We start from the raw sequence: 115,343 nt of genomic DNA on the forward strand, positions 1-115,343 counted from the left end.
TTGGAGCGACATATCGGGTTCGAACCGATGACCTATACCTTGGCAAGGTATCGCTCTACCAACTGAGCTAATGTCGCTTAAATCTTTTCAACAACGTTAACTGCTTACGTTATCTAAAGGTATCGTTATTCACCTTTAGCAACTGAGCTAATGTCGCTTAAATCTTTTAATCTACAGCATTTGGTGATGCTATAAATTGATATTTGGAGCGACATATCGGGTTCGAACCGATGACCTATACCTTGGCAAGGTATCGCTCTACCAACTGAGCTAATGTCGCATAAATCTTTCTAAATGGCTTCATTGCTGCGTCAACCAAAGGTATCGTCTTTCACCTTCAACAACTGAGCAAATGTCGCATATCTACTTAGTGCTGGCGATGCCGCTAGCAAAAAGTTGAGGCCGCATTATAGGAGAATTTCATCTCTTCGCAACCCCTTCTTGAAAATATTCTACTGTTTGGTCAAATTTTAAATACTTTGTCACGATAAAACTGCAATTCTGCGATAGATTCCTGAATATCAATCAACGCTTGATGGGTACCGCGCTTGGTAAAACCTTTCATCACTTCAGGATCCCAGCGCTTAACTAACTCTTTTATCGAACTGACATCAATATTGCGATAATGAAAATAATCTTCTAGTACTGGCATGTGGCGATTCATAAAACGACGATCTTGGCCAATACTGTTGCCGCACATTGGTGATACGCCTTTAGGAACGTATTGAGATAAAAAGGCGATCGTCTGTTCAATCGCATCAGCTTCACTATAAGTGCTAGCTTTAACACGTTCTATCAAACCTGACTCACCATGATGCTTAATGTTCCAATCATCCATAACCGACAATGCTTCATCGGTTTGATAAATCGCAATAACCGGCCCTTCGGCAAGAATATTGAGCTGTGAGTCGGTGACTATGGTCGCGATTTCAATGACACGATCAACCGTTGGATCTAACCCTGTCATCTCCAAATCAACCCAAATTAGATTGTTTTCATCCGCAACCATAAAGATACCTTATTGTTCCTGTATGCCTAAATTCAGGCTTTTTTGTTCTAGACCGTGTATCATACTGCTTTTTTAACAGACACAAAATAACCTTCTACTTTTGATGACAATACTGTGAGTAAAAAGAAACCATTAAGTCATGGTCAGCGCCGCCGAATGCGCGCCAATCATGAAAAGCGATTACAACGACGCGCCGACGATAACCAAGCGCCTGAACTACAGGATAGTTCACTCGGGCCAGAACAGCTCGGCACAGTGATCTCCCGTTTCGGTCAACACGCTGACGTAGAAACAGAAAGTGGTGAGCTGGTACGCTGTAATATTCGACGCAATATTCAAAGTTTAGTCACCGGTGACAAAGTTATCGCACGTCTTGCACTAGAGCAAACCAGCACAATTGCTGGGGTGATTGAAGCCGTGCACCCACGGCACTCTTTGCTTTCTCGGCCTGATTTATACGACGGCATCAAGATTATTGCTGCCAATATCGATCAAATATTGATTGTCTCCTCGGTAGTGCCTAGTTTTACCACACAAATTATTGATCGCTATTTAGTTGCGGCAGAAGATACCGGCATTAGCCCTGTTATTGTGCTCAATAAAGTGGACTTAATTAGCGATGAAGAGGCGGCCAGCATAGACGCAGCATTAGCGCGTTATCAGGATATTGGCTATAGCGTTTATCGAGTCAGTAGCAAAACCGGCGAAGGCGTCGCGGAGATCCAGGGGCTACTCAATGACAAAGTCAGTGTTTTCGTTGGCCAATCTGGTGTGGGTAAATCCTCGCTCATTAACGCACTGATGCCAGATGCAGAATTGCTCACCGGTGATATTTCAGAAAACTCAGGCTTAGGTCAACATACCACCACCACAGCGAAATTATTACACTTCCCTCACGGTGGCGACTTGATTGACTCACCCGGTGTACGAGAATTTGCCCTCTGGCATCTTCCTGCTGAACGTGTGGGTTGGTGTTTTATAGAATTTAGGGACTTTTTAGGTACCTGCAAATTCAGAGACTGTAAACACAAAAACGATCCAGGCTGTGCCATCACCCAAGCATTTGAAGCCGGCGAGATAAGCGAAGATCGTTATAATAATTATCATCGTATAATTGATAGTCTTGATGAACAACGCCATGCCCGTCATTTCCGTAGCGAAGATGACTGATCTATATAGAAAAACACGCTTAGTTAACGCAATGCATTTTAAAGGAAAAGAGAGTGGACAAAGTTAAAATAGCCCTACAATATATTTTGCCAAAACACCTTGTTTCGCGACTTGTAGGAAAACTGGCCGCAGCCGAACTAGGCCGCATCACCACCAGCGTGATCACCTGGTTTATCAAGCAGTATAAAATCGATATGAGCGAAGCGGCCCGCAGTGAGCCGTCAGCGTATTCGAGCTTCAATGAGTTCTTCACTCGAGAGCTTAAGCCTGGCATCCGCCCTATCTATGACAACGATGAATACATTGTTCACCCTGTCGATGGTGCAGTGAGTCAACTCGGTCCCATCAAAGACGGACAGATCTTTCAAGCTAAAGGTCATGAATATTCATCACTTGCACTTCTCGGTGATCAGGCCGAAGATGCTAAGCGTTTTGAAGACGGTGATTTTGCCACTATCTATCTAGCGCCAAAAGATTATCATCGTATTCATATGCCAATTAAAGGCACGTTATCAAAAATGACCTATGTGCCAGGTGAGCTATTTTCGGTCAATCCGCTAACCGCGGAAAATGTGCCGGGACTCTTTGCCAGAAACGAGCGTGTGGTTGCCATATTTGAAACTGAAATTGGCCCAATGGCCATGGTATTGGTTGGTGCTACGATTGTCGCGAGCATTGAAACAATCTGGGCAGGTACGGTCACGCCGCCTACTGGCAAAAAAGTGTTCACTTGGGATTATCCCACAGAAGGACCTAATGCATTGACCTTGGATAAAGGCGCAGAAATGGGGCGCTTCAAGCTGGGTAGTACGGTTGTCATGTTATTTGGTAAAGATGCCTTAGATGAATTTGCCGATGGTGTAGAACCCAAAGCCGTCACCAGAATGGGGCAAGCATTCGCTAAAATAGAGGATTAGTCACTCAATTGAATAAGCCGTCGAATCAACATTCAGGTTTAATTGAATTACATATCGCGGTGCTACTGTTCGGTGGCACTGCATTATTCTCTAAACTGATTGCTTTATCAGCCCTCGATATTACCCTCATTCGCTGCTTTATTGCCGCGATAGTGCTGGCCTTAATCGTTAAACTTAACCGCCAACCTCTCAAACTAAAGCACTGGCGTGAATACGCTGTAGCAATCGCCCTAGGCATAGTGGTGAGCTTACATTGGGTAACCTATTTTGCCTCAATGCAGATGTCATCGGTGGCGATCGGCATGATTGCCTTTTTCTCCTATCCGGTTATGACGGTATTAATTGAACCTATTATCAACCGCACTCGTATCGAAAAGGTTGATATCATCAGCGGCCTTGCTGTGCTCATTGGGGTGACATTGTTAATTCCCGAAGCCAGTTTAGGTAACGAGGTGACCTTAGGCATTGCCATTGGCGTGTTGTCTGCGTTGCTATTTACCGCGCGCAACCTGATGCATAAACGCTACTTTTCTCAATATAGCGGTGCAAAAGCAATGTGCTACCAAACTGCAGTCGCGGTCGTTTTTCTTGCCCCTTGGCAACAAGTTGAACTTGCCAGTATTAGCAATACCACTTGGGCTATGCTTGTTCTGCTGGGCATAGTTTTCACCGCTGCGCCCCATGCCCTATTTGCCGCAGCACTAAGACAACTAAGTGCTAAAACCGTTGGGCTAGTATCTTGCTTACAGCCCTTCTACGGTACCGTTTTAGCGCTATTAGTGTTGCATGAAGGGGTTGATGTCAAAACAGCCTTAGGTGGCTTGCTTGTAGTCGCAACAGCAATCTTTGAAACCCAGCGCGCGCATAAGCATCAGCGCCCTCGATAGTAGCGGCGGCGTAACACAAACCATCGTTATAGTGACAGCGCTAGAGTAAGACATTTAACACAATCTGCGCAGCTTGTTGTACAAACTCATCGACTTAGCATTTCTTTATCGGTCCGATAGTATAAACTTGTAAGCAATCGCCTTTGTTGCCATGCAAATCATCAATTATGTTGCGCCTTTTATTTGTTTTACTGTGTTTATATAGCTCAACTCTATTAGCTAACTCACCGTTACAGCTAGATAAACGTTTGGGTAATAATTCCCAAAACGAGCCTAGTGTATTGACGCTAGATCAACAGATAGCCCAGCTGCAATCACAGCTAAAAGAACAGCAATTGCTCGCACGAAGTTATCAAGCCAGTATCGATAACTTCCAAGAGCAAAAGCAAAGCTTAAAGTTGCAGCTGACAGAGGCTAAAAAACCGCAACAATACAACCGCCAACAAGAGATGAGTCAGCAAGCATCGCTGGCTTATTTGCGTCTATCTGAACTTAAAGAGATTGACAGCAATTTAACGGTAGATATTACTGCTCACCTACAACGCCATGAACGGCTGCCAGGTGCAATTCGTGATGCAAGAGAACAACTAGCGCAACATAAAAAAGCCAGTATTGATAGCAACAGCGACACGCAATTGCAGACGGCGCAGCGTCAATGGCTCAGTCAAACTGTCGAAACGCTGGAGCTGGAGCTTGCCAGTAATCAAAAACGCACCGACCTTAGTCGGTTGCAGCAAATAGTGGTGCGCGAACAACTTGCACAACAAGAGCGACTGATAGAAGCAATCAACTATCAAATCAGTCTGCAGCGCCAGCAACAAACCAATGCCGCCATTGCTGCAAGCCAAGTAGCGGATGACTATTTGATTGACCCCAGCATTGCTGAAATCAACTCACAGAACCAGCAGTATGCAAAGCAATTACAACAACTAACACTTGATACCAATGCCGCGGTAAAGCTACAAGAGCAAGCCGAAGCGCAGTATCAACTGCAAGCTAAACAGTTAACCAATATTCAACAGCAAATTGGCTTAATTAAGCTTAATTCGGCCTTTGGTGAGCGGTTTTTACGGATACTACAGTCATTACCTAAGCCTCCCAGTTTAGACAAGCTCAATAATAAAATCGCCAATGCACGCTTGGCGCGGTATCAAATAGAGCAAGACCAAACACTACACGTTCAGCAAAACCAGTTTAATGTCTCTGACAGCGATGTAGCAGACAAGCTACTGAATGCGCAGCACAAGCTGCAACAACAATTGCTGGATAATTATGATCTGTACGTCAGTGAACTGGCAGACTTACGCATTGTTTATGAGCAATTAAATCAACAGTACGTACAATTAAAAAATACCCTCAATGAGCACCTTTTTTGGATAGCAAACGCCAATAGCATCGATAAAGCTTGGTTTACCGACCTGATTCAAAGCAGTCGTTGGTTTATTCAGCAAGCGCCATGGACACAGCTTAGCGATTCAATTGATGAGCAAAGCCAACTTTGGTCATGGTGGGTGATCATTTTTGTACTCTGCTTGGTATTTCAAGATATTCTCTCGCCCAAATTTAGCGGCAGCTTGAGCCGCAATATCGCCCATGTTGGTAACGTAACCCAAGATAGGTTTAGCTACACACTCAGTACCTTGCTTGTCACCATAGGCTATAGCATCATTAAGCCAATACCGGTGGTGCTTGCTGGTATTATCTTTTACCTGTCCTCGCACAATTTTGTATCCGCCATGGGTATGGCCATTCTTGCTATCGGCTTAATGTTCCTACTCTATCGTTTCACCTATTTACTTGCCGATGATAACGGTTTGCTCATTGGCCACTTTAAAGCGCACGCCACCACCATTAAAGCCGGCCAACAGAAGCTACGTTCTCTGACCTTTATTGCCATTCCGGTCATTGGCGTACTCGGCTTTACCGAAGTACTTGAGACCTCGCTAATCCGTAACAGTTTAGGTCGAGGCGCGTTTATTGTTTTGGCAATCATGTTGGTGATTTTTTATAAGGACCTGCTTAATGTCTCCAAGCATGACTCGCACTATCACCAAAACGATAAGAATAAACGACTACTGCAAAAACTGTTATGGGCCATCTTATTAGTGACACCTATGGTCTGCGCTGTGTTAGCTTTTAGAGGTTATTACTACACCGCTTTTCAAGTGTTACTGCAGCTACAGCTGTCGTTAATTCTATGGCTAAGCTTTATGTTGCTGTACCAACTGATTAAACGTTGGATGCTCATCGAACGCAGGCGCATTGCATTTGATCGGGCTAAAGCCAAACGGGCAGAAATCATCGCCCAACGTGAAAAAGATGAAGACACAGTCAACCCAAATAGCGAACAAATGGAATATGAAGAGCCTGTGGTGGACCTAGAAACGATTTCTAGTCAGTCACTTGGATTAATGCGATCTATTCTGCTATTGGCCTTCTTAGCCAGCTTGGTGGGCTTATGGACACAAACTCATACAGCACTGTTTTCTTTTTTAGATGGCATTACCCTGTGGACGAGCAATAGCATTGTTGACGGCATTTCAGAGACCGTGCCCATCACCTTAAAATCGCTATTGTTGGGGCTAATCATTGTGGGCTTCTCATTAATGGTCGCCACCAATCTCCCCGGCCTGCTTGAATTAACCATTCTGCAGCGATTAGATTTAACCCAAGGAACCGGTTTTGCAATCACCACGGTGAGCCGTTACTTAGTGGTGTTTATTGGTACCTTAACGGGCTTTTCGACCTTAGGGGTTGAGTGGTCGAAATTGCAATGGCTCATTGCGGCACTCTCTGTTGGCTTAGGTTTTGGCTTGCAAGAAATCTTCGCCAACTTTATCTCAGGCTTGATCATTTTATTTGAAAAGCCGGTGCGGATAGGCGATACCGTCACCATTCGGGATCTCACCGGTACGGTTAGTAAAATTCAAATCCGTGCAACCACCATTATCGACTGGGACCGTAAAGAAATTATTGTGCCCAATAAGGCATTTATTACCGAACAGCTGATCAACTGGTCGCTGTCGGATCCGATAACCCGGGTTATCGTTTACGTTTCTGTTGCCAGAGATTCCGATCCCGCCAGAGTAGAAGCCGCCTTATACCAAGCAGTAAAAGAGTGTGATGAAGCCTTAGACACCCCCGAGCCAGAGGTCTGGTTTGCAGGGTTTGGTAAACATACTCAAGATTATGAGGTAAGAGCCTACGCCAAAGATATGAATGCTCGTTGGCCGCTACGCCATATTTTACATAAGAAAATAAGTAAGAAGCTGCAAGAGAATCACTTAGAGTTGGCTTACCCGCAGCTTGAAGTACACGTTAAAAATAACCAAACCAAAGATGCTCAAAGTATTCTACGTGGTTAATCAGCTAAGTTGGCTAACTGAATTTTAAGAGGCTAAAAAGTGCTAGTATTTGCTCATCGTGGCGCCAGCGGTTATGCACCAGACAACACCCTAAGTGCAATGCAAAAAGCGATTGCCTTAGGCTGCAAGGCCATTGAACTTGACGTTCAAAATGTGGCGGGCGAGTTAATGTTATTTCATAACCGCTGGCTCGATGGTGAAACAAATGCCAATGGCCTAATCGAGTCACTCGACCAACAGAGCATTGCTCAGGTAATGATTCAAGGCCAACCATTGGCCAACTTATGGCAAGTGCTGCAATTGTGTCAGCACCACGAAATATTGATCAATATTGAGCTTAAGGGGATGAACAGCCTAGCGCCATTTTTGGCTCTCTATCCCAAAATGCTCACAGAGCTTAACTACCCGATAGAGCGGTTACTGATTTCATCGTTTAACCATAAATTCTTGCAGTCGGTGAAGCAGCGCTACCCTAGTGCACTTATCGCACCGTTGCTAGAAGGCTTACCCATCGACAATGCAGCCATTGGCAGCCAGCTCGATGCCTACTCGATTCACCTTGATATCAACTTTATTGATGCTGACTTTGTCCGTGACGCTCATCAGCGTGGCTTGAAAGTCTATGTTTATACGGTTGATAAACCCCATGACATCGCCGCGATGCATGCATTAGGCGTCGATGGTATTTTTAGTAATTACCCTGATCAAGCACGGCAATACATCACATCGCTTAGTTAACCACCTCAATCTGTCAGTTGAGCGTTTAATGGCTAAGATCTATTTAATTGGCTGACGCGCTTGAATTAGCTGCTTTTCATGATTGATTGTTTTTTTGTGCCCAAATACCAATGAATGTAAAAATAGCGACTAAAATCAGTAGTAAGTAAACAGAAGAGAGCTGGCTAAGTAAGCTCGCTAGCCAAGGTGTAGCCGCCACAATTAGTAGGCCAAAACCAAAGGCATTAATTAAAATAAACACCAATGTACGTAAAATAAAATTTCTACCTACAAGCTTTCGGCGTAAAATACGATTAATATCGCCACCAAAAACAACTAAAAAGCACGCGATGATGGCAGTGGAAATTTCGGTTAACCAAGGATATAGCTTGGTACCAAGTTGATGTAAAAATGAAATAAAATGCTCCATAGGCGGGTCCATGTATCTAGGTCTAGGGAAAGAATATAGGGGGAGACAACATGGGACACAAGCTACTATTGCTTACGAGTGACAATCAACGTTACCGTGACTTGCTCAATTCGTGTCATTTGCCCAACCTCACCTTGTTAGGCGATGAGCCAGCAAGTATCTATCAAGCTGATATATGGTTAGCAGAACCGCCGCTCGCAGCGCCATTAATTGGCCATGCGAAAAACATTAAATGGATGCAATCTACTCATGCGGGCGTAGACTCTTTGGTCAAACCAAGGCAGCGCAAAGATTATCAACTCACCAACGTTAGAGGCATTTTCGGCCCCTTAATGAGTGAATACCTTTTTGGTTATTTACTGGCCCACCAGCGACACCATCACAAGTACAAAACCCAGCAAGCGGAGAAAATATGGCTACCAGCCAATTTTAAATCACTACAAGGACAGCGATTATTGCTCTTGGGGACTGGTAATATTGCCAAGCACATCGCACAAACTGCCAAACACTTCGGCATGCTTGTCACCGGAATAAATCGCGGAGCGAAGCCAACTAAAGGCTTTGATGAAGTTGATACTTTAGCAAATCTATCACTGCATTTACCCCAAGCCGATACGGTAGCATCCATTTTGCCAAGTACGCCGCAAACTCGTGACGCATTGAATGCTCAAACACTGAGCTTAATGAAACCTGAAGTTATTTTATTCAACCTAGGCCGCGGTGATGTACTCGACCTTGACGCCTTGTATCAGCAGTTCAATGCGAATCCCTTACAACAGGCCGTTTTGGATGTCTTTAATCAAGAGCCGCTGCCACAGGAGCATCCCATCTGGAATTTAGACAACGTGGTGATTACTCCGCATATCGCAGCCCCGAGTTTTCCAGAGCAGGTCGTAGAGATTTTTGCTAATAACTATCACAAGTTGATAAAAGGTGAGTCACTCAGTCACGAAGTTAACTTTGAGCGCGGTTATTAGCAACTAGCCCCGACTACAATCACACCCTTTAATGGCAAGCTTCAAGCTTGCCATTTTTGATCATAATAAGGCTCAATGGTTGGTGTGGTGACTTATATCGCGTTTGTTTTGCCAACTTGAAACCGATCACAACTTTTAATAACACTGCTAATGACTCTAGTTTAAGATCTATAACCGAGAGTTATTAGCATTGAGAATCGTTTTCATTTATACTTACAGCATCGAAATCAAGAGAGTGTTTAAGATGTACGTTTGTCTTTGCCATGCTGTAACAGATACCCAAATTAAAGAAGCCGTTAGTCAAGGTGATATGTCCCTTGCTGATGTAAAAAAGCGTCTTGGTGTGGGCAGTCAATGTGGTAAATGTACTAAGATGGCGACCCAAGTCATCGCTGCACAACTTGATGTTGAACCTAATTACTATGAAGTCGCCTAGCGCAAACAGTATTCTACGCTGAGTTAATATTGCACTTGTGACTCATATAAAAAAGCTGCCTAGGCAGCTTTTTTTGTGGGTCAATAATACCTATATACTTGGCTCGCCTTCACCCAGCTCAACACTATCAACTCGCTGTAACCCGCGTGGTAACTTAGCACCACGACGACCACGTTCACCGCGATAATGCTCTAAATCACTAGGCTTAAGGGTTAACTTACGTTTACCCGCCCACAGTGTCACTGCGGTATCTTCTGGCACGACGTGTAGATGGATCAATAATTCTTCACGACTTTTGGCTCTGTCGCTTGGAATACCAATAATCTTATTACCTTTACCTTTGGCCAATTGCGGCAAAGCGTCCATAGAGAACAGTAGCATCCGCCCTTCATTGGTGATCGCTAAGATAGACTCATTACGAGACTTATCAACACGCTGCGGAGATAAAACCTTAGCATTAGCTGGTAAACTTAATAATGCTTTACCCGCCTTATTGCGCGACACCATATCTTTATAGGCGCCGACAAAACCATAGCCAGCATCTGATGCAAGTAGGAAGTATTGCTGCTCATCACCTATCACCACATGAGAGATAGTCTCTCCCGGTGACAAATTAAAGCGAGTGGTGATGGGCTCACCTTGGCTGCGAGCAGAGGGTAATGTATGTGTATCGGTGGCAAAGGCACGGCCAGTAGTACCAATAAAGACGCTGGCATTATTACTTCTACCCGCTGCCGCACAAAGGAAGCTATCGCCCGCTTTATAGGACAGGGCACTAGGATCAATATCGTGGCCCTTCGCACAACGTACCCAGCCTTTTTCAGATAAAACCACCGTGACGGCTTCAGCTGGAACCAATTCTTGTTCTGTCAGCGCCTTAGCTTCGCTACGCTCAATCAAAGGTGAACGGCGATCATCACCATAGGTTTCGCCATCTTGTTTGAGTTCTTTCTTGATTAACGTCTTCATGCGTCGCTCAGAGCTTAATAGCAGCTGTAACTTATCACGCTCTTCTTCAAGCTCGCTCTGTTCGGCTTTAATCTTAAACTCTTCTAGCTTGGCAAGGTGACGCAACTTAAGATCTAAAATCGCGTTTGCTTGTAACTCGGTTAAAGAGAAACGAGCCATCAACTCAGCTTTAGGATCTTCTTCGTTACGAATGATCTCAATCACTTCATCGATGTTTAAGAATGCAATCATCAATGCATCAAGAATATGCAAACGCGCGAGCACTTTATCTAAGCGGAACTCGAGCCTTCTGCGTACGGTTGTCATACGGAAGGTTAGCCACTCAGTGAGTAACTGCTTCAAACCTTTGACCTGTGGGCGGCCATTAAGACCGAGCACATTGAGATTGACTCTGAAATTCTTCTCTAAATCTGTGGTAGCAAATAAGTGGGTCATCAGCTGATCAATATCAACTCGGTTCGAACGCGGTACAACAACGATACGCACAGGACTTTCATGATCAGACTCATCACGCAAATCCGCCACCATTGGGAGCTTCTTAGCCTGCATCTGTGTGGCTATTTGCTCAAGAATTTTACCGCCGCTAGCCTGATGCGGTAATGCGGTGATCACCACTTCACCATTATCGTTATGGTAAACCGCACGCATTTTGATTGAGCCACGACCGGTATCATAAATCTTGGCAATATCTTTAGCCGGAGTAATAATTTCGGCGGCGGTTGGATAATCGGGTCCCGGAACAAACTCCATCAGCCGAGCTAAATCAGCTTTAGGGTTATCCAATAACTCGACACAAGCACTGACCAATTCACGAGCATTGTGGGGTGGAACATCGGTGGCCATCCCCACCGCAATACCGGTAATACCGTTGAGTAAGATATGCGGCAGTCTTGCAGGTAACACCAATGGCTCTTTCATAGTGCCATCAAAGTTAACTCCCCAATCGACGGTACCTTGGCCTAGCTCGGTAAGCAGAACTTCTGAAAATTTAGATAATCGCGCCTCGGTATAACGCATCGCAGCGAATGATTTAGGATCATCGGGTGCACCCCAGTTACCTTGGCCATCAACAAGCGGATACCGGTAAGAGAACGGCTGCGCCATCAATACCATGGCTTCATAACATGCACTATCACCATGGGGATGATACTTACCCAATACATCACCAACAGTACGCGCAGATTTCTTATGTTTAGATTGTGCGGATAAGCCTAACTCACTCATCGCATAGACAATACGGCGCTGAACAGGTTTCAAACCATCACCAATATGCGGCAAGGCTCGGTCCATAATGACGTACATTGAGTAATTTAAGTATGCATTCTCAGTAAAGCGTCGCAGGGGCATTTGCTCAACCCCATCTAAGCTTAGATCTATCGCATCACTCATTGATTAATATCCTGTTAGTTAGCCGTATCAGGCTCGGTGTTTTGATTATTTTTATAATAAAGGCGATAAATATTGCCTTTTAGGTCATCGGAAATATACATCGCCCCATCCGGCGCGGTGACCAAAGAGTGCGGTCTTGCTACCGGAAACTCTCCATCAAGAAAACTGACCACGGTACTGCGCTTAACCACTTCGTTATCTTCAATTGTTAACATCACAATTTGATAGCCAATTTTACTGGAGCGATTCCAAGAACCGTTTTCAGCAACAAACATCTGCTGATGATATTTCTGTGGAAATTGTTCACCACGATAAAAGTGCATACCCATTGGCGCGACATGGGCGGGTAATTCATATTTTGGTAAGGTTATCTTGAGATTTTCTGGGCGCTCATAAGCCGGCTCTTCTACCGTAGAGGCATGCAAATACGGAAAGCCAAAATGGGCCCCCGTTTGCTCTACTCGATTGATTTCATCCGGTGGAATTCTATCTCCCATCCAATCTCGACCTAAATCGGCAAACCACAAGGCATTGTCTGCTGGTGCCCAATCAAAACCAATTGCTCGTCTAATTCCGGTCGCAACTTGTTCGGTTTCACCGGTCTCAATATCAATAGCAATAATACTGGCAAACGGCGCTTGTGCTTCACACACATTACACGGCGCGCCTATTGATACATAAAGGCGACCATCGGGGCCAAAATGCATGGCTCTGCGGCTATTGTTTGTTTGCTCAGGTAAGCGGTCATACACCTCTTTGCCTCGGCCTGGTCGACGCAAGCGGTTTTCAATATCAACATAACGCAAAATGCGATCTTCTACCGCGACATACAGATCGCCATCTCGAAAGGCTATGGCCTCGGGATTGTCTAGGTTTTTGGCAATCACATAGCGCTTATCGACTCGGCCATCGGCATTATTATCCACTAATGCGGTGACGGTGCCTTTTTTATAAGAGCCAACAAATAAAGTGCCCTTGTCACCAATAGCCAGCTGCTTAGCGTCTCCAACCTCTGAGGCATATAGAGTCAGGCCAAATCCTTTGGTCACGGTAATCATCATCGGCTGACCTTTGGCCCAAACAGCTGAGGGTAAGCTCAACACTATGCCAAGGATCAGTAACCAACCGCTTCTACAATATGTGGTAATCAATTTATACATCATTTAATACAGCTCAAATGCAGTCATACTACAGTTGTGCTAAGTCACCCTTCTCTTCTAACCAGACTTTCCTGTCACTTGAACGCTTCTTCGCTAACAACATATCCATTAGCGCCAACGTATCTTCGGCGTCGTCCACGGTAAGTTGTACCAATCGACGAGTGTTGGGATCCATCGTGGTTTCACGCAGCTGCAACGGGTTCATCTCACCCAAGCCTTTAAAGCGCGTAACCTGAATCTTACCTTTCTTTTTCTCTGCTGCAATGCGGTCTAAAATCCCCTGCTTTTCAGGCTCATCTAGCGCATAAAACACTTCTTTTCCAATATCGATTCTAAACAGTGGCGGCATCGCAATATAAATATGGCCACTTTCGACCAGCACCTTATAATGCTTCATAAATAGCGCACACAATAAAGTAGCAATGTGTAGTCCATCAGAATCGGCATCCGCTAATATACAGATTTTGCCATATCTTAGCTCTGAAATATCTTCACTATCTGGATCACAGCCAATGGCAACGGAAATATCATGAACTTCTTGTGAAGCTAATACTTGTGATGCATCGACCTCCCAAGTATTCAAAATCTTGCCTCGCAGCGGCATGATGGCCTGAAACTCACGATCGCGAGCTTGTTTAGCACTACCACCTGCTGAGTCACCCTCCACTAAAAATAACTCACCGCGCATCGGGTCTTGACCGCTACAGTCGGTTAACTTACCCGGTAGAGCTGGGCCAGAAGTCACCTTCTTTCTAGCAACTTTTTTCGCTGCTCGTAGGCGTTTCTGGGCATTATTAATGCACATGTCCGCCAACAACTCAGCTTGATCGGTATGAGTATTTAGCCATAAGCTGAAGGCGTCACGCACAATCCCCGATACAAAGGCGGCACTTTGTCGACTAGATAGCTTTTCTTTGGTTTGTCCGGCAAACTGCGGGTCTTGCATTTTAATTGATAAGATAAAGCTACTGCGATCCCAAATATCTTCAGGGGTCAGTTTAATCCCACGAGGGATCAAATTGCGAAACTCACAAAACTCACGCATAGATTCAAGCAAACCTTGGCGGAAGCCATTCACATGGGTACCACCCAATGGCGTGGGAATTAAATTCACATAGCTTTCATTGAGATAGTCACCACCTTCGGGTAACCAAGTGATCGCCCAATCTACCGCTTCTTCATTACCCTTCAAGCTGCCAATAAACGGCTCTTGTGGCAGCATAACCGCACCGTTAACCGATGCTTTGAGATAATCAGTTAGGCCACTTTCATAAAACCATTCTTGTACTTCACCGGTTTGTTTATTATTAAACTTAATTTTTAATCCGGGACACAGTACGGCTTTGGCGCGCAGTAAATACACCAACTTAGGGATAGAAAAGTTAGCAGAGTCGAAATAGCTTGGCGTTGGCCAAAAGTGCACTCGGGTCCCGGTATTACGTCGACCGCAGGTCCCCGTTACAGTCAGATCTTCTACCTTATCGCCGTCAGCAAAAGCCATTTCATAGACTTCACCGCCACGCCTAACACTAATTTCTACTCGGCTAGATAAGGCGTTAACAACTGAAATCCCAACGCCGTGCAAACCACCTGAGAACTGATAATTTTGATTAGAAAATTTGCCGCCGGCATGTAACTTGGTCAAGATAAGCTCGACCCCCGGAATCCCCTCTTCAGGGTGAATATCCACCGGCATACCACGACCATCATCGGTCACTTCCAATGAATTATCTTTGTGTAGCACAACTTCGATTTTTGTGGCGTGACCCGCCAGCGCTTCATCAACACTGTTATCGATAACCTCTTGACCCAAATGGTTTGGACGACTGGTATCGGTATACATGCCAGGTCGACGTTTAACAGGGTCAAGTCCATTTAGAACTTCAATTGCATCAGAGGTATATTGGTTTGTCATAGCACACACAATTTATAGTTATTCAGGCCATGTTGCGGCCCTACATGTCTATTTGTCAAGAAACAAGAAATCACAAATTTCCGCCATTTTATCAGAATATCCGACAAAACTGTGGTCTCCGCCAGATTCAAGGATTAATTTACAACAATGGTATTTATGCACGGCCTGGCGATAGTCCAACACTTCATCGCCACTTTGTAGTAATACAAAAAAGCGGTCAGGATGGAGGATAACTTCTGTATTAAATTCGGCGACTTGCTGTTTATGTATCGGTAATACTTGATAATGCTCATCGGTGTAAGGGTTATATTGCGGGCCGATAAATTCATCAAACAGCTCAAAAGGTTTTACTGCGGGATTAACTAACACCGCACGTCCACCATATTTTTCAGCCAAATAACTGGCAAAGTAACCGCCCAATGACGAACCAATAAACCGCAGCGGCTGCCCGTTTTGCAATGCTTTTTCTACCAGCTCGATGAGTAACATCATCGCAGAGTGTGGGCAAGATGGAAGCTGTGGCTGTTCAAAATGAACATCAGGAAAATGAGTTTGAATATACTGCGCGCTAATCACGCCCTTATCTGACAATGGCGAACTGTTAAAGCCATGGATGTAAAGCAGCATATGTCCTCAGAGATAATCATGGTGGTGCTAAGCTTAGTCTGCTGGCACCGTTGTTATTATAAACCTCATATAGATGCTAACACTGGCAAGCTATTTAACCAAATAATCCCGCCTACAAGCTTAGTAACCACTGGCCTCGTTGTCAGGTGAGAACTTGTTGCCAGGCACACGATAGACATTCGTTAATATATCGCCATTATCTTTGAGCTCTAACAGTCGATAGCCAGGTTGCTGTGCATCTAAAGCAAAATAGGATGATTTAGGTTTGAACTGGATACACGTCGACGGTGTTGCCATCAGTTTAATTGCGCCATATGTCCCGTGATGAATCTCATCCAATTGTTGATGCACATGGCCCCAAAGTAGTCCTTTGACTTGCGGAAACTGACTGACAAAGGCTAAAAACTCATCGCCATTGTCCATACAGTGTTGATCTAACCATTTACAGTTAACCAGTATCGGATTGTGATGCATCACAAGCAAAGTATGCTTGTCACTTTCAGCGTTCACTGCATCAGCGATTAAGCTCATTTCCGCGGCCGACATGTTACCACCCGGCTTACCGCGCACGGTGGAATCCAACATGATGATTTGCCAGTTGCCAGCGATAATACGCTTATTACCAAACACTGACTCGCCCTGCATGTTCAAATGCATGATTCTCGGGTCGTCGTGATTACCCGGTAAATAATGACATGGCACGTTCAGCGGTTCGACGGCATTGACAAAATTATGGTAGGACTCCGCGGAATAGTCTTGGCTGATATCTCCCGTCGCCAGCATGAGATGAGCAGGATAATCAACGGCTTTGATAGTATTTAGTACGGCATCGAGACTATGGGCCGTATTGACGCCTAATAGCTGTGCCTCAGGATCAGCAAACAGATGCGGATCCGTGACCTGCACGATTCTCACACTGCCGCATTCAGCGATAGGATAAGAGATTGCCTCTTTCAAAACATCAAAACCTTAACTGTTAGATTGATAAACAACACGAGGGTGGTTGTCTATCTTTAATAACTCTTCAAGAAAAGCGTTAACCTGGTACTTTTCATCTCGGTGATACATGCGTACATTTGGATAATCATATACCGGACGCAATCGATAAATCTGTCGACTAGTTAACACTTCTGCTAATTTAGCATCGTGATAAATGCGAACAGTTACCTTAGGAGTCTCAATAAATTCATTATCAGCCACGCTCCTTGAAAGTTCGATCAACTGAGTATATTGAGTATTTTCCAATAATCGAACGTCAAGCTGACCAAAGTCGCCGGCTACGCACCAAGCATCCCCAGGCATTACCTCCGCAGGTAACCAAGCTAAAATATTAAAATAATTACGGCTACACAAAGCAAGAAATCGATTAACATCAACACGATACTTGTCCTTTTTGGCATTAACAGCTTTCAAATTTACTCACTTTTTCGCTAGCGACTGATAATTGAGTTGCAACCATTGTAAACCAATTACGGTCGATGCATTGTTAACCAAGCCACTTTTTACCATGTCAAAAGCCGCTTCACGACTCACCACGTGCACTTGAATATCTTCATGCTCTTCGGCTAGACCATGGGTGCCGGATGCTTGGCTCGCATCAACTTCGGCATAATATAAGGAGAACTTCTCACTGGTGCCACCTGGGCTAGCAAAAAATTCACTGATCAACTGTAAATGACTGCCCGTCAATCCCGACTCTTCCATCAATTCACGCTGCGCAACCTCTTCAGCAGTCTGTCCTTTGTCAATCATGCCTGCCACAAGTTCAAACAACCAAGGCGTCTGGTTGGCATCAAAAACCGGAATACGTATCTGTTCAATCAGCACGACTTGGTCGGTATAGGGGTCATAAGCTAGCACGACTACAGCATGGCCACGCTCAAAGACTTCACGACGCACAACATCACTCCAGCCACCATCGAAAAGACGATGCCGAAAACGATACTCTTCCATGGTAAAAAAACCTTGATAAAGACGCTTGCGCTCAAGCATTTCAACATCTTGGCTGCTAAACTTATTTTGCATAGCTTGGCTCCTAAACTCAATTTGGCTGCTACTTTACACTGAAACTGGTTGAATACCGCAGATTCAGCTAAGTTATTTGAAAAAAAGCAGACATAAAGTCAAAAACTGTTACACTTCGGAGTTGACTTAAAATTGGTTAATTTCTTAATATCTTAACTCAATAAGTTTAGATGTATCGGGAAGCGTCGGGAAGCGCAAACCGCTTGGCCTACAAAAGGAAGCAAGGCGAAGCATCACTTAACTCAATTAAGTATATTGCTCCTCCAATAGGAGGATTTATGTCTAAGAAGGACAGCTAATGAAATTTAAGATCCGCTCTTTATGTGCAGCTATTACTTTTGCTGCCTCGACAACTGCCGTTCAAGCCGACGATCTACTGCAGATATATCAACAAGCATTGACGAGCGATCCTGTTGCTTTGCAAGCACAAGCTCAACGAGATGCGCTATATGAACAGATAGAAGAAGGCCGTGCTCCACTATTGCCAACATTAAGTGCTAATGTCGGCTATGGTAAAACTTGGAGTGATGTAGATGCGAGTGAATACGGTAGTGGCCTTAATGCCGGCGTAACATTAAGCCAAGTTATCTACGATCACAGCGCTTGGGTAGGACTCAGTTTAGCCGAGCTAGCCGCATCGCAAGCAGATGCCGCATACGCATCGACCCTACAAACCCTTATTATTCGCGTCACAAGTGCTTACTTTGATGTGTTGTCAGCAAAAGATAACTACGAGTTTAAAGGCGCAGAGAAACGCGCCATTGAGCGTCAATTAGAGCAAACCAAGCAACGTTTTGCCGTAGGTCTAACCGCGATTACTGACGTTCACGAAGCTCAAGCTCAGTTCGATTTAGCCCGCGCTGACGAAATCTTAGCTGAAAACCAGCTAATCAATAGCTATGAAGCACTACGTGAGATCACCGGTATTGGTTACGAATCCATTAATATTCTTGATACCGACCGCTTTGGTGCCGTCATGCCTTCACCCGCTAAGCCAGAAGAGTGGCTTAAAATGGCTGAAAGCAGCAGTGTAGACTTACTCACTACACGTATTGGTCGTGATATTGCCCAAGAAACCATTAGCTTGTACAAAGCGGGTCATATGCCGTCACTTAAGCTAAATGCTGGCTATACCACTAATTTAAAACAAAAAAATCAAGATAACAATCTGTCAGATTACGACAATGCCAACGTTGCACTGCAGTTAAGTATCCCGATTTTTGAAGGTTTCAAAGTTTCATCGCAGGTGAATCAGGCACAGTACCAATACGTAGAAGCCAGTGAGAAGATGGAGCAGACTTACCGCCAAGTGGTAAAAGATGTTCGCAATAACTTCAATAACGTTAGCGCTTCTATCAGCTCAATTCGAGCTTACGAGCAATCGGTTATCTCATCTGAGAGTGCGTTTAAAGCGACACAAGCAGGTTTTGAAGTCGGTACCCGTACTATCGTTGACGTGCTTAACCGTACCCGTGACTTGTATGACTCGAAACGTCAGCTGTCGAACGCAAGATATGGTTATATCAACTCTATCTTAGCCCTGAAACAAGCTGCCGGAACACTTAGCGAAGATGACGTTATTGCTATCAATAATGGCTTAAAAGCGCCAGAAGCCGTGCAATAAATCCATTAAGCTAAACGAAAAAAACCGCCGGTATCGGCGGTTTTTTTGTGTCTAACTTAGTGAACTGACGATTTAGAAGGTGAGTTCAACACCGGCAAAGTAACCTTTGAATTGGTTATTCGCGGTCACGCCATCAAAGTCACTGACATCAAACTTAAAATCACGGTAACCAACGCGCACTTTGGTATCAAAGGCCGTACCATCAAACTGCCAGCCTAGGCCGAGTGAGTAGTCGTAAACACTGCTCTCATCAACACCAATCATCACATCGGCAAAACCGTATAAACCTAAACCAGGAATGCCGACTTGCGCATCAGCGTAAGCCATAACGATGCCCGTGCTTAGATCTTTCTCGGCATATGGTCCTGAAACCCCACTCGCATTCAATTGGTTGACACGGTATGAGCCGTGCATTTTTTTATAAGCTGCACCTAAATCTAGTGCCACAATATCGTTATCAAGTAGTTCATAATAAAGCACAAAATCGGTATTACTTAAATCTGTATTGGTTGAAATGTCACCACCGAACTCTTGGCCATCAAAGTTCATTACTGACTCACCAAGCGACGCTCTTCCGCTCGCATCAAGGCGATTTTCACGTAACTTAAAATTAGGCAGAATTGGGATACCATGTTCAACGGCCACCCACACACTACCTTGTGAGTCAGAACTGTAGTTGAAATCTTGCTGCGGCTGTCCATGTTCAGCAAACGTACCACTAGTATCTGCTTTCCAGTAATCACCACCCACTTTAAAACCAATCAGTGACGCAGCCTGAGCAGATGTAGCAACCATACTGCCTAACAAAGCACATGCTAATATCGTTTTTTTCATTACTTAACCTTGAGTTAATAAGTTAGTTAAATCAATCACCGCGGCATTCGCTCGCGAGATGTAGTTTGCCATCACTAAGGAGTGATTGGCGACAATACCGAACCCAGAACCGTTAAGGATCATCGGGCTCCATACTGGTTGTTGCGTTTCTTCCAATTCTCGAATGATCTGCTGCAGGCTCACAGTCGCATTTTTCTTCTTGAGCACATCGGCAAAATCGACCTCAATGGCTTTCATGAAATTAAGTAGTGCCCACGTTGCGCCACGAGTTTCATAAAACACATCATCAATTTTCCACCAGCTCGTCTTAATCTGCTGGCTCGCATGATTAGGAGTCGATTGACTGGCGACACTGTCACCAGCCAAGTCGGTATTGAGTCTATCTTGACCCACACTGGCCGATAAGCGCTGCGACATACTACCCAGACGCTTTTGCACCTCTTTAAGCCACTCATTGAGGTTATCTGCGCGGGCATAAAACTGTGCATCTGGGTTATTACTATCTAACATGCGGGCGCGATAAAGACTTAATAGCTTAATCGCATCTTTGTATTCACTTTCTGCGCTAGGGATTAACCAGCTGGTATGTTCAATATTGAGCTTAGAATGGGCAGCAAGTAAGTCTGCATCAGCGGTGGACTGCGACTGTGAACGGCTAAACTCTTTGCGCATTATCAAGGCTAAATCTCGCACTTGTTCTATCGCACCAAATTCAAATGCCGGCATGTTATCCATCATTACCGAGGGTGGCATCACATCATTAGAAAGCCAACCACCACTTTTATTCAGTAGGGTATCGACTGTCATAATAAGTGACGTAGTAGTGGCATAGCCCACCACTTTTTCACCCGTTGGCGTTTGAAACTGCTGAGTATCAAGCACGTCAGGTTCAACGCTCCACCAAACACTCACTAAGTATCCAATGAGCAACAGTACTGCTGCTATTCCAGCGCCTTTTTTCCATGTCATTTGCATCGCTGTGACTCCTTAATGGTGGTGATGATGGTGACCGCCTTCCTTTGCCATATCTTGTTTACTGACCTTCAAAGAGATAGGTAGCTGGCTTCCGTCATTAAAATGTAGAACAAGTTCAACATTTTGCCCCACGGGGAGTTGATGTTTTAATCCCATCAACATGACGTGTTCACCAGATTCATCCAGTCGAAGTTCACCATGCATAGGCACAGAAAAACTATTTACTTGGCGCATTTTAACTACGCCATTTTCTTCAATCACGGTGTGTAATTGTGCTTCTTTAGCGAAATCAACGTCGACGCTGACCAGCTCAAGATTAGGACCATGATTTTGCAAAACAAAATAAGCAGCGGTATTGGGCACGCTGGCTGGCATGGCTCTGACAAAGCCATCAACTAACACTACATTGGCCGACGCAGTAAATGAGAGGCACGATAACAACAAAAACTTAAACATGTGTTTGAAATTAAGTTCCAATGTCTTAAACTCCTTTTTAGACCCATTTGCCACAACGGAATTTTTGCCAATGAGTACGATTCAAATTAAGGACGAACAAGGGGTAAGGATCATTACGATCAATCGCCCTGAAAAACGTAACGCGCTAGACTTAGAAATGTATACCGCCCTGAGAGAATACCTCATCCAAGGTGATGCAGACAACGCAATTAACGCCTTTCTTATCAAAGGGCAGGATGATTGCTTTACCGCGGGTAATGATGTGGCCGATTTTCTAAAAAATAGCGACTTAGGGCCAGAACATCCCGCTTTTAAGTTCTTATTTAGCCTACTGGATCTCAAAAAACCATTGATTGCTGCGGTATCGGGAGCTGCTGTCGGCATTGGCACGACTTTATTGCTACATTGTGATTTGGTTTATGCCGATACCACGGCTAAATTTCAACTGCCCTTCACTAATTTAGCCCTCGTCCCCGAAGCGGGTGCGAGTTTATTACTGCCCCACTTAATCGGTCATCAAAAAGCCGCTGAATTACTGTTACTTGGGGAGAGTTTCAATGCGCAGACAGCAAAGTCACTGCATATAATTAATGACTGCGTCGACCCCAAACTGTTATTCGATACTGCCTTTGCCCAGGCTGTCAAAATAGCCGCTAAACCACCGCTATCGATACAAGCCACTAAAGCGCTTATGCGTCCAGATAAAGCATTGTTACACGCTAAGATGACAGCGGAGTTAACTGAGTTCGCTACGCGCTTGCAAAGTGATGAGGCCAAGGCACAATTTAAAGCCTTTTTAAGCCGTTAGAAAAATGTCTTCTGGGCAGAGCTAGTCTACTTGGCTAGCTTTTCCTACTCCCCAAGCCGCCAGTACTAGTAATGCAACCGGCCATATTAAGCTAAAGCCTGCAAACATCATTACCAAGGCCGCACAGACACATATTGCGGAAATAAGTGCCACTAGACTGAATGCTAGCGTAACCCAGATCAGTACCACCAATAACACACCCGATGTCATGGCAATACTCCAAATACTTAAATCGTGTAAATAGAGCGACTCTATTCCAAGGTATAGCGTTGGGAGCGACCAATATTCAACGCTTGCAATCAACAAAGCTATCGTCAGTAACAGCAGCGCTGCGCCCAAAAAAGTGTTACCGAACTTGTTGATTAATGTCCTTTTCACCTGACTATCCATGCTTAGCTATTGACCACTTAAAACTTGCTTGGCGCTTGCCACTTAGGCATCACTAAGGCCAATACAAAATACACTAACAAGACGAATGCTGGGTTCATAAAGGTGGCTACGGCCCATACCACTCGAGTCCACTTACATGACCAGTCAAACTTGTCGGCCATCGCTGCCGCCACACCACAAACCAATCGTTTTGGCTCAGCTAATCGTGCAACAACATCTTCAATATTCATTTTATACTCCAAAATTTAGGCTGTTTAATATTACGACTCGACTATCCTGAACCACCTTAATGTCATCAATATACCGGCGCTAAAGATAAAACCTATCACGGGTAACAACAGTAAGGTGGCCAAATCTGTCATCATACTCATACTTACTCCTTGATCATTGCGCTGGTGATAACCTCTTCTTGGTTATCTTGTGTCGCTGCAACGTCAACGTCTTGAGTTTCAAACAGAGTTTCTGATAATTGTGCTTGAATCGATAGGCTCAATTCGCGCTGTGCAACATTCATCACTTCTTGCATTTGGCTAGCTAGATTACTTTCAAGACCAGCTGTCATTTCAGAAACTAAACTTTCATTGGCTTGCGCACTGAAACTGCTAGCTAACAATCCTGTTAATGTTAACGATACTAGTGCGACTTTCTTTACTGTTGAGTTAATCATGGTGTTTTCCTTTTCCATTAGTGATTGATTACAGATTAACTAATACAAGTGGTGTGCCAACTTTTAAAAAATATTATAACCTACTGATAAATATGAATTTATGCTCGATTTCACATCAAGGGTTAGATTGCACCGATTAGCGCGCTAATCATCCAGTGGTTAAAATCACTACTGCCTAGTAATTTTCACTACTTCGACATCCTGTCGCTAAAAAGCGAGGCCAAAATCGCCCATAAAAAAGCCCCTTTGCTTACACAAAGGGGCTATTAATTTGCTTTAAGTCATTAAATATAAATAACTATCCCATCGCTTCTCTAGCTTTATGCACTACATCAATGCCAGGTTCAGTACCATGACCGTTTTCACTTAAATAACGGCGCCAAGCCCGCGAGCCCGGCTGTCCTTGATACAATCCGGTCATATGGCGAGTGATATGATTCAATTTGCCACCTAAGGCTAAATGTTTCTCTATATAAGGAATCATGTTCTGCAAAACATCATCTCGACTCAGTACAGGTGTCGTTAACCCACATAGTTGACTGTCTACTTCTGCCAGCAAATACGGGTTTTGATACGCTTCTCTTCCTACCATAACCCCGTCAAGGTGCTGTAGATGCGTCTGACATTCAGCCAGTGTTTTTACCCCACCATTGATAGATATGTTTAACTGTGGAAAATCTTGCTTTAGCTGATACACCCGTGGATAGTCTAGCGGTGGTATTTCTCGATTCTCTTTGGGACTTAAGCCATTTAGCCACGCTTTACGCGCGTGAATAATAAACACCTCACAACCCGCTTGCTCAACCGTGTCGACAAACTCAGTGAGAAACTCATAGCTGTCTTGCTCATCAATACCAATTCGAGTTTTGACTGTCACAGGGATATCAACCACATCACGCATAGCCGCAACACATTCAGCCACAAGTGCCGGTTCAGCCATCAAGCAGGCGCCGAAACGGCCGTTTTGCACGCGATCCGACGGGCAGCCAACATTGAGATTAACTTCATCATAGCCGCGTTCAGCTGCCAGTTTGGCACAAGTCGCTAGATCAGCCGGGTTAGAGCCACCTAGTTGCAGCGCTAACGGATGCTCTTCTTCGTTATATGCTAAGTAGTCGCCTTTACCGTGAATAATTGCACCTGTGGTGACCATTTCCGTATAAAGCAGCAGTTGCGATGACATCAAACGCGCAAAATAACGGTAATGTTTGTCCGTCCAATCGAGCATAGGCGCGATAGAGAAGGTTCTATTTAGCCGTTTTGTTGGTACTACTGGCTTAAAGCCTGATTTAGTTGATACTGTCATTTGTTTCGAGTTGCTCTGAATTGCCGTGATTTCGTTGAATTTCGGTGTATGGTGTCCTATATGGGCCCCATAATGGGGTAGGACGATGTAGCGAAATTCACTGATTGTGGCATCTTTTACAATAGAGAAACGAGCAAAGGCAAGCGGCGATTTTAGTTACCGGTGTACTGTGCGCGTCAAATAATCCGGCGAAATTATACATCGTGAGTTGAAAACATTCAGTAAAAAAGAAGTGGCTCGTACCTGGGGCAAAACTCGGTGTGATGCGATTGAACATCATGGGGCACTGAACAAACACAAAGTAGTACCCCTTAATTTGTACTTTGAAGATCACGACCTATGGGGCAAGACAGGCCGAACTAAACGCTATGTCATTAAAATGCTTATGGACTGTGATAACAGTAAGGTTAGAAGTGACTCACTAAAAACCAGTGATCTGATTGAACATTGTAAAAACCGGCGCGCAGCTGATGCCGGACCTTCTCTATTTATCACGATATTGCCTATCTTCGCAGTGTGATGAAAAAGGCGTTGCCCGTTTGGGATATTTCAGCCAACTATCAAATTTTCGAAGATGCGATGCCCATTCTAATCGAAATGAACTTAGTAGGGAAAAGCCAGAAGCGGACACGCCGCCCAACAAAGCATGAACTCAACAAATTAAGAAATGGTCTCCAAAAAAGGATGGACTTTAGGCCCAGCGGTAAAACCCGATTACCTTATCTCGATATTTTGGACTTTAGTAATTTAACCTGTATGCGAATCGGTGAGGTTTGTAATTTACGCTGGGAAGACTTAAACGAAGATCATAAAACTGTTTTAGTCCGAGATAGGAAAGACCCAAGAAAAAAGAGGGCAACCACATGATTGTGCCTTTGCTCGCTGGTTCATTTGATATCGCAAAAAACCTGCCTCAAACAAATATAAATCTAACACCTCCTCACGGTAACTTCGGTTAAACCTTTCAACAAAACCATTTTGATAAGGGCTACCAGGCCTTATAAACTCCAGCTTGATGTTGTTTTCCATAGCCCAAGTTTCAAGCGCAGTGGAGGTAAATTCAGGACCGTTATCTACTCTAATTTGCTTTGGCTTACCGCGCCAAGCAATGATCTGTTTTTAGTGTCCTAATTACTCTCGCAGCAGTTTAACTGGTATCCACTTCAATTGCTAATGCTTGTCGATTGAAATCATCGAGTATATTCAATGTTCTAAAACGATGCCCATAGCTTAATGCATCACTCATAAAGTCCATTGACCACGATTCATTATGTTGCCTTGGGACACTTAATGGCTCAGGTGTTCTTGTTGGTACACGGCGTTTCCCCTTACGTCTCAAGTTAAGTTTTAGCATGTTGTAAACTCGCTCAACACGCTTCTTACTCCATGGTTTGCCTTTTATTGCGAAGCCTGTTAAATAGCTTGGGCAGTCCCCACCTTTGATGGCGCTCAACCAGCGCAAGCAGTGCGTCAATAACTTCATCATCTCACGGCCGTTTATGTTTGTAATAAAAAGCTGAGCGGCTTAGCCCTGCCACTTCACAAGCAAATGCGACGCTGACGTTAAACTGAGTTCTCAAATGCTCAGCCCAAGCTCTGTGCCAACTTGTTTTTACAGCTTTTTTGCGATGATATCCTCAGCATCGAGTGCTTTAGGCTCAGCGTTGCTGAACATATCTTTTAGCCTGCGATTTTCTTCTTCAAGTTCTTTGAGACGTTTAACATCTGAAGCCTCCATACCACCATACTTTGAGCGCAATTTGTAAAAGCTACTCTGGCCAATACCATATTTACGGCACACTTCAGGGACGGGAACACCAGACCCAGCTTCTTTGATTATGCTGACAATTTGAGTTTCAGTGAACTTGCTTTTTCTCATCGTAAAATTTCCTATTTTAGTTAATGGAAAACTCTACTTATGAACTGTTTCATTTTTTGGGGGAGTTACAAGTTATATTCATTAACATGTACCTGAGCAACGCTTAGCATAAAATTCATCATATAACTGCGGAGGGATATATGAAAACGTACAAATCACTTCTAATATTATCAATTCTATTAATTAGCCATAGCGCCTTTTCTGCTGAATCTCTGAGATTTGAGATAAATTCGAAAAACAAGTTAACGCTAGAGTCATCAAGCGAAAAATCAATTAATTATAATATCGCAGATGAGACAAGAAAAGCATTTAAATCTCCGAATGAAATAAACAACAAGAAAGAGAGGATAAATAAAATAGCCATTTATTTGAATGAACTTTCTCAAGAATTGTACTTTAAATCTAGTGATGGTTTTACTAAAAAGCATGTAATATTTTTTCTTGTTGAAAAAGAAGGTAAAATCAATAGAGTAGGTTACACGATTAGTGGCGATGATGAACTACATGACTTTAATAAGCTGTTATACGCAGAGCTTAGGCGTATACAAGGAAAAAAAACTATTTAAGCCCGCTCTCTAAAAATAATTTAGCTAATAATACACCTCCTGAACTTGAAGATGAAGACGATGATGATTTCGATGAGTTTGCAGAGTATGATACATGGCTTGAAGAGTATATGAATGAAATAAGTGACGAATTCGAGGCGCATTGGGCTGAGTACCATTATAACGATGGCGATGATGAACCATTTGAAGTTTGTGGTGCATATATACACATTGACGGCTCCACCGATAATAATTTGATGTGTGGCCCTTAATAACTCAACGTTCAAAAAAGTAATCTTAAGACTCAACAATATAATAAATTAATCATCATAAGATTCCATATCTGGCACTTACTCTGTCACTAAGCATCATCCCCACCTAAACACCGCGCACAAAAATGGGGCCCACACCGGGACCCCATTATGGAATAATCAAAAATAGCTTTTACACTCTAGGGGCTAACATAAATTACAAGGATGTAATATGCCCATAACCCACGCCAATCTAAAAGCAAATTTCATTATTTATAGGCCGCTTTCATCTTTCTAGTGCTATCTGTAGGGGTAAGTGAAACAAGCTTTTCTTCAACCCGATAAGCGGCTCAGTGTTCTTAGCGCTTGCCTATCTAGTCAGGTACCTAAACAAACCAATATTCCCACCCCAAGCATGGCTAGCACTCAAAACAATCACATACCTGGCACTAATCCTGTCACTAGGCATCACCCCCACCTAAACGCCGCCCACAAAAAGCCCTTTGCTTTAGAAGCTAAGAGACAATTTCTCTAGAAATTTTCGAGAGTTAATTACCATCCCTATTAATAACCAACTGTTAAGTTGACATATATAAAAACTAAATATTAGTATTGTACTTGCGCATATAACCATGAAATGGAGAGAAATATGAAACCCTGCAACTCATTTTTAGTAATAGCACTTCTATTACTTAGTAATAACGTCTTTTCTTCTGAATCGCTAAAATTTGAAATAACTTCAAAAAACAAGTTAACACTAGAGTCATCGAGTGAAAAATCGATTAACTCTAGTGCTGCTAACGAGACAAGAAAAACATTTCAAACTCTGAATGAAATAAGTGACAAAAAAAAGAGAATAAATAAGATTGCAACTTATTTGAATACACTAGCTAAAGAAGTATATTTTAAGTCTAGTGATGGCTTTACCCAAAAACATGTAATTTTCTTTCTTGTTGAAAAACAAGGAAAAATCAAAAGGATCGGTTACAAAATTAGTGGCGATGATAATCTCCATGATTTTAATAAACAGTTATACGCAGAACTTAAACGTATACAAGGGAAAAAAAACGTTTAAATCTGCCCTCTGAAAATAATTTGGCTAATAATACACCTCCTTACCTTGAAGATGAGGACGATGATGAGGACGATGAGTTTGCCGAGTATGATAAATGGCTTGAAGATTATATGAATGAAATGAGTGACGAATTTGAAGAGTATTGGGCTGATTACCATTATAACGATGGCGATGATGAACCATTTGAAGTTTGTGGAGGATACAAACACATTGACGGCTCAGTTGAAGATAATTTTATGTGCGGCCCCTAACTCAATCGAATAACCTTAAAACAATCAATTAATTCCGTCACTAAAAATCCTACCACCTAACAAAAAAGGCCCTATTAAGGGCCTTTGAATCATATTTCATCGGAATTTTCATTCAAATGGACAGCTGTTGGTTTCCCACTATCTATGGGAGAACTGGGAGGTTCAACCCACGGAAGTGAAGACACATGTATCCCGTTACCATCGAGTGGCTTTCCAAAGTTTTTGTACGTATCAATATCAAACCTACCAATATGAACCATTTCAGACACTGGAATAACTTCAATAAAGTCATCTAAACAGACTCCCTCATCACGAGGATCACCAGCATCGTCTAGCTGATTTTCATAATGAACAAAATAGTTAGTTGTAAATTTAACAGTTAACCTATCTTTGTCTCTATAGCCACTGAGCATGGGCAAAATAGTAAAGTGCTCAACTTCTCCCGCTTCTATAGGAATTTCATGCACAAGCCCTACATAGACTTTTCTACTTGCCAAAGTAATCAATACTGAACTTACAGTTTCTCCACATTCAAACAGAAACTTTTCAAGAACTGGGCTTTTTACATCATTAATGTACTTTCTTGATTTTTCATCATCTCTAAGGAGATTTTCAATCCAAGCTATGGCAAATGCAATAGGCAAAGCAAACGCAGATCCTGCCAACAATTTAGCATTTAGATACTCTTGAACTGTTAGTTTTGAGGTGGGGCCAGACAACTTTTCAATAGAAGTATCTACAAGAGCAAGGACAGCTGAGGGCCAGTTGTAATAATCACAGATAATGGCAAAAAGAATTCCTGCAACACAAAAAAGCATACCGAAAGAGCCACAGCGAAAGTAATACCTATGGCCATCTTCTCTTCGAGTAATGTATTTCTGATATTTGGAATTAGATACGTACAAGTAGCCCGAGATAAGAATAAAAGCTACGGCAAGAGCCCCCATGGACACTCCATATTAAGCAGTAACAGGGAAACCTTTGAAACGACTAATCTTACTCATAATACGCTTACGGCTATTGCGGTCTGCCAAATTTAGGCGAAACTCGCCGTTATCATTAAGCTGATAAACTTTGACACTAGATGAAGTGCTATTTTTATCTTTAGATTTCTTATTATTCATAGATACTCCTCCTTATCGACTGCTTCCTTAGTCCCAATCTACCTTTAATTATAGTTCAAGATCAACACAAATCGATTATCGACGGCACTTTATACACGTACACTTCCATAAATACAAATGTAATTACCTTAAATTATATTTATGTACCACCTTCTCAAATCTGGCGAAAGGGCCCCATTCTTTTACGCTAAATAACACAGGCCCCCATATAGCCCCCTCAATCAACTTAAACCCACAAAAACAAGGGAAATACATCCAATCGAGCATAGGCGCGATAGAGAAGGTACGGTTGATAACGGGACGAGACGATGACGACATAAAACCAAGTTCCAAATAAGTTGAACATACACCCCAAGAGATGTGGCCGCGCATTTTACACTGCAAGCGATAAAATGAACACTGCTTGTCCATGAGAATTGCATCAAGTACGCCATTACGTTATTACTGTAGGTCTACAAGCCTAACTAGAGCAAATCATGTGTGGACGCCTCAATATCATAGCAGACCCGCTAATTCACATCGTCAGTGATGCACTCGGCTTGACGTTCAATACACAAACCAGTCTAGACTTACGTCCAAGTGAAGGTATTGCTGCAATAGCAGCAAAAGCGCAGCAACTTACTCAAGTCAATGCTCATTGGGGGATTCAACCGCAATGGTCGAAAAAACTAATCATCAATGCCCAAGTGGAAACTGCGGCGACCAAGAAAACTTTTGCGCAAGCCTATCATCACCAACGGGTGGTGATTCCTTGTAGTGGCTGGTATGAATGGTCAAGCGCGCCAACTGGCACTAAACAAAAATATCTATTTTCCCACAAGCGAGCCAAACCTTTGTTTATGGCAGGACTGCAACTTATTGACGATGACGGCCAGCCAAAATTCGTCACATTAACCACCAGTCCAAACCCTTGGTGCGCTGACTACCATCATCGGATGCCGCTATTGATTCCTTCATACCATTGCCAGCAATGGTTACGGGCAGAAAGCCAAATAGACAACGTTGATTTCACCGCAACAATGCAAGACTGGTTAACGGTAAAGGCAGCGTAAGACGATGAAAAATAATAAGATGGTGGCAATTATTTGTCATATTTAGTGTTTATACTTTAAAAAATCATGCTAAGGTAAATTCCAACACAACAGCTATCCGCTAAAAATTCGCCTAAGCTTACAGTCTGGTCAATGACGACAGATGTAGACTAAACAATTATGGATGGGGCTCACTAACCAATGAATGTAAATTTTATCAACCCTTTTTTAGACTCGCTTCTTAATGTCCTCAGTACCATGGCTAACATGACATTGGTGCCAGGCAAGCCCAACTTAAAGACTGGCAATATTGCCAAAGGCGATGTCTCTGGCCTAATTGGTATGGTTGGGCCGCAAACCAAGGGCTCGATGTCGATTACGTTTGAACAAGATCTGATCTTTGAAATCATGCAAAACATGCTTGGCGAGCGCCCAGTAACAATTGACAGTGAAGTGACTGACTTAGTCGGCGAGCTAACCAATATGGTCACCGGTGGCGCCAAGAACCTATTAGGTGAAAAGGGATATGACTTTGATATGGCAACCCCAGTTGTCGTGGCAGGTATCGGTCACCGGATTGCTCATAAATCTGAAGGCAAAAAGATTATCATGCCGTTTACCCATGAAAAAGGGACCGCATATATCGAGATTTGCTTTGAGTAACAACTAGAGTATCTACAACAAGAGAGGCGATGCCTCTCTTGCGTTAAAAAGGCTGATTAACCATCACCCAAAATTGATTGCCCTCTTCTCCTACCGCTAACTCGGTGCGTACCACCACACTTTCTACTTCAAAACGAATGCCCGCACCCAATGTCCACTTGAGATCTTTATGCAGCTCATCCATGGCAAACTCATCTGCCACTTGTCCCGCTTCGGCAAACAACGCCCACTGCCACCAGGGAATATCATAGAGGTTAAATACCGGCAATGTTTGCAAAGGTTGCCATTTAGGCAGCATACGGTATTCCCCTCGATACAACACGGCACTACGACCAAAAAAACGATTGCCATTATAGCCACGTAAATAATTGAATCCGCCTAATGTGATCCCTGAAAAACTCGGAGGGCGATGATAACCGTCGTCACTTTTTGAGTCCCATGTTGGTGTATCAGCAATATAGAAATCTAGCGCAATAATGTGATTGTTAAACCATTCACTTTCACCTAAGCCCAAAAATGCACTTTGCTCAAACTCCCAAGTGGTCCAGCTTTGCCGATCATCACTGCCAAAATCACGGCTGAAGGTCAGGCTAGTGCGCCCACCGCGGGTACTGTTTTTGCCATTATCTCGGTTATCCCAATCTAACTTGAGCTGCAAACCACGTGATTCAGAAGGCAGATGCTCATAACCTTGTAACTCCTGGGTTTCAGTAAATGGCATCAGTTCAATACTGGTTACGCCTGAGTTAAGCGGGTTCCACTCTACTTCACCTTGGTTAGGCATCAGACTAGCAATAGCACCAGCAGCGCCTCTGCCCCACGGCAGTACGTACTTCATGCGCAGCTTGGTATAGCTCTCTTCACCTTGAGTGACCACGCGCTCTGCTTGCTGATAGCTTGGTCCATTAGCAACGGGAGCTGCACCATCAGCAATGTAGTAAATCCCTTGCTTATAGCTGCCACGGTAATACTCAGCAGAAAACAGCCAACTATCCAATGTTGGCAATTGATAGTTATTGGCACCTAAAAAGGTTACCCAGGAGTCATTTTTACTGTAAAGGCCAATACCTAATAATGATGCTTGTACCTGGCCGGCATGCTTAAGGACACCGGCGCCACCTACCGTGGTACTTAGCGTTTCCGTAGAAAATATGAAAGGAACCGCGACAAACTCGCTTTGGTAATCACTCGGGTCTAACGTAGGCTCTTGGATGTCGGCAGCAGGACTATCAATGACCTTTTCGCTCGCCCGCACGTCGAGTGTGAGCAAGAGCAGACTGATACAGCAAAATAAAACTAATGGGTTAATCTTCAACACTACATTTTCCTACCGGCTTTCACTCCCTTGTTTTGGGCCGGTACTACAGCAAATTTTCGTTACTATGTTAGTCCAAACACACGGCAACACGTGGGGTTAACTTCGTCACTAGCTCATAGGCTATGGTCCCGATATGCTCGGCGACCTCCTCTACTGGCAAGTCGAGCCCCCATAACTGGGCCTCATCGCCAACCCGATCGCTGGCATTAATCCCCAAATCGACAGTCAACATATCCATTGACACCCGGCCAACAATCGGCACAAGTCGACCATTGACCCATACCGGCGTACCCTCCGGTGCATTACGGGGATAACCATCGCCATAACCGATAGCAACAACACCCAGTAAGGTATCTTCTTGTGCGCGCCAATAACTGCCATAACCGACAGGCTCACCCGCTTTGTGTTCGCGCACAGCAATCAAGCGACTCATCAGTTGCATCGCCGGGCGTAGGCCATGGTTCACCCCCAAATCACCCACTACGGGAGACACGCCACACAGCGCAATGCCGGGACGGACCCAATCTGCTTGAGTTTGCGGCCAATACAGGGTCGCCGCTGAATTGGCGAGGGTTCTGTCACCGGCTAAGCCAGCGGTTAACTGTTCAAACTCAGCTAGCTGAGCTGACGTCATGCTATTGTCAGGCTCATCAGCACAGGCAAAATGCGTCATCAGGTGCACAGGTTTCGCCACATTAGGGCATGCCAGCAGCCTTTGATACATCTGCTGAAATTGCGCGACGCCAAAACCAAGACGATGCATCCCCGTATCGATTTTCATCCACACAGTAACAGGCTTAGCTAAGGATTCATTTTCCAACATCAAAAGTTGTGATTCATGGTGCACCACAGTATCGATATCATGTTCGACGAGTTGATGTAGGTCACTTTGGCGGAATATCCCTTCAAGCAATAGCAGTTTGGCACTGACACCACCCGCACGCATCGCGAGTGCTTCTTCTAGTCGTGCTAAACCAAAGCCATCTGCACTAACTAGGGTGTTAGCGACATTTAGAAGGCCATGGCCGTAGCCATTCGCTTTAACCACTGCCATGACTCGGCTATTGGGGGCAAGTTGGCGTAAGCGTTGCAAATTATGCTGCAACGCGTCGCTACTTATTTCTGCTCTTGGAAAGGGTTTCAAACAATAACCTTACTGACTCAGATACACGTTACAGTGTACCTCAACCAAAACATTTAGCTTAACCATCGAAAGGTAGAGGCTAACGTATTACGCCTTACATTAGGCTGATATGAAGCAAAATTAATCTCAGTTCAAGGGCTTACAACTACTCTTCATCAAATTGTGGACCGGCATAATTATCAAACCGAGAGAATTGACCATGGAAAGCTAACCTGACCCTGCCAATGGGGCCGTTACGTTGCTTACCAATAATGATCTCTGCACTGCCTTTGTATTCAGAATCGTCGTTATACACTTCGTCACGATAAATAAACATGATCAAGTCAGCATCCTGCTCAATAGAGCCCGATTCACGCAAATCTGAGTTTACCGGCCGTTTGTCGGCCCGTTGCTCCAAAGACCGGTTTAGCTGAGACAGTGCAATAACCGGGATCTCTAACTCTTTAGCCAAGGCTTTCAACGAGCGTGAAATCTCGGCAATTTCCAAAGTACGGTTATCTGACAATGCGGGCACCTGCATCAATTGCAAGTAGTCAATCATTATCATCGATAGGCCGCCATATTCACGGGCAATTCGACGTGCACGACTACGCACTTCCGTAGGGGTTAATCCAGAGCCATCATCAATGTACATCTTGCCCTGTTCCAGCATTATTCCCATAGTTGATGACACGCGAGCCCAATCATCATCATCCAACTGACCGGTACGAATTTTAGTTTGATCCACTCGCCCAAGTGACGCCAGCATACGCATCATGATTTGCTCTGACGGCATCTCCAAACTGAAAATCAATACCGGCTTATCTTCATGCATTGCCGCTTGTTCACACAAGTTCATCGCAAAAGTGGTTTTACCCATAGATGGACGTGCCGCGACAATGACCAAATCACCAGATTGAAACCCAGCGGTCATCTTGTCTAAATCGACATAGCCGCTAGAAACCCCGGTAACACCGTTGTGAGGGTTATTGTATAGCTCTTCAATCTTGTCGACTGTTTTTTCCAGGATGGTTTTAATCCCTTCAGGGCCTTCGTTAGCATTGGTGCGCTGCTCAGCGATCTTAAATACTTTGCTCTCGGCCAAATCCAGTAATTCGCCGGAGTCGCGACCTTCTGGGTTAAAACCAGCATCAGCGATCTCATTCGCCACTTTAATCATTTCGCGTACCACGGCGCGTTCGCGGACAATTTCGGCGTAGGAAAGAATGTTACCGGCACTTGGGGTATTTTTAGCAATCTCACCAAGATAAGCAAAACCACCAGCATCTTCGAGTTGGTCTTCAACTTCCAACTGCTCTGATACTGTGATTAAGTCAATGGGTTGACCCGCTGCAACCAATGCTTCCATAGCGGTAAATATCATCCCATGAGAGCGGGAATAGAAGTCTTTTTTGACGACTTTTTCAGCCACTTTATCCCAGGCGTCAGAATCGAGCATTAAGCCACCCAGTACTGATTGTTCAGCCTCAATAGAGTGCGGCGGCATCTTTAATGCGTCTACCTGCAAGTCTCTTGGTTTTTTCTTAGGTTGAAAACCACGCTGCTGTGACATTTATTCTCCAAAACCCCTACGAATAGGCAAAATATGATATATCTGTTGCAATAATAACAGGCGTTTAGCTCGCCTAAAGCTTTTGAACCCACTACAAGGAACCACTATGCGCAATGCACTGTTTTCAGCATTGATGCTTTCATCAGGCCTACTACTGTCATCCTCTTCCGCCTTTGGCGACGAAGGACAATGGCAACCTTATCAGATGCCGGCAATTGCTTCTCAATTGGCGGACAAAGGAATTGAAATTCCAGCTAAACAGTTAGCTGACTTAAGCCAATATCCAATGAATGCCGTAGTCGGATTGGGCTATTGTACCGCCAGTTTTGTCTCGCCCCAAGGTTTAGTTGTCACCAACCATCATTGTGCCTACCGAGCCATTCAATTTAACAGCAAAAAACAGCACAATTACCTAGCCGATGGTTTCCTTGCTCGCAGTCAAGACTTAGAGCCCTCTGCAGGTCCCAATGAGCGCTTATACATCACCGAAGCCGTTACTGATGTTTCAGCACAAGTAAAAAAGGATATAGGTGAAGAGCCACTGCAACGCTTTGAGAATATTCAGGCTAACCGTAAAGCGTTAATCAAGGCGTGCGAAAGTGATGATAACTACCGCTGCTCGGTACGAAGCTTCCATAACGGATTGGAATACTACCTGATAAAGCAGTTAATTATTCGTGATGTACGTTTAGTCTATGCGCCACCCGAAAGCGCTGGAGCCTTTGGTGGAGACATCGACAACTATGAATACCCGCGCCATGCCGCTGATTTTACCTTCTTGCGCGCTTATGTGGGTAAAGATGGTAAACCCGCTGCATTTGCCAAAGACAATGTACCTTATCAACCCAAAAGCTATTTAAGAATTAACCTCGACGGTGTTAAAGCTGGCGACGGCGTATTTGTCGCAGGCTACCCGGGGTCAACGAGCCGCTACCGGCTGACTAGCGAGCTCGCTTTTGCTAGCGATTGGTTATATCCAACCTCCGCCAGTCGCTATCAGCAGCGTATCGACACAATCGAAGCCCTTGGCGCCAATGATAAAGAGGTCAAAATCAAATATGCTGGCACGCTAGCAGGCATGGCCAATCGTATGAAGAAGTACAATGGTCTATTAGATGGCTTTAAAGCCACTGACATTGTTGGCATCAAACAAAGCCGGGAAGATGATTTTCGCCGCTGGTTAACCAAAGATAGCGACTATCAAAGCTATCAAGCCAAATTTGACCAGCTCGAATCTTTACTGCTCGAGCAACGGAAATTACGTCAAAGCCGATACTATTTTGACAATGCCCAAAGCAGCGCGTTATTAAGCACAGCGAACAAACTTTACCGTCTTGCAAAGGAGCGACAAAAAGTCGATGCAGAGCGTGAAGAGGGCTACCAAGAGCGGGACATGAAGATGTTCACTGCCCGGCTTAAGCGTTTAGATACCAGCTTTGACGTTAACGTCGACAAAACTTTATGGATGCAAGATCTTGGCACTTATCTCAACCAAACCAATCGTGTTGCAGCACTCGATAACACTCTTAATGAAGGCGATAGTAATCTAGATGCCAAAATTGGGGCGATGTACACATTAACTACCCTAACCGATAAGCAACAACGTCTCGCGTGGATGAATGCCGATCCCGCAGCATTTGAAGCCAGTGCCGATCCCTTTATACGACTTGCAGTCGCGTTGTATGACAACAATATGCAAACTGAGCGACAGGCCAAAACCTTAGCCGGTCAGTTATCTAAAGCACGTCCAGATTACATGCAAGCCATGATTGCTTACTATCAAGCCAACAATTGGCCTGTTTACCCTGATGCCAACGGTACCTTACGGATCAGTTACGGTATGGTAGACGGTTATCAATCTGCAGACGCGCTTTATAAGCAGCCATTCACCAACCTAGAAGGTTTAGCAGCTAAACATACAGGGATAGCACCATTTAACGCGCCGCAAAAGCTACTTGATGCGATTAAGCAGCAACGCTACGGCCGCCATAAGGTAGACAGTGTTTACCAAGATCCCGCATCTTGGTTGTGTCGCCTATTTTCGTGTGCCGCAACGCCTGAGCGATTCGACTCGGTACCGGTTAACTTTTTATCTAGTGTCGATACGACTGGCGGTAATTCTGGCTCACCGGTATTTAATGGCCGTGGAGAGTTAGTGGGTCTGAACTTTGATTCGACCTACGAAGCCATTACTAAAGACTGGTTCTTTAACCCAACTATCACTCGGGCTATTCACGTCGATATTCGTTATGTACTGTGGATGATGGAAGAGGTAGATGGTGCAAACAATCTGATTGACGAACTGACCCTAGTCAGCAACTAGTTTAGCCATAATGTGACTAGTCAATGGCACGACTAGTCACTTAGCGTCAATGCCAGTGGCCTGATACACAGACATAAAAAAACCGCACTCGTTACCGAGTGCGGTTTTCTAATACTTTTGCTTAAAGCAAATGATTAGTCTTCTGCAACAACAGAAATCTTAACCACAGCTTTAACTTCAGTGTGAACTTGAACTTCAACTTCATATTCACCAGTAGTACGTAGTGCACCTAGTGGAAGACGAACTTCGCTCTTAGCAAGTTCAACACCAGCAGCTGTAACAGCATCAGCAACGTCACGGTTACCAATTGAACCGAACAGTTTGCCTTCGTCACCAGCTTTAGAAGCGATAACGATAGCTTCAAGTGCGTTGATTTTCTCAGCGCGCTCGTTTGCAGCAGCTAGATCAGCAGCTAACTTAGCTTCTAGTTCAGCACGACGTGCTTCAAAAACTTCAGTGTTAGCAGCGTTAGCAACAACAGCTTTACCTTGTGGTAAAAGGTAGTTACGAGCGTAACCAGCTTTTACTGAAACTTGGTCGCCCAAGCTACCTAGGTTAGCGATTTTATCAAGTAAAATAACGTTCATTATTAATTTCCTCTAAATTGATGCGCTATTACTGATGTAAATCAGTGTAAGGCAGTAGAGAAAGATAACGAGCACGCTTGATAGCGCGAGCTAGTTGACGTTGATATTTAGCGTTTGTACCAGTGATACGGCTAGGAACAATTTTACCACTTTCAGTGATGTAGTTCTTTAGAGTAGCGATATCTTTGTAATCGATCTCTGTAACGCCTTCTGCAGTGAAACGGCAGAACTTGCGACGACGGAAATAACGTGCCATGTGACAGTCTCCTAAGTTTTCAATTCGACATTTTCAGCGTGTAATACTAAGCGGTTTTGACCATTACGCCCTTGTTGTAAGGCGATGAATCCCTGAACCTCAATATCCACACCGGTTTTCAGTTGTTCTGAAACGCTTTCAAAGCGTTCGCCACTGAATATCACTTGCATTTGACAGTATACGTTTCTAAGCATATCTGCTTCGTAACACTGCGATTTGTGTTCCAGCATAATCACACTATGGGCGATACCTGCTGGGCTTTTAAAACTTCTAGAACGTTTAATGGTTCCAGTTAACACCAAGTGATTGGTGGCCACAGAAAAACTTACTCAGCTGTTTTTTCAGCAGCTTCAGCAGGCGCTTCGGCAGCTGGACGCTCACCTTCGCTTGAACGACGTGAATCACGCTCGTCTTTCGCTTTAGCCATTGGAGAAGCTTCAGTGATGGCACCTTTAGTGCGCATAACCATGCTACGTAGAACAGCGTCGTTGAAACGGAAAGCTGTTTCTAGCTCTTCAACCGATTCTGCAGTAGCTTCTACGTTCAAAAGAACATAGTGAGCTTTATGCAATTCGATGATTGGGTAAGCCAGTTGACGACGGCCCCAGTCTTCTAAACGATGGATTTGACCGCCAGCTTGGGTAAGAATACCCGTGTAACGCTCGATCATACCTGGCACTTGTTCACTCTGATCAGGGTGAACTAAAAATACGATTTCATAATGACGCATTTTTTGCTCCTTACGGTTATCTAGCCTCGTTGTTGGCTCAGTCAGACCAAATGGAGGCAAGGAACTAATTAAAGTGACTGAATTAAGCCGCGGAATATTACAGGTATCACAACCAAAATTCAAGCAATGTGAAACCGATTTAAACAATTAACCCAAAAGAGGCGCGTGAGCGGCAATACAATCACTTTAGCCATCCCTCGTCTAGAAGATAAAACGCTGGCTAATACACTGAAAAATATATGTAAAAATGCCCCTCAATAGTGCAGTCTAATTTAATCGAACTTACATTAGGCTGAGACTTTACTCCCACAGGCGTTAATCGGTATGATGTCAGCTGTTTTTTGTGTGAATCAAACTAATAAAAAGTACCAAGAACTCAAACCATGTTAAGACCCTTAGTTGTTGCCGCCTCTTTATCAGCCAGCCATGCGGCATGGGCATTAGTGCCACCTGATTATCAAGAACCACCCAGCGACTTCTCTGCCGAAATAGAGGCAGGTCTGCAAGTTAACACCGGTAACACAGAGTCGAGCAGTTTCAACGGTCGGACTAAGTTGGTTTACGATACCGAGAGATTTAAGCAAGAAGGTACCTTTAAGGCCTATTTTGCCTCAGATTCAGAAAAAACTACCTCAGAGAAATACGATGTCCAAATCCAGTCAAACTATAAGTTAGAGAGCGGCTATGTATTTGGTCGCGGTGATTTCACTGACGATCGCTTTGGTAGTTATACTCGTATTTTCACCATATCGGCCGGTTATGGTTTTGATGCCATTAGTACTAGCGCCACCAGCCTAAGCTTAGAGGTTGGCCCCGGTTATCGATATAACTTGCCCCAGTCCACAGAAACCATGCCCGATCCCGATGCTGATCGCGAAGTGATTTTACGTACTGCCGCTAAGTTTGAACAAAAAATTCAGGAATACACCAGCTTTACGGCAGATTTGACCGCTGAAGTCGGTGAAGATAACAACACGTTGACGCTAGATTTAGCCTATAAAAATACCCTGTTTCAGGACTGGGCTTTTAAGATTGGTATGAACGTTAAATACACTGACGTAGTACCTGAAGGGACTAAGCAAACGGATACCATCACCACCTTCAATTTGCTGTATACCTTTCAATAATTAACTCAACAGTAAATCAATGATGCCTAGGTTACGCTATGCCTTGCAGATATTGTTGCCGTCTGGGCTGCGGCAATTTTTCAATCGCATAACGCAGCATAGTCCGCGGCATAGTGCGATAGTGCTTGGCTAAAAACGCCTCTTCTGCTGCCAGATCTCTTTTGCCCGCTTCACGTAACATCCAGCCCACAGCCTTGTGAATTAAATCCTCATTATCATGTAGCAGTATTTCCGCCACGTTAAAACATGGCCCTAACTGCTGCTGACGAATAAAGTACAAACACGCAATCATTGCTATCCGTCGCTCCCATAGGCTCGTTGATTTTGCCAGCTGATATAGCGGGGCAAGATCTTTATCAAATAAATACGCACCAACAATCAAGTGAGTCGAGCAATCAACCAGATCCCAGTTATTAATATACTGAGTATGATCCAAATAAATTTGATACACCTGTTGTTGCCCTTGGGCATCAGCAACTTGATAACGGGCCACTAATGCCAGCAGGGCAAAAATTCGCACCTCATGATACTCACTCGTTAACAGTAACCGCAGCTCATCAAGCGCTATACTGGACTGCTGCTTTACCAGTTGTCTTAGCACAGGCATGCGAATACCTAAAAAACGATCACCATGGCCATACTCACCCACTGCGGTTTTAAAATAGCGCTGTGAATGGGCCGCGATAGTATCATCACCTAAGGCGATTAGCATGGATTCAATCTGGGTGGCTTGCATCATTTTGCTATCCCTTCGCTTGGGTTAATCAATCGCTATACTCCGGCTAACAACTAGGGTTAGCCAGGGCATTAATCGTCGTTCACAGCGTTAGCACTAGCTTACCAACGTGCTGCTTTTGCTCAAAACTAGCCTGAGCCTCTGCAATTTGAGCTAACGGAAAGCATTGCGCCACAAGGGGCTTAACTTCATCGGCCTCTATGCGGTGAACTAAGTTTTGAAACACCTGAGGCGCCAACACAGTACAACCGAAGAAACTTAAATCTTTCAAATAAAGACTGCGAATATCCAGCTCCACTAGTGCACCACCAATCGCACCAGCCACTGCATAGCGGCCACCTGGCTGCAGTAACTCTAGGAATTGAGGCCACTGCGGGCCCGCCACTAAATCAATTACAACTGTGACACTGTTTTTGCCAAGCTGCTCGACTAAATCACTTGCGCGATCAATCACTTTATCAACCCCTAGGTCCAACACTTGTTGCTGTTTGCTGGCACTGGTGATGGCAAAGACGCTAGCCCCGCGGGCTTTAGCCAGCTGAATTGCAGCCGACCCTACACCGCCGGAGGCACCGGCAATTAATACGGTATCATTAGCATTAACCGCAGCGCGCTCTAGCATGTTCTCCGCGGTTGAATATGAACAAGGAAAAGAGGGCAACTGCGCATCCGACAATGCGCTATTAACGCGATAGGCATGCTGACTATCCACCATCGTATATTCAGCAAAACCACCATCACATTCAGAACCAAAGTACCAAGGTGCAGCAAGTTGCTGCCCTGCAGCACGCGTAAGGCAAGGTTCAATCAATACTCTTTCGCCCACTCTGGCCGAATCAACATCGGCACCTACCGCAACAATCACTCCACAAACATCTGCACCTTGAATCCGTGGAAATGCCAAGCTTTTACCCGACCAAGTGGCATCAGCACTATCGTCGCCCTGCTTGAAATACCATGCTGTACGCGTATTGATATCGGTGTTATTCACCGCTGCGGCGGCCACCTTTATCAATACATCACTCGCGCCAGGTTGTGGCACAGGAATATCTTGCCTCACCACTAACATTTCAGGGCCGCCATGGCCTTCTAGTTGCACACCTTGCATGGTTGTAGGTAAATAACTCATTGGCTTTGCTCTCTTAATAATAACGCTAACATTGATTGTGCGGCCGATATGGCATTGTCACCTTGAAAAGGCCAAGCACTGGACACACCTTCGTGTAACAGAAATAATGCCTCAGCTAAATCCGCACGTTGACTTTGCTCCGCTAACAATAGTTTCACCGCCAACTTATGACTGTTTACCACGTTGATGATGAGCTGATTATCTGGATAGGCAGCCAACGCATTGAGCGATAGACAACCATGGGGAGCAAACTGCCGCATCCACTCACCGAGTTTATCGAACAGCTGCGCCACCGATTTCGCTTCATTGCCGCCTGGTGCTAGCCACGCTAAATAACGTTGATGCCGATATTCAAGTGCAGCCACAATCATCGCCTCTTTTGAGGGATAATGTTTATACAAAGTTCGTAAGCTGACGTTACACGCCGCTTTAAGCTGTGCAACACTGGGATCGGCAAAGCCGTAGCGGCTAAATGCTTGCTCAAGACTCGCTGCAATTTGCTGTTTCAATGGGTGCCCCTAAGTAGAATACCTATTCTACCATAAAGGGTAGAATGGATACTCTACCTTGTCAAATTAAGCAACAAAACTTGGGCGAACAATCACAAACTGCCGTGACAGATAAATACAACAAAGGGCCGCCATTTCTGGCAGCCCTTTGCATTATATTGACGTGACGGTTTATTCGTAATCTGTCGCGTAAGTCTCTTCATAAGTGTGTGAATATAGCTCAAACAAGTTACCAAATGGGTCTTCTAAATAGACCATTTTCGCCTGCTTGCTATCATCCTCAGGGTGATAACGCATAATATCCATACGTACCTTACCGCCATACTGCTCTGTGCGCGCAATCGCTCCTTCAAAGTCATCTGTTTGCAAGCAAAAGTGGAAGATACCTAAGCGAGAGAAGTCAACTTCATGACGCTCCTGACGTTGTTTCATCTCGAACAGCTCCACCCCAATGCCATCTGTGGTGAGTAGGTGAGCAATATTGAAACCTTGGAAACCTTCACCAAATACCGCAATACACATACGACCGATTGCTGTTTCACGCTCTTCTGTCACTTTAGTGTTGTTCATGACGATTTTCAGACCCAGTGCCTTAGTGTAAAACTCAACTGCCTGGTCCATATCGCCTACCATGATACCTACGTGATTCATCCTCATAATCTGCTCCAATTGTTAATCGCTAATCTGTTTCGTGTTTCGATGAGCAAAGTATATGATCAGCAAATAATTAAATAAAATTATCTATATTTATATTTTTGATAAATAAAATTTATAATAATATGGGTTATAAACAGACAGCTTTTAGTGCGGGTGAGCCAACAAAAATGCCGATGCAGGTTTCCCCACATCGGCATTTACATTGCTATGTGAGGCTAACCTCAAATAGTCATAACCACACTATCAGTCATTTAGCCCAAACGTTGACGCACCGCCTCAAACAAACAAATTCCCGTAGCAACTGACACGTTCAAACTCGATACACTGCCTGACATTGGAATAGACGCTAAAGAATCACAGCCTTCGCGCGTCAATCGACGTAAGCCTTTGTCTTCCGCGCCCATTGCAATTGCCAGTGGACCTTTTAGATCGGCTTTATACAAGTCATGTTCCGCTTCACCTGCAGCACCAACAATCCAGATGCCTTTGTCTTGTATCGACTTCATAGTGCGCGCTAAGTTGGTCACTTGGTAAAGCGGCACCACTTCGGCGGCACCACAAGCCACTTTGCTAACTGTTGGGGTTAACCCCACCGAATTATCACGTGGCACAATCACCCCATGGACACCCGCAGCATCAGCGTTACGTAGGCAAGCACCAAGATTATGTGGGTCGGTGACACCATCTAGTATCAATAGAAAGGGTTGCTCAGTTTTATCGAGCATTGCCAGAAGGTCATTGTCATTAAGCTGCTTAGCAGCCTTCACACGGGCAATAATACCTTGATGCTGACCACTACTCGCTTTGTCATCAAGGACTTTACGAGACGCTTTTTGAACTGACACGCCGTACTCTGCAGCCATTGTAAGTAACGGGGTTAGGCGTTGATCATCTCGGCCTTGTAGCACCCACATTTCAATCACTCGCTCTGGACTGTTCTTTAATACCGCTTCAACAGCATGAATGCCAAAAGTGATGTCTTGTTTTTTCATTAACTGATTTCTCTTATCTAACTCTGATTATTTTTTAGCGCTGCGTTTTTTAACAGTTTTACGCTTTTTCGTTGCCGGTTTGGCTTTGGTTGCGCCGCGAGTCTTACTGGCGGCAGGTTTACCACTACCGCCGCGTTTGGGCTTAGGCTTACTTTTGCCACGCTTACTACCAGCGTCCGCCTCTTTATTACCTGACTTACCCAGTTTAGCGCCTTCTAAATTAACTCGTTCTCTCGCACTTAATGGTTTATTACTGCGACGACGAGGTTTACGGCCATCGTCACCAACCATCATTAAATCAATCTGACGGTCGTCTAAATTAACCCCAGCAACTTTTACCGTCACTTGGTCGCCCAGCTGATAGATCTGACCGGAGGCTTCGCCCACCAAACGTTGACGCATATTGTCATATTGGTAGTAGTCACTGCCTAGACTTGAGATATGTACCAGTCCATCAATAAACAGATCGTTAAGGCGGACAAACATCCCAAAGTGAGTCACAGAGGCAATCACCGCTTCAAACGTATCGCCAACGTGATCTTGCATAAATTCACATTTAAGCCAGTCGCTAACATCGCGAGTCGCTTCATCGGCACGGCGTTCGGTGGTTGAACACTCTTCCCCTAACAAGTCTAACTCCTCGATAGGGTAATGATAGCCGCCATCAGGTGTCCACTTATCGGTTGTCTCACCCCGCTCTTTAGCGAGCAAATAGCGAATCACTCGATGTAAGATCAAATCTGGGTAACGGCGGATCGGCGACGTAAAGTGCGAATACTGCTCTAACGCCAGACCAAAGTGGCCTTCATTGTCAGGGGTATAAGTTGCTTGGCGCATTGAACGCAGCAACATCACTTGAATCAGCTCAGCATCAGGCCTATCGACCACTTGCTCCATTAACGCCTGGTAATCAGCAGGCTCAGGTGTTAACCCGCCCGCTAACGTTAATCCTCGCTCTTTAAGAAAGTCTTTAAAGTTAGTTAACTTTTGCTCCGACGGTGCCTCATGCACTCGGTACAACACTTCACCTTTATGCTTCTGGACAAACTTGGCCGACGCCACATTGGCTAAAATCATGCACTCTTCAATGATCTTATGCGCTTGGTTGCGGGTACGTGGTTCAATACGATCAATTTTGCGATCGGCATTAAAGATAAACTGGGTCTCGGTAGTCTCAAAGGCTATCGCACCACGCTCGGCACGGGTCTCGTCCAACGTCAGGTACAACGACTGAAGAGTCTGTAAATGCGGGAATACTTCAGTGAGTTCATCACTGACTTCACCACCTTCGAGCATGGCCGCCACTTGGGTGTATGTCAGTCTCGCGTGAGAGTGCATCACCGCTGGATAAAACTTATAGCCTGATAACTTACCTTTAGCTGAGATAGTCATCTCAGCAACCATACATAAACGATCAACGTGTGGGTTCAAAGAACACAAGCCGTTAGACAGTTTTTCCGGCAACATGGGGATGACTTGCGACGGGAAGTACACCGAGTTACCACGCGCTCGCGCTTCTTTATCGAGCGCCGATTCGGTACGCACATAATGGCTTACATCAGCAATGGCCACCCATAAACGCCAGCCACCACTTTTTTTAGTTTCAGCGTAAACGGCATCATCGAAATCCCGCGCATCTTCCCCATCAATGGTGACCAACGGTAAGTGGCGTAAATCCACTCGACCTTGGGTGTCGGCCTCACTGACTTCATCAGGGATTTTACGCAGTTTCTTCTCAATTAAGCTTGACCAAGTATGGGGCAGGTCGTAATTGCGCAGCGCAATTTCTATCTCCATCCCTGGCGCTAACTGCTTTCCTAATACTTCGGTGACTTTACCAGCCGCTTTAACATAACGCCCGGCGCGGCGAGTCACTTCAACCACGACGACATCGCCTTGGCGTGCACCGGCTTTATCATCACTGGGGATTAATATTTCTTGGGTAATACGTTTGTCATCAGCGATAACAAAGCACATCCCCGAGTCCACGTAAAAACGTCCAACCAAGGCTGCGGTTCGCGCCTGGACTAATCTAACAATACGCGCTTCGCGGCGACCTTTACGGTCTACACCTGCTTTTTGTGCCAGGACTTTATCGCCATGGAAATACAGCTGCATATCGCGATTATTGATAAACAGGTCATCGCCCCCCCCCTCATCTAGTTTGAGGAAGCCAAAACCATCTTTATGCCCTAATACTGTGCCGCTTAATAGGTCCATACGTTCAGGTAAGCCGTAAGCTTTACCTCGTGTGAACACTAACTCGCCATCACGTTCCATAGCGCGTAGTCGCCGCCTTAGGGCTTCTAACTGCTCTTCAGATTCAATCTTGAGCGCCTGGGCAATTTTTTCTCTATTAAGAGGAGACTTTTCTGAGCGCAAGTATTCTAAAATATACTCACGGCTGGGAATGGGGTTATCGTACTTTTGTTGTTCACGCTGTAAATGCGGATCTTTTATCATTCACTATCCATTTTTGGGCCTTATCATTAAGGCCGTTATCTAGGTCTGAGATGCTCCTGTTTTGCCCTAGACACTGCACTAGCGGGCATTTTTTGTTCAAGCACCTTCAATAAATCCAAGGCTTCCTGCTTGGTAGCCTCATCACTAAACACATCATTATATAACCAGTGATAACCCATTTCGTAATCTCGGGGGCTACCATAACCTTCGCCAAACAAGCGTACTAGCATCATCCTAGCAGGCAAATCACCATTTGCAGCTGCTGGCAGTGTATATTGTACTGCACGTTGTTTATCTTGGATGACAAACTGGCCATCATGATAATACTCGGCAATCCGCACCATGGCTTCGGCGCTACCTTGTTCAGCAGCGTCACGTAATAAGGAAATACCACGCGGTGGATTGGCCTTTACACAAATGCCGTAGTTGAGCATTTCTGCCCAAAGATATTGATATAAAGGTTGTTTGAGCACTTCAGCTCGCGCTTCAATATCTTGTACTAACTGGCAATCATCGCCTTTTACACGGCTTAGATATGCCTTCGAGCGGATCAATTCGACCAATTGCTCTTGGCTATAAATATCCACTGCTTGGCTAGCAGCCGATGCCGGACTCATCCATACAATGAGTATGCTAATTAACATTAAACGAAACATATCAAGCTCTCTACTGAATTCGGTCAATCAGCGACCGGCAACATCGTTTGCTATAAAAGCAGTATAACTGATCTTATCGGCAGCTTGATTGAGATCTTAACTCAGATGCCCATCTATTGTTTATTTTTGTCGCAATAAAAAGGCCGCTTAAGCGGCCTTTTCGATTAACTAAACGGATTCACGAGAATCATGGTCTCATTTCGATCTGGACCCGTTGAGATAATATCGACTGGCGTATCAAGCAACTCTTCAATGCGCTTAATGTAATTGATTGCTGCTTGTGGCAGTTGCTCAATTGATGTTGCACCAAAGGTTGTTTCGCTCCAACCAGGCATAGTTTCAAGTACCGGAGTGACTTGCTCATAGCCTTCAGCTGCTAGCGGTGTCACTGTTGCTACAGTGCCATCTGGGTATTGGTAACCCACACAGATTTTCACTTCTTCTAAGCCATCTAATACATCAAGCTTAGTTAAGCAGAAACCGCTAATACTGTTGATTTGTACTGCGCGCTTCATCGCTACAACATCTAACCAACCTGGACGACGCTTACGACCAGTAGTGGCACCAAACTCGTGTCCCTTGGTACCTAAATGGTCACCAATTTCACATGCAAGTTCAGTTGGGAATGGGCCTGCACCAACACGGGTGGTGTATGCCTTCATGATCCCTAATACATAGTCTAAGTGACGTGGGCCAAATCCAGAACCTGTCGCGACACCACCAGCAGTAGTGTTAGATGAGGTTACAAATGGATAAGTACCATGGTCAATGTCTAGCAATGTGCCTTGAGCACCTTCAAACAGAATAGGCTCACCAGCTTTACGTGCCTGATCTAATAGCTCAGTCACATCGGTGCACATACTCTTCAGGTAATCTGCAATCGCTAACGCATCGCTGAGCGTCTGCTCATAGTCTACCGCTTCGCAATCATAATATTCAGTTAGCATGAAGTTATGGTAAGCCATCACTTCTTTTAGCTTCTCAGCGAAAAGCTCTGCATTGAATAGATCGCCAACGCGAAGACCGCGACGAGAGATTTTGTCTTCATAGGCTGGACCAATACCACGACCCGTTGTACCAATCGCTTTATTGCCGCGCGCTTTTTCACGAGCAACATCGAGTGCACAATGGAATGGTAAGATCAGCGGACACGCTTCAGAGATAAGTAAACGATCCTCTACAGGAACGCCACGATCTTTAAGCATGTTGATCTCTTTCATCAGAGCGTCTGGCGCAAGCACCACACCATTACCGATAATGCATTTCACATTATCACGTAGGATCCCTGATGGAATTAAGTGAAGAACGGTTTTATCACCATCGATAACCAGTGTATGACCAGCATTGTGGCCACCTTGGTATCGAACGACATATTTGGCCTGTTCGGTAAGTAGATCGACTATCTTACCCTTTCCTTCGTCACCCCATTGGGTGCCGAGAACTACGACGTTTTTGCCCATTATTTGCTGCAAGGTAGTGGTTAAAACGGGATTCTAGCAGATCTTGGGGGGTTATAGGCAAGTAATTTATGAAAAAATAATCAATATGACCACACCCGCAGTGACCAGCCCGCCGCCTAACCTTTGCAGAAGCCCCTGATTTTGATTCGAAATTTCTTTCAAATATGCCCGCCAACGATTAGGAAATAATAGTGGACCAATTCCCTCAATTATTAGCACTAAACCTAGGGCAAGCATGATTAACTCAAAGGACATAATTGTGCGTTCCAGTTGATGAACAATAACCGACACGGTTATCTGAATTGAGCCTTAAAAATATCACACTGTTATAGCTCAACAGAAATGCTTTTTACTCTGAGCAAGCCTTCGAATTGACTGCTATACAAATCAGTATAAACATTTAGTCACTCAGTGAGAATTTAGCGGTTCTGAGGCAAGGTCCTTAAATGCTCCTGCATTAATGACATTCACCACATCCATGTGGTTTGCAACGAGTGAAGAGCATAGTTGCTCTACGATTAAACTCGTTAACACGGCATCATAACCGCTAAAACTCACCATTCTGGCGCGTTTTTGGCTGCCTATTTCCGCGTTGAATAACCTCACAAGGGAGCAACCATTGTTTCAGTACTCACTTTGAATTAGCCGGCCTTGAATTAGTTTGCAAAAAGCGCGCTGAGTAGATCAAATCCTTATACTGATTGGTATTAGCAGCAAAGCCGCCACACATCGATAGTTTAATAGCAATGAAGTTGCGCCAAACTGCAGCCATAAAAAAACCCAGCCGAAGCTGGGTTTTTGAATTCCGAAGCGAAATATTAACGCTTTGAGAATTGTGGCTTACGACGTGCTTTACGTAGACCCACTTTCTTACGCTCAACTTTACGAGCATCACGGGTTACGAAACCAGCAGCGCGTAGAGATGGACGTAGAGCTTCATCAAGTTCCATCAGTGCACGAGTAATACCGTGACGGATTGCACCTGCTTGGCCAGTGATACCACCACCTTTAACAGTTACATAGATGTCTAGCTTTTCTGTCATTTCAACTAGCTCTAGAGGTTGACGAACAACCATACGAGCAGTCTCACGACCAAAATATTCGTCAAGTGGACGTTGGTTCACGACGATGTTACCACTACCTACTTTAGCGAATACGCGAGCAGTAGATGTTTTGCGACGGCCAGTGCCGTAATACTGAGTTGCAGCCATTTGCTTAATCCTGTTTAGATATCAAGAACTTGAGGTTGTTGTGCAGCGTGGTTATGTTCTGTACCAGCGTAAACTTTAAGTTTACGGAACATGGCACGTCCTAAAGGACCTTTAGGTAACATACCCTTAACTGCTTTCTCGATGATCATTTCAGGCTTATGATCTTGCAGCTTTTCAAAGGTGATTTGCTTAATGCCACCAATGAAACCAGAGTGCGAGTAGTACACTTTGCCTTTCGCTTTATTACCGGTAACAGTTACTTTGTCAGCATTGATAACGATGATGTAATCACCAGTGTCAACGTGAGGAGTGTACTCAGGCTTGTGCTTACCACGTAGGCGAGCAGCAATCTCAGTAGCGATACGACCTAAAGTTTTACCTTCAGCGTCAACAACATACCAGTCGCGAGTAACGGTTTCTGGTGTAGCAGTAAAAGTAGTCTTCATTTACAAAAACCCAATGTTAAAATTCTGTCTCACATGCCGTCATTCAAAATGAATTAACAACACAAAAAGTGCCATTCTACGCCCCTTCGAGCAAAGAATAAGGCTTTACAACTTCCGTCTATTTGACGGAGTAACGAGGGCAGGTCGCGAATTATAGACAAAGCTGAGTTAAAAATCATCTAATTTTTTATCTAATTTATTGGATTAAACTAGATTGCCGAAAGATTTGCCCCCAAAGCGCGGAAAAGTATAAAAACACTTTACCGCTAGATAGGCATTTAAGGCAGGTGTTCTAAGGCAAGATACTCGTGGGACTGCATTTCAGTTAATCGAGAACGACAACGTCTAAATTCGAAAGTTAACAAACCTTCGGTATAGATTTCTGCTAGGTCAACGGATGCTGAGATGATTAATTTCACGTTTCGCTCGTAAAACTCATCCACCATAGCCAAAAATCGCCTTGCGATATCATCACCCGTTAGTTGCTCACCCATCTGCTCAACATTGCTCAGCAGTACCGTGTGGTATTCACAGGCCAACTCCATATAGTCACGCTGACTACGTGGGCCGTCACAGAGCGCTCGAAAATCGATTAGCAACACCCCTTGTGCCTGTTTACGAATTGCAATGTCGCGGCCATCAACTGCTATAGGGGCGGTGACCACCTCAGATTCCGGCGCTAGCTTATCGAAATAATCGAGCAGGTTCTCATCTGCTTTAGCATCTAAAGGGAAGTGGTATATTTCGGCTTGCTCTAATGTGCGTAATCGGTAATCAATGCCAGAATCGACGTTGAGCACTTCACAGTGCTGGTTTATTAATGCGATTGCCGGCAAAAACCGCGCTCGCTGTAACCCGTTACGATACAGCTCATCGGGAATGATGTTAGACGTCGCAACCAAGGCAACACCGTGACCAAATAAAGCTTCAAATAAAGTACCTAATAACATGGCATCGGTAATGTCTGATACGAAGAATTCGTCGAAACAGATAACCTGATATTGCTCTGCCATACGTTTAGCAACAATAAGTAGTGGATCTCGCTGTCCCTTAAGATCATCTAAATCCGCATGCAGTTGATGCATAAAACGATGAAAGTGCGCGCGCAATTTACGTTCTGTTGGCAAAGCATCAAAGAAAGTGTCCATTAAGTAGGTTTTACCGCGCCCTACCCCGCCCCATAAATAAAGCCCCTGTACCGCTTTAGATTTGCTACCTAAAAATGGCAACCATTTACCAATACCAGTAGTGGGAGCTTGACTAGCGATGAGTTCGTCATACACTCGCTGTAAACTTTGCACTGCACGCTCTTGGGCGTCGTCATGGGAAAATGAATCTTTTAGCAAGTCTTGCTGGTAATGTTGCCAAGGGGTGAGCTGCGACACGGTTAACTATCTCTTTTTATCCTTAAAACGACCTAAATAGTATCATGGCTTGCACACGCAATGTATTATTGTCTGTCGCTTTATCTCATGGTGTTATTTAAGAGGATTTGAATATGGAATGGGCACTAGTAGTCGCTGCGTTTATTTTAGGCTTAGCCTTAGGCTATGTCGCAAGAACCGTATTTGCTCGCAAAGGCGAAGCGCAGGCCAATAGCAAACAGCTCGAACAAACGCGTCTAGAACTTAGTCAGCATAAGCAAGAAGTGCATGATCATTTCGATGAACAACATGCGCAGCTGATTGCGCTGACAGAGCAATTAAACAAGTTTAATCAACAGTGGAATGACTCAGCCTCCACCCTTTGTCCCAACAGCAGTAACAAAAAACTGCCGACACTTAGTCAAACACCAGCCGCGAGTGCCGCGCCAAAAGACAGCGAATTGACAAAACTTGTTACGAATAATGCAGCAAACAATTAACCTTTGTTAATAAAGATGAACTTTACTATTTATTCAGTAGTCCACTCGGGTAAGACACAATTTAAATGGCTTGAATTGAGGTAATAATGCCTTATATCTACATTTATCTGTAAGTCCATTACCCGAACTTTGGAGTCATGAATAAATGAAAACAAAATTATCATTACTTTCAGCTGCGGTATTAAGCGCTTCACTTACCTTAATGCCTGCAGTTTCTCATGCCGCAATCCCCTTAGCGGTCGATGGTCAACAATTACCGAGCTTAGCTCCTATGCTTGAAAAGACCACCCCGGCCGTTGTAGCGGTGGCGGTGTCAGGCACCCATGTATCTAAGCAGCGCGTACCTGACGCGTTTCGCTATTTCTTTGGCCCTAACGCTCCGCAAGAACAAGTACAAGAGCGCCCTTTTAGAGGTTTAGGCTCAGGGGTGATCATCGACGCTGATGAAGGCTACATTGTCACCAATAACCACGTGATTGAAGGTGCCGATGAGATTAAGATTGGCTTACATGACGGCCGTGAAGTAGAAGCGAAACTGATTGGCGCTGACGCCGAATCAGACATTGCGCTATTGCAAATCAAAGCTAATAACCTAGTAGCCGTTAAACGCGCAGACTCAGACGAGCTGCGTGTTGGTGACTTTGCTGTAGCAATTGGTAACCCATTTGGTTTAGGCCAAACCGTCACCTCGGGTATTGTCAGCGCCATGGGACGCAGTGGGTTAGGCATTGAGATGCTAGAGAACTTTATCCAAACTGACGCGGCGATTAATAGCGGTAACTCAGGCGGCGCATTAGTGAATCTCAATGGCGATTTAATCGGTATCAACACCGCTATCGTGGCGCCCAACGGTGGCAACGTCGGTATTGGTTTTGCCATTCCTGCCAACATGGTTAACAACCTAGTGGAGCAGATAATCGAACATGGTGAGGTACGCCGCGGCGTATTGGGTGTCACAGGTCAAGATCTCACCGCAGAGCTTGCGGAAGGCTTTGGCATCGACACTCAACATGGTGGCTTTGTCAATGAAGTGATGCCTGACAGCGCAGCTGATGATGCAGGTATTAAATCTGGCGATATCATCGTTAGCGTCAATGGCCGTTCAATTAAGAGCTTCCAAGAGTTGCGTGCAAAAATTGCCACAATGGGGGCTGGCGCTAAGGTTGAACTGGGCCTCATCCGTGATGGTGATAAAGAAACAGTCTCTGCCACATTAGGCGAAGCAAGCCAAAGCTCAGAAAGTGCCGCTGGTGCTGCAGATATTCATCCAATGCTAGCCGGCGCTACGCTGGAAAACAACAGTAAAGGGGTCGAAATTAGCGAGGTTGCCCAAGGCTCCCCTGCTGCGGCAAGTGGCTTACAAAGTGGCGATATTATCGTGGGTGTCAACCGCACCAAAATAGACGATCTAAAATCATTACGCGCAGAGCTCAAAGAACAGCAAGGTGCTGTCGCACTGAAACTGCGCCGTGGAAATAGTAATTTATATCTAGTGCTACGTTAACGCCATTACCACAAAAGTAAATCAGGTTGCTGACCAGTATAGCTGTTGGTCAGCAACCTGATTAAACTGCACTTCGACTTTTACTCAAACAGTTCCGTCAGCCAACGCATTTATCAATGCAAAATAAGCAAGCTGGCAACATTATGGTTAACCCAATAGTCCCTCTGGTGTAATCATGATAACCTTATAACAATTTTTCGCGATATTCTGCTGACATGAACTTCAAAGGCGCTCTACTATATATTGGCAAAGCCATAATCTTTGGCTTAATAATGGCGACAGTATTTCTTGTGGCGACGCCGTTGTTAACTGGCAATAATGGCAGCACATCATTGTTTGAACGCCAATCAAACCAAGGCAATGAACTGTCATTCGCTCAAGCGGTGCGCCGCGCAGCACCTGCGGTAGTCAACATTTACAGTCTTAGCGTTAATCAATCTAGGCCATTAAACTCTGGTGCATTACAAGGCCTTGGTTCAGGCGTGATCATGAGCAAAGAGGGTTATATCCTCACCAACTACCATGTGATCAAACGTGCAGACGAGATTGTCGTTGCTCTGCAAGATGGCCGCAAATTCACTTCTGAAGTGGTCGGCTCCGACTCAATTACTGATTTAACCGTATTGAAAATTGAAGGCGATAGCCTGCCTATCGTGCCCATCAACTTGGCAGTACCAGCAAGAGTGGGTGATGTAGTCCTGGCCATTGGTAACCCCTATAACCTAGGCCAAACCATTACCCAAGGAATTATTAGTGCCACCGGTCGCAATGGACTAAGTTCTGGATTCTTAGATTTCTTACAAACCGATGCTGCGATTAACGCAGGTAACTCAGGCGGCGCGCTGATTGATACCACGGGTCAGCTTATCGGCATCAACACGGCAGCGTTTCAGGTTGGCGGTGAAGGCGGCGGACACGGTATTAGTTTTGCTATTCCTATCAAACTGGCCCATAGCATTATGGGAAAACTGATCAAAGATGGTCGAGTTATTCGTGGTGCCCTTGGCATTGGCGGTGAACCTGTGGGCCCAGTGATGGCTCAAATCCTCAATTTACCTGATTTAACTGGGGTAATCGTCACCCAGATAGACCCTAACGGCCCAGCTGATAAAGCCCAATTACGCCCTAGGGATGTAATTACCAAATATGAAGGTGAGGCAGTGCCTGGCGTAGAGATGTTAATGGATAGAATTGCTGAAACTGCACCTGGAACACAAGTCACCATTACGGTTATTCGCGGCGGAACCTACTACGATGTACCGGTAACCATTGGTGAAAACCGCGGCGAGCAATAATAGCTAGAGTAACGGCGGCCAGCCAATCGAGAAGCTAGCTTCAATGTTTAGCTTGGCCGCTAGCACCACCGAATAAACCCAACCAAAATGCCAGCTCAAGTAACACGCCTATCAAAATAAAGAGTGCTGCTCCTAGGCTGATATAGCACCCCAGTGCAGCAAAAAGCAGCGACAATAATATTAGTACTCGCTGCAGTGATATTCCTCCCTGTGCTTGCTTTGTCTATTTGACTTAGTCTATTTAAAGGTAGCAAACAGGCACTAGCCCTTCACCTCTACCAGATTAAACTTGGCTTCACTTTATCAATCATCGACATGGACTCTGTGTGCAAGACTAAGAAAGTGGCTAAGACCATTAACGAGCGATTGATTTAACGGTTGCCGAAGTGCATAAGCGGCTAGGGTTACAAGCTACAGCCGTAAAAAAAGCCATGTTGAATGATGAAACAACATGGCTTTGGCGGGAGTGTTTAGGAGTGAAGGCTAGCGCCTACTTATGAATCACTGGCATAGCAGCTGCTCGCTCAGCATAGTCGGCATGGCAAGTTCCACAGGAGAACTCAGCGGTAGACCATGGCATTTGGAATTTACCATCAGCGGTGAACTGTTTAGCATCCGCCGACAAGTCGATAGTAAATAGGTGAGATTTCACATCACCAAATACCACATCAGCGCCACCCATTTGCGGTCCAGTGGTTACCGCACTCTTGGCGAGTTTTGGCATATGACAATCAGTACATGCCGCAACCATACCGTGAACTGGAGCGGTGAATTCGGGGTCATGACAAGTTGTACAATCTTTGACTGCACCCGTATGCAAACCATCGCTACTATCCATGTTTTTGGTGGACTTGTGAGAGTCATGGCAAGTGGTACAAGCCATATCCTGTTTCGGACCTATCTCATCACCTGCTTTATAGTCACCATGATCTTCAGGCACAACACCTAACATCTCATCACCGGTTTGATGGTGCTTAGATAAACCACCACTGGAAATGATACGACCACCCACTTGGCTACCGTCTGGGAACGCAACATTGTATGGGCTGATATAGCTCGGGTAGTCTTTCTCACCATCACGGGTATGACATTCCGCACAGGTAACCGCTTTACCATAGGCCATATCATCGGCTAGGAATTCCGCGGTGGTGCGCGCTGAGGCTATTTTGACAATATTAGATGCTGACGGTGCGCTAGCATGCTCACTACCAGCACCATGACAGGCCTCACACTGAACTCCACCGGCAGCAAATGTGCCTCCCATACCGGGCAAATCGTCTTGGCGCTCAAGGTTACGTTCATCACCCTCTTCTGTTGTAGTGCGCTTCCAACCTGTTGTATGACAATTGCCACACTTGTATTGGTAATCAAAATCTCCCGCCTTGTAATCTCCCATCACATCAGGATCATCCAAGTGGTTGTCTGGCACATTCAATGTACCGTCACTGTTGCGAATGTTGTACTGCACATTATTGCCCGTCACGATGTAGCCATCGGCATCGAGCCAGCGCATTTTCCAATGGTAGCCACCCACCACATAGGTCACATCATCATAACTCGTTGGTGCTCCCAAGGTGTTGTTGGTGGCGCCATCGCCATCAGGTCCAGCAAACTGTAATAGATCTATCGCCCCAGTGATGGTGGTTTCTGGGGTATAAGGGAAGCTTGGTTGCTCACCATTGTTGATTTTTTGAATCTTGAAATTGTGGCCAGTTTTTAGGAATGAATCTTTATCGCTATGGCAGCCCAAACAGGTCTGAGTGCCAACATAGGCGAGTTCATTGCTTAACACCACAACAGTGATCAACGCGCTGGCTTCGCCGCCGTTCCCATCTGAAATAGTGTAAGTCATTGTGCTAGTGCCTATCGTTTCAGGTTCAAAACGAACCTGATTATCTTCAATACTGGCACTGCCGCTACCTGAGGTCATTTCCACAGCCGTGAGGGTTAATGTATCACCGTCGGCATCGGTATCATTGGCTAAAGCATCAATCAGAATTGAGCTGACAAGTTTAACCTCGGCATCGGTTGGATTAGCGACAGGTGGCGTGTTTTCTGGTGGCGTTGGTGGTGTGGTCGTGTCGTCATTATCACTGCCACACGCGACAAGCATGGTTACCATACTGGCGAGAAGTAATTTTTTACATGGAATTTGTGCGTTCATAAGTTCATCCTCAAATGGGCTATCTCAATCACCAACATTTGCAGGGAGAGTGATTGATATGTCTCTTTGGACATGAACTTAGTATTTACACTATGCCTCTAAAGGGATAGATAACCAGAATTCACAAGCTTAACCCCGTTGTGAACTTTAGTTATCATAAATAAATAAGCCATTGAAATAATTAAACTTAAAAACTAATTCAAGTTATGATTTTGTAGAACAAATTGACCTGTATTTGTCAAAATATAGATCTTGTTCTCATTTTGCATGACCAAGCCTGCTTTCTTAAGTTGGCGTAAGTGAAAATTAAACTTGGTGTGATCGTCAACCCCAACCAAACGACACAGATCCATAAACTTAAGCTGCTTATGGGCTGCCAGTTGTTTTAAGGTTTCACGGCGTAGACCATTAGCCAGTGCCGAGTAGACACTGTCAGGGTCAATGTCTGAGCTAGCCTGCAGTAATTGCTTTTCTTGAATACTGCGCTTTAGGGTGACAATAAGCTCACTGCTGTTAAAAGGCTTAGTGATCACACTGTCAGCCCCCTTTTTCATCGCATCAACGGCCGTATCCACGGTCGCATAAGCGGTGACAATAATCACTGCCATAAATGGATTAAGTTGACGTAAATTAGAAATCGCTTCAACGCCGGTCATCCCCGACATCACCAGATCCATCAGGGCAATATCAAACTGCTGATGCTCACATGCCTCAATAGCCGCCTCAGCGCTGTCAACATCGACCACTTGATAACCTTCTAGCTCAAGTATATCGACCATGTTTTGTCGCAAGTAACGATCGTCTTCAGTAATCAATACATGAGTCATAGTGCTTACCTTCTAATATAAAGTTTATCAAGATGCGAGTACCGACCCCTTGCGCACTAAACAGGCTCATGGTGCCGTTATGCGCTGCGGCAATCTGCTCGCAAATCGCTAAGCCAAGTCCGGTGCCTTCGCCGATGGCTTTTGTCGAGTAGAACAGTTCGGTAGCCCGCTGCATGGTAGCCTCATCCATCCCATGGCCACAGTCTTTTACTTCCAGCCATATGTGGTTGTCACCTGCGCCAACGTTTAATTCGATCAGCCCCTGATAGTCACTGGCGTCCATGGCATTATTGAGTAAGTTAATCACCATCTCTTCCAACTTAACCCTTTGGCCCATCATGCTTAATAGAGGATCACAATTGGCCACGACGCGATAGCGGCTAATTTTATGGCTAAGTAACTGTTGCGCGCTGGCGACCACATCAGATAAGTACACTTGGTTATGGTTAGCACTGTCATTACGCGCATAGGCAAGCAGTTCTTTACTGATGATTGAAGCTCGCTCAATTCCCATACGGGTCCGATCGATATACTCTTGCAACGCCGCCTGTTGCGGAGGCAGTTTTCGTTGTAACAGGTCTAATGCTAAAGTTGATGAAGCTAAGGGATTATTGATTTCATGGGCCACTCCCATGGCTAAATGACCTATGGCTTTGTATTTATCAGCCTCAATTGCCCGCTTGAGTTTGGCTTCGGTTGCCATCTCTTTTTCAATATCAAAAATCTTTAAAGCCTTAATTAGGGTTACAAGCACAAACGCCGCAGCCAATGTGCGCAAAACCGGTACACAAGCATGAATTTCTGTCGGCACTAGCCCAGCGAGAATGCCATAGACAAACAAGCCCAACCCGGTTGCGGCGAAATAGCGGCCATACTGATGATTTTCTTGACTAAGTTGGCGACCGTATAAAGCGATTCCAATACCAGCTAGAGTGGCACTGCCAAAACCAAGCAAGTAGCGGGTGTAAGTAGCAACCTCACTAAAGGTATCCGCGCCTAAATAACCCCCCATTGCAAATGCCAGTAGGCAAACGCTATAACACAGTACTATCAATAAGGTGGCTACTTTGCCTAACTTACCAACGAGTTTTCCTTGAATGGCAAACAGCAGCCAAGCAAAAATCAATAACCCAGCAAAAGACAATGACAACTTGATTAAGCGTAACCAATCTACAACGAATTGATATTGACGACCGATCTCATCACCGAACAAGATGACATAAAGCTCTGACCATTCGTGAAATGCATGGGAGAAACCAAACAAGGCCAATGCCCAAAGTGTTGGCGATATCGCCAGCTGGCTGTACTTAAAATTGCGAAATACCACCACGCAGCCAATCGCAAAAAAAACGAGACCGTAAAAGAGGTAGATATTAAAAGTGATAAATGTCGCCATGCTGCAAAAGTATCAGCTTTGCAACAAGCAGGCGTTGATCAAAACAACAAAAGATCATTTTGCTTCACAGCAACACTTTAAAAGCTTGATATTCATCAAAACAAAAAAGCCGTGCAATTAATGCACGGCTTTTACGCTATCAATTGTGACATCACTTAATGCGTGTCACTTGGCCGCCTAGTCCTTTGAACTTTTGCTCAATGTGTTCATAGCCGCGATCAAGATGATAAATGCGGTCAACAATAGTATTGCCATCGGCAACTAACCCGGCAATCACAAGACTGGCCGAAGCACGTAGATCCGTTGCCATTACTTGCGCACCATTAAGACGCTCAATACCCTGAATAATACAAGTATTGCCTTCTAGCTCCATGTGAGCGCCCATACGGTTCAGCTCTGGTACATGCATGAAACGGTTTTCAAATATGGTTTCAGTAATGGTCGCGGTGCCTTCAGCAAGTACGTTAAGCACACAAAATTGCGCCTGCATATCGGTCGGAAAACCAGGATAAGGCACAGTTTTGATGTTAACTGCACGCGGACGTTGGCCTTGCATATCCAGCTCAATCCAATCTTCACCAGTGGTAATTTTTGCACCAGTATCTTCAAGCTTGGCTAGCACTGCTTCTAAGGTTTTAGGATCCGCATTAAGACAGCGAATTTTGCCTCGAGTCACGGCTGCTGCAACTAAGAAACTGCCGGTTTCAATTCGATCGGGCATCACCCGATAATGACAACCATTAAGTGATTCAACACCTTGAATACGAATCGTGTCTGTACCAGCCCCTTCAATCTTAGCCCCCATCGCGATGAGGCAGTTTGCCAAATCAATCACTTCTGGTTCACGGGCTGCATTTTCAATGACAGTCTCACCGTCTGCGAGACTTGCAGCCATCAAGAGGTTTTCAGTGGCACCGACGCTGATCATATCCATAAAGATATGTGCGCCTTTTAAGCGTCCATCTACGCGAGCTTTAATGTAGCCCTCATCAACTTCGATGTGCGCCCCCATCTGCTCTAGTCCTTGCAAATGCAAGTTAACTGGACGAGCGCCGATGGCGCAACCGCCCGGAAGCGATACGTCAGCGGTACCATATCGAGCGAGCAATGGTCCTAATATCAATATTGACGCTCGCATAGTTTTAACGAGGTCATAGGGTGCACAAAACTCGTTTAGCGTTGCTGTTGAGATAGTAATGTCACCCTCATCACAGCGCGCTACCTGTGCACCAAGGCAACGTAGCAGCTCACAGCTAGTGTTTACATCTCGAAGGTTAGGTACGTTAGACAGCACAAAATCTGTTTGTGCTAACACCCCCGCCATCAGAATGGGTAAGGCGGCATTTTTGGCACCAGAAATGACCACTTCGCCCGCTAGCGGCTCACTCGCTTGTATTGTTAATTTATCCAAAATCTCTCTCCAACCTTACATGTTGAAGATTTTTTCACGCTGCCACTGTTCAGGCGTAAACGCCTTAATCGTGATAGCGTGTAACTCACCACTAGTGACATGATCCATAATTGGGCCATAAATCGTCTGCTGCTGTTTTACTCGGTTCATTCCATCGAAGCACTCACCAACAGCAACAATTTTATAATGTGTCCCATCTTGGGTCACAGTCACTTGCTCTAACGCTAACGCATCGGTCAGTAGTTTTTCTATCTCTTTACATTCCATGGGGGAAACCTTTATTGAGCTTCTTCAGGGAAGAAGGCTTGTAAGTCATATAAATCTATTAATTTTTGAGTTTGCAGCGGCAACATTTTAAATGTCAGCTGAGCACATTGGTGTTTGACAACCAGTTGTGCCAACATCGCGACACCAGCGCTATCGATATAATCTAAACCGCTACAATCAATACATTGTGTGTCAGCACTAATAAGCTGCTCGCGTGATGGCCATAAGGTTATCACGTCACTGTGTGCCAGTCGCCCCGTCAGGTAACAATAACCATCATCATTACGGAATTGTGCCATCGGTTAATTACCTTCGGCTTCCAAAACAACATGGTCATCGGTACGCGCACGCAAGTCGCCAATCACATTATCAATACCATTTTGGCGAATGAGATTACTGATTTCCTTACTTTTCGACGACAACAAACTGACACCTTCAGCGACTAAATCGAATGCCTTCCAAGTATCATCTTTAAGTCGACGAACGCGGAACTGCACTTTAATGGGTGGTCGATTCGGCTCAACTATTTGTACATGAACATCAATCATTTTCTCGCCATCAAACGCGCGAGCAGGTTCAAACTTGACCTGCTGATTAGTGTATTCAGTAAATGCCTGAGCATAAGTCGCCACCAAATAAGCTTTAAACGCATTCACAAACTGCTTGCGTTGCTCCGGTGTTGTCGATCGTAAGTGCGACCCCATAACCTTGTAGGACGCATACTTATAATCGATGTATGGCATCAACTCTTCAGATACTATCAACTTAAGATGGTCAGGATCGGCCTGAATTGTGTCAAAATCCTGATGAAAACGAGCAAAAGTCTTATTGGCCACTTGCTCAACCATAGCGTAGGGGTTTGAGCGTTCTATCTCAGTGTCAGCTAGGGCGTTAACACTGACAATAGCTAACCAAGTAAACATCAACATTTTCATTATACTACTCATATTCCCATCCTTTAAAATTAGTCATCCTTTGACTTTACGCTATACAAAAACTGTCCGATCAAATCTTCTAGCACTAATGCGGAGTGAGTGTCATCAATTCTGTCACCATCAACCAGCATGGCTATATCTTCATCATAAAAACCTGGGGTCAGTCCTAGGAACTGCTCGCCGAGCAACCCAGAAGTTAAAATAGAGAGACTGCTCGTTTCAGGAAATTGGTTGTATTGAGTGTCGATGGTCATTTCAACCACAGGTAACAAGCTTTGCTCATCAAGGGTAATGGCTTTTACCCGCCCCACTACGACACCGCCAACTTTGACAGGCGATCGTACTTTCAAACCGCCAATATTACTGAACTTGGCATACAAGGTATATTGGCTTTGCCCAGTTTTAACATCAACGTTGGCCACATTAAAAACCAACACCAAAAAGGCCGCTAACCCAGACAGTAAAAACAAGCCCACTAAAATTTCAATCTTGCGTGTTACCATGTTCAACCTACCACTCTACTTGGTTATAGATACCATTAAATTGGCTATCTCGCTTCTTCCCTAAACAATAATTAATTAACTACCAAACATCATCGCTGTCAGTAGAAAATCCAGTGCTAGCACCGCCAAACTTGATTGCACCACAGTTTGCGTTGTTGCTTTACTAATTCCCTCAGGATTCGGAATCACCTGATAACCGCGATATAGCGCAATCCAAGTAACAACCACAGCAAACACGGTACTTTTAATTAAACAGTTAACTATATCTTGTCGCCATTCCACCGAGGACTGCAAAATTGACCAAAAACTGCCACTATCAATGCCTTTCCACTCCACCCCTACAAGGTGGCCACCGTATATGCCCACTGCGGTAAACATCAGTGCCAGCAACGGCAAGCTGATCACGCCAGCCCAAAAGCGTGGTGCAATAATCTGCCTCAGGGGATCGACAGCCATCATCTCCAAGCTAGATAGCTGTTCAGTACTCTTCATCAAACCGATTTCTGCGGTCAATGCCGAGCCAGCGCGACCAGCAAACAACAGTGCAGTGACTACCGGCCCGAGTTCGCGCAGTAAACTCAGAGCAACCATAGGACCTAAACTGTCTTCGGTACCAAAACCCACTAGAATATTATAGCCCTGAAGCGCTAGCACCATGCCGATAAACAACCCTGACACCAGAATTATCACCATCGACTGGACGCCAACAACGTACAGTTGCCGGATCAATAGTGGAGTGCCCTTCGCTAAATTGGGAACCCGTGCAATGGCTCCCCACAACATCAATCCAGCACGGCCAAAACCGGCTACTAGCGCGATGGCATTACGACCAAGGTTGGCAATATGATCAATCAAGCTCACCTAACATCTCCTTACGGTAATCTTGAGCGGGAAAGTGAAATGGAACAGGTCCATCTGGTGCACCACTAATAAATTGTTGCAGCTGCGGATTATCGGCAAGCCTGAGCGCTTGAGGGGTGCCATGGGCAACCACCCGCTTATCAGCCAGCACATAGACATAGTCGGCAATACTTAACACTTCTTGTACATCGTGAGATACCACCACCGAGGTCAGATTCAACGCGTCGCTGAGTTCACGAATCAACTTAACCAACACGCCCATAGAGATGGGGTCTTGTCCTGCAAAAGGCTCATCATACAGCACTAATTCCGGCTCAAGCGCGATTGCCCTTGCTAAAGCGGCTCGCCGCTGCATGCCGCCAGATAGCTCATTGGGCATCATTTGCGCCGCACCACGCAACCCGACGGCTTCGAGTTTCATCAGCACAATAGTGCGAATGATCTGTTCGGGTAGGCCTGAATGTTCTCGAAGGGCAAATGCGACATTGTCAAACACATTCATATCAGTAAACAATGCACCACTTTGAAATAGCATGCTCATGCGTTTACGCAGTTTAAATAAGTCACTGCGGCTACATTGATGCACATCAACCCCATCAAAATGTATCTGCCCAGCATCAGGGGTTAGCTGACCACCAATTAATTTAAGCAGCGTGGTTTTACCTATACCACTAGGCCCCATAATCGCGGTGACTTGACCTTTGGGGATAGATAAACTGACGTCATCATAAATCACATGATTACCGCGACTAAATGCCAGGTTTTGTACTGTTATCAGCGCCTGTGATGAAGTTGTCATAGTCAGATCCATTGCCGTGAACTGGTTGATGGTTGCTAAAGAGGAAAGAGGCGAATTGTACGGAATTGATGCATTGTGCACAACTGAATCCAGACTATCTTACGCCAATACTTTCATTTTCTCTCATTTCCAGCGAAAATGCGCCTCATATTTGTCAAATAGAATGGACTTAAATGTTATTTAATATTTTCATGCTTATTGCGGGGCTTGGAGCCTTAGTTTGGAGCGCAGACAAGTTTGTCTACGGTGCCGCAGCATTTGCACGCAATCTCGGCCTGCCTCCTATGCTCATTGGTCTAACAATTGTCGCAATGGGCAGCTCAGCCCCAGAGATGTTTGTTGCCGCCACCGCATCAATGGAAGGCATGACAGATACGGCTATTGGTAATGTACTTGGCTCAAACGTTGCTAACATTACACTGATCTTAGGTATCACTGCGCTACTTGGCGCAATCTCGGTTAGCTCACAAACCCTCAAGCGTGAAATACCAATGATGTTAGTGGCCACCGCGATTGCAGGATATTTCCTCCATGATGGTCAATTGACCCGCACCGAAGGCGTACTGCTACTGGTGCTGTTTTTCATGTTAATGGGCTATTTGATTTGGCATGCAGTAACGAATAAACAAAAAGATGCCCTCGCTGATGAAGCTGACAATGAAATCCCCAAAGATGTGCCGACGTTAAGAGCCATATTTTGGGTCGCGGCGGGTATGGTATTATTACCGCTATCAGCTGATTGGATGGTACAAGGCGCCGTTGGAATCGCGAAAGCCTATCAACTTTCAGACTTAGTTATTGGACTGACCATTATTGCAGTGGGCACCAGCTTACCTGAGCTTGCTGCCTGTGTTGCCGGTGTTTTGAAGAAAGAAGATGATCTTGCAATCGGTAATATTGTTGGATCAAACCTGTTTAATATTCTTGCTGTGTTAGCATTACCCGGACTTATTGCGCCGGGTGCAGTCGATGCGGCAGCTAGTTCACGTGACTTTTATATGGTCATGGCCACCAGTACTGCATTAGCAGTGTTGATCTTGCTCACAGGTAAGCAACGTCAATTAAAGCGCTGGCACGGTGGTGTATTACTATTAACTTTTATTGCGTATCAAGCGGTTATTTTTCTATCCTAGTAAAAGTGCATTCTTTCACTAACCGTATACGGCATTAACTAAAGAGAATTTTATGGTAGAGGCAAATCAACTCCGACAATGGGGTCGCAACGTTATCGATATAGAGCGCAGTGCACTCGATAATTTATACCAATATGTCGACTCCGAAGAGTTTGCCAGTGCATGCCAATTAATTATGGCATGTACCGGTAAAGTGATTGTTATGGGCATGGGCAAATCTGGCCATATCGGCAATAAAATATCCGCCACATTAGCCAGTACCGGCACCCCCGCATTTTTCGTCCATCCAGGGGAAGCAAGCCATGGCGATCTTGGCGTATTGAGTGAAAATGACGTCATTTTAGCCATCTCAAACTCTGGTGAAGCCGGCGAGATCCTTACCCTAATGCCGGTTATCAAACGCATGGGATTGCCTGTTATTGCGGTAACCGGCAAACCTAACTCAACAATGGCTAAACATGCTGTAGTCCATTTGTGCATAGAAGTACCTGAAGAGGCCTGTCCATTAGGACTCGCGCCCACTTCAAGTACCACGGCAACCTTGGTGATGGGCGATGCCTTAGCGGTGGCACTCTTGCAAGCGCGCGGTTTCACTAAAGACGATTTTGCCCTATCACACCCAGGTGGAAGCCTAGGCCGTAAGCTATTGCTGAAAGTAAGCGATGTGATGCACCAAGGCAATGAGCTGCCTTGCGTTCAGCAGCATATTTCAGTCACTGATGCCTTATATGAAATCACCAAAAAAGGCTTAGGTATGACCGCGGTAGTTGATAAGCAGGGCCTGCTGGTCGGCATATTTACCGATGGTGATCTACGCCGAGTGATTGACGCTCAAGTCAACCTACGTGATACCTCAATTGAAGATGTGATGAGCAAAGGCTGTGTCACTGTTAGCGACAACATCCTCGCTGCCGAAGCATTAAAAGTGATGGATGAAAAAGATATCAATGGTCTAATCGTCATCAATCAAGAGCAACAACCTATCGGTGCATTGAATATGCTCGATATGGTTAAAGCAGGAGTAATTTAACATGTCTCATCAAGGATTTTACGGCCCTATTAGCGAGCATGTTTGGCAAAAAGCGCAGCACATCAAGTTGCTTATTTGTGACGTTGATGGGGTATTTTCTGATGGCCTGGTGTACATGAGTAATTCAGGTGATGAGATTAAGAGTTTTCATACCCGCGATGGTTACGGCGTACGTTCATTACTAAGTAGTGATATTCCGGTCGCGATTATTACCGGTCGTAAATCAAAAATTGTCGAAGATAGAATGACGGCGCTCGGTATTACTCACATATACCAGGGTATCGACAACAAAATGGTACCCTACCAAGAATTATTAACACTCTATAAGGTCACACCTGAGCAAGTGGCTTATATCGGTGATGATATGGTGGATTTACCCGTCATGCAGCAAGTGGGTCTGTCAGTGTGTGTTGCCGATGGCCACCCTTATGTAAAAGCACGCGCCGATATGGTCACCCATATTCGTGGCGGGCATGGTGCACTGCGAGAACTTACCGATTTGTTGCTGTTAAGCCAAGATAAGTTCGATACCGCCCACGGTATGAGTATATGAACAGAGTCACCATTGCTATTATCGTGTTTTTTGGCACTGCGCTAATCCTCTATTGGCAAGTGCAATCTAAGCGCAGCAATAATGTGCAACTTCAAGATGGTAGTGAACATCCTGATTATGTCATCAACGATCTCAAAAGCATTGAGTTCAATGAGCAAGGTGAAATTAATAGCCGGGTATCAGCTCGTCATATGGAACACTTTGAAGAAGCCAATATGACCTACTTTACTGAGCCGGTCTACCTACTCTACCCGGATGAAGGCAAAGCCCAATGGCGACTGCGTTCATCAACTGGCACATTAGATAAAAACAGCGGTCATGTTACATTAGAAAAAGATGTTATCATTGACGCCATCAGCCCTGAAGAGCCGATACAAACAATTGAAACAACATACCTAGAACTCGATTTAAACACCATGATTATGACGTCAGATAGGACAATCAATATCACGGGAAACGACTTCATCATCACGGGTGAAGGCTTGTTTGGCGATCTGAACAAGCAAACCGTAAAACTGACGAGTCAGGTAAAAGGTACTTATGAAACTAAATAAACTTATTGCTGCTGCTTGTTTGTCAGTCCTTAGCTTGCAGATTGGTGCGGTTGAAAACGATTTGCTGCAAGAAGTCAAAATTGCCGCCGCGAGCCAAGAAGCAGATATTAAAAATAATCAAATAATCTTCAATGGCCCAGTTGAGGTTACCCAAGGCTCAATCAAGATTAATGCAGATGAGCTACGCGCGTTTACCAAAGATGAAAGTAATGGCAAAATTTTGGTTGCTACCGGTACCCCGGCAACGTATTCACAAATAATGGAAGATGGTCGTCCAGCAAAAGCCAGCGCCAGTGAAATTCGCTATGAACTTGCCACCCGCACCTTAACCCTAATTGGCAATGCCACACTTGAGCAAGATGGTAGCCAAGTGACCGGTAACCAAATACGTTACAACATTGAACAACAACAGTTAATTGCAGAGAGTACCGGCAATGACCGTGTCATTACAATCATTCAACCTGAGAACTACCAAGAGCTTGATGAACCTGAAAATAAACCTCAGGAGCAACAATGACCGATAAAACGCTCAAAGCGGTCAATTTAGCCAAAAGCTACAAAAGCCGCGCTGTGGTTCAAGATGTGAGTTTAACCGTTAAAACCGGGCAGATCGTTGGCTTACTGGGCCCAAATGGTGCGGGTAAAACGACCACTTTCTACATGGTTGTTGGCTTAGTTCAGAGTGATAAAGGTCGTATCTTTATTGATGAAGACGATTTAACTTTAGATCCTATGCACCTGCGTGCGCGCAAAGGTATTGGTTACCTGCCACAAGAAGCCAGTATTTTCCGCAAGTTATCGGTTAGAGATAACATCATGGCCGTGCTGCAAACCCGTAAAGAGCTCAATACCGCACAGCGAGAAGAACAGTTAGAACATTTATTGGAAGAGTTCCACATTACTCACATTCGCGATAGCCAAGGTATGGCACTATCGGGCGGTGAAAGACGTCGAGTTGAGATTGCTCGGGCACTTGCGGCAAACCCTAAGTTTATCTTATTAGATGAACCGTTTGCGGGAGTCGATCCTATCTCGGTTATCGACATCAAAAAGATCATTGAGCAACTGAAAAACCGCGGCCTTGGTGTGTTAATTACTGACCACAATGTACGCGAAACACTCGATGTTTGTGAGCGAGCCTATATTGTGAGTCATGGCAATCTTATCGCTGAAGGCACACCCGCTGAAATCTTGGACAATCAACAAGTCCGTGCGGTGTACTTAGGTGAACAATTCAAGCTATAGTTAAACCATAGTGAGGGTGATGACTGTTGACAGTGTCATCACCTGAATAAATTTTGGGGATTAGAGAAACCCCATAAAAAACAAGCAAGCTTTCTCATTTTATAATTACAAAGAAGGGAATAGCAGTAAGATGAAAGCGTCACTCCAGCTCAAAATGGGTCAACAGCTCACCATGACTCCTCAGCTGCAACAGGCCATCCGCCTCCTGCAGCTGTCGTCACTGGAATTGCAGCAAGAGATCCAACAAGCATTAGAGTCCAACCCGCTATTAGAATTGGACGAAGAGCAAACCGACGCCAGCGATAGCAGCCAAGATGATAAAAATAGCGATACTGACGACTACAGCGCAACCACTGACAGCGCCAGCAATCAAGATAGCTCATCAGTAGAAACATCTGAGGCCCTCACCCAAGAATCAATGCCAGATGAACTGCCCGTTGATACCACGTGGGATGAGGTATATACCGCAGCCCCCAACGCCAGTTCTGGCGCAATGCGTGATGATGATATGCCCTTCCAAGGTGAAACCAGCGAAGGCTTGTATGAACATTTAGAGTGGCAAAAAAACCTCACGCCTTTTTCAGACAATGACAATGCCATCGCCACGGCCATTATTGACGCCATTGACGAGCGCGGCTATTTAACTCAAACCTGCGAAGATATTCTCGATGCCATGGGCGATCCGGAAATAGAACTGGATGAAGTTGAAGCTGTGCTCAAACGCATTCAACACTTCGACCCAATTGGCGTGGCCGCCCGAGATTTAAGCGAGTGCTTGTCAATTCAGTTGGCACAATTTAGCGAGAGTACCCCGCATATTGGCAATGCTAAGCTACTCATCAAAGAGCATTTAGATTTAATTGCTGGGCGAGACTTCCGCTTGCTGATGCGTAAAACCAAGCTCAAAGAAGATGATTTACGTGAAGCCATTGCATTGATTCAATCACTGAACCCTAGACCTGGGTTAACCGTTGCGCCTAACCGTGATGAGTATGTGATTCCGGATGTTACGGTCACTAAACAAAAAGGCCGCTGGGTGGTTGAACTCAACCCTGATTACATGCCAAAAATCAATGTCAATCAGCACTACGCATCTATGGCTCGTAGCACTAAAAACCAAGCCGATAGCCAATTTATTCGAGGTCACCTCCAAGAAGCGAAATGGTTCTTAAAAAGCCTTGAGAGTCGCAATGATACCTTGCTAAAGGTGGCTAACTGCATCGTTGACTTCCAACAAGGATTCTTCGAGTTTGGTGAAGAAGCCATGAAGCCAATGGTCCTCAACGATATTGCTGAAGCGGTAGAAATGCATGAATCGACCATATCACGAGTTACCACACAGAAGTATATGCACACCCCACGTGGCATTTTTGAACTAAAATACTTCTTTTCGAGTCATGTTGGCACAGATGATGGCGGCGAGTGCTCTTCGACAGCTATTCGCGCATTCATCAAAAAATTAGTGGCAGCAGAGAACCAGAAGAAACCACTAAGCGATAGCAAGATGGCACAGCTATTGGCTGAACAAGGAATAAAAGTGGCTAGACGAACCATTGCCAAGTATCGTGAGGCAATGCTTATACCACCGTCAAACCAACGTAAGAGTTTATGATCCGTTAATTGAACACTGGAGGACCTATATGCAAATTAATTTGACTGGACACCATGTAGAGATCACTGATTCATTGAGAACTTATGTTCAAGAAAAGTTCTCAAAGCTTGAACGCCATTTCGATCAGATCAATAATGTGCACGTTGTGTTGAATGTAGAAAAAATGCAACAGAAAGCTGAAGCCAAAGTTCACCTTTCCGGCGGTGAAGTGTTTGCCACTTCCCATAATGCAGATATGTATGCCGCCATTGACTCCCTGATAGATAAGCTCGATCGTCAGGTAATTAAACATAAAGAGAAGCTGACAAAACATTAACGATGGAACTAAGTACCATCCTGCGGCCGGAGTGCACGACCTGTGCCACACCGGGCAGTAAGAAAAAGGTACTGGAATTAATCAGCGATTTAGCTGCTGTCCAGTACCCTACCCTTTCCTCACAAGAGATTTTTGAAAGCCTATTGGCTAGAGAGAAGATGGGTAGCACAGGTATAGGTAACGGTATCGCCATTCCTCACGGTCGTCTGAGTAATATCGAATATCCTGTCGCAGTATTGGTCAAGTGTGCTGAGCCGATTGCGTTTGACTCAATCGACAATCAGCCAGTTGATATCTTATTTGCTTTACTGGTGCCCAGTGATCAGTGTGAACAACATTTAAGTACTTTATCCTGCATGGCTGAAAAACTTAATGATAAATTCATACTCAAACAGCTCAGAAAGTCCCATGATGAAGCAGAACTTTATCAGGTGATAACTCAATGAAACTCGTAATGGTATCCGGACGTTCCGGCTCAGGTAAATCAGTAGTACTTAGAGTACTTGAAGACTTAGGTTACTATTGTGTCGACAATTTACCTTTGCCACTGATGGACTCGCTGCTGGAGCAGCTGAAAGGCCGCAATGAACTGGTTGCCATAAGTGTTGATGTACGTAATATGCCAGAGCAAGATATCGAGCTAGAAAAGCAGCTTGCTAATTTGCCAGCAGACACCGAACTACTGAGCTTCTTTCTCGATGCCAGTGATGAAGTGTTGCTTAAACGCTACAGCGAAACTCGTCGCCTGCACCCACTCTCCCATTCACAAGCATCACTAAAAGAAGCTATTGAGCTCGAAGGTAAATTACTCAGCCCTGTAGCCGACTTGGTCGATCATTATATCGATACCTCTAATCGCAATATTTATGATCTCAGTGATAGGGTGAGAGAGATCCTGCTTGGCACTGTCGACAAAGAGTTAGTTATCAACTTTGAATCATTTGGCTTCAAACATGGGATGCCGAGTGAAGCCGACTTTATGTTCGATGTGCGCTTTTTACCAAACCCCCATTGGGAGCCGAACTTACGCCCGCTAACAGGGCTAGATGAACCGGTGCAGCAGTTTCTTGCACAGCAGCCTATGGTGAATAAGTTTATTTGGCAAATCGAGAATTTATTAGCAACTTGGCTACCGCACCTAGAGCGTAACAACCGCAGTTATTTAACTATTGCCATTGGCTGTACAGGCGGGCAACATCGCTCTGTGTATGTAACAGAGCAATTAGCTAAGTTATTTAATGACTCTAAGCACAATGTTAATGCTAGGCACCGTGAGCTCAACAATGGCAAAGCTTGAACGACAGCTCACCATCTGTAATCAACTGGGTCTGCACGCTCGTGCTGCAACAAAACTTGCGGTTTTGGCCTCCACATTTGATGCTGAAGTGACTTTAATCCAAGGTGAAAAACAAGCCTCTGCCGCCAGTGTATTAGGCTTACTGATGCTAGAAAGTGGCAAAGGTAAATCCATTACCTTACTCAGTGAAGGTAAAGATGCCCAAGCGGCATTAGATGCGATTAGCGCCCTAATCGATGCTAAGTTTGACGAAGCGAATTAAACAATCATCGCATAATCTACAAATTACTCACTTACCTTTAATTTATCTCTACAGTGTCACAGTCTTGAGTTAACATAGCCTGTCGGCACAATTTTTGCGAGTAGGATCAAACACTCCTATAGTTAATGCTATTAACATCGTCGCCTCAAATCATTTAACACGTTTTCACAGCTAACTTGGACTATTCGAGGGGGGATCAATGCCAATAGAAGTACTAGACAATGAGACAAATGATCAGCGCCTCAACCAAGTCACTCAGGCATTGGGCAGCGGCATGTTCGTGCATGTACGCAACATGCTACATGATATGGCCGCCTCAGACATTGCCTTTATTTTAGAGTCATCACCCCCTAAAACACGCCAAGTGTTATTCCAGCTAATTGACCAAGAGCATACCGGTGAAATCCTCGACGAGTTAGGCGAAGAGCTCAAAGATACCCTCATTACTCAAATGGCGCCCGAGCGTGTTGCAAAAGCAGCACAGAACATGGACACCGATGATCTCGCCTACATCTTACGTAGCTTGCCCGACAGTGTTTTCAATCAAGTGTTGCAGTCAATGAGCTCGCAAGATAGAGCCCGAGTTGAACAAGCACTGTCTTACCCTGATGATACCGCTGGCAGCTTGATGAACACTGATACCGTGACCTTACGTCCCGATGTCAATATCGACGTGATTCTCAGATATTTACGTATTCGTGGAGAGCTGCCCGAAGCAACAGATACGCTTTATGTGGTCGACAAGCAAGACAGTTTATTAGGCGGGATCAAAATTTCGGCGCTACTGACCTGCGACCCCAATGCTTCTGTGCGAGATATTATGGAAGCCGATTTAGAAGGTATTCCCGTTGGTATGTCAGACAGTGAGACGGCGCAGTTGTTCGAGCGTCACGATTGGCTGTCGGCACCGGTTATTGACGATGATAATCGCTTACTCGGCCGTATTACCATTGATGATGTGGTTGACGTTATCCGTGAAGATGCCGAGCACTCAATGATGGGGATGGCGGGTATGGATGACGACATGGACACCTTTGGTCCAGTGGTTAAAAGTACTTTCCGTCGCTCACTATGGCTCACAATTAACTTATTTGCAGCGCTGCTAGCGGCATCTGTCAGTAATATGTTTGAAGGCACGTTAGAGCAATTTGCTACCATTGCGATTTTAATGACCATTGTCCCCAGTATGGGAGGCGTGGCCGGTAACCAAACCTTAGCATTGGTGATTCGCGGTATCGCCTTGGGGCAAATTGGTCAGAGTAACTCTCGCTGGCTCATCGGCAAAGAGCTCGCCATTGGCTTCCTCAATGGTATTTTATGGTCAGTATTAGTATTTCTAGCAGTCTGGGCTTGGAAAGGAGATATCGCCCTTGGTGGGCTGATTGGCGGGGCAATGCTAATCAATATGACAGTCGCAGGCTTTGCCGGCGCGAGCATTCCATTGTTACTTAAAAAGCTCAATATTGACCCTGCATTAGCCGGAGGAATGGTACTTACTACCGTGACGGATGTCATTGGCTTATTCGCCTTCTTAGGGCTAGCAACAGTGTTCCTATTAAACTAATTTTACACATTAATTTGGCCAATACATTGAAAACAGCAGCTATACTAATGAGATAAACCAGCAAAGGACGCGCTTTTTTGAGTAGCCAACGCTCGACATCACTCGCCATAGTTATCACGGTTATATTGGTCCTCGGCTTCGAGGGCTTTCAGTATTGGAGTGCTAGCGCAAACGATTGTTATGTCCAAGTGCTCAAATTGCAGCAACAACACTTGATGCTTAGGCGCCATGAAAAAGATTATTTATTGCGTCAGCAAATAGAATACAAAGAAACCTGGGAAAAGCGCTTAGCTCAAGTTAAACAGCAAACCGAACATTTTGGCCATTGTTTGACCCGTAATACCGCTTCACAAATGGCAGGCCTTAAAGGCTCTCTGAGTCAATACGAGACAGATTTTCATCGACTGATAACTGAGCTTAAATCGGCCAATCAGCAAGATTTGCAGATCCTTAATCGGCTGATGAATGAGCAAGAGCAACTGGAGCTATTAGGACGTGAGTATAATGTCAATGTCTATGCACAAACCTTAGCGATCAGGCAGCACCTATTCACCTATATTACCTCCGAAAACCCGATTTCCTTGCAACTGCTAAGTAATAAAGTCCAAACCCTGTCGCAGTGGTCTAGCGACAACCAAGAGTTGGCACATTTAATTAGCCTCTATAGTGACACCATCAAAGAACTGCAAATACTGCTACAAAGTCGCCAATACACTCACGAGCGCGGTACAATGGGCTCGATGCGCAAACATATCCATGCTTTTGAGGACAAGCTCAACCACTATGAACTCACTATGCAACCGACACAAACCGTGCTGCTGCGCATCGCTTTTTACCTATGCCTACTCATCGGTCTCACTATCATGCGCATCAGGCAAGTTTAACACTCTCGTAATGTGCTCTTCGCCGTTTAAACAGGCCCAGGTTTCAGTGCTATCTATTCGGCTGATTTAAGTAAAATCATCTGTTTATTCTGCGCGAGTTTCAAAACCATATTTGGCCAAGATAGCTTGCCCCTGTGAAGACAGAATAAACATCGCCAGACCTGCAGCCTCTTTGTGGTAATCGTTTACTAATGTCAGCCCATAAGTCGCCCCAACCGCTAACTCACTCGGCACCTTAATAATCTTAAGGCTTGGCACCTCTTTTTGCGCTAACACTGCATTGGTACAATAGGTCAAAAATAGATCCGCTTGCTGCTCGCCCATCACCCAGCCATAAGGGTTGCGACCTTTAGGTGGCTTGGCACTATTTTCACCGCCAGTCAATTGCAGAGCTTTAGATTGTAATGCCGCCTCTGCCCCTTGCTGTACAGATTCAGCACGATTAAACAGCTGCCATGCATAATCCCCAGCAGGGTCCGCTTTCGGCGTCGAAGTTCCTAGACGGATTTTCTGGTTCAGCATAACGGCAAGTAAATTATTTGAATCGACTTCCACAGATTGCTGCGCCAAAGCACACAGATTATTGCCGGCAAACTCAACAACTGGGCCCGCTTGGTTGGCCGCGTGCAGGGTATTAGGGTGTTTCATATTGGCAGACGCATAGAGGTCAACCTGCTCACCTTGTTCAATACGTTTACGCAGCAAACCCGATGGCGCAAATTGCGCATTAATATCGACATTGACTTGTTGCTGATATTGACCAATGACTTCACTCATCGCCGTTTTTAAGCTACCCGCGGCGCGAAACTCAAGCTCTGCCGCATGCGCCATCGCTGGGCAAGCAAGTAATCCAACTATCATCCAAGATTTCATTATTGTTTCCAAAGTCAATTAGCAATGGCCATATTTAGCCGTAACTCACCAAGGCTCACAAGAGTTACAACGAGGGTTTTCTTTCACTATGGGAGGCAGGTAACGAGGAAAAAAATCAACCGAGACAAACTGTCCCACTTTGTTGGATTTAGTTGTAAAAAGATAGCGACATACAACCAGCAATAAGGCCACCATGCAACGACCCTATTACTAGCTAAATTGTTAATACTGACTAACTTTGCGGCAATGGACTAAGCACAATTTCTACACGGCGATTTTGCGCTCTACCTTCTTTAGTATCATTAGATGCAACAGGACGGGATTCACCCATTCCGTGGGATGCAATACGATGACTTGCAACTTGCTGCGCCATAAGAAAATTGGCTACTTCAGAGGCTCGAACTTGTGATAAGCGTAAGTTGTATGATTCAGCCCCGCTGCTGTCAGTAAAGCCCATCACATTTAGCTGAGTTTCGTCATACTCTTTCGCTACTAATGCAACACTAGTCAGCACACGTTTAGCACCAGCATTAAGATCCGTTTGGTCAACGGCAAAAGTAACCTCATTTGGCATGTTCAAAATAATATTGTCGCCACTGCGAGTAACGCTCACGCCCGTAGACTGTAACTGTTGACGAAGCTCGGCTTCTTGCACATCCATATAGTAACCAATGCCGCCACCTAAGGCGGCACCTGATGCAGCACCAATTAATGCTCCTTTGCCGCGATCACTTTTACTTGATGAGGCCACACCGATTGCCGCGCCAGCAATCGCGCCTATCATGGCACCATTTGTCGCACGGGCATTTTGAGATTCGTTAGTATAAGGATTGGTTGTCTGACAACCGGTCATTACCGCGCCAGCCAGCAATATAGAAATAGCCTGCTTAGATTTAATCATGTTAACTCCAAGTCACATAAAGGCTCACCACCTTCACGCAACCAATAACTTGATGACAAAGAAAAGCGTCATTGTCGCACACCACAGTTACCACATTAAAGGCCTAGTCAGTAACAGTTTGCTGCTGATTATCACGATAGGCATAGTAATTGGCCCCCAACCAATTGATGGCAGTACCAGCCATGACACCTAATGCCAGCGCCGCCATTTGGTAAGCGGCCTGCTGAGGCAAGTAAGCACTAACAACTGAAAATGCTGTCAAATTTACAGCAATTGCCAGTAGCGCCACGACGAAAACGGCCGGCGCTTGCCGACGTTTTTGCGATTGATGTCGATGAGCGAAAGTCCATCGACGGTTAAGCCCCCATGTGATGCACAAGGCTGTTATAAAGCCCAGCGCTCGCGCCCACATAATCGGTATTTCAAGCTGAAATGCCGCTAGCCAAAACAAGCCTAAATCAACTAAGAATGCACTGCCGCCCACTAATAAGAACTTGATCAGTGGTGAGGTAATTAGGCGCGTTAACGGTGTTAAGGCTGACATTGAAGTAACTGCTTCTCTTTCGTCTCACGCACAGCTGTGCAATGACTTAAATCAAGCTCACTGATTTGCGCTTGTTTTACCACCAGCCAATAGCGGACAGTAGCCATGGCCGATAGCTCATCTTCGGTCATCGTTTTGCTTTTGCCTTCGCTGTAAAAGCGCGATGAAAACGGTCTTTTACCTAAATAGTATACGCTCTCACCTTTAGGTACAGGCGTTAACAACCACTTATCACTTTTCAATTTTGTCGGGCCACTATTGAGCACCACCACAGTCGCGACAATCAATAGCGGGATCGCTATGGCGATTGCTGTTTGCCCTGGCAAGTTAGTTTTCGGCCAAGCGCTAGCAAGCAGTAAAGCCAATGCGGGAATGCCCGGTAATACATAAGCAGGCAGCACGTTACCCGCCAATGTGAACAACACCATAGGCGCGACCATCCAACAAATAAGAAACTGGTGTAACGAAGTTAACCCTGAATCGCTATTGAATATGCGCCACAAGGCCAGTGGAATAAAAGCGCTCCAAGGCAGTGCTGCAACAGCGAAAAACAGCCAGATAGTTCCTCTGGGTTCATCATGGGCTGAGCCGTAAAGATCGCCCGTCCAACCACTATCGACAAAGCGCAACCAATGTTCACCAACAAGGAAATACTGCAAAAACCCTGGAGTGGCTTGTTCAGCTAATAAGTACCAAGGGGCCGCAATCGCTAACATTAATGCTAGCCCAGAAAGAAGCGGTATCTTCTGCCAAAGCCTTGACCATGGTTGAATTAGCCCTTGCGACCAAATTAGCCATAGTCCGACCCCAATGGCCATGATCACAATGACAACCGGACCTTTTGCTAGTAAACCAATGGCTAACCCCACAAAGCCCCAATACCCCCAGCGTACTTCCCCTTGCCAGCATAGGTAGAATCCAACCATCGCAAGCGTTAAGCCAAAAGTCAGCGCCATGTCTGTCATTACTGCTCCAGCACTGACATAAAACACCACACAAGTACTTAGGATAATGCAGGTCTTTATCGCATCGATCTTTAAGCGCTTGGCAAAGTAGCCGCTTAGCGCTAAAGTCGCCACTGCCGCCAGCCAATGCGGCACACGGACGGCAAACTCATTATCACCAAACACCGTTAAACCCAGCGCACTCATCCAGGTGTGCAGCGGCGGTTTGCCCCAAAATGGTACATTGTAGTCAAACAACGGAGTCAACCAATTACCAGTCTCTACCATTAATCGCGCCATTTCACCGTAGCGAGCCTCTGATGTATCCATTAAAGGATAAAAGCTCAAGCTCACCAGGCGCACAATTAAGATTGTCACCAACAGCGCCAGCGATCCCCAAGCTAAACGTGACATAGCCTTCATAATTTAGCCTTCAAATAACGAATATTGCCCGAATCTATCGCCCCACTTACTGACGATGCAGTACGTCGGCTTTGGTAGCTTTGGCGATACTTAACATCCCCAATCAGGTAAACAGGTCGCTGCTTTACTTCCATAAATACCCGTCCCAAATACTCACCTATCATGCCTAGCGCCAGCAGTTGAATCCCAGCGACCCCAAGTTGCACCACCATTAACGAGGGGTAACCCTCCACCACTTCCCCCCAAATGACTGTTTTAGCAAATACCCAGCTGCCGTAACAAAACGCTGCAAGCGCAGTGGCAAGGCCTAGCCAAGTCGCTATTCGAAGCGGTTTGATACTAAATGAAGTAATGCCATCCATCGCTAAGCCGAGTAACTTGCCATAGCCCCACTTACTGGTGCCGGTAAAGCGCGGGTCACGGTCAAAGTTGAGAGTCACTTGGTTGAAACCAGGCCAACTCAGTAGGCCTTTCATAAAACGGTTTCTTTCAGGTAGCGCATTTATAGCATCAACAACCTGGCGACTGAGCAATCTAAAGTCACCCACATTCTCAGGAATATCCGTCTGCGACATGCCATTAATGACACGATAAAAGGCCGCAGCAGAAAAACGTTTAAACCAAGACTCACCTGAGCGGGAGCGACGTCGCATATTGACCACATCCGCTCCGCCACGCCAAGCTGCGATCATCTCTGGGATCAACTCAGGTGGATCCTGTAAATCAGCATCAAGTAATATCACCGCCAGGCCGCGGGCTTGTTCGAGCCCTGCTGTCGTCGCAGCTTCTTTGCCAAAGTTGCGACTCAAGCGAATGCATTGGTAAGCAAAACTTGCTGTCGGTAAGGCTTGTAGCGCCTCCCATGTACCGTCGGTGCTGCCATCATCAATGAAAACCAATTCACTACTGATGTTTAAACCAGTGATCACGGTATCTAATCGACTTATCAGCTCTGACAGACCCGCACGTTCATTGAAAACAGGTATGATGATAGAAAGGCTCACTTCACTGGCTGACTGCTGATTCTGACATACTTTCATCGTCACTCTCATTAACATTAATGTTTAAGATAATGAGCATCATAAGTTATTCGGCGTGAAAAAAATCTCATTGATATTTTTTTCACTTTTTACTGCCATATTTGACATTTTTTCCATGCTTTTCTGTCATATTTTTTACTATTATATTTTTTATTATCATGTTTTTATTATCGTATTCTTATTATCATATTTTATTGTCTTTGTTGCGATAATCATTTAGGGTAACACTATGAATAAGACGCAAATTTTAATAGTCGAGGACAATCCTGATGTCGCAGGTATACTCGCTGATTTTCTCGAAACGAAAGGGGTTGAAGTGGATTTTGCCAGTAATGGAGAGCAGGGGTTTAAGCTCGCTATTAACGGTCATTTTGACACCATTATCTTAGACCTTATGTTGCCCAAGATGGATGGGTTATCAATAGCCAAAAAACTTCGACAAGAAGGCTGCCATACACCAGTACTGATGCTAAGCGCGTTAGATGAAAAACAAGATTTACTGAAAGGCTTTGCCGCCGGAGCCGATGATTATTTAGCTAAGCCTTTTGACTTTGATGAGCTTGAGGCCAGGTTAACAGCACTGATTAATCGACATAAAGGCCAAGTCGCCCAGAACATCATTAACTATGGTCCACTCCAAGTTAATACTGCTGAATACTCAGTAACCCGCAGCGGTAAGAAACTAGTATTAACGCCGACCTGTTATCAAATTTTGTTGTTGCTGATTAATCGAGCCCCGCAAGTGTTAAAGCGAGAGGAAATTGTCCATCAACTATGGGGCGATTCACCACCTAGTAATGATATTTTGCGCAGTCACATGTATCAGTTACGAAATCAAATAGACAAACCTTTTGAGCAACCAATGATCATGACGGTGCCCAAAATTGGCTTCAAACTGGAATTAAGTGGCCACTAATGTCAACAAGCAGTGCAGAAAGCCTCACCCGCAAGTTCACCATCTACTTTACCTCGATTGCATTAATGGTGGGGGTGATTATTTACGGCCTGTCTTTAAGTATGCTTTACTGGTTGGAAGATGAAGTGAACACTCGTCTTCTCTATGCCGCAAGTGTGACAGCAGTCAGTGACTTCAATGCGGGTGCCCCCTCTCCGCTAACGATGACAAATAGCATCACAGCATATAACGATCTCAGTCAGCTGCCGGAGCAGTACCAAGGGTTAGCCGATTTACCTTCAGGCTTTCTAAATGAAATGACCAATGCAAGTGAACAAGGTGATATTTTTGTGTACCGCACCGACTACGTTGCGATGCAAAGTCACCATCCATTGTTGTTAGTCATGAATGCCGAGACCGGGGAGCTAACAGAGAATGAGTGGCGACGTATTAGTGTGTTCGTATTTGGCATCACCTCAACACTATTTCTGCTGTTCGGTTACGCATTAATTAAGTTAACCAAGCGCATGATACAACCTATCAGCCAGCTCAGCGAACAGCTGCATAACGGCCAACCTCAGCAGCGCTTTCAAGTACCAGATGGTGCTGTACAAGAGTTCCACCATTTAACTGCAAGCCTCAATAGCTACCAGGCTCAAATCGCCCAGTTGATAGAACAAGAACAAACTTTCTCTCGATATGCGAGTCATGAACTGCGCACGCCATTGACCATTATTCATGGTGCGAGCCATCTACTGCAACATGATCAATCACCTGACTTTCAGCAGCGGCAACAGCAACGCATTATTAAAGCGGCCGCAGACATGCAAAATACGGTAGATGCCCTACTCAGCCTAGTGAAGCAAGAAAGTCGACAATCCGAGCCGCAACCGCAAAGAAAGCTCACCCAAGCGGAAATGGAAACACTCATCTCAACGGTCAGTGAATTAGCGAGTAAAAAGGCGGTATCAATCGAACTGAATATGCAATCTCAACCACAAATCACTCCACCTGAAGCCGTGTTAAGAATGCTAATATCCAACTTGATTAATAACGCAATCAACGCCAGCGATGGCGGAAAAATCATCGTTACCGTCAGCGACGATTATATTGATGTCGTCGACCAAGGACGCGGCTTAACAGAGAGCGAAATCCATCAACAAGGCCATGGGTTAGGCTTGTTAATCGTCAACGCCTTATGTCAACGTTACGGGTGGGAGTTTGACTTAGCTGATGCTAAAACGGGAGGCTGTGTAGCTAGATTAACCTTTTAGTTAATCTGCACGCGGCTATTATTGGGCGCAACAAAAAATAAGTGCGCCCTTTTTATACTTTAGCTATCGACGTTTTTGTAGTCGTTGCGCGGCAGTAATTTCATCATCAAACAACCCTTGATTAACCGCATCGAGTAACCGATCCCGCATTTCCATCACTTTGCCCCTAGGAACCCGCAGTCGCGTACACCCTTGATGGACTTGCTCAAGCGACAACACTTTCTTACCTAGCTTTAAAGTTAGAATACGATAATCATCATCACAATCATGCGCTTCATGCACTTTAGTGCGTTGTCGACACTCATCAAGTGTGAGCTCCCAAAGACGTTTTTTTACTTTATTTCCTGCACCATGATTAATAAGCGCATACTCTTGAAAGCATGCAAACTGACCTGCTGAATTGTTGGCGGTACTCATCATTATCCCCCTGCATGAATAATTGATTGCTTGCCATTGTTGTTATGTCATAGATAAAAATAGGTTCATCTACCTATTTAGTTATAGTTTATATTACGTAGCGCATATCCTGTCCATATTGGGACAGACAGGCTGTGACCCACCTCAACCGATTTGTACAAAAAACCACACAAAAATAGAACAAGTGTACAACTTAGCCAATTACCCCTTCAAAGAGTGCTTTTACAAAGAATTGAATCAAAACAAAAAAGGCACCATTTGGTGCCTTTGACTTTTGCAGGGAGAACTCTGATAGAACAAGCGTACTTAGCAAGGTTCTTACACTAAGTACGCGACTCTTTTATAAGCTGTGACCGTGATGTTCCATCACTTTGCTTGGACTATGACATGTTGCACACGCCTCTTTAGCGTCTTTCGCCATTTGTTTGTCCGGTCCGAAATAGGCACCGTTACTTTCAAGATGCGCCATCGCTGCTGGCGACATATATTTCTGGTGACAGCTCATACATGCTGCAGCATCTGGTGATGCATACCATGTTTCCACAGTTTCATCTGCTGCTGGATTTTGAGTACTAGGCACTGTATGAGCTTGTCCTGCATTTCTGCCCAACTCAAATCCATAATCACTGCCGCTCCAACCTTCAACTTCAGCATGACAAGTCATACAGTCAGTCTTCAAGATTGTACCACTGCCACCATGACCATTGTCATGACCTGTAGCTTTATGGGCTTTATACATAAAGCTGGTCGACTTCAGCAAGGCCACGCCATTAGCAGCATTTCCATTACCTTTTAGCGATTTATCATTGGTGTGGCAAGCAATACAATTCACCCCATTTGAATCGTGGTAAAACTCTTTGCTATGACAGCCAAAACAGGTGGCTTCATCAACGATTGCACGTCGATTTGCAACTTCAGCTTCAGGTTTGCTCAAAATAGTGCGATAGGCATCAGTCTGCACATAAGCGGGATATGCATTGTCTGCACTACAAGCTGTGCGTGTGGTGGTATTTTCGACAAAACACACTTTTAGTACAGGCAGAATCTCAAAGCTTCTATCTGCAACATCGGCTGGGAAGTTGATATCAACGCTTACCGATACCGTGTTATCAGGGTTCCAAGTCGCTTTGGTGCTGTCTTTAATGTCGATACGACGCTCGCTATATGGAGCTTGATCATAATCTGGATAGTCCTTATCAACATCCCAGCTTACCACCATATATGGCTTGCTATAGCCTTGCTTATATACCTCATCTTCAGCAACTAAGTTGCCTTCAGGATCGGTGATCTGCATATTGAAGCTAATATTATTAGCTGTATCAATCATCACATCTGCAACCGTGACAGAATAGTCTTTGGCTGCTTCATAGGGGTTACCGTGCTTAGTGTGATCCACTGTGCTGTGACATGAGATACATCCTACACCTTCAGGTGGCACAAATGACGCACTGTGCTGTGCAGGTCTATCGGTATGACAGCCGACACAGGCATTGGCATTAGCATTGGCGGCCCATAAATCTTTATCTGCTAACTGCTCATCATCCACATGGCAAGTTTGGCAATCCATAAAGGGTTTTGTAGGGAAAGCTGGGTAGTCAAATGCATGGGCGCCGTGATAACCCGATACAGTATAAGGCATGGGGACAATATTACCCTCAGTGTCACGACCTTCGCGGTTTGGTCCCATATGAATAGCATGAACCATGTGGCCCATCTCAACTGAAACGGCATTAGGATCAGTGACTAATCCGTTGTGGCAAGACTGACAATTTTCCATATCTAAGCGTCGACCACCATGTGCTTTTAAGCTATCTGGCTGGTGACAGGTATAGCATGCCTCCATGGTAACGAGCTCACGAGTAGCAATTCCTTCGACACCGTTAGTGGCAGGAATCCAGTCATAGTGCGCATTCTCTGCTAACTCATGCCCAGAGTCGTACTCAAACTGCATTTCAATCGCAATACGTTGCGTTAAAGCTGGGTCAAACACAATACCGGCTGGATCTTCAGCCGTGGTTAAGTTCGTGGTAAACGTATAAGTGTAAGTGCCATCTTTATGGTCAACCAGACACTCAACACAGTCTTTTATTTGTTCAAAGCCTTGCTCGAACGTCGTTCCGGCATCATTAGTGGTCTCATTTAATAGTGAAAACCACTGTTTTAACTCGGAACCTTCATTAACTTGTAACTGTGCTAGCGAGAAGCGGAAGTCATGGAACGGGTTTTCGCCACTAAGCCCATATAATCCTACATCCTGGGCATTTTCCAGTTCGAAATCAACCGTAATAACGCCATCAGCATAGGCTGAGTTAGTGATATTGGCGATCGCTTGCTGTGCCATATCGATGTGTAAACCAGATGTACCAGAATCACCATCACCACCAGGTTTGCCATCCTCACCATCTTTACCGTCTTCACCATCACTGCACCCAGCCATTCCCACTGCCATAGCTGCCGCAAGTACTAACCAAAGTTTATTTTTTTTTGTATTTATCATCACTCATCATCTCCGTTGAGTCGCGTTTTATCAACAACGAACAGAGACAGATTACCCCAAAAGGAGTATTTAAAATTTGAAGGCGATCAAGAAAATTTACAACAAAAAATACACGCAGATATAATTAAGTTGATACAAAAAACATCATTAACCAACAAGATTTAAGCATATCCAGATAAACATTGATAAAAACATTCAAAGATACATTTGGTAAAACATTAATACAGGTATGTTAATCACTATTCATGATAAGAATTATCAAACATGACTCTGTTTCAGCAGGGCAATAGGGCGGCTAGGGGATTGGTGACAGGAGAAATACAACGGATAAAAAATTAACCTAACGAAACTTAGGTTTGACCCGAGACATGCTTTCAAAAAACTTACAGTTGCGCTTTTTTTCATTGTAATCGCGCAGCACTTTCCATTCTTCAAAAAGTGCAATCACAAAGGCAACGAGGGTGACAAGTAATACCAAGGCGCCAATAGATGTAATCACTTGCGCAGCAAGAGTAGCACTTGCTTCACTATTTGGACTTGTTAAACCAATCATATATCCCCCAAAACATTTCAATACTGGTCATATTCAATAAATGGCTCCAGCTGACTATCTAAAATAGCACTGGATAAATACGCCACTTATATACAACGACAAATCTGAATGAGATCTTAATGGTGATAAATTAATCGAATATTAATGGGGCAGTGTCGCGGAGAAAAAGTGGTTGCGGAATAAATAAAATAACCCTTACAAACAAACACTTAAATATCAAAACATGCGAAACAAGCTAAAAAGTATCAATTTGAAATAATATTAAAAAAAGAGAGGTTGCGCAGGGTTGTAAATTAGCTGATCGCCACGTAAAACAGAGTGGACACAATAATTGCAGCCACATTAACAAAAAATTCACCATTTAAACCTGCCCTTAAACAGCAGCGCAGATACAAAGCCAAAGTGTTATAACACCTATGGGTAAACACATTAAATAGTATGAGTGTCGCGCATCATTTTTAGTATCACAGGTGATGAGAGCACCTCTTCACGTTCAAGTAAAAATGACACATAGCCATAGCGTTTACCGAGATACTTTGCCCCCTGTAGATGGCCTGCTACTTGAGGCCCTTGGGCTATTTTTTTACTGTTTAAGAACTCCGCTAACTTAATCCCAAAGTCACTATGAGCTTTATAACCCAAAGCCAAATTCAAAGGGTTCTCTAACACGGTAAATATCTGCCACATTAAATAGTCTTCAGCGACAAATCGGCCCCCAACATACGAGCTTAATAAAAACAAACAACCCGCTTGCTGTTTGGTAACGAGGTGCGCCACCTCTAACTGACTTTCCTTTAAATCGCCACTAAGCAACGCCATCAAAGTAACTTGAGAGACCCGCACATAGATAGCATGGCCTAATAACATATCATCATGTTGGTAAAACAATACTTCCGTTGACGGGTGTGCCACTAGCTGAGCTAACCAAGCTTCTGACCAATCAGCACCTTGTCCGGTTAAATTTTGGTGGTAATGGCAAATCCACCTCAGGCGCTGTGACAGGTTATCCACCTGTTTACCTGCCTTCTCAAATAACTGCTCTTCATGGGGAATGTAAGGGTGGGCACCCATCACATGATTGACATTCATCTGCTTATCTAACATTTGTTGAAAGGCTGTCAAAGACGGTAGCTGTTTAAGATTAAACTCTGGGTTCGTGAGCAAGAGATGTGGTTCATCGCCAAAAAAAGCCATCAGCGCAACTTGTCGACGAATATTAGGGCTCACCTTACCTCGCTCCCAACGACTCACCGTGAGCACATCTATTTCATTGAACAAAGGGCTAAATTGCTGCAATGCCTGCACCAATCCATCTTGTGACAACCCAAGCTGAGTACGTTTCTGAAACAAATACTCATCTATTCCGGTATAGCTTGAGTTAGCCATCAATCCCCCCCAATTAATCGATATAAACTGAATGTTAGCTGTACAAGATAACAAGTTAACTATAGGCATAGTATAGATATTTTTTGACTCGCTTGCCCTTAAGTAGCAACTGAGACTTTGGTTAAATAGACGCCAATGAACAGCTTCACACTATTAAGGTAATGCTATGACTGCGATCAAAACTTCATTATTTACATCAATACTTATTTTCGGCTTGAGCGGTTGTGCCTCCACCGGTGATAGTGAAACGAGCGAGCACAGGGGCCTTAAAACAGGAGCCGCTGGCGGCGCACTTGTCGGACTGGCACTGGGTGCTGCAGCCGGTGATGCTGGATTGGCCGCTAAAGGCGCTATGGTAGGAGCTGCAACTGGTGCGGCAGCAGATTACCACAATGACAGAGAAGACTATCGCAACGAAAATGCGAGTAAAAACATCAACATTAATGGCCTACCGGCTCAAAATCAAACAGCTTCCGCTGCGCAAACATGGCAAGCGCTGGATAATTTCAGTGGCCAGTGGCGCGTGAACATTTGGGCAATGGACGGCAATGGCGAGCGCATTGAAGCAACAGGCAAGGCCTCTGGTTCCTTAGCCAAAACCACCGCAGCACAATTGCAAGTAGATGACCTACTAGTTAATGGCAAAGCCCACAACGTAAATGGTCAAGTTCAGCTGAGCTATACTCAAGAATCGGGTTACAAGCTAATGACTTCGTTCGACAATAACCCTGATATGCATTTTGCTGGCGAGTTTAATCAAGCGACTGCTCGATACCAATACTACCCGGTCAAAGTCGCTGGTAGCACCCTAAATGGGCAAGCGAGAGAGAATATGCGTATTGAGCTTAGGTTCGCGGGCAGTGATATTATTTTGGTTGATACTTACACACTAGTAAAAGGTGAGGATGTACAAATCCAGTCCTACCGGTTCACCCGCCAAAGCTAAGATGAATTGACCGTAACCACAGGAAAAAAGTAGCAGGCTACTTTTTCCCTGTGCCACAATTTACAACTAGTTAGATAACATCACTTTAAACTGACTTTGCAGCTCAACGTCATCTTGGCGGCCATACTTAATCATTAAATCATGCTTGCCGTCACCATTAAGGTCGGCACTCGATAACATTTCGCCATCTTGCGGCAGCACAATATTGATTTTATCACTGCGAGAAGAGAACAATTTACTGGAGTTTTCACCCACATAAAAACGCAGCTCATCATCACCATCAGATAACAACAGATCTTTAAGGCCATCACCATTAAGATCCAGCAGCTTGACCACCGGAGTGCCACTTTGACCGGAAGTTAAACTGAAACTGAGCTCAACTTCCTTGCTGGTGTTGGCTTTATCCGCATAAGCATTGCTGGCGTTCATTTTAAATAGGTGTACATCTTGGTCGATACTGCCAGAAACCAATGCGCCAATAATTTGCGACAAGCCGATATCGAAACCAGCCACCATCACCTCTTTGACTTCGTCATCATCTATGTCCACCAATTCAAAGCCCGTTAGGGTACCATCAGCTTTTATCACACTGCTTGGCTGCTTGGGGAAACTCAATAAACCGGCCTTATTCTCACCGAGGTAGATCTCATAATCGTTAACCCGATCAAGCACCCCTGAACTTTTGGTATAACGGATCACTAAATCAGCCATACCATCGGCATTAATATCTTTAAGCTGCTCAACTTTACGATAAATCAAATCACTTTGATCTAGTGACTCACCGTAGGCATCACGTTTGTTCCACCAATCTATAGCACTAATGGCTAAGCTAACGGGTACATATTGCGCTATGGTGCGAAATTGGCCTCCGGCAAGTTGAGGGTAGTATTCAAACTCCCCCTCACCAACTTTAACAATATCATCTAAACCATCGAGGTTTAAATCGACAAAATACACCTTAGCTGCACGGTAACGCGCACCGTCACTGTAATGGTCTACCTGTGGACTAATAGGCAATTCGATTGCATCATAGCCATCAGTTGTTGCCATATAAAGCGTAGATTGTTGTAGGCCAGCAATAAAAAAATCATCCTGGCCATCTTTGTTTAAATCGCGAACAAAATCACTGCGGGTGATAAACTCTACGCGCTTCTTAAGTGTAATGGGCGCAATGTCATGTAAGGACTCAAAGGTCACTTTACCTTCGGCCAAAACCATTTTATATACCGCATCGCTTGAAAGAAAATACAAGTCTTGTTGCGATCGCTCACTGGTATCTTCTGTGGTATCGAAACCATAAAAACCATAGGGTACTTCGATACTAAAAGTTTGTTGGTAGCCCTCTGTCGCATCCATTTCAAACACCGATAACCATCTTTGTTGTTTGTCATCAACACCAAATAGAACCAATTCTTTACCTGGGGCTTGAGTGAGATTTAGCGGTAAAATCGGATGAGTCAATTTGAAATCGACATCAATGGTGTATGAATCAAGCGCTACAGCGGCATTGTTGCTGGCTGCCTGTGCTGAAAATATTGCACTACTGGCGAGTAATAGTCCCGACAAATAGTGCCACTTTGCCTTTATAAGCGGCATAACAACTCCCTGTGATAGATTAAGCTAAAGCTTTAGCCTCTAATCTATCGACTTTAAAAAGAATTGAAAGTTCAGTTAATCGCTTGTTACAAACTAACTTGCATCAATGGAGAGATTGCCTTTCCACGCGCGGGTCATTTCACGTCTTCCTAAGGCTCCAGGGTAGGGCTTCACTCTAAAGCCCGCTGCTTTGAGATTTCGTTTAAATTGACCATTGGCACAATACGACACCAGCATAGCCTCATCGATTAGCATAGGCCAAATATGTTGAAAGTTATCAATAGTCCACAACTCAGGCTGCTTACTAGGCGCAAAACCGTCGTAATACACCAGATTGAACTGCGCGTGGCTGCTCACATAATCAGCCAACTTGCCGTGAACTTTATGCAGAACAAACCCTGGGATAATCTCAACATCGCAATTCCAAGGAGCTTGATGCATACGCAGATACAGCGACTGCAATTCTTCTCCCCACTGCTGGACATAATTAAGCTGTGCAATCACTTCAAACGGGACAGGGTAAGCTTCAACACTGGTATAGCGGATTGGCTTACTGATTAAATCACCTTCTTTAAGCGCGGCTTGTAAAGTTAACGCGGCATTCATGCCAGTGCCAAAGCCTAACTCTAAAATACAGACCTGTTCAACCAGTGACGCTAGTGCACGGTAACCGGCATCAATATATACATGCTGAGACTCGCTCATTGCCCCGTTATGGGCATGATAGCTATCATCAAACTGGCGACTCATTAAGGTATGACTGCCGTCCTTAGTCATTAACACATCGATTACTGCTGCGCTTGTTTGATTCAGCTTACTCATTTACGACTCTCTATCACTCACAGGTATAACAACTACTGGGGTTAATTGGTTTGAGCTAACTGCTGCTCTATCGCATTGCCCACTGCCGAACTCAGCACCATACTCAAATGCAACGGGATCCAAAACAATTGATTGCTAGCTGCAGGCCATACTGAACTGCGACTTGGGATAATAGTGAAATCTAAAGGGGTACGATAGGAAAATAACTTTATCCCATCCAAATTGACATCATCATCGCGAAGCTGCCGTAAAAACTCACTGTTAGGACGTAGCTGTTTCATCGTTATCGACGGATATGGCAAATAAGCGAGATAGCTCCCATGATGAGGGGCGGCAATACTAAACAGATGACTCACATCGCCCTTTTGGGCGACATGTTGAGCATAGTAACGACAAACTATGCCCCCCATACTAAAGCCCACCAACACTACCGTTTGATTAGCATAGGTCTCTTTAATATGGCGCTCTAATTGGTGAGCGGCATGAACAATACCCAAACGGCCATCAAAAGGCGACAGCGTTGGCGTTGAACATTGATGACCCGCATCTTGGAGCATTCGCTGTAACCTGCGCATCACAACGCCAGTATTAAAAATGCCATGTACTAAAACGATATTCATCGATAAAAGCTCCATTTAGCCAGTAAATCATCTTGATATTGGCCAGTTATCGGCAAAACTTTGGTATCATGCCAGCCATTGAAAGGGGATGCCTATTTGGTAACCCTATTTGCCCCATATAATGAGCACCCAGTTTATGTCGATCTCGTCTTTATTAACAGATGCCCTGCAGCAACGGCAGGATTTTCTTGCCAAAGCTAAGCTTGCAAACACTGACTGCTATCGTGTCTTTCACGGCACTGTTGAAGGCGCAAATGGGGTTAACGTCGATCGTTATGGCGGCGCTTGGTTGATTCAAACATTTCATCAAACCTTAACCACACAGCAGCAATGCGAGATCAGCGAGCAGTTAAAGCAACAAGCTGATCTGCCAGTGATCTATAATGATCGTTCGCAGAAAAACTCCCGTGTCATTAATCCGCTCAGCGCCGAATTGGAACAGCTCGCCAGCACCCCAATGGTGATGCACGAAAATGATATTAAGTTCACCAGTAAACTACGCCACGAAGGGCAAGATCCGCTACTGTTTCTCGATATGCGCGTGGGGCGAGAGTATGTAAAAGCTCACAGCTCCAACAAAACGGTACTGAATCTGTTTTCATATACTTGTGGGATCGGCACGGCTGCAGCCGTCGGCGGGGCAACACGGGTGGTCAATATCGATTTTTCGTCGTTCGCACTTGCTGCCGGACAACGTAACGCCGAACTCAACCACGTTGAAGATGTATGTGAATTTATACAAAGTGACGCTTTTCCTGCAATGCGTCAATTGGCAGGCTTGAAAGTCGGTGGTCGCCGCAACCAAAAGCTGCCGCGCTACCCTAAACTCGACGCCACTCAATTTGATTTGGTATTTCTCGACCCGCCACGTTATGCCAAAAGTCCATTTGGCACCGTCGATCTTATCAATGACTACCAGAGCTTGTTTAAACCTGCAATGCTCGCAACCCGCAGCGGCGGTAGCATTGTTTGCTGCAACAACGTTGCTAAAGTGGATCGTGAGCAGTGGTTTACTAGTTTACTGCGCTGTGTAGAAAAACAAGGTAGGCAGGTGACTCAGCATCAATGGCTCGATTGTCATGAAGATTTCCCGTCTTTTGACGGTAACCACCCATTAAAAATTGTCGCGTTAACGCTTTCCTAATCAGCTATTTCGCTACGATAGCAAATCTTGACAGCAGGCCAGTTCGGGCTAGAACTGGCCATAAAACGCAATCATAATCAGAGACTTCTGTTACCGATTTCGCCACTTTAGCTATCACTTCAACACTCAACCTCGACCTGATAACAAAATATTTACATCCAGACAATTGACTTTACCTCTATTCTAGTAAAACATGCCCTGATTGGCCCAAGATTTAGGTGGCCGCAAAATTGACACTGAAATGGATTTTGAACACGGCATTCTTGACTGCCTTGGTTTAACATTTAGCTTCAGGTCGTTCCAACACGATTAAGCATCGCCCTGCAGCTTACAATAATAATAACAGTGAGATACATAGGCTATGTTACCTTCTTCAAAGACCGTCAATGTAAGTCCAAAACAATTACTTATATCGACTAATGCCAACCATCATGCCCTAGCAATGTTACTGGTCTTATTTGTGATCCACGTATTGACCTTACGTAGTGCTACCAACGTAGAAACTTTCCATGTGCTTAATCAACTTGGAAGCCATATCCCCGACTGGTTACTGCTGGGTATTACCGACATTGGTGAAGGTCTTACCGCTGGCGCATTAATGCTAATCTGCTTAATCTATCGGCCACACTGGCTATTTAAAGTATTAGCCGCTTCAGCGCTATGTATGATTAGTGTTTATTGTTTTAAGACATATTTTGATGCCCCAAGGCCTCCCGCACTGGTGGAGGTTAGCCATATTGTTGGCCGCGCCGAATATGAGCGTTCCTTTCCATCAGGACATACCACCACAGCGTTCGCTTTTGCTGGTGTAGTGTGGCTAATGGCTAAGAGCTGGGGAGCAAAAGTGACCGTATTAACTTTAGCATTCATGGTGGCGCTTTCGCGTATCGCAGTTGGTGCACATTGGCCTGAAGATGTGGCATTTGGTGCGATACTAGGTTGGCTATGTGCCTACATTGGCTGCACTAAGGTACCGCTAGCAACACTGAGTATTAAGCACCTGTATCAAATCATTTTCGTTATTGCCATAGGCGTGAGCGCGGAGGAGATATTAGAGATAGGTCAGCAGCCCATCAGTTTCATGCTGTTTAATCGCTATATATTAATCACAGTATTGTTATCTTTAGCCGTATACAGCTACAAGAAAATTGTTTTAAAAAAATAGCACTGCTGAACATGGCGACATCTTGCTGCTGCAGTCAAAGATATCGCCATTTTTTTGTTGGCTTGCCGCTAATGACTAAATCCCAAACTTGTTATTGATACCTCTTGTTGACTGCGATTTTAATGCACCTCCCTCGCCTGCATTTGTTGAAACAAATCACAGACAAAACTAGTTTTATACACCACACACCCACCCATCGACTGTTAGCTATCAAAAAAACAATCCAAATAAGCATAAATCAAACTATTACAGCCTATAAGCTATGTATAACTGTAACGCCACTTCTCTTTTCTGTGCTTGTTTCATACTCCATTATGCAGCACTATTGAAAGTTAGCCATGATCATTCCCCCTTACTAGGACTACTAACATCAGCTTTAACAGCCTAAAAAGCATGATCTAAGTAACATTTCAGTATAAAAAGTCATCAAATCTATTTGGCAGTCATAAATTTAACTTTACTTAATCAACCGACAGCTCTACATTCGCCGCAAATAGCCCTAGGCAATAATAGCGCTTAGGACGCCAAGAACCATCAAACAGCCTAAAATAAACAATTAAGTAGCACTAAATTGGCCTCAGTAACCCCAGAAAAAGTAGAAAAACACCTAGAAGAAAACACCATCATTACTCCCGTTGTCGGTTTGGCTTTCTTCGCCATTGCATCAGGCTTTTTAATGAGCTTGATCCCGCTATCGTTACCCTACTTTGGCCTTGAACCAACATTAACCCCTTGGTTAGCGAGTGTGTTCTATTTTGGCTTGCTTTTGGGCGCGACTGGCACACAGGGAATCATTAAAAAATGCGGTCATCGTCGCGCCTTCATTTTGTTTCTCGGTATTGTCGCTAGCACTGTCATTTTGATGTTAGTGCTGCCACATCAGATCACCTGGCTACTGGCTCGGTTTATTGCCGGTATGGCTGTAGCTGGGGTATTTGTTGTCGTTGAGTCATGGTTATTGATGGCAAACTGTGCCAAACAGCGCGCAAAAAGGTTAGGGCTTTATATGGCAGCACTTTATGGTGGCAGCGCTGTGGGTCAGCTCGCTATCTCAGCGCTAGGGACCAACGGGCTATTGCCTTTTGTGTCGGTATTGGCCTTATTATGCGCCGCTATTTTAGTGCCGGTATTTATCCGCAAGGGTCAGCCAAGTAGTCATGATCAGCAGGCCATAAGCCGTAAAGAAGTGCGCCATATTAGCCGCCCCGCTATCATAGGCTGTATTGTGTCAGGTTTACTATTGGGGCCAATATACGGCTTAATGCCATCGTATTTGACCCTTGTGAGCCCTTATGCACAGCATACAGGCTTGTTGATGGCGTGTATTATTGTAGGTGGAATGGCCATTCAGCCAATCGCCAGTGCTATGTCGACCCGCATGAGCAAAAGCCTATTAATGGCGTTGTTTTGTTTGCTCGGCTGCGGCGCTGTTTTAGGTGTGCTTGAGGCAACCAACTTAACGATGATGGCGGCAAGTTTATTGGTGTTAGGGGCAAGTAGTTTTGCACTTTACCCTATCGCCATTACCTTGGCTTGTGATGGTCTGCCAGTTGCGAAAATGGTTTCAGCGACCGAAATGATGCTGCTGTGCTACAGCGTTGGCTCGGTTTTAGGCCCACTATTAGCCACTACTTTTACCGAGGCAGATAACAGGCTCATCGTTTACTTAGGAGTGTGCTTGATCACTACCTGCCTGTATATGTTGTTTAAGAGTGCAGAAACCTTACATTCAGGGCATAAGCCCATTGCAGGTTAAGTCTTAGGTAAATATCGCTTGGCCCTCTGAACAGGCCAAGCGATATGCTGAGTTATTCAGAGCTTGCCGATTTTTGTCGCTGGCTATACCAATTCGCTAGTGGCTGCGCGCTGAGTCCATGAGCGACAATGCTCATTAGTACGGTCAGCGCCACCACAGCATACACAGTCTCTAGCCCCTCCATAGACCCCATCTCATGCACAACTATCAGCACGTATAAAATGGATGCAATTCCACGTGGGCCAAACCAAGCAATAAATGCCATGGTTGATAGATCGAGCTTAGCCCCCAATAGCGATACCATCACCGGTAACATCCTCAATACCGTTAAGCTCAACAAAGCATATAGCAACACATCCACAGTGACGTACGCTAACGTCATAGGCGCAAAAGCCAAACCAAAAATAAAGAAGCTTACCAACACCAGTAGTTCACCTTCACTTTCGGCAAAATCTTCGATGTGCTCACGAGCTGCTTCGCTCGTGTTACCGGCATACAATCCAGCAAAAAATGCCGCGATAAAGCCATTTCCAGACAAGGTTTCTGCTAAATAGAACCCTAATATGGCCAAGGCGATTGGAATGAGGTTTTGATAGCTAGATTCTGCTAATTTGGCGGCATTCGCCTTATTAAGTAGCTTAGCGCCAATGAAACCAACCAGCCCACCGACCAAAGCGCCAAACACAATCTGCTGGCCGACATAGCTAATCCATTGATGATCCTGCGCCTCACTTAGGCCACTCATAATCAGTGCGACAACGGTCAATAAGATCGGAAAGATAATGCCGTCATTTAAGCCACTTTCAACGTTAATGCTTGAGCGAATATGCTTTGGCACCTTAGGATCTGATACCACCGCTTTACCTAAAGCAGCATCGGTCGGCGTTAATAACAATGCCAATAACAGTAACGAGGTGTGCGGTAATTCGGGAAAGAAATAGCCCGCAACAAATGTGCCTAGCACCACCGTTATTGGCAGACCAATAAATAGCAATCTTGCAGGGATGTGCCACGAGCGTCTCAGCAATGATAAGTCCAGCAAAGCGGCATCGGAAAATAACACCAACACCAGTGCCAGCTCTGCAACAATCGTCACAAATTCGGCATCTACTTCTACTTGGGTAATCCCCAAACCCAGTGGTGATAGTAGCAGCCCAAGCCCAGTGAAAACCATGGGACCGGAGATGTTAAGTCGTGATAATCCTTTAGAAATGTAGCCGTAAAACAGCACAATAAGTGCAATTACTAGTATGACAATATGCTCGTCCATGCCACCCATCCTGTTGGTCATTGTTCAATACGCATCGTTGCGTAACGACTCTAACCTAACAAAAAAAGCCGCGTCATGCTGCAAGCAAATCACAGTATCATGGCTTATTAAGCCAGCGAATGATTATCTCGTGGACATTTACTCTGGATTATCCTAGCAATTGGCTCAGCAAAAACACCAACCACATAGTAAACAGCAGCATGCTTGATAAACTAAATGCGATGGTTCGTCGCAGCAGATTACGACCATGGAGATGCTCAAAGGTATGCCAATAGCGGCCAAGAACAAATAGCCAACTTGCTATTTGCCACAGAGGTGAATCGAGCTGTAGCAACCAAATTAACTGTAGTAGCAATAGCAACAGCAAAGGCTGCTGGAATTGGTTGTTGTAGCTATGTAGGGCGTGCGGGTCTTTCGAGCTGATTTTTGCAGCAGTTTGTGGGTTATTTATACAAGGTAGAGGCTTTGATATGTAGTTGACCTACTTGATAAGCCGATAACGACGTAGAAAGAAGCCACAAACACTGCCCGGAGGGTTCGGCTACAAGCGTTTTACTCTTTGTTGAGCGGTATTTTGCTTAGCATGCTAGGCGGCAAACCGCTCGTCGCGATTAAAACGCTTGTATCTCGGACAAAATTTAACCGCGAAAGACCCGTACGCCCTACTCACTGCAAGGTGTTAGGCAGACTACTGGCATCGGCATATTTTATCGTGGCAGCGGCAACTTGCTGTTTAATGACAGCCCTGACGCGCATGACCGCATTAACTAGCCACAATGCCGCCATCGGCATAATGGTGGCTAACATGACCCATAGTGGCCAACTGACTTGTTTACTGGCCGTCATCAATCCAAATTCGCTTATCATCATCGGTATCGCTCAATCCATAGCAGCAAAAAGTCTACTGTAATAAAGCGAATACATTGGGATAAGCGGCATAAGTGACAAAATAAAGGTCAATGATGCCAAGTAGTTGAAACTGTCTACCTTTGATGCAGCTAACCTTGTTAAGCTACTTGTCGCTGAGGACGCTGGCCACTAAGCATTACCGAACTGATAAGCTCAGTGGCACGGCTTGCTTCATCCCACCGCAGCAATTGCAGCTCGCCACTGCAACTCTCGGCAAACACCGTACAATTTTCTACCCAATCTCCATCGTTGGCATATATCACTCCTTGATGCAGTGACAACTCGGGCTGATGAATATGCCCACATACCACGCCATCAACACCGCGCTCAACGCCAAAGCGTACCACCGCTTGTCGGTATAAACCTATGGCATGCTGCGCCTTACCGACACGCTGTTTAATATAACTAGCTAGTGACCAATAGGGATAACCCAGTCGCTGCCGGATCAGATGCAATTGTCGATTAAGTAACAGCAATACGTCATATAGCTTATCGCCCAGTTTAGTTAATGAAGCTCCCACAGAGACTTGCGAGTCAAACTGATCCCCGTGCACTATCAGTAACCTTTGCCCAAGCTTGGTGGTATGAACATATTCACGCTCGACACTAAAATCCCATAGATGAAAGCCATGATACTGTTTAACAAGCTCATCATGATTACCTGGAACATAAACCACTTTTGTGCCAGCTTTTGCCAAACTGAGTAATTTCTGCAGCACTCGATTATGACTGTCGGGCCAAAAGACTTGTTTTTTCAGGGCCCATACATCGATGATGTCACCCACAAGATAAAGCAGCTTAATATCACTGCTGTTGAGAAAATCCAGTAACAGCTCAGCCTTACAATCTTTACTGCCTAGGTGTAGATCAGAAATCCAGATAGCGTTGTAGGCTGTTTTCGGCCGTAAATGGCTAGGAGGTGATGGCTTCACAGCTGTAGAAGCTGACGTAGCAACGGAATTTGCCGACTCGAATAGGGATGAGATTAACGTATTAAGCGCAAGCATAGCTTCACCAAGTAGGTTGACTTGCATGCTAACTTAAGTGCAAAGATTAACCAAAATGTGACACTAAAATGGCGATGTCATGACACTGCCTGCACTAGCTTGGCGGATCAATAAATTCCCAGGTATCGGCACCATCAAAGTGGCGTTTGGGTATCGCCTCGCAATCTAGACGGTTTGCCATACGAAAATTGATGCCAAATTTCGTATTGGGTACTTTGTTATTGGTTAGGTAGTGAGTAGCACAACCGCAGGTATCGCAATGATAGAAATCAATACACCTATCTCCCCATTGATAAGTGCTAACGGTCTGTTTAACCGTAACGGTGACCTCTTCAGGTTGATAATAGCCCCATAGCGCGGCAAATCGAAAGCAGATAGAGCAATTGCAAGCAGTAAGCGATGACGGTGGCTGTGTGACTTTTATGTGCACATTACCGCAGTGACAACTTAAATCCATAAAATCAATCCCAGTTAAGCTAATTTAGCCATCAACTTAACTGGCAAAGATTATCAATTCAAGCAGTGAGATTAGTTATAACCTAATATGTAGCAACTCGGCTCTTCGTCTTTAAGATCCGTTTCGTCACCTTGTAAAAAATCATATCGTGGCGTGGTTGGCTGCGATGAAATTGAATTAAACGACTCAACTTCGTTGTGGTTGTACCCGTGATTCATTTTAGTTTCCATAATATTTCCCGACTTAATAAATGGGCTTTGAGGAATAAATCGATTCCCGGATACTTATTCAGTATTTAACTAGCCCCAAAACAATAACTTATCCTGTATTACAATTTTATTAAAAGATCGAATACTGCCGGTGTCAATCAATTATATTGGTCAAACGAATGAACCAAGAGTGAAAATAAGTCACATAGACATATATACAAAGCATTGATTTTATTGCAATTTAAAATTGTATACAAAATAAACCAAACTGGGTAAATATTTAATAAAAATTAATCTTAGCGATCATTGCGATCGTTTGAATATCGAAAAATGTTCAGTTGAACGGCCATTTTAATGCGCTTTTAACCCTAGATGACAATAAACGATCGTTTGAATAATACAGATATTGCGACATAGAATAGGCCTTTTAAATGACCAATTATTCACTAATTGTGAAATAACAAGCATAAAAAAGGCAGCTTATGCTGCCTTTTGTCACTTCATAATACCCTACTCGTATCCATGTCGACTAACCGCAGGCCAATGCTTATTAACCTGCTCTTCGATAAACTGCTGCTTCTCTTCAGTTAATTTATCTAAGGCAATATTGGCCGCTTCTTGCGCAGTGGCTTTGGTAGAAATGTCAGGATAGTTGACTTGCTTCACTTCTAGCATGCTCAAGATCTGTTCGAGTGCATTGCGGGCGTATTTTGCCTGAACCAAAGCTTTATCGAGCAGAGCATTACCTTCATCTGGGTTGTGAGCATATAAACCATGGGATGCCATCGCAAAATCCCAACGCCACTGGGCATGACGAATCGCCATAATCGCGTCATTCATGATTGACCAGCTTGCCCCCGCCTCCCAAGCGGCACCGGCTTCGTAGTGCGCTTTAACCAACAAGCCTTCTACTTCACGCGCTTTACGCTCAATCTGCGCTTTGCCTTCATCTAGGCGTTGTAGCAGTTTCTGTTCATTACTGTGGCAACTTTGGCAAACTTGCTCAAAGTGATCGAGTGCTTTGCTCACCTTATGATCGGTATAGACCTGACCATTTTCATCTTGCGCTTGAGGCATATGGCAATCGATACAACCCACACCTTCTTTGGCATGAGTGCTACGACTCCAATGTTCAAACTCTGGGTGACGAGCCTTCAAAATAGGCGTTCTAGAGATAGGATGCATCCACTCGTAAAAGCGGCGAGTGTCGTAGTATTTTTCAATCTTGTCCGCGGTACTACCAAATATCCATGGAATGTTAACCTTGTTACTCAGCTCTGGCTGAAAATAATAGGTCACATGACACTGACCACACACCTGTGACCCCTGCATGGTTTTGTTTTGTTTATCAAAAGGCAAATGGACTTTTTTCATCGCATCTTTTGCATGAGGACGCGGCAAAGCCAACTCTGCTTTGCCTTGTACATGACAATCGGTGCAATAGACGACACTTTTCATTTCGGTGCCAACGTCGACAAAATTCTGAGCGGCAAACTGCTCAACACCCATTTCATTCATCAACCTAGGTGCGTCCGGAGACTTACAAGTCCAGCAACTGGCAGACAAACCTTTTTCACCCGCAGCAGGCATCGCTCCGGTTCTTAGTGTATGGGTAACATCGGCAACGGCAAACTGGTGCCCGCGAGGACTATAGTACTCTTTGGCAAACGAAGAGCCAGCCCACAATATGATTGCCGCGGGGTAGCTGGCAAGCATATCACTGCGCTGTGATTGCTCTGACGTTGCAGCCCAACTGGCATATTGATTGGGAAAAGCCTTTTTCATTGCTTCGGCATCGCTGGCCGGGGCACTCGCTGCGATCGGTAACGATATTGCCGATATCAACAGCGCGCTTAGCATCACCCAAAGTTTATTCATTTTCTTCATCTCTTTGTTTACTCTCATACTCAACATATAACTTACCCCGGACGTCCATCAACGCGCGGCCGGGTTAAAATAGGGGCGTAGAACCACACAAATAATCCAAATGCAAAGGCCCATAGGCTACCAGCTACCCAAAACCAAAGCTGCATTTGTGTCGGCCATACAAGGGGCATAATCGCTCTAAAAAATGCCGCTAGGGGTAACGCTAGAAACGCGAGTGTCATGCTGGGGCCTTGGTAGATATTGCGACTTGTGTGGCCAAGCGACACCCGCGATATCATCGATAAACACATGCCCGCCAACGAGGCGATAGCAAATAAGTGCAATAAATGACGGTAAGCGTTCACATCATTAATATTAGCCGCCAAAGCAAATAAGGTAATAGGCAAACAAACATATGCCACATGCAACGACCACAGCATCGGCTCTTTCAATGTCTTGTGTGGGAACCAACGCGACCAGCGGATCAAATGTAAACTACCCGCAATCAACAGTAACCCTTGCTCTATCGCAGGCGTAAATAACGTTAATATGGCCTGAGCAACCAATAGCACCATCGCAGCAATAAGTGGCCACTCCAATGCATTGATTGGATTAGGCTTGCTCTGCTTAACACGCATCGCGGTAAAAAACGGCACCACTCGGCCGCCTACTATGGTGATCAACAAGCCTAACCACCACAGCATCGCTTGCCATATCCGCTGGCTCAAACTGAAATCACGTTGCACTAATGCATAGTAGCTCAACAAGTTGATAAGCAGCGCCACCAGCAACATAATGGGAAAACCAATATTGCGCCATTGCCTGACTCTATAAACGCAGCGCCAGAGGGTGAGCGCGGTGATCCCCAAAAACAAACTATCAAACAACGCCGGCAACCAGACAGGAATATCAACCGGTATTAGCAGCAAGACTCTCGCCAGTAACCAACAAGCAAAAGTCAGTGCCAGTGGTAAACCTTTCAAGCTAGGCTGATTGGTCCATGTTTGTACTGAGGTCAGCAAAAAACCACACACAATTGCCAGGGCAAAACCAAATAACATCTCATGGGGGTGCCACCATAGCGGCACAACATTGGCCCAAAACTCCTGCCTAAAAAAGCTCAGTTGAGGCACAAACCAAGTCAGCAACCACAATGGAATAAACAGTGCGGCAATGCTCGCGCCACCCAAAAAAAATGGCCTAAAACCTAAACGCCATATTGCGGGTGTTTTCTCCACTTGCTTGGGATCATCAATATTTAACATGAGGCACGTTTCCTTGGCTCAATAAACCCACTAAATGATTCATTTAAAATGCAGCTTAACTAGTTTATCTAGCTAACTCGGTAGCAACAATCAATATCCTAGCGAATGCTAAAAAGTGTGAGCCATAAGCCATGATTTAGCTATGTCATTGATTAAAAATACCTCTTTAGAGTTAGCGATAGGATCAGGACCACCAAGGCCTCGCTACACCACAATAGCTTCACTGTAGTGCAACAACGGCCAAATCAGTTTATCTAGGCTTAATTAACAGGCAAACGATAGGCTAAAACAGAGACAAAACCCGCAAATATAATTGTGCTATCGGTTAAGCGCTCAAGCTTACTTTCATGAAAATAGAGTTACTGCGCCTGCTGCCGCAACTCGTATTGCGCCTTAGCTAAACGATTGTATTGCTCTAACACACTTAATTCTTTGCTATTTTTTGTCATCATAATCAGGTTTTGTCGCTAACCGCAACAACTGGCCGCTTGGCAGACTTGCTGCGCGGGGATATCTGTACCCTTAGCCAAGAAAGTTTCTGTTAGATAAAAATCCGTGAACTTGGCCTCAAAATCATCAGCCACAGTACGATTAACCTCCACCGCAGCCAGCAGTGCCGCTTGCCAAGCTTGTACCTTGGGCAGGCCACATAAGAAGTCGTACTGAGTGTGCGCTTTTATCATTGCTGCACGGTGCAGAAGCGGCAACCACGCGATATCAACATTGCTCAAACGATCTGATTTAAAAAAGGGACTCTCACCTGTTAACTGTGCTTCCACTTTAGCGAAAGCTTGACGCAACTTTTCAGCGCGCTGGATAAACGTTTGTTCATCTTTACTACTCATCACACCGCACTGTGCTAAATAGTGTTTACTGCCTAAATAACTCCATGCCCTATCTAACGCTCGCTGAGTATGACTGACTCCCTGTTCAAGTGGACCATACTCATCTTCGATGTATTCAACAATCGCGTCAGATTCAAATAACGCTACGCCAGCTTCAGTGAGCAATACTGGCACTTGGCCATTAGGTGAGATATCTAAGAACCACTGTGGTTTATCTTTGAGATTAATATACTCAATTTCATAGGGGATCTGCTTTGCATTCAACTGAGCCGTGACTCGTTGCACAAAAGGACATATGGTAAAGCTAACTAATTTAATCATGACAACACTCTCATTAATTTTGGGTCTGTTTCAACTACTGATAAAGACGAGGTCACACCGAAAAAGATGCAAACTGGTTGTCAAAAGCACTCGCTTGTTGGCACCTGAAGGCATTTCGATGTGCTCAACGGATTACTGAATAACAAGCTAGACAAGGAATGGGCTAATGGAAAAAGCTGCGAGATACTATTACGAACCCCAGCAAGGGCATGGATTGGCGCATGATCCACTAAGTGCAATTATTGGCCCGCGGCCTATTGGTTGGATAGCCTCACGGGATCAACAAGGCAAACGCAACTTAGCGCCTTATAGCTTTTTCAATTGCTTTAACTACGATCCGCCTATCATAGGTTTTGCCAGTATTGGTTGGAAAGACAGCGTGGCAAATATCGCTAACAGCAAAGCCTTCGTCTGGAACATGGCCACTAAACCGCTAGCAGAACAGATGAATCTCACTTCTGCTGCGCTGGCGCCACAACAAGACGAATTTGAATTTGCTGGCCTTACGGCGGAGCCGGCAAAAAAGGTAAACGCCGATCGGGTCGTCCAAAGCCCGATCAATTTTGAATGCGAACTCAGCCAGCTCATTCAACTACAAAAAGCCGATGGTGAGCAACTGGATACTTGGTTAGTGCTTGGTGAGGTGGTGGCCGTACATATTGAGCCATCTTTGCTCGACGCCCAAGGTAACTTTATGACCAGTAAAGCCCAACCGATACTGCGCGCCGGCGGCCCATCGGCCTATTATGGTATTTCAGAGCAGCAACGATTTGAGCTCAAGCGGCCCATAATGCCCTAGCCTATAATGATTTCATTAACGTGAAAGCCGCCAGCAATGACACGCTAAGCTAGCACCCAATGGAGAGTGTGATAAAATCCGGCCACTATTTTTCTAACAGACTAACTAAGGCGATGCAATGAACCCAATTATTGCGATGTTAAAAGAGCACAATATCAGTGACGCGCAAATCAATGAGCTATTCCAAACTCTTACCGCTAACCCAATGGCGGCCATGGCGACGATTGCTCAGTTAGGTATTCCGCCAGAGAAATTACAGCAATTAATGGGGTTAGTGATGCAAAACCCCAATTTGATTAAAGAAGCGGTCAATGAGCTCGGCCTAGATATGGAAAAAGTTGAAGCTGCTAAAGCACAATTAAAGCAGTAAAGCTCGCAATTACGGGGCGATAACTATCGCCCCAATGACCAGCCTGCAACAATATCTATCGATGTTCGCCATGATGATTGCGTCTATCTTGCCATTAATCATTCAAAAATTGACTTAAACAAAGCCGCAAACGGTTTACTAATAAGTTAAGTCCGATGCCGATAAAAAAAAGCCCAGCATAAACAAGCTTATGCTGGGCCAAATAAATTACAGACGCGTTGATTTAGCGGCTATCAGCTCAGAAAATTTCGCTGAATCTAGCAATAACAGTGCTTGTGCTAATACCACATCTTCACCTGCTCGAAGTGCCGCAATATTGGCTGTTACCTCGACATCAGCAACAATACCCAGGCGCTGAGTTTGTTGCTCATTAGGTGTTAAAATACCTATGCCAGAAAACTGCGACTGATAGCCACCGGGAATAGAAAATTGCGAAACATCACCGTCTGAGCCTGCAGTTTGGCTTCCCATTACCAAGGCATTAGGCGCCTGTCTGAGCACCATTAGTGAAAATTCAGATTGACTCACCGACTCCTCGTTGGCTAATAGCACGATACGGCCGCGATAGGGATTGGGGTTATCAATACCCACTTCAACATCTTGCAACATAAAGTCACCCGGTGTGTTGATATTGGTGTACTGCGCTTTAGCAATGACTTTCGGCTTAGCAAACAGATGCTCCGCCAGAGTCCACACTGACCCTAGAGGGTAGCCACGCAGGTCAATAATGAGCTGTGGGAGTTGCTGATATTGCTGCATCAAAGGAGCAACGTCTTCGGGCTTAAGCGTCGTCATATTGATATAGCCCACTTTTCCATCAATAACATGGTGCTCGGCAAGTGCAATTGGCTGCAATACCTGTAGATAAACCTCAGCGATTGGCACTGTTGCCACCGTCACAGCTTTCTTGCTGGCTAACGTCAATGTTAGCTGTGGTTTATCTGTTTGTAGCAAGCGACTTTGCAACGCGTAATAACGGCTGACATCGTTGCTCGCCGCTAATAATGGCCATAATTCTTGCTCTACGGCTTTCACTGATTTGCCATCGATATGGGTAATCACATCCCCCACTTGTAGTTCATTGGTGTTAGGCTGCAAATTTGCACTCACTACCCACTGACCCTCAAGATACTGCAGTTTGACCGGCGCAAGTTGCTCACCAAACAAGTCAACCAACTGATTACCTCTGTCCCCCATCAAGTAGGCATGGCCATCATCAAGTTGGCTTAACAACTCAGACAGTGCCTGCTCGTACTGTTTTTTATCCTTGGCGGCAACAAATTGACCAATGAATTTCTGCGGTACCTGTTGCCATGGACTAGTAGTGAGTGATTTATAGGGGGCAAAATAGTTGACTAAGTTCCAAACTCAAAACAAAGCGAGCAGACGATAACCGGTATCTTGGTGAGCTTGCCCATAGCTAAGCTCATTGTTTACGGCTACGCCCATGGAGCTATTAAACCCAAAATAGTAGTGACTTTCAAAACGACGATTGGCGACTATGTGTTGTAGCTGCTGGCTTAATTTAGTTCCAAAACGCGCACTATCATTTATCCAACTTAGGTCAATCTGTAGCGCAACATTAGTGTCGCGTTTTACGCAGCTTGGTTGACAAGCTTCGACCTTTGTCATCTTTGCTAACCAATCGCTCATATGCTGATTGGCTTGGTCAGCATTGGTGGCCGATAAGACAGCTGGCATCACGCGGAACAGCTCAGCGTCCATATTGTATTCGCCTGCAGCGACCGCATTGTGATAATACTTAACAAGCCCCCAGACTTGAGCAAGTTTGCTGAGGTTATCGATTTGCAGCTGACTCACATTGTCAAAGTTGATTTGCGAACTTGAATGAAACTCGGTATCTGTATCTGCGGCCAGCAGTGTAGGCTTATAAGGTTTCGCGAGTGCAATATCTTGACCGTCAACGGTAACCGACAAATCATCAAACCACGCTAGTCCGGCGCCAACTACAAAACCACCAATTCTGATGCTACTGGTATTTTCATTTAATGCGGTTGAGATCTGATATTGTTGCCAATCAGTGCTGCCTGTTAGGCCTTTTAGAAATTCAAATCCGATGGCATTTCCACGAAAATCAAACTGCTGAATCATCAGCCCAGCTAACTGGCTAATATCTTGAGTACGAATGTACCCGCTCAGATTTAAGGTTTCACCAACAAAGCTGGTCTCTATGGATTGGATAAAATTACGCTTTTCTCCATCACTTTTAAGCAGTAATGCTTGCTTACCTTGGTGTGCTTTGGGGCTTAAATGAGCTGCTGTCAATGGCTGACCTTGCTCGTCTCGCCATCTAACTACCCGTGCGTCGGTTTCTGAGAGGCTCACGAGTTCAAAATCAAGTTGCTCGAATTCAGTCTGCTCATCGATATCAGCTACTGTACTAAAGCTGAGCGTAAGCAAACCGCAAGCAATGAGTCGTCCTGTCACGTTCATCACACATCCTTGTCATATTAAAAGCATTCGACTGACAAGTTATCTTCATTAATTTTTGATGCCAAATCAAACACTTGAACCACATTCGCTCACTATAACAAACCACCAACCACTAATTATCCAGTGAAAAAACCTCTTAGTTCTAAATATCCCATCAAACACACTGCTATTGTAAACTGGCTTCAGCTTTTTCAGCTGATATCGTCTGTGAAGTAACAGGGAGCTCTGGTTGAGGTTTAATAGTTTGACTCGTTGATCGACTTTCATTGGCAGTATTCGCGCCACTTTGCGCCGTCATCACAGTATCTTCTAGTGGTAAAATCGATGCCACATTGTCATGGGACACCATCTGTACCGGCACGCCTTCGCCTTGATATAACCACAAATAACGAGCCGTGCTGCTGATAATGCCAACGCGATCTAAAATCAGTTTTGTTGGTTTCAGCACTGGTGTTGAATCTATTGTATCGTGTGAAATGGCACTGTCGATTGGTTGGCGTGGCAACTCAGTAATAGGATAAATTAGGGTTACCCGATAAGGCACATACTGCCCTTGGCTAAATTTTCGATAGTCGGCTTTTGCCACTAGCTCTACCATACTAAAAATCAACATCATGGTGACAATCAGTAGCAGCAAAGCAGGATCGATTTTGATTTTTCTTAAGGTGTCATTATTACCATGACGATACTTAGGAAAGCGCCCCATTAACCATGGATCAATGTAAAAAGTAAAAACAGCTAAGGCTAAAACTACAACAAAGGTGACAATGAAAGCCTGCGGGTGATGAACCGCAGACAGAATAAAGTCACTTAAATCTAGATGCAGCAACACATTCAGGCCAAAGTTAGCCAACAAATTATAGGTGTATGTCAGACCTATAATGGTCGAAAATAGATAAAATAGTGAAACGATGAGACCGGGGTTTGCAACAATATAAGCTTTAAAACTATTAAGACGAGCATAAATAGCATCATAATAGTCCGCATGCTGCTGCGTTTGTTCAACTTTCATTTCAATATCCATTTGAGAAGCATAATCCTTTTAATCTTAATTACATTTCCAACCCCATGCTCGTCTCAACATACCTGATAACGACTTCAAAATCATCAAGGTCAAACGCTATTGATCACTGAGTACCTTTGCATCATTCATCATCAGTTGCCGTACAGCCCGCAGCTAAAAGCTTGGTCAAACAACAAAATCTGCTACAGTGGGTATATAGACACATTTATACAAGGATAAATTGATGCGCGCTCCACTAACAACTTCACTAACGATTGCAACGGCGCTATTAATCAGTGCTTGTACCAACGACACCCAAGAGCAGCAGTCATCTGCAGTAAGCGCTCAACAGCCGGCACAAGTTGACGCCAAGACTGCAAAACCACACTCTACTGCAGCACAAGAAGTGGTCATTCAACCTGTGGAGCTACCGAAAGGAGTCATGATGAACCAAGGTACAGTTCGCTATCTCAACCTTGAAGGTGGTTTCTGGGGAATTATCACCGATGATGGCCGTAAAATATTGCCTGAAAACCTCCCAAGTGAGCACCGTAAAGATGGCTTAAGGTTGAGTTTTAGCAGTAAAGAAGTCAAAGGCATGATGACCATTCAGCAATGGGGAACGCTATCGACCTTAGATAACATCAAAGTGATTGGTCAGGTAGAAAGCCAAGGCAACGATCCGCGAATTTAATTCGTAAAGTGTAGAGGCGACACCAGTTAGCCAGTGGGTTAACTGGTGTTACCATAATCAGTAAGTTATCAACTTTTCCCCTATCGACTTAACCCCCCATCTATAGATAAATCGAATAGCTATTGATTTAAAGCATCGCAACATCTCCAGCACAATATGCGCTATCAGAATGACTATCGCTGGACAACATAATGCAATCCCATCCACCATTATCCGCTCATCTCTTTAAAATTTTGGCGGCTTGTACGCTACTCATATCTTCACAAGCAAGTGCAACTTGGGTAGGGATTGTTGGCCATGAACAAGCCAGAACCGTGCAGCCAACCTCCAAGTCTGATGTACGCCAATTGGAAACGATATTGCAGGGCAATCAGCTTGAATTTGCAGGGCTAACATGGGACAACACCACCGCTGCCAAATGGCGAGACGGTAATATTTCAGTCGCTCGTAATTGGGCATTTGGCTATTTCAATCAACACCACGGCCTGTCAATTGATGTGGTAAAAGGCGACTGGTCGGGAAAAGGTCCAGTTATTGGCGCTCTCGGATACGCCTATAAACAGCGCTGGCAAGACTTGTCGTTGCGAATCAACCCAGCTGTTGCGGCTATTAGCAATAAATTAGCCGATGGCAGCACCCTAAATAGCCATGGCGCACAGCTGAATATTAAACTCGACTACCGTGTTCATCCGCGCCTCAGTTTTGGTTTTCATCCCCAATATGCTTATTGGCAAAATGACACTTTAGGCTCCACGTTAAAACTCGACTTCAATGCCACGTTTGACATCACCGACAACAAGCGCCATAAGTTGATGTTGGTCCACGAGCAGTTTCTGGTAAACAACCGGGCAACGGATATGAAAACCCGTTATGTTGGCGAAAATTCTCCCATTGCAGGTTATGTCACTGGCACCGAAGCGACCTTCAAAATTCGTTATGCTTACGTGTTCTAGGTATCAGAAGTTAAATTGGATGGAACAAGCCGGCTAAGTCAGTTTACTTATTGGCGAATGGGTTGTGGCTAAAAAGTAATGCCTAAAGATGAGTGCATAAAATTGATAGACAACAATGACATTACTGCCAACCTCAGTTTTAATACTCAGTAGTGATGATGTTTTTTACAACCACAATGGATAGTTTATGCAGATTGAACAGGGAAAGTTAGTTCGCTGGCACGATGATAAAGGCTTTGGGTTTATTAAGCCGCAACACAGTGATAGTCAGGATGTGTTTATTCATATATCGGCACTTAAACACATGGCGCGCAAGCCCGTTATCGGTGATGTGATTAGTTATCAAATTACCCAACAAGCCGATGGAAAAAGCCGTGCATGCAATGCCAATATTGTTGGTGTCGCACGACGTCAAACTAAGCCTGCGCGGCGACGACATACTCCGCAAAGATCGCCTATTTTACGTTGGCTGCCGATGCTATTAATCCTTGCACTGATAGTCATTGGGATGGATCGTGCACTCAATACGCCTGAACCTGAACCGCAAATACCCATTAGTCAACAATTTCACAATTCAGCAGATACCAGCTCAAATCTACCTGATTTTCGCTGTGAAACCGGCAAACAACACTGTAGTCAAATGCGATCATGTGAAGAAGCCATGTTTTACATTAAACACTGCCCAAATACCAAAATGGACGGTGATAAAGATGGTATTCCCTGCGAGCGCCAATGGTGTAATTAGCACGCTTACTTAACTGGCAACGATCACCCGATTTTTGCCACTTTGTTTCGCATCATATAAGGCTTTGTCAGCATGATTGATTAACGCTTCAATTGAGTTTGCTTGTATCGCTTGCTGCTGAAACTTTGCTTTATGTGTGCCGGCAACCCCTAAACTGGCAGTCAGCGACAGTGCAATATTCAAATCGCTAAAGTGAGTCACTTCTATCGCGCGGCGCACTTTCTCGGCTTGTTCGACAGCGATTGACTGACTGCTATTGGGCAAAAACACAATAAATTCTTCACCGCCCCAACGCGCACAGACATCTTGTTTTCTACAAGCCAGCTTAATGGCCGCAGCCACCTTTTTCAGCACCTCATCGCCAACTTGATGGCCATAAACATCATTGATGTTCTTAAACAAATCGATATCAATGAGTACAACTGCGACATCTGCTTTGGTATTGATAATACGTTCGACAATCGGACTGGTCAGCTCTTGAAAACCTCGGCGATTATTCAGCTGAGTCAGCGGATCGGTGCAGGCGTATTTTTGCGCCATAATCTTATCGACTTGCGCCACTCTAAATTGGCTGCCGAGAATTGAAGCGAGTAATATCGCCTCAAAAGTCATACCGACTTCAATGGCCTTAAACGTGTAGTCGTTATAAGGCACCAAGATACCGGCAACGGCTAAAGTCGATACCGTTATACAGATAGCCGCGGTTACCGACGACAAGATAAATATCAGCGCAAATGGCTTTTTGGCTTGCAGGGCTTTCACGCCCATAGCAATAAATAACACTACAAAACAGGTGTTAAGTAAGAAGGCCAATACCATAGAGAAAAACAGATGATTAAAGGCAAAACCTGCGAGCATTCCTAGCGGAATATATAACGTGGTACGCAACACAATTTTATCTAAAACGGGGGCATAGTCTTTCGTTTGCAGCAAGGTACGCGCAAAATGCAGCCCAGCAACGCTATAGGTAATCATCAAGAAAATATCTAACCAGTCTTGAAAATAAGCGCCAAAATCATAGGTGATAATCGTATGCAACTGGCCTGTATAAGACAGGCTATTAATGACAAAGCCCAGCAAGTACAGTCCATAAAGCCCGTATTCACGGCGACGAACGAAAAAGTATAACACCAAATTATAGAGTGCTAACGCGACCATAATGCCGTACAACGCACCATACTGATAGCCGCTATTAATGTCGCGCGCAATGGCATGGTTCACAGAGTTAAATTGCACTGGTAGCGCCATAGGGCCTTTAGTTTCAACCCGCATGATCACTTGAGTTAACCCCGGAGGATAAGCATATTCAAAGGCATAATAACGGTAAGCCATCGGCCGCTTGTCAAACGCGTAGGCATCACCGCCTGTAATACGCTTTTTTACGATGCCATCTTGAATCAACCAAGTATCAATATAATCAATCCACGGTGTTTCCACTGACAGACGATAGGCTTTGGCAAATTGGGCGGTGTTACTGACGGTAAACGTCATCCACACAGGATCGACACTGATCCCCAATGAAATTGAGTTACTACTACCTGTTGTCAACGGGCCTGCTGCAAACCTTTGTTGTGCTTCGCTCAGTACCAAAACCCCATCCCGCTCTCTAAAATACTGGGTATGAGTACCAACGCTGCCTTGCGCAAAAGCAGGGATATTGATGGTATCTGCGCGAGTAAGCGGGCTAACTAATAGGCAGCAGCCCATCAGAAAGCACAGCAAAGCCATGACGCAATCCTGCAACCTTATGTTGTATATCATTTTATTTTTATATTTTGCCAAACATCAAATCAACAGACAAAAGTAACGCTATTGATGCTTTTTTGTTAGAACTTTGATACTAACACTAATTGGCAAAAAATCGCTATGACATCCAGGTTAAATCGCCCCCAGCGAGCACCCTCTTTACTCTTACACAGCGATTACGGCACTAGGCAATCATCACAAAACGACTTAACAAGAATGGCTCACCATTGACCTTGCCCGATATCAATACTCGCAGTGCACCACGTTGCGCCGACACTAGCTGCGCTGTCACCTGATACTGCTCGCTCGTCTCATCCCAACGGGCACCATCGCCAATGATGTTAACCTTTGGATTGGGTTTAATCTCAATCTGCAGGTCGGCAAGTTCTAACTGACTTTTCACACTAAAACTAAAGCTGACCGGCACCGTATCCTGACTACGCTCAACAACTGTGGGGATCTGTACTTTTAGGCCTGTTGGCAACTTAGCTTCATGGTGATGATGGTGTGCATGGTCACCGTGTTGCTCACAGCTGTAAGCATGAAAACTCAGGAGTAAAACTAGCCCTATCAATATACGCATACGCTCTCCGAATCGTGAACCAAGGGCAGTGCTAACACTGCCCTTAGTTTGTTAGGTCAAGTTAGTTAACGCTGACATACACAGGGTTAGAGTAGAACCACACATCGCGGTAAATAAGCTTATTAGCTCTATCTTGGATCTGATGGTCAGTCTCGCCTTCATCTTTGCTCATCGACTGCCACTTTTGTGGTTCACCGTCGACCGTTAAGCCCGCTTCGTTATAATCGAGTGCGGTGCCCCGTAGGCGGAAGTACTGATTAGCTTCGGCAGTAAAGGTATAAGACATTGCGTAGAAGCCCTCATCATCAAGCTGCCAATCCGCAGCAGTGAAGCTTTTAATTACGCTGGCATCACTGTTTTCAGTGCTGTCATATTGCGCCGAGCTTGGCGATACCATGCCAGTAACTGAACCGGCAATAAGGTCGATATGATGTACGCCAGGATTTACTGCACTACCAAATATACCGTCGCCGACAACTATCTCTTGATTAGTAAACTCTGGGCTTTGAAAGCGAATGTTCACGGTAACTTCATCACCTTGAGCCACACTAAAGTCCTGCTGTCCCATATAGGCAGTGTTGCCATTGGCGCTAATGCTAAAATCTAACTGATTGATCAATTCACCCGTTACACCAAACATCTCACCAGAGCGCAGAGCTGCTAGCACGGCCAGTTCATCATCACCTTGGGTTACATAGGCATAGTTTTTAGAGTATTCACCGGGGAAATAACCACTGGTATATTGGCCACCATCACTGATTTTAAAGTGGTAATCAGAGTTGGAAACATTCCAGATTTGGCGTCCTTCACTGAGCAGTGCGTCCCACCAGCCGCCCACATGAGCTAACATAGGGTCGGCACCACCATAAAGGCCGGCACTACTGCTGGCATAATCACCACGGTCATAAGGGTGGAATTGTCCGCCCACCATCCCTTCCATTAAAAAGAAGATATCGGGAGCTGTACTGTTGAGATCGCGCACATCGGCCAAGGTATAGGTATTGGCATAGCGTCGAGGGTGATTGAGCATGCCGTAGCTAGTATTTGGGTAGTTATCTTGTAGCCAAGTTAACGCTTTAGCCGCATCGGCCTCAGTGTTATAACGCTCAATCCCCTGTGCTTGCCAACGGGCCACATCTTTAGGATCAAAATGCGCTAGCGTATTCTCATTGCTGAACTTGTATTCGAATAGTTTTACCGCTTCTAAGATGTCAGCTTGTTCATCAGCAGTACCAATGATGCCGATATTGTAGTGCTCAAAGCCTGGGAAATCCCACTCAAACGTTGTGGTGATGATTTTGTCTTGATAATAGCGATTTTGTAGCGAACGAATTTCAGGTAGCTCATACTGCTCAAGTCGATTGGCGTAAAGGACTTCGCCAATGTCATTGTCTTGGTGATCGTTACCACGCACACGCATATGGTTTGAGAAGAACACGTAGTCAATATCGAACTCATCAAACGCATGGTAGAGAATATTCACCATGGTGTCGCGGGCATCGTTTGATACCGCACTATGTACGTGCAAGTCACCAGTCAACCATTGACCTTCACGTGGCTCAACCACCACCGTATCATCTGAATCTGACGAACAACCAGCCAAAATAGCCATCGATACGCACAAAGTGCTAAGTTTAAGTTTCACTTGAGATATTCCCGTTGCAGCTAAAAGTGGCGCAAGGTTAGAACGCTAATATGAAAGATTTACGTACAACGGCTTACAGTTTGATGACAGCAAACTTATTTAACCTACTGTTAAATAATAATTAAAAATCGAATCCACCACCCCCAACACAAAACAAAAATCAGCAACATAAATGCCACCAAGCTTACTAGCTGTATCAGCAATGACTCATGCCATAATTGGCAAGGAGACTGCCATCATCTCATCACTACATACTTAGCAACGCTCACCGCGTTTAAATTGATCTTAAATATTGGTTTTTTACGATTTATGAGCTTAAGAAAGCAGCAACGTTTACCCGAAACATCACTGTACTCGTGCCCATAGTCAGTCTCATGCCCGAGCTAAATATCTAAAAGAACTAGTATATTTCCCCTATATACACAGCATCTTAAAACCCCTAGGTTCTTTATCAGCAATCGCCGATATAACACAATTAAGCAGGCGTGCGCTTTTACCCTTAATAACCTTATAAGATAACTCAAGGAATAGTTAACCCATGACAACAATAAAGAAAACAGCCATCACCTTATTGGCAGCAGCAGGCGTTTTAACGGTCGCAACTTCAGCACTAGCGGGAAAGCAAAACGGTTGGATTTTAGAATATACCTATATGTCAGGCGGTAACGTTGTAGGTGAGCAAGTTGTTAACCAGTGCACTGGCGCGGTATATACCACTGGCCAAGTCACCTCAAATAAAGTGTTGCGTGCAAGCGAACCTTGCAGTTACGACATGTCAGACAATCGTTAGTCGTCAGTATAAGAGACAATTAAATAGTAACGACTGATATTGTCGCCAAATAAAAAGCCCTGCTAACTTATTGTTATCAGGGCTTTGATCTATTTAACGGTAGAGAGTAATGGATTAAATGAATTACAGTCTAACCCACTGAATCAGCTCGTTAGCACTTCTTACTGCAAAT

Annotated in this window: 124 protein-coding genes and 2 tRNA genes (1 of these 126 only partly in view); 45 read left to right on the forward strand and 81 right to left on the reverse strand. The window is 44.8% G+C overall.

All coding sequences use genetic code 11. The annotated features are described in order from the left end of the window. Position 1: 1 nt before the first annotated feature. The 3 genes from L865_RS0120035 to orn all read right to left on the reverse strand — a co-directional run bounded on the left by L865_RS0120035 (position 2) and on the right by orn (position 1,009). Positions 2–77: transfer RNA gene (locus L865_RS0120035), tRNA-Gly, on the reverse strand. A 127-nt stretch (positions 78–204) separates the two neighbouring features. After that, positions 205–280: transfer RNA gene (locus L865_RS0120040), tRNA-Gly, on the reverse strand. A gap of 183 nt (positions 281–463) precedes the next feature. Continuing rightward, on the reverse strand, positions 464–1,009 hold the full coding sequence (gene orn, locus L865_RS0120045; RefSeq protein ID WP_028774854.1) for an oligoribonuclease: 546 nt from the start codon (positions 1,007–1,009) through the stop codon (positions 464–466). 114 nt (positions 1,010–1,123) lie between these two features. Here orn and rsgA point away from each other — a divergent pair, with 114 nt between their 5' ends. The 5 genes from rsgA to L865_RS0120070 all read left to right on the forward strand — a co-directional run bounded on the left by rsgA (position 1,124) and on the right by L865_RS0120070 (position 8,086). Then, complete coding sequence (gene rsgA / locus L865_RS0120050; protein WP_028774855.1) at positions 1,124–2,179, forward strand: small ribosomal subunit biogenesis GTPase RsgA; 1,056 nt, start codon at positions 1,124–1,126, stop codon at positions 2,177–2,179. 53 nt (positions 2,180–2,232) lie between these two features. Next, the gene (gene asd, locus L865_RS0120055) at positions 2,233–3,096 is read left to right on the forward strand and encodes an archaetidylserine decarboxylase (protein ID WP_028774856.1); all 864 of its coding nucleotides are present in this window, start codon (positions 2,233–2,235) and stop codon (positions 3,094–3,096) included. A gap of 8 nt (positions 3,097–3,104) precedes the next feature. Then, positions 3,105–3,983: a DMT family transporter gene (locus L865_RS0120060; RefSeq protein WP_028774857.1), complete on the forward strand. Its 879-nt coding sequence runs from the start codon at positions 3,105–3,107 to the stop codon at positions 3,981–3,983. Between the two features lie 167 nt (positions 3,984–4,150). Beyond that, positions 4,151–7,348, forward strand: a complete 3,198-nt coding sequence (locus L865_RS0120065) for a mechanosensitive ion channel domain-containing protein (RefSeq protein ID WP_028774858.1) — start codon at positions 4,151–4,153, stop codon at positions 7,346–7,348. A gap of 39 nt (positions 7,349–7,387) precedes the next feature. Beyond that, entirely contained in the window at positions 7,388–8,086 is a 699-nt protein-coding gene (locus tag L865_RS0120070; protein ID WP_028774859.1) for a glycerophosphodiester phosphodiesterase, read from the forward strand. A 76-nt stretch (positions 8,087–8,162) separates the two neighbouring features. On the opposite strand, the gene L865_RS0120075 is transcribed toward L865_RS0120070, so the two are convergent. Next, positions 8,163–8,495, reverse strand: coding sequence for a DUF3392 domain-containing protein (locus tag L865_RS0120075; RefSeq protein ID WP_028774860.1), 333 nt, complete (start codon positions 8,493–8,495; stop codon positions 8,163–8,165). 50 nt (positions 8,496–8,545) lie between these two features. On the opposite strand from L865_RS0120075, the gene L865_RS0120080 reads away from it, so the two are divergent. Together L865_RS0120080 and L865_RS0120085 are read left to right on the forward strand one after the other, a co-directional pair. Then, positions 8,546–9,472, forward strand: coding sequence for a D-2-hydroxyacid dehydrogenase (locus L865_RS0120080; RefSeq protein WP_028774861.1), 927 nt, complete (start codon positions 8,546–8,548; stop codon positions 9,470–9,472). Between the two features lie 244 nt (positions 9,473–9,716). Then, positions 9,717–9,908, forward strand: a complete 192-nt coding sequence (locus L865_RS0120085; RefSeq protein WP_028774862.1) for a bacterioferritin-associated ferredoxin — start codon at positions 9,717–9,719, stop codon at positions 9,906–9,908. 90 nt (positions 9,909–9,998) lie between these two features. Here the strand turns inward: L865_RS0120085 and parC are convergent, their stop codons facing one another. From parC to nudF, 7 genes are all read right to left on the reverse strand, one after another. Next, positions 9,999–12,266 carry a DNA topoisomerase IV subunit A gene (gene parC / locus L865_RS0120090; RefSeq protein ID WP_028774863.1) on the reverse strand — a complete coding sequence of 756 codons (2,268 nt, stop codon included), beginning with the start codon at positions 12,264–12,266 and terminating at the stop codon, positions 9,999–10,001. A gap of 14 nt (positions 12,267–12,280) precedes the next feature. Next, complete coding sequence (locus tag L865_RS0120095) at positions 12,281–13,327, reverse strand: PQQ-dependent sugar dehydrogenase (protein ID WP_245608470.1); 1,047 nt, start codon at positions 13,325–13,327, stop codon at positions 12,281–12,283. Positions 13,328–13,454: 127 nt separating this feature from the next. Further along, positions 13,455–15,341 (reverse strand): DNA topoisomerase IV subunit B, encoded by a 1,887-nt coding sequence (gene parE, locus L865_RS0120100; RefSeq protein ID WP_028774865.1) that lies wholly within the window; start codon positions 15,339–15,341, stop codon positions 13,455–13,457. A gap of 48 nt (positions 15,342–15,389) precedes the next feature. Next, entirely contained in the window at positions 15,390–15,968 is a 579-nt protein-coding gene (locus L865_RS0120105) for a YqiA/YcfP family alpha/beta fold hydrolase (RefSeq protein ID WP_028774866.1), read from the reverse strand. A 120-nt stretch (positions 15,969–16,088) separates the two neighbouring features. Further along, a complete protein-coding gene (gene cpdA / locus L865_RS0120110) occupies positions 16,089–16,925 on the reverse strand; it encodes a 3',5'-cyclic-AMP phosphodiesterase (protein WP_028774867.1) in 837 nt (278 codons plus the stop codon). Between the two features lie 12 nt (positions 16,926–16,937). Then, positions 16,938–17,381, reverse strand: coding sequence for a DUF1249 domain-containing protein (locus L865_RS0120115; protein ID WP_028774868.1), 444 nt, complete (start codon positions 17,379–17,381; stop codon positions 16,938–16,940). Between the two features lie 6 nt (positions 17,382–17,387). Then, positions 17,388–17,993, reverse strand: coding sequence for an ADP-ribose diphosphatase (gene nudF / locus L865_RS0120120; RefSeq protein WP_028774869.1), 606 nt, complete (start codon positions 17,991–17,993; stop codon positions 17,388–17,390). A 298-nt stretch (positions 17,994–18,291) separates the two neighbouring features. On the opposite strand from nudF, the gene tolC reads away from it, so the two are divergent. Continuing rightward, on the forward strand, positions 18,292–19,617 hold the full coding sequence (tolC, locus tag L865_RS0120125) for an outer membrane channel protein TolC (RefSeq protein ID WP_028774870.1): 1,326 nt from the start codon (positions 18,292–18,294) through the stop codon (positions 19,615–19,617). Between the two features lie 72 nt (positions 19,618–19,689). On the opposite strand, the gene L865_RS0120130 is transcribed toward tolC, so the two are convergent. Genes L865_RS0120130 through L865_RS0120140 form a run of 3 tightly spaced genes read right to left on the reverse strand, consistent with a single transcriptional unit; the run spans position 19,690 to position 21,882 of the window. Next, a complete protein-coding gene (locus tag L865_RS0120130; RefSeq protein ID WP_028774871.1) occupies positions 19,690–20,451 on the reverse strand; it encodes a TIGR04219 family outer membrane beta-barrel protein in 762 nt (253 codons plus the stop codon). A 3-nt stretch (positions 20,452–20,454) separates the two neighbouring features. Next, on the reverse strand, positions 20,455–21,426 hold the full coding sequence (locus L865_RS0120135) for a DUF2333 family protein (RefSeq protein WP_028774872.1): 972 nt from the start codon (positions 21,424–21,426) through the stop codon (positions 20,455–20,457). 12 nt (positions 21,427–21,438) lie between these two features. Next, entirely contained in the window at positions 21,439–21,882 is a 444-nt protein-coding gene (locus L865_RS0120140; RefSeq protein WP_051484711.1) for a copper chaperone PCu(A)C, read from the reverse strand. A 70-nt stretch (positions 21,883–21,952) separates the two neighbouring features. Between L865_RS0120140 and L865_RS0120145 the strand changes: the two genes are divergently transcribed. Further along, the gene (locus L865_RS0120145; protein WP_028774874.1) at positions 21,953–22,690 is read left to right on the forward strand and encodes an enoyl-CoA hydratase-related protein; all 738 of its coding nucleotides are present in this window, start codon (positions 21,953–21,955) and stop codon (positions 22,688–22,690) included. A gap of 21 nt (positions 22,691–22,711) precedes the next feature. On the opposite strand, the gene L865_RS0120150 is transcribed toward L865_RS0120145, so the two are convergent. From L865_RS0120150 to dusA, 4 genes are all read right to left on the reverse strand, one after another. Then, positions 22,712–23,068 (reverse strand): hypothetical protein, encoded by a 357-nt coding sequence (locus L865_RS0120150; RefSeq protein ID WP_051484712.1) that lies wholly within the window; start codon positions 23,066–23,068, stop codon positions 22,712–22,714. A 29-nt stretch (positions 23,069–23,097) separates the two neighbouring features. Next, a complete protein-coding gene (locus L865_RS0120155; protein ID WP_179025678.1) occupies positions 23,098–23,310 on the reverse strand; it encodes a PspC domain-containing protein in 213 nt (70 codons plus the stop codon). A gap of 143 nt (positions 23,311–23,453) precedes the next feature. Next, positions 23,454–23,747, reverse strand: coding sequence for a hypothetical protein (locus tag L865_RS0120165; RefSeq protein WP_028774877.1), 294 nt, complete (start codon positions 23,745–23,747; stop codon positions 23,454–23,456). Positions 23,748–24,045: 298 nt separating this feature from the next. Next, positions 24,046–25,053 (reverse strand): tRNA dihydrouridine(20/20a) synthase DusA, encoded by a 1,008-nt coding sequence (dusA, locus tag L865_RS0120170; protein ID WP_028774878.1) that lies wholly within the window; start codon positions 25,051–25,053, stop codon positions 24,046–24,048. Positions 25,054–25,261: 208 nt separating this feature from the next. Between dusA and L865_RS25940 the strand changes: the two genes are divergently transcribed. Continuing rightward, complete coding sequence (locus L865_RS25940) at positions 25,262–25,573, forward strand: hypothetical protein (protein ID WP_028774879.1); 312 nt, start codon at positions 25,262–25,264, stop codon at positions 25,571–25,573. A gap of 299 nt (positions 25,574–25,872) precedes the next feature. Here L865_RS25940 and L865_RS26140 read toward each other — a convergent pair whose 3' ends face one another. The 3 genes from L865_RS26140 to L865_RS0120190 all read right to left on the reverse strand — a co-directional run bounded on the left by L865_RS26140 (position 25,873) and on the right by L865_RS0120190 (position 26,932). Next, positions 25,873–26,166 carry an integrase core domain-containing protein gene (locus L865_RS26140; protein WP_084632603.1) on the reverse strand — a complete coding sequence of 98 codons (294 nt, stop codon included), beginning with the start codon at positions 26,164–26,166 and terminating at the stop codon, positions 25,873–25,875. A gap of 34 nt (positions 26,167–26,200) precedes the next feature. Further along, positions 26,201–26,539, reverse strand: coding sequence for a hypothetical protein (locus tag L865_RS25660; RefSeq protein WP_157577680.1), 339 nt, complete (start codon positions 26,537–26,539; stop codon positions 26,201–26,203). Between the two features lie 126 nt (positions 26,540–26,665). Next, a complete protein-coding gene (locus L865_RS0120190; protein WP_028774881.1) occupies positions 26,666–26,932 on the reverse strand; it encodes a transposase in 267 nt (88 codons plus the stop codon). Between the two features lie 140 nt (positions 26,933–27,072). On the opposite strand from L865_RS0120190, the gene L865_RS0120195 reads away from it, so the two are divergent. The 3 genes from L865_RS0120195 to L865_RS0120210 all read left to right on the forward strand — a co-directional run bounded on the left by L865_RS0120195 (position 27,073) and on the right by L865_RS0120210 (position 29,054). Further along, positions 27,073–27,498: a hypothetical protein gene (locus tag L865_RS0120195; protein ID WP_028774882.1), complete on the forward strand. Its 426-nt coding sequence runs from the start codon at positions 27,073–27,075 to the stop codon at positions 27,496–27,498. Between the two features lie 879 nt (positions 27,499–28,377). Continuing rightward, the gene (locus tag L865_RS0120205; RefSeq protein ID WP_028774883.1) at positions 28,378–28,803 is read left to right on the forward strand and encodes a hypothetical protein; all 426 of its coding nucleotides are present in this window, start codon (positions 28,378–28,380) and stop codon (positions 28,801–28,803) included. 20 nt (positions 28,804–28,823) lie between these two features. Further along, positions 28,824–29,054, forward strand: coding sequence for a hypothetical protein (locus L865_RS0120210; RefSeq protein WP_028774884.1), 231 nt, complete (start codon positions 28,824–28,826; stop codon positions 29,052–29,054). Positions 29,055–29,143: 89 nt separating this feature from the next. On the opposite strand, the gene L865_RS24665 is transcribed toward L865_RS0120210, so the two are convergent. After that, entirely contained in the window at positions 29,144–30,001 is an 858-nt protein-coding gene (locus tag L865_RS24665) for a hypothetical protein (protein WP_051484714.1), read from the reverse strand. 12 nt (positions 30,002–30,013) lie between these two features. Continuing rightward, positions 30,014–30,178, reverse strand: a complete 165-nt coding sequence (locus L865_RS25665) for a hypothetical protein (RefSeq protein WP_157577682.1) — start codon at positions 30,176–30,178, stop codon at positions 30,014–30,016. Between the two features lie 476 nt (positions 30,179–30,654). On the opposite strand from L865_RS25665, the gene L865_RS0120225 reads away from it, so the two are divergent. Together L865_RS0120225 and L865_RS0120230 are read left to right on the forward strand one after the other, a co-directional pair. Continuing rightward, positions 30,655–31,230: an SOS response-associated peptidase gene (locus L865_RS0120225; RefSeq protein ID WP_028774885.1), complete on the forward strand. Its 576-nt coding sequence runs from the start codon at positions 30,655–30,657 to the stop codon at positions 31,228–31,230. A gap of 180 nt (positions 31,231–31,410) precedes the next feature. Continuing rightward, entirely contained in the window at positions 31,411–31,872 is a 462-nt protein-coding gene (locus L865_RS0120230; protein ID WP_028774886.1) for a chemotaxis protein CheX, read from the forward strand. A 43-nt stretch (positions 31,873–31,915) separates the two neighbouring features. Here L865_RS0120230 and L865_RS0120235 read toward each other — a convergent pair whose 3' ends face one another. The 3 genes from L865_RS0120235 to dnaB form a co-directional block, all read right to left on the reverse strand. Then, on the reverse strand, positions 31,916–33,190 hold the full coding sequence (locus L865_RS0120235; protein ID WP_028774887.1) for a BamA/TamA family outer membrane protein: 1,275 nt from the start codon (positions 33,188–33,190) through the stop codon (positions 31,916–31,918). A gap of 67 nt (positions 33,191–33,257) precedes the next feature. Then, the gene (gene alr, locus L865_RS0120240; RefSeq protein WP_028774888.1) at positions 33,258–34,334 is read right to left on the reverse strand and encodes an alanine racemase; all 1,077 of its coding nucleotides are present in this window, start codon (positions 34,332–34,334) and stop codon (positions 33,258–33,260) included. 145 nt (positions 34,335–34,479) lie between these two features. Beyond that, a complete protein-coding gene (dnaB, locus tag L865_RS0120245) occupies positions 34,480–35,886 on the reverse strand; it encodes a replicative DNA helicase (RefSeq protein ID WP_028774889.1) in 1,407 nt (468 codons plus the stop codon). Between the two features lie 106 nt (positions 35,887–35,992). On the opposite strand from dnaB, the gene L865_RS0120250 reads away from it, so the two are divergent. Beyond that, a complete protein-coding gene (locus tag L865_RS0120250) occupies positions 35,993–38,209 on the forward strand; it encodes a S46 family peptidase (RefSeq protein ID WP_028774890.1) in 2,217 nt (738 codons plus the stop codon). A 134-nt stretch (positions 38,210–38,343) separates the two neighbouring features. On the opposite strand, the gene rplI is transcribed toward L865_RS0120250, so the two are convergent. The 4 genes from rplI to rpsF are packed head-to-tail and all read right to left on the reverse strand — an operon-like array spanning position 38,344 to position 39,782. After that, positions 38,344–38,796, reverse strand: a complete 453-nt coding sequence (gene rplI, locus L865_RS0120255; protein WP_028774891.1) for a 50S ribosomal protein L9 — start codon at positions 38,794–38,796, stop codon at positions 38,344–38,346. Between the two features lie 28 nt (positions 38,797–38,824). Then, entirely contained in the window at positions 38,825–39,052 is a 228-nt protein-coding gene (gene rpsR, locus L865_RS0120260) for a 30S ribosomal protein S18 (RefSeq protein WP_011867078.1), read from the reverse strand. Positions 39,053–39,063: 11 nt separating this feature from the next. Then, a complete protein-coding gene (priB, locus tag L865_RS0120265; protein ID WP_028774892.1) occupies positions 39,064–39,369 on the reverse strand; it encodes a primosomal replication protein N in 306 nt (101 codons plus the stop codon). Positions 39,370–39,377: 8 nt separating this feature from the next. Continuing rightward, positions 39,378–39,782 (reverse strand): 30S ribosomal protein S6, encoded by a 405-nt coding sequence (gene rpsF / locus L865_RS0120270; RefSeq protein ID WP_028774893.1) that lies wholly within the window; start codon positions 39,780–39,782, stop codon positions 39,378–39,380. Between the two features lie 383 nt (positions 39,783–40,165). On the opposite strand from rpsF, the gene L865_RS0120275 reads away from it, so the two are divergent. Next, entirely contained in the window at positions 40,166–40,909 is a 744-nt protein-coding gene (locus L865_RS0120275; protein ID WP_028774894.1) for a DUF481 domain-containing protein, read from the forward strand. Positions 40,910–40,940: 31 nt separating this feature from the next. Here L865_RS0120275 and L865_RS0120280 read toward each other — a convergent pair whose 3' ends face one another. From L865_RS0120280 to zapE, 13 genes are all read right to left on the reverse strand, one after another. Further along, positions 40,941–41,648, reverse strand: coding sequence for a DNA alkylation repair protein (locus tag L865_RS0120280; protein ID WP_245608471.1), 708 nt, complete (start codon positions 41,646–41,648; stop codon positions 40,941–40,943). A gap of 79 nt (positions 41,649–41,727) precedes the next feature. Next, positions 41,728–42,774, reverse strand: coding sequence for an alcohol dehydrogenase family protein (locus tag L865_RS0120285; protein WP_028774896.1), 1,047 nt, complete (start codon positions 42,772–42,774; stop codon positions 41,728–41,730). Beyond that, a complete protein-coding gene (locus L865_RS0120290) occupies positions 42,771–43,283 on the reverse strand; it encodes a TetR/AcrR family transcriptional regulator (protein WP_028774897.1) in 513 nt (170 codons plus the stop codon). Before L865_RS0120290 ends, L865_RS0120285 begins: the two co-directional genes overlap by 4 nt. A gap of 171 nt (positions 43,284–43,454) precedes the next feature. Further along, on the reverse strand, positions 43,455–43,940 hold the full coding sequence (locus L865_RS0120295; RefSeq protein ID WP_028774898.1) for a VOC family protein: 486 nt from the start codon (positions 43,938–43,940) through the stop codon (positions 43,455–43,457). A gap of 251 nt (positions 43,941–44,191) precedes the next feature. Then, positions 44,192–44,932 carry a 23S rRNA (guanosine(2251)-2'-O)-methyltransferase RlmB gene (rlmB, locus tag L865_RS0120300; RefSeq protein WP_028774899.1) on the reverse strand — a complete coding sequence of 247 codons (741 nt, stop codon included), beginning with the start codon at positions 44,930–44,932 and terminating at the stop codon, positions 44,192–44,194. A gap of 27 nt (positions 44,933–44,959) precedes the next feature. Beyond that, positions 44,960–47,395: a ribonuclease R gene (rnr, locus tag L865_RS0120305; RefSeq protein WP_028774900.1), complete on the reverse strand. Its 2,436-nt coding sequence runs from the start codon at positions 47,393–47,395 to the stop codon at positions 44,960–44,962. A gap of 35 nt (positions 47,396–47,430) precedes the next feature. Next, the gene (locus tag L865_RS0120310) at positions 47,431–48,051 is read right to left on the reverse strand and encodes a tetratricopeptide repeat protein (protein ID WP_037471704.1); all 621 of its coding nucleotides are present in this window, start codon (positions 48,049–48,051) and stop codon (positions 47,431–47,433) included. Between the two features lie 164 nt (positions 48,052–48,215). Beyond that, positions 48,216–49,511 carry an adenylosuccinate synthase gene (locus L865_RS0120315; protein WP_028774902.1) on the reverse strand — a complete coding sequence of 432 codons (1,296 nt, stop codon included), beginning with the start codon at positions 49,509–49,511 and terminating at the stop codon, positions 48,216–48,218. A gap of 66 nt (positions 49,512–49,577) precedes the next feature. Further along, on the reverse strand, positions 49,578–49,766 hold the full coding sequence (locus tag L865_RS0120320) for a DUF2065 domain-containing protein (protein ID WP_028774903.1): 189 nt from the start codon (positions 49,764–49,766) through the stop codon (positions 49,578–49,580). 153 nt (positions 49,767–49,919) lie between these two features. Further along, positions 49,920–50,117 (reverse strand): hypothetical protein, encoded by a 198-nt coding sequence (locus tag L865_RS25670; protein ID WP_157577684.1) that lies wholly within the window; start codon positions 50,115–50,117, stop codon positions 49,920–49,922. A gap of 212 nt (positions 50,118–50,329) precedes the next feature. Then, positions 50,330–50,722, reverse strand: a complete 393-nt coding sequence (rpsI, locus tag L865_RS0120330; protein WP_028774904.1) for a 30S ribosomal protein S9 — start codon at positions 50,720–50,722, stop codon at positions 50,330–50,332. A 14-nt stretch (positions 50,723–50,736) separates the two neighbouring features. After that, on the reverse strand, positions 50,737–51,168 hold the full coding sequence (rplM, locus tag L865_RS0120335; protein WP_028774905.1) for a 50S ribosomal protein L13: 432 nt from the start codon (positions 51,166–51,168) through the stop codon (positions 50,737–50,739). A gap of 278 nt (positions 51,169–51,446) precedes the next feature. Then, entirely contained in the window at positions 51,447–52,553 is a 1,107-nt protein-coding gene (gene zapE / locus L865_RS0120340) for a cell division protein ZapE (RefSeq protein ID WP_028774906.1), read from the reverse strand. 113 nt (positions 52,554–52,666) lie between these two features. Between zapE and L865_RS24280 the strand changes: the two genes are divergently transcribed. The 3 genes from L865_RS24280 to degS all read left to right on the forward strand — a co-directional run bounded on the left by L865_RS24280 (position 52,667) and on the right by degS (position 55,831). Then, positions 52,667–53,032 carry a Z-ring associated ZapG family protein gene (locus tag L865_RS24280; protein WP_051484715.1) on the forward strand — a complete coding sequence of 122 codons (366 nt, stop codon included), beginning with the start codon at positions 52,667–52,669 and terminating at the stop codon, positions 53,030–53,032. A gap of 145 nt (positions 53,033–53,177) precedes the next feature. Next, positions 53,178–54,536, forward strand: coding sequence for a Do family serine endopeptidase DegQ (gene degQ / locus L865_RS0120350; protein WP_028774907.1), 1,359 nt, complete (start codon positions 53,178–53,180; stop codon positions 54,534–54,536). Between the two features lie 215 nt (positions 54,537–54,751). Further along, positions 54,752–55,831, forward strand: a complete 1,080-nt coding sequence (degS, locus tag L865_RS0120355; protein ID WP_028774908.1) for an outer membrane-stress sensor serine endopeptidase DegS — start codon at positions 54,752–54,754, stop codon at positions 55,829–55,831. Positions 55,832–56,321: 490 nt separating this feature from the next. On the opposite strand, the gene L865_RS0120365 is transcribed toward degS, so the two are convergent. The 10 genes from L865_RS0120365 to mlaF all read right to left on the reverse strand — a co-directional run bounded on the left by L865_RS0120365 (position 56,322) and on the right by mlaF (position 64,994). Beyond that, on the reverse strand, positions 56,322–57,995 hold the full coding sequence (locus L865_RS0120365; protein WP_028774909.1) for an Ig-like domain-containing protein: 1,674 nt from the start codon (positions 57,993–57,995) through the stop codon (positions 56,322–56,324). A gap of 194 nt (positions 57,996–58,189) precedes the next feature. After that, positions 58,190–58,822 (reverse strand): response regulator, encoded by a 633-nt coding sequence (locus L865_RS0120370; protein ID WP_028774910.1) that lies wholly within the window; start codon positions 58,820–58,822, stop codon positions 58,190–58,192. Beyond that, positions 58,800–60,149 (reverse strand): sensor histidine kinase, encoded by a 1,350-nt coding sequence (locus tag L865_RS0120375; RefSeq protein ID WP_245608472.1) that lies wholly within the window; start codon positions 60,147–60,149, stop codon positions 58,800–58,802. The genes L865_RS0120370 and L865_RS0120375 overlap by 23 nt, the downstream gene beginning before the upstream one ends. Positions 60,150–60,369: 220 nt before the next feature. After that, complete coding sequence (murA, locus tag L865_RS0120385; protein ID WP_028774912.1) at positions 60,370–61,629, reverse strand: UDP-N-acetylglucosamine 1-carboxyvinyltransferase; 1,260 nt, start codon at positions 61,627–61,629, stop codon at positions 60,370–60,372. 15 nt (positions 61,630–61,644) lie between these two features. Further along, positions 61,645–61,896 carry a BolA family protein gene (locus tag L865_RS0120390; protein WP_028774913.1) on the reverse strand — a complete coding sequence of 84 codons (252 nt, stop codon included), beginning with the start codon at positions 61,894–61,896 and terminating at the stop codon, positions 61,645–61,647. Positions 61,897–61,907: 11 nt separating this feature from the next. Further along, a complete protein-coding gene (locus L865_RS0120395) occupies positions 61,908–62,195 on the reverse strand; it encodes an STAS domain-containing protein (RefSeq protein WP_028774914.1) in 288 nt (95 codons plus the stop codon). 3 nt (positions 62,196–62,198) lie between these two features. Next, positions 62,199–62,843, reverse strand: a complete 645-nt coding sequence (locus L865_RS0120400) for an MlaC/ttg2D family ABC transporter substrate-binding protein (protein ID WP_028774915.1) — start codon at positions 62,841–62,843, stop codon at positions 62,199–62,201. 17 nt (positions 62,844–62,860) lie between these two features. Then, entirely contained in the window at positions 62,861–63,334 is a 474-nt protein-coding gene (gene mlaD / locus L865_RS0120405) for an outer membrane lipid asymmetry maintenance protein MlaD (RefSeq protein ID WP_028774916.1), read from the reverse strand. 75 nt (positions 63,335–63,409) lie between these two features. Beyond that, the gene (gene mlaE, locus L865_RS0120410) at positions 63,410–64,195 is read right to left on the reverse strand and encodes a lipid asymmetry maintenance ABC transporter permease subunit MlaE (RefSeq protein ID WP_028774917.1); all 786 of its coding nucleotides are present in this window, start codon (positions 64,193–64,195) and stop codon (positions 63,410–63,412) included. After that, positions 64,182–64,994: a phospholipid ABC transporter ATP-binding protein MlaF gene (gene mlaF / locus L865_RS0120415; protein ID WP_028774918.1), complete on the reverse strand. Its 813-nt coding sequence runs from the start codon at positions 64,992–64,994 to the stop codon at positions 64,182–64,184. The genes mlaE and mlaF overlap by 14 nt, the downstream gene beginning before the upstream one ends. 173 nt (positions 64,995–65,167) lie before the next feature. On the opposite strand from mlaF, the gene L865_RS0120420 reads away from it, so the two are divergent. The 13 genes from L865_RS0120420 (at position 65,168) to L865_RS0120480 (ending at position 75,444) form a co-directional block, all read left to right on the forward strand. Beyond that, on the forward strand, positions 65,168–66,127 hold the full coding sequence (locus L865_RS0120420) for a calcium/sodium antiporter (RefSeq protein WP_028774919.1): 960 nt from the start codon (positions 65,168–65,170) through the stop codon (positions 66,125–66,127). 52 nt (positions 66,128–66,179) lie between these two features. Next, on the forward strand, positions 66,180–67,157 hold the full coding sequence (locus L865_RS0120425) for a KpsF/GutQ family sugar-phosphate isomerase (protein ID WP_028774920.1): 978 nt from the start codon (positions 66,180–66,182) through the stop codon (positions 67,155–67,157). Position 67,158: 1 nt separating this feature from the next. Next, positions 67,159–67,710 carry a 3-deoxy-manno-octulosonate-8-phosphatase KdsC gene (gene kdsC / locus L865_RS0120430; RefSeq protein ID WP_028774921.1) on the forward strand — a complete coding sequence of 184 codons (552 nt, stop codon included), beginning with the start codon at positions 67,159–67,161 and terminating at the stop codon, positions 67,708–67,710. Beyond that, positions 67,707–68,264 carry an LPS export ABC transporter periplasmic protein LptC gene (gene lptC, locus L865_RS0120435; RefSeq protein ID WP_028774922.1) on the forward strand — a complete coding sequence of 186 codons (558 nt, stop codon included), beginning with the start codon at positions 67,707–67,709 and terminating at the stop codon, positions 68,262–68,264. Before kdsC ends, lptC begins: the two co-directional genes overlap by 4 nt. Then, the gene (gene lptA, locus L865_RS0120440) at positions 68,251–68,781 is read left to right on the forward strand and encodes a lipopolysaccharide transport periplasmic protein LptA (RefSeq protein ID WP_028774923.1); all 531 of its coding nucleotides are present in this window, start codon (positions 68,251–68,253) and stop codon (positions 68,779–68,781) included. The genes lptC and lptA overlap by 14 nt, the downstream gene beginning before the upstream one ends. Then, positions 68,778–69,509 carry an LPS export ABC transporter ATP-binding protein gene (gene lptB / locus L865_RS0120445; protein WP_028774924.1) on the forward strand — a complete coding sequence of 244 codons (732 nt, stop codon included), beginning with the start codon at positions 68,778–68,780 and terminating at the stop codon, positions 69,507–69,509. The genes lptA and lptB overlap by 4 nt, the downstream gene beginning before the upstream one ends. 130 nt (positions 69,510–69,639) lie before the next feature. Then, positions 69,640–71,121, forward strand: coding sequence for an RNA polymerase factor sigma-54 (locus L865_RS0120450; protein WP_028774925.1), 1,482 nt, complete (start codon positions 69,640–69,642; stop codon positions 71,119–71,121). A gap of 28 nt (positions 71,122–71,149) precedes the next feature. Further along, complete coding sequence (hpf, locus tag L865_RS0120455) at positions 71,150–71,437, forward strand: ribosome hibernation promoting factor (protein WP_028774926.1); 288 nt, start codon at positions 71,150–71,152, stop codon at positions 71,435–71,437. A gap of 2 nt (positions 71,438–71,439) precedes the next feature. Further along, complete coding sequence (ptsN, locus tag L865_RS0120460) at positions 71,440–71,883, forward strand: PTS IIA-like nitrogen regulatory protein PtsN (RefSeq protein ID WP_028774927.1); 444 nt, start codon at positions 71,440–71,442, stop codon at positions 71,881–71,883. Further along, positions 71,880–72,734, forward strand: a complete 855-nt coding sequence (rapZ, locus tag L865_RS0120465; RefSeq protein ID WP_028774928.1) for an RNase adapter RapZ — start codon at positions 71,880–71,882, stop codon at positions 72,732–72,734. Before ptsN ends, rapZ begins: the two co-directional genes overlap by 4 nt. Then, positions 72,721–72,996, forward strand: coding sequence for an HPr family phosphocarrier protein (locus tag L865_RS0120470; protein WP_028774929.1), 276 nt, complete (start codon positions 72,721–72,723; stop codon positions 72,994–72,996). Before rapZ ends, L865_RS0120470 begins: the two co-directional genes overlap by 14 nt. Positions 72,997–73,195: 199 nt before the next feature. Beyond that, positions 73,196–74,560: a magnesium transporter gene (gene mgtE / locus L865_RS0120475; protein ID WP_028774930.1), complete on the forward strand. Its 1,365-nt coding sequence runs from the start codon at positions 73,196–73,198 to the stop codon at positions 74,558–74,560. Between the two features lie 77 nt (positions 74,561–74,637). Further along, on the forward strand, positions 74,638–75,444 hold the full coding sequence (locus L865_RS0120480; protein WP_028774931.1) for a hypothetical protein: 807 nt from the start codon (positions 74,638–74,640) through the stop codon (positions 75,442–75,444). Positions 75,445–75,528: 84 nt separating this feature from the next. Here the strand turns inward: L865_RS0120480 and L865_RS0120485 are convergent, their stop codons facing one another. The 5 genes from L865_RS0120485 to L865_RS0120505 form a co-directional block, all read right to left on the reverse strand. Further along, entirely contained in the window at positions 75,529–76,317 is a 789-nt protein-coding gene (locus L865_RS0120485) for a molybdate ABC transporter substrate-binding protein (RefSeq protein WP_051484716.1), read from the reverse strand. A 232-nt stretch (positions 76,318–76,549) separates the two neighbouring features. Beyond that, on the reverse strand, positions 76,550–77,218 hold the full coding sequence (locus L865_RS0120490; protein ID WP_028774933.1) for a YiaD family glycine zipper/OmpA-like lipoprotein: 669 nt from the start codon (positions 77,216–77,218) through the stop codon (positions 76,550–76,552). Between the two features lie 103 nt (positions 77,219–77,321). Then, complete coding sequence (locus L865_RS0120495; RefSeq protein WP_028774934.1) at positions 77,322–77,762, reverse strand: GtrA family protein; 441 nt, start codon at positions 77,760–77,762, stop codon at positions 77,322–77,324. Beyond that, positions 77,750–79,120 carry an ArnT family glycosyltransferase gene (locus tag L865_RS0120500; RefSeq protein WP_028774935.1) on the reverse strand — a complete coding sequence of 457 codons (1,371 nt, stop codon included), beginning with the start codon at positions 79,118–79,120 and terminating at the stop codon, positions 77,750–77,752. Before L865_RS0120500 ends, L865_RS0120495 begins: the two co-directional genes overlap by 13 nt. 5 nt (positions 79,121–79,125) lie before the next feature. Beyond that, on the reverse strand, positions 79,126–80,169 hold the full coding sequence (locus L865_RS0120505; protein ID WP_028774936.1) for a glycosyltransferase family 2 protein: 1,044 nt from the start codon (positions 80,167–80,169) through the stop codon (positions 79,126–79,128). A gap of 229 nt (positions 80,170–80,398) precedes the next feature. On the opposite strand from L865_RS0120505, the gene L865_RS0120510 reads away from it, so the two are divergent. Together L865_RS0120510 and L865_RS0120515 are read left to right on the forward strand one after the other, a co-directional pair. After that, on the forward strand, positions 80,399–81,085 hold the full coding sequence (locus L865_RS0120510; RefSeq protein WP_028774937.1) for a response regulator transcription factor: 687 nt from the start codon (positions 80,399–80,401) through the stop codon (positions 81,083–81,085). Then, positions 81,085–82,338 carry a sensor histidine kinase gene (locus L865_RS0120515; protein ID WP_037471708.1) on the forward strand — a complete coding sequence of 418 codons (1,254 nt, stop codon included), beginning with the start codon at positions 81,085–81,087 and terminating at the stop codon, positions 82,336–82,338. Before L865_RS0120510 ends, L865_RS0120515 begins: the two co-directional genes overlap by 1 nt. A 63-nt stretch (positions 82,339–82,401) precedes the next feature. Here L865_RS0120515 and L865_RS0120520 read toward each other — a convergent pair whose 3' ends face one another. The 4 genes from L865_RS0120520 to L865_RS0120535 all read right to left on the reverse strand — a co-directional run bounded on the left by L865_RS0120520 (position 82,402) and on the right by L865_RS0120535 (position 87,191). Beyond that, the gene (locus L865_RS0120520) at positions 82,402–82,755 is read right to left on the reverse strand and encodes a hypothetical protein (RefSeq protein ID WP_028774939.1); all 354 of its coding nucleotides are present in this window, start codon (positions 82,753–82,755) and stop codon (positions 82,402–82,404) included. Between the two features lie 340 nt (positions 82,756–83,095). Then, on the reverse strand, positions 83,096–85,252 hold the full coding sequence (locus L865_RS0120525; protein ID WP_211237713.1) for an OmcA/MtrC family decaheme c-type cytochrome: 2,157 nt from the start codon (positions 85,250–85,252) through the stop codon (positions 83,096–83,098). A 340-nt stretch (positions 85,253–85,592) separates the two neighbouring features. Further along, positions 85,593–85,805 carry a hypothetical protein gene (locus L865_RS0120530; protein WP_028774941.1) on the reverse strand — a complete coding sequence of 71 codons (213 nt, stop codon included), beginning with the start codon at positions 85,803–85,805 and terminating at the stop codon, positions 85,593–85,595. A 429-nt stretch (positions 85,806–86,234) separates the two neighbouring features. Next, positions 86,235–87,191 carry a helix-turn-helix domain-containing protein gene (locus tag L865_RS0120535; RefSeq protein ID WP_028774942.1) on the reverse strand — a complete coding sequence of 319 codons (957 nt, stop codon included), beginning with the start codon at positions 87,189–87,191 and terminating at the stop codon, positions 86,235–86,237. 166 nt (positions 87,192–87,357) lie between these two features. On the opposite strand from L865_RS0120535, the gene L865_RS24670 reads away from it, so the two are divergent. Then, a complete protein-coding gene (locus L865_RS24670; protein ID WP_051484719.1) occupies positions 87,358–88,137 on the forward strand; it encodes a hypothetical protein in 780 nt (259 codons plus the stop codon). A 66-nt stretch (positions 88,138–88,203) separates the two neighbouring features. On the opposite strand, the gene L865_RS0120545 is transcribed toward L865_RS24670, so the two are convergent. From L865_RS0120545 to L865_RS0120555, 3 genes are all read right to left on the reverse strand, one after another. Further along, positions 88,204–89,733: an FG-GAP repeat domain-containing protein gene (locus L865_RS0120545; protein WP_028774943.1), complete on the reverse strand. Its 1,530-nt coding sequence runs from the start codon at positions 89,731–89,733 to the stop codon at positions 88,204–88,206. 93 nt (positions 89,734–89,826) lie between these two features. Then, on the reverse strand, positions 89,827–90,555 hold the full coding sequence (gene mnmC2 / locus L865_RS0120550; protein WP_051484720.1) for a tRNA (5-methylaminomethyl-2-thiouridine)(34)-methyltransferase MnmC2: 729 nt from the start codon (positions 90,553–90,555) through the stop codon (positions 89,827–89,829). Between the two features lie 41 nt (positions 90,556–90,596). Further along, a complete protein-coding gene (locus L865_RS0120555) occupies positions 90,597–91,175 on the reverse strand; it encodes an esterase/lipase family protein (RefSeq protein WP_037471709.1) in 579 nt (192 codons plus the stop codon). A gap of 136 nt (positions 91,176–91,311) precedes the next feature. Here L865_RS0120555 and L865_RS0120560 point away from each other — a divergent pair, with 136 nt between their 5' ends. The 3 genes from L865_RS0120560 (at position 91,312) to L865_RS0120570 (ending at position 95,240) form a co-directional block, all read left to right on the forward strand. Further along, positions 91,312–92,319 carry a class I SAM-dependent rRNA methyltransferase gene (locus tag L865_RS0120560; RefSeq protein WP_028774946.1) on the forward strand — a complete coding sequence of 336 codons (1,008 nt, stop codon included), beginning with the start codon at positions 91,312–91,314 and terminating at the stop codon, positions 92,317–92,319. A 361-nt stretch (positions 92,320–92,680) separates the two neighbouring features. Beyond that, positions 92,681–93,484: a phosphatase PAP2 family protein gene (locus L865_RS0120565; protein WP_028774947.1), complete on the forward strand. Its 804-nt coding sequence runs from the start codon at positions 92,681–92,683 to the stop codon at positions 93,482–93,484. Between the two features lie 571 nt (positions 93,485–94,055). After that, positions 94,056–95,240, forward strand: coding sequence for an MFS transporter (locus L865_RS0120570; RefSeq protein ID WP_028774948.1), 1,185 nt, complete (start codon positions 94,056–94,058; stop codon positions 95,238–95,240). Positions 95,241–95,292: 52 nt separating this feature from the next. Here the strand turns inward: L865_RS0120570 and L865_RS0120575 are convergent, their stop codons facing one another. The 9 genes from L865_RS0120575 to L865_RS0120615 form a co-directional block, all read right to left on the reverse strand. Then, positions 95,293–96,510 (reverse strand): cation:proton antiporter, encoded by a 1,218-nt coding sequence (locus tag L865_RS0120575; protein WP_028774949.1) that lies wholly within the window; start codon positions 96,508–96,510, stop codon positions 95,293–95,295. A gap of 148 nt (positions 96,511–96,658) precedes the next feature. Then, a complete protein-coding gene (locus L865_RS26145) occupies positions 96,659–96,982 on the reverse strand; it encodes an MAPEG family protein (RefSeq protein WP_084632604.1) in 324 nt (107 codons plus the stop codon). 194 nt (positions 96,983–97,176) lie between these two features. Beyond that, positions 97,177–97,380: a hypothetical protein gene (locus tag L865_RS0120585; RefSeq protein WP_028774950.1), complete on the reverse strand. Its 204-nt coding sequence runs from the start codon at positions 97,378–97,380 to the stop codon at positions 97,177–97,179. Positions 97,381–97,517: 137 nt separating this feature from the next. Next, the gene (locus tag L865_RS0120590) at positions 97,518–98,426 is read right to left on the reverse strand and encodes a UDP-2,3-diacylglucosamine diphosphatase (protein WP_084632614.1); all 909 of its coding nucleotides are present in this window, start codon (positions 98,424–98,426) and stop codon (positions 97,518–97,520) included. 94 nt (positions 98,427–98,520) lie between these two features. Next, positions 98,521–98,883, reverse strand: coding sequence for a GFA family protein (locus tag L865_RS0120595; protein ID WP_028774952.1), 363 nt, complete (start codon positions 98,881–98,883; stop codon positions 98,521–98,523). A 71-nt stretch (positions 98,884–98,954) separates the two neighbouring features. Further along, positions 98,955–99,113, reverse strand: a complete 159-nt coding sequence (locus L865_RS25675) for a hypothetical protein (RefSeq protein WP_157577686.1) — start codon at positions 99,111–99,113, stop codon at positions 98,955–98,957. Positions 99,114–99,602: 489 nt separating this feature from the next. Then, positions 99,603–100,970: an ammonia-forming cytochrome c nitrite reductase subunit c552 gene (locus L865_RS0120605; protein ID WP_425423657.1), complete on the reverse strand. Its 1,368-nt coding sequence runs from the start codon at positions 100,968–100,970 to the stop codon at positions 99,603–99,605. 41 nt (positions 100,971–101,011) lie between these two features. Continuing rightward, positions 101,012–102,223, reverse strand: a complete 1,212-nt coding sequence (locus L865_RS0120610; protein ID WP_028774954.1) for an NnrS family protein — start codon at positions 102,221–102,223, stop codon at positions 101,012–101,014. 467 nt (positions 102,224–102,690) lie between these two features. Then, entirely contained in the window at positions 102,691–103,389 is a 699-nt protein-coding gene (locus L865_RS0120615; protein ID WP_028774955.1) for a glutathione S-transferase family protein, read from the reverse strand. A gap of 166 nt (positions 103,390–103,555) precedes the next feature. On the opposite strand from L865_RS0120615, the gene L865_RS0120620 reads away from it, so the two are divergent. Together L865_RS0120620 and L865_RS0120625 are read left to right on the forward strand one after the other, a co-directional pair. Next, positions 103,556–104,188: a flavin reductase family protein gene (locus tag L865_RS0120620; RefSeq protein WP_028774956.1), complete on the forward strand. Its 633-nt coding sequence runs from the start codon at positions 103,556–103,558 to the stop codon at positions 104,186–104,188. A gap of 118 nt (positions 104,189–104,306) precedes the next feature. Then, a complete protein-coding gene (locus tag L865_RS0120625) occupies positions 104,307–104,558 on the forward strand; it encodes a DUF2999 family protein (protein ID WP_028774957.1) in 252 nt (83 codons plus the stop codon). 207 nt (positions 104,559–104,765) lie between these two features. Here L865_RS0120625 and L865_RS0120630 read toward each other — a convergent pair whose 3' ends face one another. The 3 genes from L865_RS0120630 to L865_RS0120640 form a co-directional block, all read right to left on the reverse strand. Further along, on the reverse strand, positions 104,766–105,791 hold the full coding sequence (locus L865_RS0120630; RefSeq protein WP_028774958.1) for a S41 family peptidase: 1,026 nt from the start codon (positions 105,789–105,791) through the stop codon (positions 104,766–104,768). Between the two features lie 135 nt (positions 105,792–105,926). Continuing rightward, the gene (locus tag L865_RS0120635; RefSeq protein WP_028774959.1) at positions 105,927–107,012 is read right to left on the reverse strand and encodes a hypothetical protein; all 1,086 of its coding nucleotides are present in this window, start codon (positions 107,010–107,012) and stop codon (positions 105,927–105,929) included. A 166-nt stretch (positions 107,013–107,178) separates the two neighbouring features. After that, positions 107,179–108,024: a hypothetical protein gene (locus L865_RS0120640; protein ID WP_157577688.1), complete on the reverse strand. Its 846-nt coding sequence runs from the start codon at positions 108,022–108,024 to the stop codon at positions 107,179–107,181. A 235-nt stretch (positions 108,025–108,259) separates the two neighbouring features. Between L865_RS0120640 and L865_RS25800 the strand changes: the two genes are divergently transcribed. From L865_RS25800 to L865_RS0120655, 3 genes are all read left to right on the forward strand, one after another. Next, complete coding sequence (locus L865_RS25800) at positions 108,260–108,709, forward strand: hypothetical protein (RefSeq protein WP_028774961.1); 450 nt, start codon at positions 108,260–108,262, stop codon at positions 108,707–108,709. Positions 108,710–108,900: 191 nt separating this feature from the next. Continuing rightward, the gene (locus L865_RS0120650; protein WP_051484722.1) at positions 108,901–109,662 is read left to right on the forward strand and encodes a hypothetical protein; all 762 of its coding nucleotides are present in this window, start codon (positions 108,901–108,903) and stop codon (positions 109,660–109,662) included. 193 nt (positions 109,663–109,855) lie between these two features. Then, positions 109,856–110,407: an excalibur calcium-binding domain-containing protein gene (locus L865_RS0120655; protein WP_051484733.1), complete on the forward strand. Its 552-nt coding sequence runs from the start codon at positions 109,856–109,858 to the stop codon at positions 110,405–110,407. Between the two features lie 9 nt (positions 110,408–110,416). Here L865_RS0120655 and L865_RS0120660 read toward each other — a convergent pair whose 3' ends face one another. From L865_RS0120660 to L865_RS0120670, 3 genes are all read right to left on the reverse strand, one after another. Then, positions 110,417–112,135, reverse strand: coding sequence for a sensor domain-containing diguanylate cyclase (locus L865_RS0120660; protein WP_028774964.1), 1,719 nt, complete (start codon positions 112,133–112,135; stop codon positions 110,417–110,419). Between the two features lie 202 nt (positions 112,136–112,337). After that, positions 112,338–112,736 (reverse strand): hypothetical protein, encoded by a 399-nt coding sequence (locus L865_RS0120665; RefSeq protein ID WP_028774965.1) that lies wholly within the window; start codon positions 112,734–112,736, stop codon positions 112,338–112,340. Positions 112,737–112,797: 61 nt separating this feature from the next. Continuing rightward, positions 112,798–114,381: a hypothetical protein gene (locus L865_RS0120670; RefSeq protein WP_245608473.1), complete on the reverse strand. Its 1,584-nt coding sequence runs from the start codon at positions 114,379–114,381 to the stop codon at positions 112,798–112,800. A gap of 538 nt (positions 114,382–114,919) precedes the next feature. On the opposite strand from L865_RS0120670, the gene L865_RS0120675 reads away from it, so the two are divergent. Further along, on the forward strand, positions 114,920–115,171 hold the full coding sequence (locus L865_RS0120675; protein WP_028774967.1) for a hypothetical protein: 252 nt from the start codon (positions 114,920–114,922) through the stop codon (positions 115,169–115,171). 123 nt (positions 115,172–115,294) lie between these two features. Here L865_RS0120675 and L865_RS0120680 read toward each other — a convergent pair whose 3' ends face one another. Beyond that, positions 115,295–115,343: the 3' portion of a hypothetical protein gene (locus L865_RS0120680; protein ID WP_028774968.1), read on the reverse strand. Its footprint extends 359 nt past the window's final position; only the last 49 of its 408 coding nucleotides appear in the window; the start codon falls outside the window, past its right edge; its stop codon occupies positions 115,295–115,297.

This window comes from Shewanella waksmanii ATCC BAA-643, from assembly GCF_000518805.1.
In the GTDB taxonomy this organism is placed as follows: Bacteria; Pseudomonadota; Gammaproteobacteria; order Enterobacterales; family Shewanellaceae; genus Shewanella; species Shewanella waksmanii.

Bases quoted from the DNA above. Each gene is read 5' to 3' on its own strand.
- L865_RS0120230 (WP_028774886.1), top strand. From the start codon at position 31,411: ATGAATGTAAATTTTATCAACCCTTTTTTAGACTCGCTTCTTAATGTC.
- rapZ (WP_028774928.1), top strand. From the start codon at position 71,880: ATGAAACTCGTAATGGTATCCGGACGTTCCGGCTCAGGTAAATCAGTA.
- L865_RS0120190 (WP_028774881.1), bottom strand. From the start codon at position 26,932: ATGAGAAAAAGCAAGTTCACTGAAACTCAAATTGTCAGCATAATCAAA.
- L865_RS0120510 (WP_028774937.1), top strand. From the start codon at position 80,399: ATGAATAAGACGCAAATTTTAATAGTCGAGGACAATCCTGATGTCGCA.
- kdsC (WP_028774921.1), top strand. From the start codon at position 67,159: ATGTCTCATCAAGGATTTTACGGCCCTATTAGCGAGCATGTTTGGCAA.
- L865_RS0120285 (WP_028774896.1), bottom strand. From the start codon at position 42,774: ATGAGTTATTTACCTACAACCATGCAAGGTGTGCAACTAGAAGGCCAT.
- L865_RS0120565 (WP_028774947.1), top strand. From the start codon at position 92,681: ATGTTACCTTCTTCAAAGACCGTCAATGTAAGTCCAAAACAATTACTT.
- L865_RS0120165 (WP_028774877.1), bottom strand. From the start codon at position 23,747: ATGATTAACTCAACAGTAAAGAAAGTCGCACTAGTATCGTTAACATTA.
- L865_RS0120585 (WP_028774950.1), bottom strand. From the start codon at position 97,380: ATGATGATAAGCGAATTTGGATTGATGACGGCCAGTAAACAAGTCAGT.
- L865_RS0120610 (WP_028774954.1), bottom strand. From the start codon at position 102,223: ATGTTAAATATTGATGATCCCAAGCAAGTGGAGAAAACACCCGCAATA.
- L865_RS0120390 (WP_028774913.1), bottom strand. From the start codon at position 61,896: ATGGAATGTAAAGAGATAGAAAAACTACTGACCGATGCGTTAGCGTTA.
- rpsR (WP_011867078.1), bottom strand. From the start codon at position 39,052: ATGGCACGTTATTTCCGTCGTCGCAAGTTCTGCCGTTTCACTGCAGAA.
- parC (WP_028774863.1), bottom strand. From the start codon at position 12,266: ATGAGTGATGCGATAGATCTAAGCTTAGATGGGGTTGAGCAAATGCCC.
- L865_RS0120450 (WP_028774925.1), top strand. From the start codon at position 69,640: ATGAAAGCGTCACTCCAGCTCAAAATGGGTCAACAGCTCACCATGACT.
- L865_RS0120640 (WP_157577688.1), bottom strand. From the start codon at position 108,024: ATGAAAGTTGAACAAACGCAGCAGCATGCGGACTATTATGATGCTATT.
- L865_RS0120295 (WP_028774898.1), bottom strand. From the start codon at position 43,940: ATGAGGATGAATCACGTAGGTATCATGGTAGGCGATATGGACCAGGCA.
- L865_RS24670 (WP_051484719.1), top strand. From the start codon at position 87,358: ATGACTGCGATCAAAACTTCATTATTTACATCAATACTTATTTTCGGC.
- L865_RS0120505 (WP_028774936.1), bottom strand. From the start codon at position 80,169: ATGAAAGTATGTCAGAATCAGCAGTCAGCCAGTGAAGTGAGCCTTTCT.
- L865_RS0120420 (WP_028774919.1), top strand. From the start codon at position 65,168: ATGTTATTTAATATTTTCATGCTTATTGCGGGGCTTGGAGCCTTAGTT.
- L865_RS0120155 (WP_179025678.1), bottom strand. From the start codon at position 23,310: ATGAATATTGAAGATGTTGTTGCACGATTAGCTGAGCCAAAACGATTG.
- dusA (WP_028774878.1), bottom strand. From the start codon at position 25,053: ATGACAGTATCAACTAAATCAGGCTTTAAGCCAGTAGTACCAACAAAA.
- L865_RS0120535 (WP_028774942.1), bottom strand. From the start codon at position 87,191: ATGGCTAACTCAAGCTATACCGGAATAGATGAGTATTTGTTTCAGAAA.
- L865_RS0120370 (WP_028774910.1), bottom strand. From the start codon at position 58,822: ATGACTCATGTATTGATTACTGAAGACGATCGTTACTTGCGACAAAAC.
- L865_RS0120590 (WP_084632614.1), bottom strand. From the start codon at position 98,426: ATGCTTGCGCTTAATACGTTAATCTCATCCCTATTCGAGTCGGCAAAT.
- L865_RS0120195 (WP_028774882.1), top strand. From the start codon at position 27,073: ATGAAAACGTACAAATCACTTCTAATATTATCAATTCTATTAATTAGC.
- orn (WP_028774854.1), bottom strand. From the start codon at position 1,009: ATGGTTGCGGATGAAAACAATCTAATTTGGGTTGATTTGGAGATGACA.
- L865_RS0120095 (WP_245608470.1), bottom strand. From the start codon at position 13,327: ATGATGATTACCGTGACCAAAGGATTTGGCCTGACTCTATATGCCTCA.
- L865_RS0120495 (WP_028774934.1), bottom strand. From the start codon at position 77,762: ATGTCAGCCTTAACACCGTTAACGCGCCTAATTACCTCACCACTGATC.
- rnr (WP_028774900.1), bottom strand. From the start codon at position 47,395: ATGATAAAAGATCCGCATTTACAGCGTGAACAACAAAAGTACGATAAC.
- parE (WP_028774865.1), bottom strand. From the start codon at position 15,341: ATGACAAACCAATATACCTCTGATGCAATTGAAGTTCTAAATGGACTT.
- L865_RS0120615 (WP_028774955.1), bottom strand. From the start codon at position 103,389: ATGATTAAATTAGTTAGCTTTACCATATGTCCTTTTGTGCAACGAGTC.
- rlmB (WP_028774899.1), bottom strand. From the start codon at position 44,932: ATGAAAAAACAAGACATCACTTTTGGCATTCATGCTGTTGAAGCGGTA.
- mlaF (WP_028774918.1), bottom strand. From the start codon at position 64,994: ATGACAACTTCATCACAGGCGCTGATAACAGTACAAAACCTGGCATTT.
- L865_RS0120675 (WP_028774967.1), top strand. From the start codon at position 114,920: ATGACAACAATAAAGAAAACAGCCATCACCTTATTGGCAGCAGCAGGC.
- L865_RS0120395 (WP_028774914.1), bottom strand. From the start codon at position 62,195: ATGGCACAATTCCGTAATGATGATGGTTATTGTTACCTGACGGGGCGA.
- L865_RS0120225 (WP_028774885.1), top strand. From the start codon at position 30,655: ATGTGTGGACGCCTCAATATCATAGCAGACCCGCTAATTCACATCGTC.
- mnmC2 (WP_051484720.1), bottom strand. From the start codon at position 90,555: ATGAGTAAGCTGAATCAAACAAGCGCAGCAGTAATCGATGTGTTAATG.
- L865_RS0120660 (WP_028774964.1), bottom strand. From the start codon at position 112,135: ATGGCTTTGCTGTGCTTTCTGATGGGCTGCTGCCTATTAGTTAGCCCG.
- L865_RS0120605 (WP_425423657.1), bottom strand. From the start codon at position 100,970: ATGAATAAACTTTGGGTGATGCTAAGCGCGCTGTTGATATCGGCAATA.
- L865_RS0120470 (WP_028774929.1), top strand. From the start codon at position 72,721: ATGGCAAAGCTTGAACGACAGCTCACCATCTGTAATCAACTGGGTCTG.
- L865_RS0120485 (WP_051484716.1), bottom strand. From the start codon at position 76,317: ATGAAATCTTGGATGATAGTTGGATTACTTGCTTGCCCAGCGATGGCG.
- L865_RS0120575 (WP_028774949.1), bottom strand. From the start codon at position 96,510: ATGGACGAGCATATTGTCATACTAGTAATTGCACTTATTGTGCTGTTT.
- L865_RS0120065 (WP_028774858.1), top strand. From the start codon at position 4,151: ATGTTGCGCCTTTTATTTGTTTTACTGTGTTTATATAGCTCAACTCTA.
- L865_RS0120075 (WP_028774860.1), bottom strand. From the start codon at position 8,495: ATGGAGCATTTTATTTCATTTTTACATCAACTTGGTACCAAGCTATAT.
- L865_RS0120520 (WP_028774939.1), bottom strand. From the start codon at position 82,755: ATGAGTACCGCCAACAATTCAGCAGGTCAGTTTGCATGCTTTCAAGAG.
- L865_RS25800 (WP_028774961.1), top strand. From the start codon at position 108,260: ATGCGCGCTCCACTAACAACTTCACTAACGATTGCAACGGCGCTATTA.
- L865_RS24280 (WP_051484715.1), top strand. From the start codon at position 52,667: ATGGAATGGGCACTAGTAGTCGCTGCGTTTATTTTAGGCTTAGCCTTA.
- L865_RS0120275 (WP_028774894.1), top strand. From the start codon at position 40,166: ATGTTAAGACCCTTAGTTGTTGCCGCCTCTTTATCAGCCAGCCATGCG.
- L865_RS0120310 (WP_037471704.1), bottom strand. From the start codon at position 48,051: ATGTTTCGTTTAATGTTAATTAGCATACTCATTGTATGGATGAGTCCG.
- L865_RS0120560 (WP_028774946.1), top strand. From the start codon at position 91,312: ATGTCGATCTCGTCTTTATTAACAGATGCCCTGCAGCAACGGCAGGAT.
- lptB (WP_028774924.1), top strand. From the start codon at position 68,778: ATGACCGATAAAACGCTCAAAGCGGTCAATTTAGCCAAAAGCTACAAA.
- rplM (WP_028774905.1), bottom strand. From the start codon at position 51,168: ATGAAGACTACTTTTACTGCTACACCAGAAACCGTTACTCGCGACTGG.
- L865_RS0120515 (WP_037471708.1), top strand. From the start codon at position 81,085: ATGTCAACAAGCAGTGCAGAAAGCCTCACCCGCAAGTTCACCATCTAC.
- L865_RS0120135 (WP_028774872.1), bottom strand. From the start codon at position 21,426: ATGCAAATGACATGGAAAAAAGGCGCTGGAATAGCAGCAGTACTGTTG.
- L865_RS0120280 (WP_245608471.1), bottom strand. From the start codon at position 41,648: ATGATGCAAGCCACCCAGATTGAATCCATGCTAATCGCCTTAGGTGAT.
- L865_RS0120665 (WP_028774965.1), bottom strand. From the start codon at position 112,736: ATGCGTATATTGATAGGGCTAGTTTTACTCCTGAGTTTTCATGCTTAC.
- nudF (WP_028774869.1), bottom strand. From the start codon at position 17,993: ATGCAAAATAAGTTTAGCAGCCAAGATGTTGAAATGCTTGAGCGCAAG.
- L865_RS0120145 (WP_028774874.1), top strand. From the start codon at position 21,953: ATGAGTACGATTCAAATTAAGGACGAACAAGGGGTAAGGATCATTACG.
- dnaB (WP_028774889.1), bottom strand. From the start codon at position 35,886: ATGTCACAGCAGCGTGGTTTTCAACCTAAGAAAAAACCAAGAGACTTG.
- L865_RS0120530 (WP_028774941.1), bottom strand. From the start codon at position 85,805: ATGATTGGTTTAACAAGTCCAAATAGTGAAGCAAGTGCTACTCTTGCT.
- lptC (WP_028774922.1), top strand. From the start codon at position 67,707: ATGAACAGAGTCACCATTGCTATTATCGTGTTTTTTGGCACTGCGCTA.
- L865_RS0120595 (WP_028774952.1), bottom strand. From the start codon at position 98,883: ATGGATTTAAGTTGTCACTGCGGTAATGTGCACATAAAAGTCACACAG.
- mgtE (WP_028774930.1), top strand. From the start codon at position 73,196: ATGCCAATAGAAGTACTAGACAATGAGACAAATGATCAGCGCCTCAAC.
- mlaD (WP_028774916.1), bottom strand. From the start codon at position 63,334: ATGGTAACACGCAAGATTGAAATTTTAGTGGGCTTGTTTTTACTGTCT.
- L865_RS0120105 (WP_028774866.1), bottom strand. From the start codon at position 15,968: ATGCTGCTTTACATCCATGGCTTTAACAGTTCGCCATTGTCAGATAAG.
- tolC (WP_028774870.1), top strand. From the start codon at position 18,292: ATGAAATTTAAGATCCGCTCTTTATGTGCAGCTATTACTTTTGCTGCC.
- L865_RS25675 (WP_157577686.1), bottom strand. From the start codon at position 99,113: ATGGAAACTAAAATGAATCACGGGTACAACCACAACGAAGTTGAGTCG.
- L865_RS0120365 (WP_028774909.1), bottom strand. From the start codon at position 57,995: ATGAACGCACAAATTCCATGTAAAAAATTACTTCTCGCCAGTATGGTA.
- L865_RS0120400 (WP_028774915.1), bottom strand. From the start codon at position 62,843: ATGAGTAGTATAATGAAAATGTTGATGTTTACTTGGTTAGCTATTGTC.
- L865_RS0120490 (WP_028774933.1), bottom strand. From the start codon at position 77,218: ATGATTAAATCTAAGCAGGCTATTTCTATATTGCTGGCTGGCGCGGTA.
- L865_RS0120635 (WP_028774959.1), bottom strand. From the start codon at position 107,012: ATGAACGTGACAGGACGACTCATTGCTTGCGGTTTGCTTACGCTCAGC.
- L865_RS0120205 (WP_028774883.1), top strand. From the start codon at position 28,378: ATGAAACCCTGCAACTCATTTTTAGTAATAGCACTTCTATTACTTAGT.
- L865_RS0120080 (WP_028774861.1), top strand. From the start codon at position 8,546: ATGGGACACAAGCTACTATTGCTTACGAGTGACAATCAACGTTACCGT.
- L865_RS0120525 (WP_211237713.1), bottom strand. From the start codon at position 85,252: ATGATAAATACAAAAAAAAATAAACTTTGGTTAGTACTTGCGGCAGCT.
- L865_RS25665 (WP_157577682.1), bottom strand. From the start codon at position 30,178: ATGAATAATAAGAAATCTAAAGATAAAAATAGCACTTCATCTAGTGTC.
- L865_RS0120425 (WP_028774920.1), top strand. From the start codon at position 66,180: ATGGTAGAGGCAAATCAACTCCGACAATGGGGTCGCAACGTTATCGAT.
- L865_RS0120625 (WP_028774957.1), top strand. From the start codon at position 104,307: ATGAACCCAATTATTGCGATGTTAAAAGAGCACAATATCAGTGACGCG.
- degS (WP_028774908.1), top strand. From the start codon at position 54,752: ATGAACTTCAAAGGCGCTCTACTATATATTGGCAAAGCCATAATCTTT.
- L865_RS0120650 (WP_051484722.1), top strand. From the start codon at position 108,901: ATGCAATCCCATCCACCATTATCCGCTCATCTCTTTAAAATTTTGGCG.
- L865_RS0120320 (WP_028774903.1), bottom strand. From the start codon at position 49,766: ATGTCCTTTGAGTTAATCATGCTTGCCCTAGGTTTAGTGCTAATAATT.
- rplI (WP_028774891.1), bottom strand. From the start codon at position 38,796: ATGAACGTTATTTTACTTGATAAAATCGCTAACCTAGGTAGCTTGGGC.
- rpsF (WP_028774893.1), bottom strand. From the start codon at position 39,782: ATGCGTCATTATGAAATCGTATTTTTAGTTCACCCTGATCAGAGTGAA.
- L865_RS0120555 (WP_037471709.1), bottom strand. From the start codon at position 91,175: ATGAATATCGTTTTAGTACATGGCATTTTTAATACTGGCGTTGTGATG.
- L865_RS0120250 (WP_028774890.1), top strand. From the start codon at position 35,993: ATGCGCAATGCACTGTTTTCAGCATTGATGCTTTCATCAGGCCTACTA.
- L865_RS0120500 (WP_028774935.1), bottom strand. From the start codon at position 79,120: ATGTCACGTTTAGCTTGGGGATCGCTGGCGCTGTTGGTGACAATCTTA.
- L865_RS24665 (WP_051484714.1), bottom strand. From the start codon at position 30,001: ATGGGGGCTCTTGCCGTAGCTTTTATTCTTATCTCGGGCTACTTGTAC.
- degQ (WP_028774907.1), top strand. From the start codon at position 53,178: ATGAAAACAAAATTATCATTACTTTCAGCTGCGGTATTAAGCGCTTCA.
- L865_RS0120140 (WP_051484711.1), bottom strand. From the start codon at position 21,882: ATGTTTAAGTTTTTGTTGTTATCGTGCCTCTCATTTACTGCGTCGGCC.
- L865_RS0120315 (WP_028774902.1), bottom strand. From the start codon at position 49,511: ATGGGCAAAAACGTCGTAGTTCTCGGCACCCAATGGGGTGACGAAGGA.
- hpf (WP_028774926.1), top strand. From the start codon at position 71,150: ATGCAAATTAATTTGACTGGACACCATGTAGAGATCACTGATTCATTG.
- L865_RS25660 (WP_157577680.1), bottom strand. From the start codon at position 26,539: ATGATGAAGTTATTGACGCACTGCTTGCGCTGGTTGAGCGCCATCAAA.
- L865_RS0120085 (WP_028774862.1), top strand. From the start codon at position 9,717: ATGTACGTTTGTCTTTGCCATGCTGTAACAGATACCCAAATTAAAGAA.
- L865_RS0120620 (WP_028774956.1), top strand. From the start codon at position 103,556: ATGGAAAAAGCTGCGAGATACTATTACGAACCCCAGCAAGGGCATGGA.
- lptA (WP_028774923.1), top strand. From the start codon at position 68,251: ATGAAACTAAATAAACTTATTGCTGCTGCTTGTTTGTCAGTCCTTAGC.
- rpsI (WP_028774904.1), bottom strand. From the start codon at position 50,722: ATGGCTGCAACTCAGTATTACGGCACTGGCCGTCGCAAAACATCTACT.
- ptsN (WP_028774927.1), top strand. From the start codon at position 71,440: ATGGAACTAAGTACCATCCTGCGGCCGGAGTGCACGACCTGTGCCACA.
- L865_RS0120545 (WP_028774943.1), bottom strand. From the start codon at position 89,733: ATGCCGCTTATAAAGGCAAAGTGGCACTATTTGTCGGGACTATTACTC.
- L865_RS0120130 (WP_028774871.1), bottom strand. From the start codon at position 20,451: ATGAAAAAAACGATATTAGCATGTGCTTTGTTAGGCAGTATGGTTGCT.